The 115343-nt window shown below is 67.4% G+C and carries 116 protein-coding genes and 3 tRNA genes (1 of these 119 cut by a window edge); 19 read left to right on the top strand and 100 right to left on the bottom strand.

Features of this window, described 5'->3' with window-relative positions; translation table 11 throughout:
* A protein-coding gene (gene groL / locus OG205_RS36320; protein ID WP_330272383.1) for a chaperonin GroEL crosses the window boundary here: on the bottom strand, nt 1–1353 show its 5' portion. 276 nt of this gene lie to the left of the window's left edge; the window shows 1353 of its 1629 coding nt (coding positions 1–1353); it begins with the start codon at nt 1351–1353; the stop codon falls past the left edge of the window.
* An 82-nt stretch (nt 1354–1435) separates the two neighbouring features.
* Nucleotides 1436–1729 carry a co-chaperone GroES gene (gene groES / locus OG205_RS36315; protein ID WP_030478362.1) on the bottom strand — a complete coding sequence of 98 codons (294 nt, stop codon included), beginning with the start codon at nt 1727–1729 and terminating at the stop codon, nt 1436–1438.
* Nucleotides 1730–1904: 175 nt separating this feature from the next.
* Between groES and OG205_RS36310 the strand changes: the two genes are divergently transcribed.
* Nucleotides 1905–3410 (top strand): alkaline phosphatase D family protein, encoded by a 1506-nt coding sequence (locus tag OG205_RS36310; protein WP_330272382.1) that lies wholly within the window; start codon nt 1905–1907, stop codon nt 3408–3410.
* Here OG205_RS36310 and tsaD read toward each other — a convergent pair whose 3' ends face one another.
* From tsaD to tsaB, 3 genes are read right to left on the bottom strand one after another with little or no spacing between them, the layout of a single operon-like run.
* Nucleotides 3411–4466: a tRNA (adenosine(37)-N6)-threonylcarbamoyltransferase complex transferase subunit TsaD gene (tsaD, locus tag OG205_RS36305; protein ID WP_330272381.1), complete on the bottom strand. Its 1056-nt coding sequence runs from the start codon at nt 4464–4466 to the stop codon at nt 3411–3413.
* Nucleotides 4459–4917 (bottom strand): ribosomal protein S18-alanine N-acetyltransferase, encoded by a 459-nt coding sequence (gene rimI, locus OG205_RS36300; protein WP_330272380.1) that lies wholly within the window; start codon nt 4915–4917, stop codon nt 4459–4461. Before rimI ends, tsaD begins: the two co-directional genes overlap by 8 nt.
* Nucleotides 4914–5594 (bottom strand): tRNA (adenosine(37)-N6)-threonylcarbamoyltransferase complex dimerization subunit type 1 TsaB, encoded by a 681-nt coding sequence (gene tsaB, locus OG205_RS36295; protein WP_330272379.1) that lies wholly within the window; start codon nt 5592–5594, stop codon nt 4914–4916. The genes rimI and tsaB overlap by 4 nt, the downstream gene beginning before the upstream one ends.
* 74 nt (nt 5595–5668) lie before the next feature.
* On the opposite strand from tsaB, the gene OG205_RS36290 reads away from it, so the two are divergent.
* A complete protein-coding gene (locus tag OG205_RS36290; protein ID WP_330272378.1) occupies nt 5669–7018 on the top strand; it encodes an acyl-CoA synthetase in 1350 nt (449 codons plus the stop codon).
* Between the two features lie 64 nt (nt 7019–7082).
* Here the strand turns inward: OG205_RS36290 and OG205_RS36285 are convergent, their stop codons facing one another.
* The 6 genes from OG205_RS36285 to glmS form a co-directional block, all read right to left on the bottom strand.
* The gene (locus OG205_RS36285) at nt 7083–7424 is read right to left on the bottom strand and encodes a hypothetical protein (RefSeq protein ID WP_330272377.1); all 342 of its coding nucleotides are present in this window, start codon (nt 7422–7424) and stop codon (nt 7083–7085) included.
* A 63-nt stretch (nt 7425–7487) separates the two neighbouring features.
* Nucleotides 7488–7949: a tRNA (adenosine(37)-N6)-threonylcarbamoyltransferase complex ATPase subunit type 1 TsaE gene (gene tsaE / locus OG205_RS36280; protein WP_330272376.1), complete on the bottom strand. Its 462-nt coding sequence runs from the start codon at nt 7947–7949 to the stop codon at nt 7488–7490.
* Nucleotides 7946–9043, bottom strand: coding sequence for an alpha/beta fold hydrolase (locus OG205_RS36275; RefSeq protein WP_330272375.1), 1098 nt, complete (start codon nt 9041–9043; stop codon nt 7946–7948). Before OG205_RS36275 ends, tsaE begins: the two co-directional genes overlap by 4 nt.
* A complete protein-coding gene (gene alr, locus OG205_RS36270) occupies nt 9040–10125 on the bottom strand; it encodes an alanine racemase (protein WP_330272374.1) in 1086 nt (361 codons plus the stop codon). Before alr ends, OG205_RS36275 begins: the two co-directional genes overlap by 4 nt.
* A gap of 50 nt (nt 10126–10175) precedes the next feature.
* A complete protein-coding gene (locus tag OG205_RS36265; protein WP_330272373.1) occupies nt 10176–11558 on the bottom strand; it encodes an NAD(P)H-hydrate dehydratase in 1383 nt (460 codons plus the stop codon).
* On the bottom strand, nt 11559–13418 hold the full coding sequence (gene glmS, locus OG205_RS36260) for a glutamine--fructose-6-phosphate transaminase (isomerizing) (protein ID WP_330272372.1): 1860 nt from the start codon (nt 13416–13418) through the stop codon (nt 11559–11561).
* A 134-nt stretch (nt 13419–13552) separates the two neighbouring features.
* Between glmS and OG205_RS36255 the strand changes: the two genes are divergently transcribed.
* Entirely contained in the window at nt 13553–14380 is an 828-nt protein-coding gene (locus OG205_RS36255) for a dienelactone hydrolase family protein (protein ID WP_330272371.1), read from the top strand.
* 54 nt (nt 14381–14434) lie between these two features.
* Here OG205_RS36255 and OG205_RS36250 read toward each other — a convergent pair whose 3' ends face one another.
* From OG205_RS36250 to eccCa, 15 genes are all read right to left on the bottom strand, one after another.
* Nucleotides 14435–14878, bottom strand: a complete 444-nt coding sequence (locus tag OG205_RS36250) for a hypothetical protein (protein ID WP_330272370.1) — start codon at nt 14876–14878, stop codon at nt 14435–14437.
* Nucleotides 14869–17598, bottom strand: coding sequence for a hypothetical protein (locus OG205_RS36245; RefSeq protein WP_330272369.1), 2730 nt, complete (start codon nt 17596–17598; stop codon nt 14869–14871). The genes OG205_RS36250 and OG205_RS36245 overlap by 10 nt, the downstream gene beginning before the upstream one ends.
* Before the next feature lie 6 nt (nt 17599–17604).
* Nucleotides 17605–17898 carry a hypothetical protein gene (locus tag OG205_RS36240; RefSeq protein WP_330272368.1) on the bottom strand — a complete coding sequence of 98 codons (294 nt, stop codon included), beginning with the start codon at nt 17896–17898 and terminating at the stop codon, nt 17605–17607.
* A 170-nt stretch (nt 17899–18068) separates the two neighbouring features.
* Complete coding sequence (locus OG205_RS36235) at nt 18069–18344, bottom strand: hypothetical protein (RefSeq protein WP_330272367.1); 276 nt, start codon at nt 18342–18344, stop codon at nt 18069–18071.
* Between the two features lie 26 nt (nt 18345–18370).
* Nucleotides 18371–19705 carry a phosphoglucosamine mutase gene (gene glmM / locus OG205_RS36230; RefSeq protein ID WP_330272366.1) on the bottom strand — a complete coding sequence of 445 codons (1335 nt, stop codon included), beginning with the start codon at nt 19703–19705 and terminating at the stop codon, nt 18371–18373.
* Between the two features lie 129 nt (nt 19706–19834).
* On the bottom strand, nt 19835–20437 hold the full coding sequence (rpsI, locus tag OG205_RS36225) for a 30S ribosomal protein S9 (RefSeq protein ID WP_330272365.1): 603 nt from the start codon (nt 20435–20437) through the stop codon (nt 19835–19837).
* A gap of 26 nt (nt 20438–20463) precedes the next feature.
* The gene (gene rplM / locus OG205_RS36220) at nt 20464–20907 is read right to left on the bottom strand and encodes a 50S ribosomal protein L13 (protein ID WP_030478339.1); all 444 of its coding nucleotides are present in this window, start codon (nt 20905–20907) and stop codon (nt 20464–20466) included.
* 256 nt (nt 20908–21163) lie between these two features.
* A complete protein-coding gene (locus tag OG205_RS36215) occupies nt 21164–21451 on the bottom strand; it encodes a WXG100 family type VII secretion target (protein ID WP_330272364.1) in 288 nt (95 codons plus the stop codon).
* Between the two features lie 67 nt (nt 21452–21518).
* Nucleotides 21519–21824, bottom strand: coding sequence for a WXG100 family type VII secretion target (locus OG205_RS36210; protein WP_330272363.1), 306 nt, complete (start codon nt 21822–21824; stop codon nt 21519–21521).
* Between the two features lie 147 nt (nt 21825–21971).
* Complete coding sequence (locus OG205_RS36205; protein ID WP_330272362.1) at nt 21972–22358, bottom strand: hypothetical protein; 387 nt, start codon at nt 22356–22358, stop codon at nt 21972–21974.
* Nucleotides 22359–22383: 25 nt separating this feature from the next.
* Complete coding sequence (locus OG205_RS36200) at nt 22384–24186, bottom strand: type VII secretion-associated protein (protein WP_330272361.1); 1803 nt, start codon at nt 24184–24186, stop codon at nt 22384–22386.
* An 81-nt stretch (nt 24187–24267) separates the two neighbouring features.
* Nucleotides 24268–26922, bottom strand: coding sequence for an AfsR/SARP family transcriptional regulator (locus tag OG205_RS36195; RefSeq protein WP_330272360.1), 2655 nt, complete (start codon nt 26920–26922; stop codon nt 24268–24270).
* 41 nt (nt 26923–26963) lie between these two features.
* Entirely contained in the window at nt 26964–29669 is a 2706-nt protein-coding gene (locus OG205_RS36190) for an AfsR/SARP family transcriptional regulator (RefSeq protein WP_330272359.1), read from the bottom strand.
* A 359-nt stretch (nt 29670–30028) separates the two neighbouring features.
* Nucleotides 30029–32731: an AfsR/SARP family transcriptional regulator gene (locus OG205_RS36185; RefSeq protein WP_330272358.1), complete on the bottom strand. Its 2703-nt coding sequence runs from the start codon at nt 32729–32731 to the stop codon at nt 30029–30031.
* A gap of 491 nt (nt 32732–33222) precedes the next feature.
* Complete coding sequence (gene eccCa, locus OG205_RS36180; protein ID WP_330272357.1) at nt 33223–37251, bottom strand: type VII secretion protein EccCa; 4029 nt, start codon at nt 37249–37251, stop codon at nt 33223–33225.
* A 229-nt stretch (nt 37252–37480) separates the two neighbouring features.
* On the opposite strand from eccCa, the gene eccD reads away from it, so the two are divergent.
* Together eccD and mycP are read left to right on the top strand one after the other, a co-directional pair.
* The gene (gene eccD / locus OG205_RS36175) at nt 37481–38884 is read left to right on the top strand and encodes a type VII secretion integral membrane protein EccD (RefSeq protein WP_330272356.1); all 1404 of its coding nucleotides are present in this window, start codon (nt 37481–37483) and stop codon (nt 38882–38884) included.
* Nucleotides 38881–40296, top strand: a complete 1416-nt coding sequence (gene mycP / locus OG205_RS36170; protein WP_330272355.1) for a type VII secretion-associated serine protease mycosin — start codon at nt 38881–38883, stop codon at nt 40294–40296. The genes eccD and mycP overlap by 4 nt, the downstream gene beginning before the upstream one ends.
* A gap of 72 nt (nt 40297–40368) precedes the next feature.
* Here the strand turns inward: mycP and OG205_RS36165 are convergent, their stop codons facing one another.
* The 3 genes from OG205_RS36165 to eccB form a co-directional block, all read right to left on the bottom strand.
* Complete coding sequence (locus OG205_RS36165) at nt 40369–41454, bottom strand: WXG100 family type VII secretion target (protein ID WP_330272354.1); 1086 nt, start codon at nt 41452–41454, stop codon at nt 40369–40371.
* Nucleotides 41455–41462: 8 nt separating this feature from the next.
* On the bottom strand, nt 41463–41780 hold the full coding sequence (locus tag OG205_RS36160) for a type VII secretion target (RefSeq protein ID WP_330272353.1): 318 nt from the start codon (nt 41778–41780) through the stop codon (nt 41463–41465).
* 72 nt (nt 41781–41852) lie between these two features.
* Nucleotides 41853–43469 (bottom strand): type VII secretion protein EccB, encoded by a 1617-nt coding sequence (eccB, locus tag OG205_RS36155; RefSeq protein WP_330272352.1) that lies wholly within the window; start codon nt 43467–43469, stop codon nt 41853–41855.
* A gap of 159 nt (nt 43470–43628) precedes the next feature.
* Between eccB and eccE the strand changes: the two genes are divergently transcribed.
* From eccE to OG205_RS36140, 3 genes are all read left to right on the top strand, one after another.
* Nucleotides 43629–44951 carry a type VII secretion protein EccE gene (gene eccE, locus OG205_RS36150; protein ID WP_442916850.1) on the top strand — a complete coding sequence of 441 codons (1323 nt, stop codon included), beginning with the start codon at nt 43629–43631 and terminating at the stop codon, nt 44949–44951.
* Complete coding sequence (locus OG205_RS36145) at nt 44948–45676, top strand: hypothetical protein (RefSeq protein ID WP_330272350.1); 729 nt, start codon at nt 44948–44950, stop codon at nt 45674–45676. The genes eccE and OG205_RS36145 overlap by 4 nt, the downstream gene beginning before the upstream one ends.
* A 250-nt stretch (nt 45677–45926) precedes the next feature.
* Nucleotides 45927–47489 (top strand): S8 family peptidase, encoded by a 1563-nt coding sequence (locus OG205_RS36140; RefSeq protein ID WP_330272349.1) that lies wholly within the window; start codon nt 45927–45929, stop codon nt 47487–47489.
* Between the two features lie 651 nt (nt 47490–48140).
* Here the strand turns inward: OG205_RS36140 and truA are convergent.
* The 37 genes from truA to rpsL form a co-directional block, all read right to left on the bottom strand.
* On the bottom strand, nt 48141–48935 hold the full coding sequence (truA, locus tag OG205_RS36135; protein WP_330272348.1) for a tRNA pseudouridine(38-40) synthase TruA: 795 nt from the start codon (nt 48933–48935) through the stop codon (nt 48141–48143).
* 59 nt (nt 48936–48994) lie between these two features.
* Entirely contained in the window at nt 48995–49558 is a 564-nt protein-coding gene (gene rplQ, locus OG205_RS36130) for a 50S ribosomal protein L17 (protein ID WP_330272347.1), read from the bottom strand.
* A gap of 51 nt (nt 49559–49609) precedes the next feature.
* Nucleotides 49610–50668 carry a DNA-directed RNA polymerase subunit alpha gene (locus OG205_RS36125; protein WP_319976925.1) on the bottom strand — a complete coding sequence of 353 codons (1059 nt, stop codon included), beginning with the start codon at nt 50666–50668 and terminating at the stop codon, nt 49610–49612.
* Between the two features lie 151 nt (nt 50669–50819).
* Nucleotides 50820–51425, bottom strand: coding sequence for a 30S ribosomal protein S4 (gene rpsD / locus OG205_RS36120; RefSeq protein WP_330272346.1), 606 nt, complete (start codon nt 51423–51425; stop codon nt 50820–50822).
* Nucleotides 51426–51448: 23 nt separating this feature from the next.
* Nucleotides 51449–51856, bottom strand: coding sequence for a 30S ribosomal protein S11 (rpsK, locus tag OG205_RS36115; RefSeq protein WP_030478320.1), 408 nt, complete (start codon nt 51854–51856; stop codon nt 51449–51451).
* Nucleotides 51857–51893: 37 nt separating this feature from the next.
* Nucleotides 51894–52274, bottom strand: a complete 381-nt coding sequence (gene rpsM / locus OG205_RS36110) for a 30S ribosomal protein S13 (RefSeq protein WP_330272345.1) — start codon at nt 52272–52274, stop codon at nt 51894–51896.
* A 217-nt stretch (nt 52275–52491) separates the two neighbouring features.
* Nucleotides 52492–52605, bottom strand: coding sequence for a 50S ribosomal protein L36 (rpmJ, locus tag OG205_RS36105; protein ID WP_010148647.1), 114 nt, complete (start codon nt 52603–52605; stop codon nt 52492–52494).
* Nucleotides 52606–52630: 25 nt separating this feature from the next.
* Nucleotides 52631–52852, bottom strand: coding sequence for a translation initiation factor IF-1 (gene infA, locus OG205_RS36100; protein ID WP_005166804.1), 222 nt, complete (start codon nt 52850–52852; stop codon nt 52631–52633).
* Nucleotides 52853–52975: 123 nt separating this feature from the next.
* Nucleotides 52976–53557 carry a hypothetical protein gene (locus OG205_RS36095; protein WP_330272344.1) on the bottom strand — a complete coding sequence of 194 codons (582 nt, stop codon included), beginning with the start codon at nt 53555–53557 and terminating at the stop codon, nt 52976–52978.
* 213 nt (nt 53558–53770) lie between these two features.
* Nucleotides 53771–54547 carry a type I methionyl aminopeptidase gene (gene map / locus OG205_RS36090; protein WP_330272343.1) on the bottom strand — a complete coding sequence of 259 codons (777 nt, stop codon included), beginning with the start codon at nt 54545–54547 and terminating at the stop codon, nt 53771–53773.
* Nucleotides 54548–54597: 50 nt separating this feature from the next.
* Nucleotides 54598–55158, bottom strand: coding sequence for an adenylate kinase (locus OG205_RS36085; protein WP_330272342.1), 561 nt, complete (start codon nt 55156–55158; stop codon nt 54598–54600).
* Nucleotides 55159–56469, bottom strand: coding sequence for a preprotein translocase subunit SecY (gene secY / locus OG205_RS36080; protein ID WP_330272341.1), 1311 nt, complete (start codon nt 56467–56469; stop codon nt 55159–55161).
* Nucleotides 56470–57201: 732 nt separating this feature from the next.
* Nucleotides 57202–57645 (bottom strand): 50S ribosomal protein L15, encoded by a 444-nt coding sequence (gene rplO / locus OG205_RS36075; RefSeq protein ID WP_330272340.1) that lies wholly within the window; start codon nt 57643–57645, stop codon nt 57202–57204.
* Nucleotides 57642–57827, bottom strand: coding sequence for a 50S ribosomal protein L30 (gene rpmD, locus OG205_RS36070; RefSeq protein WP_030478313.1), 186 nt, complete (start codon nt 57825–57827; stop codon nt 57642–57644). Before rpmD ends, rplO begins: the two co-directional genes overlap by 4 nt.
* A 2-nt stretch (nt 57828–57829) precedes the next feature.
* The gene (gene rpsE, locus OG205_RS36065) at nt 57830–58438 is read right to left on the bottom strand and encodes a 30S ribosomal protein S5 (RefSeq protein WP_053733140.1); all 609 of its coding nucleotides are present in this window, start codon (nt 58436–58438) and stop codon (nt 57830–57832) included.
* Between the two features lie 34 nt (nt 58439–58472).
* Nucleotides 58473–58874, bottom strand: a complete 402-nt coding sequence (gene rplR / locus OG205_RS36060) for a 50S ribosomal protein L18 (protein ID WP_090015388.1) — start codon at nt 58872–58874, stop codon at nt 58473–58475.
* A gap of 1 nt (nt 58875) precedes the next feature.
* A complete protein-coding gene (gene rplF, locus OG205_RS36055; protein WP_045309814.1) occupies nt 58876–59415 on the bottom strand; it encodes a 50S ribosomal protein L6 in 540 nt (179 codons plus the stop codon).
* 12 nt (nt 59416–59427) lie between these two features.
* Nucleotides 59428–59826, bottom strand: coding sequence for a 30S ribosomal protein S8 (gene rpsH / locus OG205_RS36050; protein ID WP_030478309.1), 399 nt, complete (start codon nt 59824–59826; stop codon nt 59428–59430).
* A gap of 136 nt (nt 59827–59962) precedes the next feature.
* Nucleotides 59963–60148: a type Z 30S ribosomal protein S14 gene (locus OG205_RS36045; RefSeq protein WP_030473455.1), complete on the bottom strand. Its 186-nt coding sequence runs from the start codon at nt 60146–60148 to the stop codon at nt 59963–59965.
* A 4-nt stretch (nt 60149–60152) separates the two neighbouring features.
* Nucleotides 60153–60716, bottom strand: coding sequence for a 50S ribosomal protein L5 (gene rplE, locus OG205_RS36040; protein WP_330272339.1), 564 nt, complete (start codon nt 60714–60716; stop codon nt 60153–60155).
* Between the two features lie 2 nt (nt 60717–60718).
* Entirely contained in the window at nt 60719–61033 is a 315-nt protein-coding gene (rplX, locus tag OG205_RS36035; protein WP_330272338.1) for a 50S ribosomal protein L24, read from the bottom strand.
* Between the two features lie 2 nt (nt 61034–61035).
* Nucleotides 61036–61404 carry a 50S ribosomal protein L14 gene (rplN, locus tag OG205_RS36030; protein ID WP_030478306.1) on the bottom strand — a complete coding sequence of 123 codons (369 nt, stop codon included), beginning with the start codon at nt 61402–61404 and terminating at the stop codon, nt 61036–61038.
* Between the two features lie 71 nt (nt 61405–61475).
* Nucleotides 61476–61757, bottom strand: a complete 282-nt coding sequence (gene rpsQ, locus OG205_RS36025) for a 30S ribosomal protein S17 (RefSeq protein ID WP_065915974.1) — start codon at nt 61755–61757, stop codon at nt 61476–61478.
* Nucleotides 61754–61996 carry a 50S ribosomal protein L29 gene (gene rpmC, locus OG205_RS36020; RefSeq protein ID WP_053733144.1) on the bottom strand — a complete coding sequence of 81 codons (243 nt, stop codon included), beginning with the start codon at nt 61994–61996 and terminating at the stop codon, nt 61754–61756. Before rpmC ends, rpsQ begins: the two co-directional genes overlap by 4 nt.
* Entirely contained in the window at nt 61996–62415 is a 420-nt protein-coding gene (rplP, locus tag OG205_RS36015; RefSeq protein WP_030478303.1) for a 50S ribosomal protein L16, read from the bottom strand. The genes rpmC and rplP overlap by 1 nt, the downstream gene beginning before the upstream one ends.
* Nucleotides 62416–62418: 3 nt before the next feature.
* Nucleotides 62419–63252: a 30S ribosomal protein S3 gene (rpsC, locus tag OG205_RS36010; RefSeq protein ID WP_330272337.1), complete on the bottom strand. Its 834-nt coding sequence runs from the start codon at nt 63250–63252 to the stop codon at nt 62419–62421.
* Nucleotides 63252–63650, bottom strand: coding sequence for a 50S ribosomal protein L22 (gene rplV, locus OG205_RS36005; RefSeq protein WP_030478301.1), 399 nt, complete (start codon nt 63648–63650; stop codon nt 63252–63254). The genes rpsC and rplV overlap by 1 nt, the downstream gene beginning before the upstream one ends.
* Nucleotides 63651–63684: 34 nt before the next feature.
* A complete protein-coding gene (gene rpsS, locus OG205_RS36000; RefSeq protein WP_030478300.1) occupies nt 63685–63966 on the bottom strand; it encodes a 30S ribosomal protein S19 in 282 nt (93 codons plus the stop codon).
* Between the two features lie 18 nt (nt 63967–63984).
* Nucleotides 63985–64818, bottom strand: coding sequence for a 50S ribosomal protein L2 (gene rplB, locus OG205_RS35995; RefSeq protein WP_030478299.1), 834 nt, complete (start codon nt 64816–64818; stop codon nt 63985–63987).
* Between the two features lie 19 nt (nt 64819–64837).
* Nucleotides 64838–65137, bottom strand: coding sequence for a 50S ribosomal protein L23 (rplW, locus tag OG205_RS35990; protein WP_045309807.1), 300 nt, complete (start codon nt 65135–65137; stop codon nt 64838–64840).
* Nucleotides 65134–65820, bottom strand: a complete 687-nt coding sequence (rplD, locus tag OG205_RS35985; RefSeq protein ID WP_330272336.1) for a 50S ribosomal protein L4 — start codon at nt 65818–65820, stop codon at nt 65134–65136. The genes rplW and rplD overlap by 4 nt, the downstream gene beginning before the upstream one ends.
* Nucleotides 65820–66470 (bottom strand): 50S ribosomal protein L3, encoded by a 651-nt coding sequence (gene rplC, locus OG205_RS35980; protein ID WP_330272335.1) that lies wholly within the window; start codon nt 66468–66470, stop codon nt 65820–65822. The genes rplD and rplC overlap by 1 nt, the downstream gene beginning before the upstream one ends.
* Before the next feature lie 27 nt (nt 66471–66497).
* Nucleotides 66498–66803: a 30S ribosomal protein S10 gene (gene rpsJ, locus OG205_RS35975; RefSeq protein WP_003938093.1), complete on the bottom strand. Its 306-nt coding sequence runs from the start codon at nt 66801–66803 to the stop codon at nt 66498–66500.
* Between the two features lie 586 nt (nt 66804–67389).
* Nucleotides 67390–68583 carry an elongation factor Tu gene (gene tuf, locus OG205_RS35970; RefSeq protein ID WP_030478295.1) on the bottom strand — a complete coding sequence of 398 codons (1194 nt, stop codon included), beginning with the start codon at nt 68581–68583 and terminating at the stop codon, nt 67390–67392.
* 148 nt (nt 68584–68731) lie between these two features.
* A complete protein-coding gene (gene fusA, locus OG205_RS35965) occupies nt 68732–70834 on the bottom strand; it encodes an elongation factor G (protein WP_330272334.1) in 2103 nt (700 codons plus the stop codon).
* 85 nt (nt 70835–70919) lie between these two features.
* Nucleotides 70920–71390 (bottom strand): 30S ribosomal protein S7, encoded by a 471-nt coding sequence (gene rpsG / locus OG205_RS35960; protein WP_030478293.1) that lies wholly within the window; start codon nt 71388–71390, stop codon nt 70920–70922.
* Nucleotides 71390–71764, bottom strand: coding sequence for a 30S ribosomal protein S12 (gene rpsL, locus OG205_RS35955; RefSeq protein WP_030473471.1), 375 nt, complete (start codon nt 71762–71764; stop codon nt 71390–71392). The genes rpsG and rpsL overlap by 1 nt, the downstream gene beginning before the upstream one ends.
* Nucleotides 71765–72071: 307 nt before the next feature.
* Between rpsL and OG205_RS35950 the strand changes: the two genes are divergently transcribed.
* The 6 genes from OG205_RS35950 to OG205_RS35925 all read left to right on the top strand — a co-directional run bounded on the left by OG205_RS35950 (nt 72072) and on the right by OG205_RS35925 (nt 75169).
* Complete coding sequence (locus OG205_RS35950; protein ID WP_330272333.1) at nt 72072–72533, top strand: LppU/SCO3897 family protein; 462 nt, start codon at nt 72072–72074, stop codon at nt 72531–72533.
* A gap of 104 nt (nt 72534–72637) precedes the next feature.
* Nucleotides 72638–73462: a phosphotransferase family protein gene (locus OG205_RS35945; RefSeq protein ID WP_330272332.1), complete on the top strand. Its 825-nt coding sequence runs from the start codon at nt 72638–72640 to the stop codon at nt 73460–73462.
* Nucleotides 73463–73502: 40 nt separating this feature from the next.
* A complete protein-coding gene (locus OG205_RS35940) occupies nt 73503–73814 on the top strand; it encodes a TFIIB-type zinc ribbon-containing protein (RefSeq protein ID WP_319972300.1) in 312 nt (103 codons plus the stop codon).
* A gap of 89 nt (nt 73815–73903) precedes the next feature.
* Entirely contained in the window at nt 73904–74350 is a 447-nt protein-coding gene (locus OG205_RS35935) for a hypothetical protein (protein ID WP_330272331.1), read from the top strand.
* On the top strand, nt 74347–74784 hold the full coding sequence (locus OG205_RS35930) for a hypothetical protein (RefSeq protein WP_330272330.1): 438 nt from the start codon (nt 74347–74349) through the stop codon (nt 74782–74784). Before OG205_RS35935 ends, OG205_RS35930 begins: the two co-directional genes overlap by 4 nt.
* A 103-nt stretch (nt 74785–74887) precedes the next feature.
* Nucleotides 74888–75169, top strand: coding sequence for a DUF4287 domain-containing protein (locus OG205_RS35925; RefSeq protein ID WP_330272329.1), 282 nt, complete (start codon nt 74888–74890; stop codon nt 75167–75169).
* 491 nt (nt 75170–75660) lie between these two features.
* On the opposite strand, the gene OG205_RS35920 is transcribed toward OG205_RS35925, so the two are convergent.
* From OG205_RS35920 to rplJ, 15 genes are all read right to left on the bottom strand, one after another.
* A complete protein-coding gene (locus OG205_RS35920; protein WP_330272328.1) occupies nt 75661–79557 on the bottom strand; it encodes a DNA-directed RNA polymerase subunit beta' in 3897 nt (1298 codons plus the stop codon).
* Nucleotides 79558–79658: 101 nt separating this feature from the next.
* Nucleotides 79659–83144 carry a DNA-directed RNA polymerase subunit beta gene (gene rpoB / locus OG205_RS35915; RefSeq protein ID WP_330272327.1) on the bottom strand — a complete coding sequence of 1162 codons (3486 nt, stop codon included), beginning with the start codon at nt 83142–83144 and terminating at the stop codon, nt 79659–79661.
* Nucleotides 83145–83650: 506 nt separating this feature from the next.
* A complete protein-coding gene (locus OG205_RS35910; RefSeq protein WP_330272326.1) occupies nt 83651–84493 on the bottom strand; it encodes a hypothetical protein in 843 nt (280 codons plus the stop codon).
* 30 nt (nt 84494–84523) lie between these two features.
* Entirely contained in the window at nt 84524–85024 is a 501-nt protein-coding gene (locus tag OG205_RS35905) for a hypothetical protein (protein ID WP_330272325.1), read from the bottom strand.
* Nucleotides 85024–86253, bottom strand: coding sequence for an MlaD family protein (locus OG205_RS35900; RefSeq protein ID WP_330272324.1), 1230 nt, complete (start codon nt 86251–86253; stop codon nt 85024–85026). Before OG205_RS35900 ends, OG205_RS35905 begins: the two co-directional genes overlap by 1 nt.
* Nucleotides 86250–87389, bottom strand: a complete 1140-nt coding sequence (locus OG205_RS35895) for an MCE family protein (RefSeq protein WP_330272323.1) — start codon at nt 87387–87389, stop codon at nt 86250–86252. Before OG205_RS35895 ends, OG205_RS35900 begins: the two co-directional genes overlap by 4 nt.
* Nucleotides 87386–88552 carry an MCE family protein gene (locus OG205_RS35890; protein WP_330272322.1) on the bottom strand — a complete coding sequence of 389 codons (1167 nt, stop codon included), beginning with the start codon at nt 88550–88552 and terminating at the stop codon, nt 87386–87388. The genes OG205_RS35895 and OG205_RS35890 overlap by 4 nt, the downstream gene beginning before the upstream one ends.
* On the bottom strand, nt 88549–89550 hold the full coding sequence (locus tag OG205_RS35885) for an MCE family protein (protein ID WP_330272321.1): 1002 nt from the start codon (nt 89548–89550) through the stop codon (nt 88549–88551). Before OG205_RS35885 ends, OG205_RS35890 begins: the two co-directional genes overlap by 4 nt.
* Nucleotides 89547–90578: an MCE family protein gene (locus tag OG205_RS35880; protein WP_330272320.1), complete on the bottom strand. Its 1032-nt coding sequence runs from the start codon at nt 90576–90578 to the stop codon at nt 89547–89549. The genes OG205_RS35885 and OG205_RS35880 overlap by 4 nt, the downstream gene beginning before the upstream one ends.
* Nucleotides 90575–91891 carry an MCE family protein gene (locus OG205_RS35875; protein WP_330272319.1) on the bottom strand — a complete coding sequence of 439 codons (1317 nt, stop codon included), beginning with the start codon at nt 91889–91891 and terminating at the stop codon, nt 90575–90577. The genes OG205_RS35880 and OG205_RS35875 overlap by 4 nt, the downstream gene beginning before the upstream one ends.
* Nucleotides 91888–92697, bottom strand: a complete 810-nt coding sequence (locus OG205_RS35870; protein WP_093606336.1) for an MlaE family ABC transporter permease — start codon at nt 92695–92697, stop codon at nt 91888–91890. Before OG205_RS35870 ends, OG205_RS35875 begins: the two co-directional genes overlap by 4 nt.
* Nucleotides 92697–93482 carry an MlaE family ABC transporter permease gene (locus OG205_RS35865; RefSeq protein ID WP_330272318.1) on the bottom strand — a complete coding sequence of 262 codons (786 nt, stop codon included), beginning with the start codon at nt 93480–93482 and terminating at the stop codon, nt 92697–92699. Before OG205_RS35865 ends, OG205_RS35870 begins: the two co-directional genes overlap by 1 nt.
* A complete protein-coding gene (locus tag OG205_RS35860) occupies nt 93479–94540 on the bottom strand; it encodes an ABC transporter ATP-binding protein (protein ID WP_330272317.1) in 1062 nt (353 codons plus the stop codon). The genes OG205_RS35865 and OG205_RS35860 overlap by 4 nt, the downstream gene beginning before the upstream one ends.
* A 757-nt stretch (nt 94541–95297) precedes the next feature.
* Nucleotides 95298–95681: a 50S ribosomal protein L7/L12 gene (rplL, locus tag OG205_RS35855; RefSeq protein WP_330272316.1), complete on the bottom strand. Its 384-nt coding sequence runs from the start codon at nt 95679–95681 to the stop codon at nt 95298–95300.
* Between the two features lie 56 nt (nt 95682–95737).
* Nucleotides 95738–96292: a 50S ribosomal protein L10 gene (rplJ, locus tag OG205_RS35850; protein ID WP_319976896.1), complete on the bottom strand. Its 555-nt coding sequence runs from the start codon at nt 96290–96292 to the stop codon at nt 95738–95740.
* Nucleotides 96293–96530: 238 nt separating this feature from the next.
* Between rplJ and OG205_RS35845 the strand changes: the two genes are divergently transcribed.
* Entirely contained in the window at nt 96531–97247 is a 717-nt protein-coding gene (locus tag OG205_RS35845; protein ID WP_330272315.1) for a hypothetical protein, read from the top strand.
* On the opposite strand, the gene OG205_RS35840 is transcribed toward OG205_RS35845, so the two are convergent.
* Complete coding sequence (locus OG205_RS35840; protein WP_330272314.1) at nt 97244–98086, bottom strand: NAD(P)-dependent oxidoreductase; 843 nt, start codon at nt 98084–98086, stop codon at nt 97244–97246. The two genes, OG205_RS35845 and OG205_RS35840, sit on opposite strands and share 4 nt — an antisense overlap.
* Before the next feature lie 84 nt (nt 98087–98170).
* On the opposite strand from OG205_RS35840, the gene OG205_RS35835 reads away from it, so the two are divergent.
* Nucleotides 98171–99148 (top strand): helix-turn-helix domain-containing protein, encoded by a 978-nt coding sequence (locus OG205_RS35835; RefSeq protein WP_330272313.1) that lies wholly within the window; start codon nt 98171–98173, stop codon nt 99146–99148.
* 62 nt (nt 99149–99210) lie between these two features.
* On the opposite strand, the gene rplA is transcribed toward OG205_RS35835, so the two are convergent.
* The 12 genes from rplA to OG205_RS35775 all read right to left on the bottom strand — a co-directional run bounded on the left by rplA (nt 99211) and on the right by OG205_RS35775 (nt 107097).
* Nucleotides 99211–99921, bottom strand: a complete 711-nt coding sequence (gene rplA, locus OG205_RS35830) for a 50S ribosomal protein L1 (RefSeq protein ID WP_330272312.1) — start codon at nt 99919–99921, stop codon at nt 99211–99213.
* 79 nt (nt 99922–100000) lie between these two features.
* Nucleotides 100001–100435, bottom strand: a complete 435-nt coding sequence (gene rplK, locus OG205_RS35825) for a 50S ribosomal protein L11 (protein ID WP_030478269.1) — start codon at nt 100433–100435, stop codon at nt 100001–100003.
* 86 nt (nt 100436–100521) lie between these two features.
* Nucleotides 100522–101334, bottom strand: a complete 813-nt coding sequence (gene nusG, locus OG205_RS35820; protein ID WP_330272311.1) for a transcription termination/antitermination protein NusG — start codon at nt 101332–101334, stop codon at nt 100522–100524.
* A gap of 40 nt (nt 101335–101374) precedes the next feature.
* Complete coding sequence (gene secE / locus OG205_RS35815) at nt 101375–101788, bottom strand: preprotein translocase subunit SecE (protein ID WP_319976890.1); 414 nt, start codon at nt 101786–101788, stop codon at nt 101375–101377.
* A gap of 37 nt (nt 101789–101825) precedes the next feature.
* Nucleotides 101826–101898, bottom strand: a tRNA-Trp gene (locus tag OG205_RS35810).
* A 236-nt stretch (nt 101899–102134) separates the two neighbouring features.
* Nucleotides 102135–102542: a MaoC/PaaZ C-terminal domain-containing protein gene (locus OG205_RS35805; RefSeq protein ID WP_319976889.1), complete on the bottom strand. Its 408-nt coding sequence runs from the start codon at nt 102540–102542 to the stop codon at nt 102135–102137.
* Complete coding sequence (locus OG205_RS35800; protein WP_330272310.1) at nt 102539–102988, bottom strand: MaoC family dehydratase N-terminal domain-containing protein; 450 nt, start codon at nt 102986–102988, stop codon at nt 102539–102541. The genes OG205_RS35805 and OG205_RS35800 overlap by 4 nt, the downstream gene beginning before the upstream one ends.
* Before the next feature lie 72 nt (nt 102989–103060).
* Complete coding sequence (gene rpmG / locus OG205_RS35795) at nt 103061–103225, bottom strand: 50S ribosomal protein L33 (RefSeq protein ID WP_319976887.1); 165 nt, start codon at nt 103223–103225, stop codon at nt 103061–103063.
* Nucleotides 103226–103313: 88 nt separating this feature from the next.
* Nucleotides 103314–103386, bottom strand: a tRNA-Met gene (locus OG205_RS35790).
* A gap of 43 nt (nt 103387–103429) precedes the next feature.
* Nucleotides 103430–103505 (bottom strand) — tRNA-Thr (locus OG205_RS35785).
* Between the two features lie 74 nt (nt 103506–103579).
* Nucleotides 103580–106186 carry a putative bifunctional diguanylate cyclase/phosphodiesterase gene (locus tag OG205_RS35780; RefSeq protein WP_330272309.1) on the bottom strand — a complete coding sequence of 869 codons (2607 nt, stop codon included), beginning with the start codon at nt 106184–106186 and terminating at the stop codon, nt 103580–103582.
* A 158-nt stretch (nt 106187–106344) separates the two neighbouring features.
* Nucleotides 106345–107097, bottom strand: a complete 753-nt coding sequence (locus OG205_RS35775; RefSeq protein ID WP_330272308.1) for a PhzF family phenazine biosynthesis protein — start codon at nt 107095–107097, stop codon at nt 106345–106347.
* Nucleotides 107098–107126: 29 nt separating this feature from the next.
* Between OG205_RS35775 and OG205_RS35770 the strand changes: the two genes are divergently transcribed.
* Both OG205_RS35770 and OG205_RS35765 read left to right on the top strand, forming a co-directional pair.
* Nucleotides 107127–107945 carry a GNAT family N-acetyltransferase gene (locus tag OG205_RS35770; protein ID WP_330272307.1) on the top strand — a complete coding sequence of 273 codons (819 nt, stop codon included), beginning with the start codon at nt 107127–107129 and terminating at the stop codon, nt 107943–107945.
* 138 nt (nt 107946–108083) lie between these two features.
* On the top strand, nt 108084–108293 hold the full coding sequence (locus OG205_RS35765) for a hypothetical protein (protein WP_319976883.1): 210 nt from the start codon (nt 108084–108086) through the stop codon (nt 108291–108293).
* Between the two features lie 110 nt (nt 108294–108403).
* On the opposite strand, the gene OG205_RS35760 is transcribed toward OG205_RS35765, so the two are convergent.
* From OG205_RS35760 to OG205_RS35750, 3 genes are all read right to left on the bottom strand, one after another.
* Complete coding sequence (locus OG205_RS35760; protein ID WP_330272306.1) at nt 108404–108829, bottom strand: carboxymuconolactone decarboxylase family protein; 426 nt, start codon at nt 108827–108829, stop codon at nt 108404–108406.
* A gap of 75 nt (nt 108830–108904) precedes the next feature.
* Nucleotides 108905–109639 (bottom strand): SDR family NAD(P)-dependent oxidoreductase, encoded by a 735-nt coding sequence (locus tag OG205_RS35755; protein ID WP_330272305.1) that lies wholly within the window; start codon nt 109637–109639, stop codon nt 108905–108907.
* Nucleotides 109636–110460: an NAD(P)-dependent oxidoreductase gene (locus OG205_RS35750; RefSeq protein ID WP_330272304.1), complete on the bottom strand. Its 825-nt coding sequence runs from the start codon at nt 110458–110460 to the stop codon at nt 109636–109638. The genes OG205_RS35755 and OG205_RS35750 overlap by 4 nt, the downstream gene beginning before the upstream one ends.
* 83 nt (nt 110461–110543) lie before the next feature.
* Here OG205_RS35750 and OG205_RS35745 point away from each other — a divergent pair, with 83 nt between their 5' ends.
* The gene (locus OG205_RS35745; protein WP_330272303.1) at nt 110544–110897 is read left to right on the top strand and encodes a winged helix-turn-helix transcriptional regulator; all 354 of its coding nucleotides are present in this window, start codon (nt 110544–110546) and stop codon (nt 110895–110897) included.
* A gap of 4 nt (nt 110898–110901) precedes the next feature.
* Here the strand turns inward: OG205_RS35745 and OG205_RS35740 are convergent, their stop codons facing one another.
* From OG205_RS35740 to OG205_RS35730, 3 genes are all read right to left on the bottom strand, one after another.
* Nucleotides 110902–111117, bottom strand: a complete 216-nt coding sequence (locus tag OG205_RS35740; protein ID WP_330272302.1) for a hypothetical protein — start codon at nt 111115–111117, stop codon at nt 110902–110904.
* A 312-nt stretch (nt 111118–111429) separates the two neighbouring features.
* Nucleotides 111430–112095, bottom strand: coding sequence for a protein phosphatase 2C domain-containing protein (locus tag OG205_RS35735; protein WP_330272301.1), 666 nt, complete (start codon nt 112093–112095; stop codon nt 111430–111432).
* A 461-nt stretch (nt 112096–112556) separates the two neighbouring features.
* Entirely contained in the window at nt 112557–115007 is a 2451-nt protein-coding gene (locus OG205_RS35730; protein ID WP_330272300.1) for a hypothetical protein, read from the bottom strand.
* Nucleotides 115008–115343: the final 336 nt, after the last annotated feature.

The following is a 115343-nucleotide window of genomic DNA, read 5'->3' as shown; positions in this document are numbered from 1 at the left end:
CCAGAACAGCGGCGCGGACAGGGCCTTCGCGACGAGCGCGACACCCGTGGCCTCGTCACCCGTGAGGCCGAGGCCACCTTCGAGCACCTTGGCGCCGTGCACGAGAGCGGAGCCACCGCCGGGGACGATGCCCTCCTCGACCGCGGCCTTGGTAGCGGCGACCGCGTCCTCGATGCGGTGCTTGCGCTCCTTGAGCTCGGTCTCGGTGGCGGCGCCGACCTTGATCACGGCGATGCCGCCGGAGAGCTTCGCGAGGCGCTCCTGGAGCTTCTCGCGGTCCCAGTCGGAGTCCGTGTTCTCGATCTCACGGCGCAGCTGCTCCGCGCGGCCGGCGATGTCGGCCTTGGCGCCGCCGCCGTCGACGATCGTGGTGTCGTCCTTGGTCACGACGACGCGGCGGGCGGAGCCCAGCTGCTCGAGCGTGGTCTCGGCCAGCTTGAGGCCGATCTCCGAGGAGATCACCTCGCCGCCGGTGACGACCGCGAGGTCGTCCAGGAACGCCTTGCGGCGGTCACCGAAGAACGGCGCCTTCACGGCGACGACCTTCAGGGTCTTGCGGACGGCGTTGACCACCAGCGTGGACAGGGCCTCGCCCTCGACGTCCTCGGCGACGATCAGGAGCGGCTTGCCGGACTCCGCGACCTTCTCGAGGATCGGGAGGACGTCGGCCAGCGCCGAGATCTTCTCGCGGTGCAGCAGGATGCGGACGTCTTCGTAGACGGCCTCCTGCGCCTCGAGGTCGGTCGAGAAGTGCGTCGACACGTAGCCCTTGTCGAACTGCACGCCCTCGGTGATGACCAGCTCGGTCGCGAGCGTGGACGACTCCTCGACGGTGATGACACCGTCCTCGCCGACGCGCTCGATGGCCTCGCCGAGCAGGGCGCCGATGGACTCGTCACGCGAGGAGACGGTGCCGACCTGCGCGATGTTCTCGCGGCCCTTGACCGGGGTGGCCTTGGCCTTGAGCGCGTCCACGACGGCGTCGGAGGCGGCCTGGATGCCACGGCCGAGCGCGGTCGGGTTCGCGCCCGCGGCGATGTTGCGCAGGCCTTCCTTGACCAGGGCCTGCGCCAGCACGGTGGCGGTGGTGGTGCCGTCACCCGCGACGTCGTTGGTCTTGGTGGCGACCGACTTGGCGAGCTGCGCGCCGAGGTTCTCGAACGGGTCGTCCAGCTCGATCTCGCGAGCGATGGTGACGCCGTCGTTGGTGACCGTCGGGCCACCGAACTTCTTGTCGAGGACGACGTGGCGCCCGCGCGGGCCAAGGGTGACCTTGACCGTGTCCGCGAGCTTGTTGACGCCGCGCTCGAGTGCCCGACGAGCGTCCTCGTCGAAGCTGATCTGCTTGGGCATTACTTGAAGCCTCTCTGAGTAGCGAAACGCCCCGGACACCCCGGATGGGGCGCCGGGGCGTCAGTCATGACAGCCGCGCGTCCTAGTTGACGACGGCCAGCACGTCGCGAGCGGAGAGGATCAAGTACTCCTCGCCGTTGTACTTGACCTCGGTGCCGCCGTACTTCGAGTAGATGACGACGTCGCCGACAGCGACGTCCAGCGGGACGCGGTTGCCCTTGTCGTCGATGCGGCCGGGGCCCACCGCGAGGACCTTGCCCTCCTGGGGCTTCTCCTTCGCGGTGTCCGGGATCACGAGGCCGGAGGCGGTCGTCGTCTCGGCCTCGGAGGCCTGAACGACGATCTTGTCCTCAAGCGGCTTGATGTTCACGCTCACCGGGATGACCTCCACGGGTCGTTGGCAGGTTCGTTTGATTAACGGCTCCTGCCACCCCGCCGTCGCGGGGGTCGGGGCGGTGCTGGTGCCGTGCAATTGGCACTCTACCCACGAGAGTGCCAAGCCTTCAACGAGACCCCCGAACCGATCACCATCCGGGAACCGTATTCAGGGCATGTCCACGTTGACGCGACGAACGCTGCTGCTCGCCGGGGTGGCGGGAGTCACAGCGTTCTCGGTCGCCGCCTCGGCCCGGCCGAGCGACCCTTTCACACTCGGTGTGGCCTCGGGCGACCCGGCACCCGACGGAGTGGTTCTGTGGACGCGGCTGGCCGTCGAACCGCTCGCGGAGGACGGCCTCGGAGGCATGCCGAGCCGTCCGATCGAGGTCCAGTGGCAGGTCGCCGACGACGAACGATTCACCCGAATTGTTCAGCGCGGCTCCACCACCGCTCGACCTGAAGAGGCTCACAGCGTCCACGTGGAGCTCGTCGGGCTGGAGCCGGGCCGCGAGTACTTCTACCGCTTCAAGGCCCTCAACCACCTCTCGCGGACGGGCCGTACGCGCACGACACCGCCTCCTGACTCGCTGCAGGTACCGCTGACGATGGCCTTCGCGTCGTGCGCGCAGTACGAGCACGGCTACTTCACGGCCTACCGCAGGCTCGCGGAGGACGAGCCCGACCTGGTGCTGCACCTCGGCGACTACACCTACGAGTACGAGAGCGGCATCCACGTCGCCCCGAGCGGCAACGTCCGGCACGTCGAGGGACCGACCACCACGACGCTCGCCGGCTACCGGCGGCGGCAGGCGCAGTACAAGACCGATCCCGACCTGCAGGCCGCGCACGCCGTGGCGCCTTGGGCGGTCATCTGGGACGACCACGAGGTCGACAACAACTGGGCGGGGCTGCTGCCGGACAAGCCGCAGCCGGACTTCCCCGTGCGGAGGGCCGCGGCCGTCCAGGCCTACTACGAGAACATGCCTTTGCGCAGGTCATCAAGGCTGTACCGGCGGATCGGCTGGGGCTCGCTCGCGACGTTCCACATGCTCGACACCCGCCAGTACCGGACCGACCAGGCCTGCGGCGACGGGCTGCAGCTCTGTCCCGAACGGCTGGAGCCGGAACGCACGATGCTCGGCGCCGCGCAGGAGGAGTGGCTGTTCGACGGCTTCCGCGGCTCGCGGGCGCGCTGGGACGTGCTCGGTCAGCAGGTGTTCTTCTCGCAGTACGACTACATCCCCGGCGAGGTCGACAAGTTCCTGCTCGACGCGTGGGACGGCTACGTCGCCGACCGGGACCGGGTCGTGGCGGCGCTCGCGGACGTGCGGAACCCGATCGTGCTGACCGGGGACGTGCACGCGGCGTGGGGTGCGGAGGTCAAACAGCGGTGGGACGACCCGTCGTCGAAGACCTTGGCGACCGAGCTCGTGACGACGTCGATCACGGCCGGTGGCGACGGGTCGGAGGACTACGCCGAGACACCGCTGTGGCTGCGCGAGAACCCGCACGTGAAGTACTTCAACAACCGGCGCGGGTACACCGTGAGCAGGTTCACGCCCGATGAGCTGCGCACGGACTTCCGCGGGCTCGACTACGTGACGAGACCGGGGTCGCCCGTGCGCACCAAAGCCACTTTCGCGGTGGAAGACGGAAAACCTGGCCTCCACCGCCTCTGATCAAAAGATCTGGACCGTGCTGACCGGAAGGCCCGGCGTGGTCGAGATGTCCATCGGGGACGGCTTGGCGCCCGCCGCGACGAGGTGGGCGCCGAGCGCCGCGATCATCGCGCCGTTGTCGGTGCACAGCCGTGGCCTCGGCACGCGCAGTTCGATGCCCGCCTCGGCACAGCGTTCGGCGGCGAGTCCGCTCAGGCGCGAGTTGGCCGCGACGCCGCCGGAGATCACCAGCGTGCCGACGTCCAGGTCCTTCGCGGCGCGGATCGCCTTGGCGGTCAGCACGTCCGCGACGGCCTCCTGGAACGACGCGGCGACGTCGGCCAGCGGGATCTCCTCGCCGGCCCGCTCCGCGCGTTCGACCCAGCGGGCGACCGAGGTCTTCAGGCCGGAGAACGAGAAGTCGTACTTCGCGTCGCGCGGGCCGGTGAGGCCGCGCGGGAACGCGATCGCGCAGCCGTTGCCCTGCTTGGCGAGCTTGTCGATGGGCGGGCCGCCGGGGTACGGCAGGTCGAGCAGCCGCGCGACCTTGTCGTACGCCTCGCCGGCCGCGTCGTCCACGGTGGACCCGATCTCGGTGATCGAGTTCGCCAGGCCGCCCTCGATCAGCAGCAGCTGCGAGTGGCCGCCGGAGACCAGCAGCGCGAGGCAGCGCTGCGGCAACGGGCCGTGCTGCAACGTGTCCGCGGCGACGTGGCCCGCGAGGTGGTTCACGCCGTAGAACGGCTTGCCGAGCGCGGCCGCGTACGCCTTCGCGGCGGACACGCCGACCAGCAGCGCGCCGGCCAGACCCGGTCCCGCGGTGACGGCGATGGAGTGGATCTGGGAGAGCTCGACCTTCGCGGTGTCGAGCGCCCGGCGCAGGGTCGGCACCAGGGCTTCGAGGTGGGCGCGCGAGGCGACCTCCGGCACGACGCCGCCGAAGCGGGCGTGCTCCTCGACGCTGGAGGCGACCTCGTCGGCGAGCAGTTCGAGCGAGCCGTCCGGACCGAGGCGGACGATGCCGAAGCCCGTCTCGTCGCACGAGCTCTCGATGCCCAGAATCAAACGATCAGACACTTTGAGCAGGCCTTCCCATCGTGTACGCGTCGGCACCCGACGGCTGGTAGTAGCGGCGGCGCAGGCCGAGTTGGTCGAAGCCGTGCGCCTTGTACATCGCGATCGCGGGCTCGTTGTCCGTGCGGACTTCGAGGTAGACCGGCACGTTGATCTCGTCGACGCGGGCCAGCAGGTCCTTCAGCATCGTCTTGCCGACGCCCCTGCCCTGCCAGTGCCCGATGACGGCGATCGTGTGCACGCTGGCCTCGTACTGGCTGACGGCGAGCCCGGCGTACCCGATCAGCTCGGCGTCGGCGTACGCGCCGATGTAGTAGTTGCCGTTGTCGAGCTCGCTGTGGAACGCGTTCTCGCTCCACGGGTCGTCGCCGGGGAACAACGCCAGCTCGATCTCGTGGCACCTGGGCACGTCGGCGTGCCGCAGAGGCGCGAGCGTGACGGTGCCGGTGGTCATGCCCTGGTCACCCGCTTGCGCCCGGTGGGCTCGACGGCGTCGGGACGGCGCAGGTAGAGCGGGGTGAGCGCGGCCGGGCGGGCCTTGGCGAGCACCTCGGCGGCCGCGGCGGCGACCAGGCCCTCGGGACTCGGGTGCTTGGCTTGGAGCAGCTCCAAGCCGAGGATCTCGGCGTAGATCTCGGCGCCCTCACCGGTCGCCTGGCGCACGCCCAGGGCGGGCAGCTTCTCGGCGAGGTCCTGCGGGCGCTCGACGTGCGGGCCGTCCGTGCGGCGACCGGCGGCGTCATAGGCGGCCCAGTAGACCTCCCTGCGCCGCGCGTCCGTCGCGACGAGCAGCGGGTGGCCGCTGGCGGCGTCCTTGGCGATGGCGTCCGGGGTGGCGACCGGGTAGACGGGCCGGTTGAGCGCCTGGCCGAGCGCGGCGGCGGTGGCGAGGCCGACCCGCAGGCCGGTGAAGGGCCCGGGACCCGCGCCCACGACGATGGCGTCGAGGTCGGCGAACGTCTTCCCGGCTTCCGCGAGCGCGGCGCTGATGTGCGGGGTGAGCAGCTCGCCGTGCGCCTTGGCGTTGAGCGTCACCCGCTTCGCGAGCAGGCGCGGCGGGGAGTCTGGCGCGAGTTCGACCACACCGGCGGTGACTGCGGGGGTGGCCGTGTCGACGGCGAGCACTAGCACGATTGTCCAGGGTAGTACGTGTGCAGAACCACACTTCCGATGCGTCCTCAAGGCACTCGTACGACCCTGGATCCATGTTCGCTGAACCGAGTGACCGCGAGGCTCTCCGCTTCGGAGACGCGTCCCTGACCTACGCCGAGCTGCACCAGGCCGCGGGCACTCTGGCCGAACGGTTGCGGGGCCACACACGGGTCGCCGTCTGGGCGACCTCGACGCTGGAAACGTGCGTCTCGGTCGTGGCGGGACTCAAAGCGGGCGTCGCGATCGTGCCGCTCAACCCCAAGCTCGGCGAGCGCGAACTGGAGCACATCCTCGGCGACAGCACGCCGGATCTGGTGCTGCGCGACGAGCCGATCGTGTTCGGCGCGCCCGGCACGTTCGACGAGCCGGGTCCGGAGACTCCCGCGCTGGTCATCTACACCTCGGGCACGACCGGGCCGCCCAAGGGCGTGGTGCTGCCCCGCCGGTCGCTGACCTCGAACATCGACGCGCTGGCCAAGGCCTGGCAGTGGACCGCGGACGACGTGCTGGTGCACGGGCTGCCGTTGTTCCACGTGCACGGCCTGGGCATCGGCGTCCTCGGCCCGCTGCGGCTCGGCGGTGCGGTGCGGCACGTGAAGTTCTCGCCGGAGGCCATCGGCCACGAGTTCGCGAACGGCGCCACGATGATGTTCGGCGTTCCGACGATGTACCACCGGATCGCCGAGGCCGTGGAGAACGACCAGAAGCTCGCCGACCAGTTCCGCACGGCTCGGCTGCTGGTCTCCGGAAGTGCCGCGCTCCCGGCGAGCGACCACGAGCGGATCGCGAGGGCCACCGGTCAGGGGATCGTCGAGCGGTACGGGATGAGCGAGACGCTGATGAACGTCAGCGTGCGGTTCGACGGTGATCGCCGGCCGGGCGCGGTCGGGCTGCCGGTGGACGGCGTCGACGTCCAGGTGGTGGACGAGCAGGGCGACGGCGTGGACGACGGCGCGATCGGCGAGATCGAGGTGCGCGGGCCGAACCTGTTCCTGGAGTACCTCAACCGTCCGGACGCGACCGAAGAAGCGTTCCGGGACGGGTGGTTCAGGACCGGCGACATGGCGGTGCGCGATCCCGACGGCTACATCCGCATCGTCGGGCGGCGGGCCACGGACCTCATCAAGAGCGGTGGCTACAAGATCGGCGCGGGCGAGATCGAGAACGTCCTGCTGGAGCATCCGTCGGTGGCCGAGGTGGCGGTGACGGGCGAGCCGGACGACGACCTGGGCGAGCGGATCGTGGCGTGGGTGGTTCCAGCGGGCGAAGCGCCGGAACCATCAGCCCTCAGCGATCACGTCGCGAAGTTGTTGTCGCCGCACAAGAGGCCGCGAGTGGTGCGCTATCTGCAGGCCCTGCCGCGCAACGAGATGGGCAAGGTCCTCAAACGAGAGTTGTCCTGAAAGGACTGTCGTGGGGGATGGCCGACGGGCTCGTCCGGCCATCCCCCACGACGTTCCGGGGCTGTCAGCCAGCCGAGTTGCCGTTGCAGGCGACGTAGGACGGCGAGTGGTCAACCGTGAAGACCTCGAGCGGGCCGTTCCACTGCCACGGCGCGACACACGCGTTGTTCAGCACGCTGATGCCAGAACCACCGGCGGCGTGGTTGTCGTTGCACGCGGCGTAACCCGGGGCGTGGCCCTCGTGCAGCAGCGAGATCGGGCCGTTCCACTGCCACGGCGCGGCACAGAGGTTGTCGGCAACGCTGATGCCACCGTGGCGGTCGTGCTCGCCGGCGGAGGCGGGAGCAGCGGCCGCGAGGAGCGCGCCACCGATGACTGCGGTTGCGAAGAGCGTCTTCTTGATCATGCGAGTCTCATCGGCCCGTCACGCTCTGTCCTTAATGGACGTCACCCCATGAGTGAGAGAACGTCACACAGGCAGGGGACGTGCGCTCCACTCGCCGTGCGGGATCAGCTGAGCTGTGCGAACGTCGTCGGTTCCGCGTTCGAGCCGGATCAGCAGATGATCTTCGTTCAGGCGTTCCGCGACACCCTCGCCCCACTCGACGGCGACCACGGCGTCGACCAGGTCCGTGTCCAGGTCAAGATCGTCCAGCTCGTCCAGGTGACCCCCGAGCCGGTACGCGTCGACGTGCACCAGCCGCACGCCCCGCCCGTCCTCGGCAGGCTCGTGGACGCGGGCGACGACGAACGTCGGCGAGGACACCCGGCCCTGCACGCCGAGGCCAAGCGCGAGGCCGCGCACCAGCGCCGTCTTCCCCGCTCCCAACGGCCCGGCGAGCAGCAGCAGGTCGCCCGCCCGCACCACTTCACCCAGCTTGCGGCCGAACTCCTCGGTGTCCTCCACCAGGGGCAGTTCGACGGTCTTCACGCTCGGCGCCACCACTTCTTCCGACTCTCTCCGCGATCGGTCGCGCAGCGTTCGACGAGCGCGACCAGGTGGTCGTTGACGAGATCAGCCTGCTCCATCATCACCATGTGCCCGGCACCGGGGGCCCGCACCAGAGTGGCGTGCGGCATCTCCTCCGCCATCCTCTCGGCGTGCGAGAACGGCGTGAGCTTGTCCGCGTCACCACTCAGGATCAGCACCTCGCAGTGCCGCAACCCGGCGAGCGCCTTGTAGCGGTCGTGCGTGCCGAGGGTCTCCAGGAAGTCGGTGAGCACCTTCACCGTGGTCCCGTTGATCATCTTCTCCATCAGGTCCACCAGGGAAGGTGCGACCTTGCGGTCACCGAACGCCAGCGCACGGATACCGCTCCACGTCAGGGTTTTCGTGCCCTTGCGGACCCACTCGACGAGTCCGGGCTGCATGCCCGCGAGCCGGCCGACGCCCATCGTCACCGGGTTGTACCGCGACAGCACGGACTTCGGCAGCCCCGCACCGCCCACGGCTCCGGCGGCCGTGCCGATCAACGCGACGCCGCGCACCCGTTCCTCGAAGAGCTCCGGGTGCTTCTCGGCCAGCGCCATGATCGTCATGCCACCCATGGAGTGGCCGACGAGCACCAAAGGGCCCTCCGGCACGACCGAACGGATCACCGAGTCGAGGTCGAGCGCGAGCTGGTCGATCGTGCTGTTCTCGACGGAGGACTTCCCGGAACGGCCGTGGCTGCGCTGGTCGTAGAGCACCTGGTGGACGCGCGGGTCGAGCAGCTCGGCCAGGTCGCGGCGCTGGAAGTGGAAGCAGCGGCGGTCCAGCGCGAACCCGTGCACCAGGACGACGGTGATGTCCGGCTCGCCGCCGTCCGCCGGGTCGATCTCCTCGACGGAGATCGGCACGCCGTCCTCGGCGGCGACCGTCGACTCGCGATCGGGCCTCAGTTGACCGAGCGGCTCGTCAGCGAGGCTGTCGGACGCGGTCTTGCGCTCGTGCGAGACCTTCGCGGTCTGCGCCACGGCCGCACCGGCGACGACGGCACCGACCGCGCCACCGACCCATCCGACGACCTTCCACACCGGCTTCACGTGTAGATCCTCCGCACCCTGGGCCGGTACATCCCGCAGACGATCTCGTAGTCGATCGTCCCGGTCAGTTCCGCCCACTCCGTCGCCGTCGGCTCCCCCCGGCGCCCGTCGCCGAACAGGACGACCTCGGCACCCTCCGCGATCTCGTCGTTCCCGCAGTCCACGACGATCTGGTCCATGCAGACACGGCCGACCACCGGGCGGCGTCTCCCGTCCAGGAGCACCTCCATCCGGCCGGAGAGCGCCCTCGGGACACCGTCCGCATACCCCGCGGGCACCAGTGCCAGCGTCGTGTCGGTCTGCGCTGTCCATGTCATCCCGTAGGAGACCGACTCACCTGCGGGGATACGTTTCGTGAGCGCCACGTGCGACCGGTAGCTCATGACCGGCCTCAGGTCGTGGTCGGTCGGCACCGGGTTCAGCCCGTACACGGCGATGCCGGGCCTGACGATGTCGAAGTGCAGATCGGGCCTGGTCAGCAAGGCCGCGGAGTTCGCGATGTGCCGCTTCGGGGTCAGGCCGAAGCTCTTCGCCACCTCGTAGGCGTCGTCGAACCTCTTGGCCTGCAGGTCGATGGACGGGTCGCCGATCTCGTCCGCGGACGCGAGGTGCGACCAGACGGCCACCACCTGATGCTCGCGCGCGGCCTCGACCAGCTCGGGCCAGTCGTGGGGCTGGCAGCCGTTGCGGCTCAGACCGGTGTCGATCTTCAGGTGGATCCGCGGCCGGGCGTCGGCCTCCTCGGCTGCGGCCTCGACTCGGCGCAGGTCCGAGATCGACGCCACGGACATGTCGACGTCGGCCGCGAGACCGGCGGCGAGGTCCTCGTCCGGCGCGTCGAGCCACGCCAGGATCGGGGCCCGGATGCCCGCTGTGCGCAGGGCGAGGGCTTCCTGCGTCGAACAGGAACCGAGCCAGGTCGCGCCGGCTTCCAGGGCCGCGCGGGCGACCTCCACCGCGCCGTGGCCGTAGCCGTCCGCCTTGACGACGGCCATCGTCTCCGCACCGGGAGCGAGGCCGGCGAGCAACGCGACGTTGTGCCGCAGCGCACCGAGGTCGACTACCACTTCTGAACGGGCCATAACCTGTTCATCGTGCCATGACTTCGCAGGCCACAAGTGTGAGCGAGCGCTCAGGACCGGCGAAGTGCCCTGATGGCATCGGGAATGGCCGACATCAGGCCCGACGCGGGCACCGGAGCCCCGTCGGCGCCCAGTTCGGCGGCCAGGACGTGCAGGTAGGCGCCGTAACCCGCGGCCAGGAACGGATCCAGGCCACTCGCCAGCAGCGCGCCGATGATGCCCGACAGGACGTCGCCCGATCCGGCCGTCGCGGGCCAGGACGACGTCGCCGAGTTGACCAGCGCCCGTCCGTCCGGCGCCGCCACGACGGTCCGGTGTCCTTTGAGCAGCACCACGGCGTTGAACCGCTGAGCGGCCTTGCGGGCCGCCGCTACGCGATCCGAGCCGACCGGGCCGGCCAGGCGTTCGAACTCGCGGTCGTGCGGCGTCAGCACCAGGGCGGCATCGGGATCGCGGGCGTCCCAGAGCGACGGGGTCGAGGCCAGCAACGTGATGGCGTCCGCGTCGGCGATCACCGGCACCCCGGCGTCCAGCACGAACCTCACGACCTCGGCGGACGAGCTGCCGGTGCCCATGCCGGGGCCGACGACCCAGGCCTGGACGCGGCCGGCGTCGGTGGTCGAGCCGGTGCAGATCGTCTCCGGCCAGCGGGCGCGGATGGCGTCGGCGGCCGGACCGGCGTAGCGGACCATTCCCGACGTCGCGAGCACGGCGGCGCCGGTGGAAAGCACTGCGGCGCCGGGATAAGTGGCGCTGCCGGCCGCGACTCCCGTGACGCCCTGGGTGTACTTGTCGTCGGACGGGCCCGGCACCGGCCAGGCGATGTCCTCGCGGTCCAGCAGCACGAAGCCGGGATCCACTGGCCTGAGGCCGATGTCGACCAGGTGCACGTCGCCGCAGTCGGCCAGCGCGTGCACCGGCTTGAGGCAGCCGAACGTGACGGTGGTGTGTGCGCGGACGTGCGGTCCGGAGATCTCGCCGGTGTCCGGGTCGATGCCGGAAGGCAGGTCCACGGCCAGAATCGGCGCTGTGACCGTCTCGACCAGTGCTGCCGCGTCAGGACGCAACGGACCCCGTGCGGACAGACCGACGATGCCGTCGATCACCAGGTCCGGAGTACCGGCCTCGGAGACGATCCGCCCGCCCACGCGCCGAAACGCTGCCAGGCCCTCGGCGTGCGCCTTGGCCGGGTCGAGCAACACCGCGGACACCGCGACCCCCCTGCGGCGCAGGAAGTAGCCGGCCCACAGGGCGTCGCCGCCGTTGTTGCCCGCACCCACGAGCAACGTGACGCGGCGCCGTCCGGAAAGAAGCCTGAGGGCGTGGGTGGCCACACCGAACGCGGCCTTGCGCATCAGCGAGCCCGGCGGAACTACCGCCATGAGCTCCTCTTCAGCGGCCTTGACGCGTTCGGTGTGCCAGACGCCTCTCACTCACTCGACGGTAACGGACTTCGCCAGGTTGCGAGGCTTGTCCACGTCGTAGCCGCGGGCGGACGCGATCTCGGCCGCGAGGATCTGCAGCGGCACCGTCGAGATGAGCGGCTGCAACAGCGTCGGGACGGCCGGGATCTCGATCAGGTGGTCCGCGAACGGGCGCACGGTCTCGTCGCCCTCCTCCGCGATCACGATCGTGCGGGCGCCACGGGCCTGGATCTCGCTGATGTTCGACACCAGCTTCGAGTGCAGGACGGCGCGGCCCTTCGGCGACGGCATGACCACGACGACCGGGAGGCCCTCCTCGATCAGCGCGATCGGGCCGTGCTTGAGCTCGCCCGCCGCGAAACCCTCGGCGTGCATGTAGGCGAGCTCCTTGAGCTTGAGCGCGCCTTCCAGAGCCACCGGGTAGCCGACGTGACGGCCGAGGAACAGCACCGCCTTCGAGTCGGCGAGGTCGCGACCGAGCGCGCGGACCTGCTCGGCCGTGGCGAGCACGCGGCGCACGGCGTCGGGCATGGCCTCCAGCTCGTGGAACTCGCGGGCGACCTCGTCCGGGTACTTGGTGCCGCGGGCCTGCGCCAGGGCCAGGCCCACGAGGTAGTTCGCGGCGATCTGGGCGAGGAACGCCTTCGTCGACGCGACACCGATCTCCGGACCGGCGTGCGTGTAGAGGACGGCGTCGGACTCACGGGGGATCTGTGCGCCGTTCGTGTTGCAGACGGCCAGAACACGGGCCTTCTGCTCACGCGCGTGACGCACGGCCTCGAGCGTGTCCGCGGTCTCGCCGGACTGCGACACGGCGACGACGAGCGTGTCGCGGTCGAGCACCGGGTCGCGGTAGCGGAACTCGGAGGCCAGTTCGACCTCGACGGGCAGGCGGGTCCAGTGCTCGATCGCGTACTTCGCGACGAGACCCGAGTGGTAGGCCGAACCACACGCGATGACGAAGACCTTGTCGACGTCGCGCAGGTCCTGGTCGGACAGACGCTGCTCGTCGAGGACGATCCGGCCGTTCGCGAAGTGGCCGCGCAGCGTGTTCGCCAGCGCCTCCGGCTGCTCCTCGATCTCCTTGAGCATGAAGTACTCGTGGCCGCCCTTCTCGGCGGCGCTGAGGTCCCAGTTGACCGTGAACGGCTTGGCCTCGGCGACCTCGCCGTCGAAGTCGGTGACCTCGTAGCCGGAGCGGGTGAGCACGACCATCTGGTCCTGGCCCAGCTCGACGGCTTCCTTGGTGTGCGCGATGAACGCGGCGACGTCACTGGCGACGAAGTACTCGTTGTCGCCGACACCGACGACCAGCGGCGAGTTGCGGCGCGCGGCGACGACCTGGTCGGGCTCGTCGGCGTGCGTGATCACGAGCGTGAACGCGCCCTCGAGCCGGCGCGCGATCTTGCGCACGCTGGCAGGCAGGTCACCCTTCGTGTCGCCCTCGGCGTAGGCGAACGCCACGAGGTGCGCGACCGTCTCGGTGTCGGTGTCGGACGCCATCTCGACGCCGAGGCCTTCGAGCTCGGCGCGCAGCGCGAGGAAGTTCTCGATGATGCCGTTGTGCACCACGGCGACGCGGCCGGTGGCGTCGCGGTGCGGGTGCGAGTTCTTGTCGATCGGCGCGCCGTGCGTCGCCCACCGGGTGTGGCCCATGCCGACGGTGCCCGCGAAGTTGTCGCGGCCCACCTCGTCGAGCCTCGTCTCCAGGTTCTGCAGCCGTCCGGCCTTGCGTTCGACGGCGAGGTCGTCGCCTGTCACGACCGCGACGCCCGCCGAGTCGTAACCCCGGTACTCGAGGCGCCTCAGCCCGTCCAGCACGACGTCGAGCGCCGACTGGTGACCCACGTATCCCACGATTCCGCACACGGAAAACAGACTAGCTAGACCACGCCGCTAACCCTAATGAGTGAGGGGGCTCTGTTTGCGCAGGTCACACGCCCATGTGGTGTAGACCAATCTCAGGTGTGGTGCGCGCGACAGGATCGACTACGGTTCACGGCATGGCTCGCCGCGTGATCACGCTGACCGCGAAACAGGCCCTTGAGCAGCTCAGCAGGCCTGGCCCGCACCCCGTGCTGCGCGGCGACCTCGCGCTCGTCGGCCTGCCGGGCGTGATCTTCACGCCCCAGTCCGGCCTCGGTCTGCCCGCCGTCGCGTTCGGACACGGCTGGATGCAGCCCGTACGCCGCTACCACGGCCTTTTGCGACACCTGGCGTCGTGGGGCGTGGTCGCCGCGGCACCGGCCGTGGAGCGCGGCCCGCTGCTGTCGGCGCGGGTGCTGGCGGCGAACCTGCTGACCACTTTGGACATTTCCACCGGCGTGCGGCTCGGCACCGGGGAGATCAGCGTCGACCCGTCGCGGCTGGCCCTCGCCGGGCACTCGATGGGCGGCGGCGCGGCGGTGCTGGCGGCGTCGACCGCGGACCGCATCAGGGCCGTTGTGACTTTGGCCGCAACGGAGACGCGGCCCTCCGCTCTGGACGCGGCACGGGAGGTGCGCGCGCCCGGACTGCACCTCGCGGCGGGCGAGGACCGCATCGCACCACCCGTCGGCCACGCCGAGGCGATCGCCCAGGCCTGGGGCGGCCCCGTGCAACTGCGGCTGCTGCCCAAGGCCTCGCACCTCGGGTTCACCGAGGGCAGGCACTGGAGCGAGCTCATGCTCGACGGCAGCGCCGAACGCGGATCGCAGAAGCTCGGACGCGCGTTCGTGACGGCGTTCATGCTGCGCGTGCTGACCGGCGACAAGACGTACGACGAACTGCTGGACACCGACCTGAAGAGCGCGAATCTCGTCTTCCAGCGGGAAGCCCTGCGTCAGCGCTGACGGCGAGAGGCCCGCACCGGCGTCGGTGCGGGCCTCTCGGCCGGAGAAATCCGGTCAGCTGAGCCAGGTCTGGCCGCTCAGGTCGTCATCGTCGTCCACCGGGGCCGCCCTGCGCGGCCGGGCCGGCGGAGGCGGCGGCGCGACCGGGAGCGGCGGGGCGGGCTGGGGCGCGGGCGGCGGAGTGAACCCCTGCGGGGTGTAGCCGCCGTCGTCGTCCTCCGGCCCGAACGCCAGCTCACCCGCGCCGCGCTCGGGACGCTCCCACTGCGGCTTGCGCGGCTGCTGCTTCTCGCCCTGCGCGACGATGTTCTCGGCGCTCTTCTGCGCGGCCGCGACGTCCTGCTTGTGCTTTTCCTCGCGAGCCGCGATGTCGGCGGCCACCTTGTCCTGGCTCGCCTTGAGCTCCGCCGAGACCTCCGCGGTGGCACGGCGGGTCTTGGCGATGTTCTCGTCGAACAACGCCTGAACGCGCGGGTCCACTTCTCCGATCATCGCCATGGGTTGGCGGCCTCTCCTCGGTCTTCACCCAGCGTGGTCTGCATGGCGCTCAACGGGTTGCTGTTGTCGTCGTCGAACAACGTGCCCGTGGTGCGCCACTGGCTGGCTCCGCGCTCGGTGTCGCCGCCCTGCTGACCGCCGGCTCCGGCTCCGGCACCGCCGCCCATCATGCCGCCGCCACCCATCATGCCGCCGGAGGCCGCACCGCTCGGCGCCTGGCCCTGGGCGTCCTGCATGGACGGCAGGTTCGCGGAACCCGCCTGGCCAGCCTCGGACGGGTTCGTGTTGAACGAACCGCCGCTGCTGTCGCTCGAGTTCGGGCTGCTCCACGCGCTGTCGGCGTTCGAGCCGCCGAGCACGGACTCGCCACTGCCCGCGCCGCCGGTGAACGAGACACCGGACGTCGACGTGCTGTCGGAGGCCTGGGCGAACTGCGGGGCGCTCTCCGCGGAGATCCTGGGCTCGCCGACGTTCGGCATGATGCCGTTGTCCTCGATGTAGCTGCGGCCCGTCGACTCCTGGAAGCGCTCCGCCACGTTCGGCGTGGTCTCCCCCGGCGGGCTCCAGACCTGGTCGCCCGCGGGTGCGGGCATCGTCTGGAAGCCGGACTCGGCGGGCATCGTCTGGAAGTCGGCCTCGGCGGGCAGCGTCGTGACCACGTCCTCGACGGGCTGCGGGAAGTCGGACTCCGGCGTGCGCAGGCCGTCCTCGAGCCTGCCGCCGTCGGAGCCGCCCCCGCCGGGACCGGACTCGGAGCCCGGCGTCTGCGCGGCCGGGTTCTCGTCCTCGCCGAAGCCCACGCCGATCTTGTCGGGCGTGCCGTCGCCGTTGTCCGCGGTCAGGTTGATCTCACCGGTCTTGGTGTCGACCTCGGCGGTGAAGTTGACGCCGTCCTGCTCGATGTGGATCTTGCCGTCCTCGCCGACCTCGACCGGGATCGGGTTCGACTCCGAACCCAGCGGGCCCGTCGTCGGGGCGGCGCCGCCACCGGGCGCCGGGGTGCCGCCCGCGGCAGGCGTCTGAGCGCCTGGCGTCTGGGCACCCGCGGTCTGGTTCGAGGCGGTGAGCTGGTTGGCCATGTTGGTGATGGCCTGCGTGCCGTTCTGCCCCATCAGGGCCTTGGCGGCCTCGGGGTTCTTGCTGAAGTCCAGGTCGTAGGTCTTCGGCTCGCCCTTGGGCGTGTCGATCGTCATCTTCACGTGCCCGTTCGAGTCGGGCTCCGTGACCTTGATCGTGTTGTCGCCCGCCGTGACCGTGACGGTCTCGAGCTCTTCCTCCGGCTTGGGCTGGTCCGGCTTGCCGTCGCCGTCGAGGTCGTCGGGCTTGCCGTCGCCGTCGGTGTCACCGGGGACGTCGGGCTTGCCGTCGCCGTCCTTGTCGAGCGGGTTCTCCGGCTTCGGCATCTCCGGCGCGCCACCGCCGCCACCGCCGCTCGGGCTGCCGCCACCGCCGCCACCGTTCGGGCTGCCGCCGCCACCGCCGCCGCCGTTGTCGACGTTCTTGCGGCCGCCGCCCTGATCGGAGAACGCCGGGGGGTCGCCAATCGGGCCGAACGTGTCCTTGAACGCGTTCTTCAAGCCCGTGAACATGGCCTTGTAGTCGGCGTCGACACCGGCCTGCACGGCCTGGCAGTAGCCGTCGAACGCCTTCTTCTTGCCGTCGAACTCCTCGCAGAGCGCCTTCAGCTTCTGCTTGGCCTCGTTGATGATGGATTCCCGCCGGCCCGTGACCCAGGAATCCCAGCCGAGGCCCGCGAGAACGCCCGACAGGATGCCGCCGGTGAGAGCGCCCACGACACCGCCGACGACCCAACCGGGCAGGCCGGTGAGTCCGTCGAGGATGCCCGCGTCGTTCTCGAAGATGTCGCCGTTCGCCTGACGGATCGCGGTCTCGGCCTCCTCGACCGTCAGACCGCCGCACTTCTCCGAGTACTGGTCGTGGATCTGCTGCGCGAAGTCCTTGACGTGCTTCTGCATGTTCGTCACGCCGGCGGTGACCGCGCCGGGAGCCGTGCCCGCCTGCTGCACGAACGTCTTCGAGGCGCCGGCGAACTTGGTCCGGTACTCGCCCGCGGCCTTCGCGGCGGAGCCCTCCCAGGAACCGAGCCCGTTCCAGGCGGAGCCCAGCGCGTTGTCGTGCGCCTCCGCCTTCTTCACGTTCTCGGTGAGCTTGTGGGCGTCTTCGCGGAACTTCGCGAAGTCGATGTCGCGAACCTCGTCGTACTGCCGGTAGATGTCGTTCTGCAGGTTCGGCGCGGCACCACCGTGACCGCACGCCTGCGCGGCCTTCGGGTAGATCGGGATGAACTTCTCGAAGAACCTGAGACCGGGGGCGCCGGCGTCGAGCAGCGTGTTGCTGTTCGGAACGTCACCCTGCTCGTTCAGGACCTTCTGGGTGGAGCCGAGCTCGCGCTCCACCTTGGCCTGGTCGACGAGCTTGTCGGCGTCGCCGCCCTTCTTCTCCCACTGGGCGCGGTCGACCTCCTTGCCGGCGACCACCCCCATGCTCAGGCCGCCGGTAGGAACGGCCAACGCCGCGCCGAGCAGGTAGCTGCCGACGCCGGGATCGCTCGGAACATCGACTCCGTTGGCCTTCGCGTACCGCTCGACGTCCTCGTCCGAGGCGCCGGCACCGGCGAGCGCAGGTACGAGCTGCTTCTTGGTCTCCGGAGTGACGTTCGGGTCGTCGAGGAGCTTCTTGATCTCGGTCTGATCCGCCACGACTCGTTACCCCTTGAACTGGCTCGAGGTCTGCGCCTCGTTCGACTCGTACGTCTTGGCGACGTCCTTCAGGCGAGTGGCGATGCCGGTCGCCTCCTTGCCGAACTTCTCCAAGTCCTGGCCGAAGAGGTCGAAGCAGGCCTTGTACTCGGCGGCGACGCCCTGGAACTTGCGGCCGACCTGCCCGGCTCCCACACCCGGCACGGCCGCGGCCTTCATCTGGATCAGGGCTGATCCCTCTGCCTCGTACGTCCCCGCAGCCTTGGTCAAATCGCCGGACTGAACGCCGAACCCAGCCATCTGCTCGCCTCCCCTAGTCCCCGATCTGACGCAATTCGGCCTCATCGGGTTCCGCCATACAGTGCCAGCTCGGATCACGCGGTGACCGGAGCTCCAGGATGTCGGTTGCCTTAGTAAACAGCCATTCGGCGCAAGACGCCGATGATCACCACTGAACAGGTGGCGCCTGGTCACCAGCCGCCGGGCGCGGGCGGCTGTGTGCCGGGCGGGGGCTGCTGCGGGTACCCGTGGGACGGGTACGGCTGCTGCTGGGGGAATCCCTGCTGGGGAGGAGCCTGCTGCGGAACTCCCTGCGGGTACTGCTGCCCGTACGGCTGCTGGGGATGGCCGTGACCGGGCGGGAACGGGGGCTGGGCGACGGATTTGCGCTTCGACGTCGTGACGACGGCGATGACGACCGCTGTCACACCTCCCAGGAACACCAGGAGTACGAGCAACATCAACATGGTCATTCCCCAGCCCCCATCTGTCCTCAGTGCACCGAGGAAACCACACCCGCGAGGCGCTGCGCGGCCGACTCGGCCTGTTCGTGGCTCGTCGCCTCGACCATCACCCGCACGAGCTGCTCGGTTCCGGACGGGCGCAGCAGCACGCGGCCGGTGTCGCCGAGCTCGGCCTCGACGGCGGCGACGGCCTCGCTGACCGTGGACGCCTTGGCGACTGCCGCCTTGTCGGTGACCTTCACGTTGATCAGGACCTGCGGCAGGCGGCGCATCACCGAGGCGAGGTCGGCGAGCGACTTGCCGGTCTCGGCCATGCGGGCCATCAGGCGCAGCGCGGTGAGCAGGCCGTCGCCGGTGGTGGCGTGCGCGGGCAGCACGACGTGGCCCGACTGCTCGCCGCCGAGCGAGAAGCCGCCGGCCTTGAGGTCCTGCAGCACGTAGCGGTCGCCAACGGCGGTGGTGCGCAGCCGGATCTTGGACTCGCGCATGGCGATGTGCAGACCGAGGTTGCTCATCACGGTGGCGACGAGCGTGTCCTCGAACAGCTCACCCGCGTCGCGCATGGCGAGCGCGAGGACCGCGAGGATCTGGTCGCCGTCGATCGGCTCACCCTGGGCGTCCACGGCGAGGCAGCGGTCGGCGTCACCGTCGTGCGCGATGCCGAGGTCGGCACCGTGCTCGCGGACCGCGGCGGCCACGACGTCGATGTGGGTGGAACCACAGCCGGCGTTGATGTTGAGGCCGTCCGGGTTCGCGTTGATCGCGATCACCTCGGCCCCCGCGCGGCGGTAGGCGTCCGGTGCGGCCACCGACGCGGCACCGTTCGCGCAGTCCACCACGACCTTGAGGCCGTCCAGGCGGTGCGGTGTGACCTTGAGCAGGTGCTCGACGTACTGGGTCTCGGCGTCGGGAACATCACGCACCCGGCCGATGGCGGCACCGGTCGGCCGGTCGAAACCGGCGCCCATGTGCTGCTCGATCTCGTCCTCGACCGAGTCGGGCAGCTTGTGGCCACCGGCGGCGAAGAGCTTGATCCCGTTGTCCGGCATCGCGTTGTGCGACGCGGAGATCATCACGCCGATGTCGGCGCCGAGGGATGCGACCAGGTACGCGACGGCGGGCGTGGGCAGGGCACCGACGCGCAGCACGTCCGCGCCGGCCGAGGTGAGGCCCGCGGTGACGGCGGCGTCGAGCATCTCGCTGCTCGCCCTGGGGTCGCGGCCGACGACGGCGATGGGGCGGTGGGAGCGGTCGTGCTCGGCGAGCACCCGCGCCGCCGCGGAAGCGACGGACATCGCGAGTTCAGGGGTGAGATCGGCGTTGGCGAGACCGCGTACACCGTCGGTGCCGAACAGGCGGGCCATGGAACCTCCGAAGTGGACACTGCAAGGCGGCGGGGACTGACCCGGAAAACCCGGAAACCCTTGAAAACACTGCGGGAGCAGCAGTTCGTAGTGAACTGCTGCTCCCGCAGGTACAGCTGTAACGCCAGATCAGCGCTTGGAGTACTGAGGCGCCTTGCGGGCCTTCTTCAGACCGTACTTCTTGCGCTCCTTGACCCGCGGGTCACGAGTGAGGAAGCCGGCCTTCTTCAGGACCGGGCGGTCCTCGATGTCGATGGCGATCAGCGCACGCGCGATGGCGAGACGCAGCGCACCGGCCTGGCCGGTGATGCCGCCGCCGTGCAGGCGACCGATCACGTCGAAGGTCTCGGGCTTCTCCGTGGTGACGAGCGGCTCCCTGATGAGCTGCTGGTGCACCTTGTTCGGGAAGTAGGCCTCGAGGGTCTTGCCGTTCAGCGTGAACTTGCCGGTGCCGGGCACGAGGCGGACGCGGACGACGGCCTCCTTGCGGCGGCCGACGGTCTGCGCGAGGTGCGCGGCGCCGTTCAGCGAGGGCGCGACCACCGGCGCGGAGGTCTCGTCGACCTCGGCCTCGTCGGCGTCAGCCTCGACGGCCTCGGCCTCAACGGCGTCAGCCTCGACGGCTTCGGGAGCCTCTTCGGCCTCAGGAGCGTCGACGACCTCGGCCTCGACAACCTCGGCCTCGACCTCGGGGGTCTCGACCTCAGGGGTCTCGTTCTCAGGGGTGGTCACAGGAACTTCCTCGGTGTTCTCGTCGCTCACTGGGCGATCTTCTTGATCTCGAAGGCCTGCGGCTGCTGCGCCTCGTGCGGGTGGCTCGCGCCTGCGTAGACCTTGAGCTTGTTCGCGATCTGACGGCCAAGGCGGTTCTTGGGCAGCATGCCCTTGATCGCCTTCTCCACCAGGCGGTCCGGACGCGTGTCCAGGACCTCGCCGAAGGACTGCTTGCGCAGACCACCGGGGAAGCCGGAGTGGCGGTACTGGAACGCCTGGTCGCGCTTCGCACCGGTCAGAGCGACCTTGTCAGCGTTGATGATGACAACGAAGTCACCAGTGTCAACGTGAGGTGCGTAAGTCGGCTTGTGCTTGCCGCGCAGCAGCGTCGCGGCCTGGGTGGCGAGCCGGCCGAGCACCACGTCCTGGGCGTCGATCACATGCCAGGTGCGGGTCACCTCACCGGGCTTCGGGCTGTACGTGCGCACGGATCTACCTCGTCGTCACTTGCGTCTGGGGTCACTGCGGCGGTTGCCCCAGACCGATCTTGGACGAACCAAGCGGTGGTTCCGAGACAGGCGCGACACATAGGGGTGCCAGCTACCGCACAACAACGTCAGAAGATACCGGATGGGTGCTCCGGGACCAAAACGGCCCCTCCGAAGCCACCTCACCATGGACATACGCGAGCCCCGGACCACGTGGTTCCGGGGCTCGCGAGAGTTTCTAGCCGACCGCGGCGATTTACCAGCGCGCGGCGTTCTGACGCTCGGACGTCTCGTAGGCCTCGCCGGCCTGCTGCACGGCGACACCGATGGCGGCGAGCACGGCCTGCAGGTCTGCGGCGGCCTTGTCCCACTTCTCCTGCGCGGCCTGGTACTGCGTGGCGGCGTCGCCCTCGTAGCCGGAGAGCGTGCTCGTCACCTTGGTGCGCAGGTCGTCCAGCTGCTGGTCAACGCTCTTGGCGGAGCTGCTGATCGACGAGGCCGCGTTCGCCACCTCGGCGAAGGTAACCCTAATCGGACCGGTCATTGTTATCTCCCCTGGGATGTTTTTGAAGTCTGGAAATGCGAGAAGCGACTAGCGAACGAAAGCAAGATCAGCTGAGTCGGCTGGTGATGTTGGACATGCTCGACTGCTGCTCTTCCTCGTTGCGGGCGTAGACGTCCGCGGAGCTGGAGATCTGCTCGGCGATGGCCATCAGCGCTTCCTGCACCTTGGCCGCGTCGTCGTGGAAGCGCGACATCAGGTTGGCGAACGCGGTGGCCGCGCCACCCTGCCAGCTGCCGGCCAGCGTGTCGACGGTGCTGCCCACCTGACGGAGCGTGCCCTGCGTCTGGTCGTTGACGTCGGCGATGTGCTTCGCCAGCGCGTCGAGCTCTTCAGACGTAACGGTCAATGCCATTGGGAGATGCCCCCTTCAGAGAACTTCAAGTCGTACTTCTTGGTTCGTACGTCTCTTCCGACGAGGACCCTGCCACGTCGGTTCCGCCCTGTCGCGATTTCGTTCGAAGTAGTTGCGCTAGTAAACGGCTCCGGGTGAAACCAGGCGTCAGTAGAGGATTCGCGACTGCGAAAAGTCCTCGTCATCGTCACTCACACGGGGAAGCTGACCACTCGGACCGGCGACGGCGGAAGAACCGAGAGTCACCCGTTCCGTCTCAACTGGAGCGGGCGCGGTGAGTTCGGCGACGCTCGGCACCGGTTCGACGGCCAAACCCCGATCCGCGCGGAAGCCCGCGGCGGCCTGCTGGACCTCGCCGGAGGTGGCCTGAGCGCCGGGCTCGACCTTGCGCTCACGCGCCTGCGCGGCGAGATCACGCGTGCGTTCCCGCAGCTTGGCGTTGCGTTCACCGACCTCACCCGACGCGCGACGGGCACGGGTGACCGCGGCTCCTACCTCGGCGCGGAACCGGGCGAGGACCTCGGTGGCGGACATCGGCGACTCCCTGACGTTGCGACTGTCACTTGATGACGAGCGAGCTGACGATCCGCTCGCAGGCGGTGCGGACCTGGGCCTTGGTGGCCTCCGTCGCCTGGCAGCCCACGCTCACCTGGACGTCGCCGGCGAACTGGATGTACCACTCGACCCCGGTCACTTCGACCACTTCGCGATAGTGAACAACAGACTTGCCCGCGAATGTCGTGTTGTCGACGAAGTCGGCGACCTCGTCGCCATTGTCCTTGCGTTGCTGATACAGGCCCTTCAACTCACTCAACGCGCGAACTCGGTCCTGGTCGCTGTTGTACGTGAGAGTTTGCTCCTGCACAGCAATTCGAGCTTCCGGTTGTTTGCTATCGGAATTCTTGCGCTCAATCGGTTGCAAAAGCACCTGTCGATCACCGGCCGCGCCGCCGGTCTGCTCCCACCCGTCCGGCCGGGTGAAGCTGTAGTCGTAGACGGCGATCTGGTCGCCGGGCGGAGTCGGCTGCTGCGGCGGCTTGCGGTTCAGCCAGAGGTAGCCACCGGCACCGGCCGCCGCGAGGAGGATCACGACACCGATCGTGATGAACAGCGGCGCCTTGCTCTTCTTCCGCGGCGGCGACGGCGAGGCCGTGGCGAACGACACGGGGAACTGCCCGGGAGGCGGGGGCGTGATCCGGCGGGTGATCTTGCGGGTGGTGTCGTCGCCGACCCTGAGGTTGTGAGTCACCTCACCCGACGGGCCCTTCGGCGACGGGGCGACGCCGCCGGTCCGTTCCGGATCGAGGCTGACCGCCCGCAGCGCGCCGCGGGCCACCACCGTCTCCGGCTGGTCGATGCTCGTCGGCACCACGCGGATCTGGTCGTGCACCAGGCGCGCGACGAGAGGGATCCGGCTCGACCCGCCGACCAGGAACACCCCGGCGAGTTGCTGGGGCCGCAGACCGGCGTCGCGGACGGTGGCGGCGGCCAGCGCGGCAGCCCGGCTCAGCGGCGCGGTGATCAGCTGCTCCAGGTCCGACCGCGTCACGTGCGCGTCGGGGAACGGCTGCGGCATCGGTACGTCGGTGTAGGCGTGCCGGGACAGCGTCTCCTTGGCACCCCGCACGTCCTGCCGCAGCACCCGCCGCTTGCGCCGGTCGGCCATCTCGCGGCCCTCGACGAGCTGCCGCCACGCCTCGGGGTCCTTGGCCGCGACCAGCCCGCCGACGTGTTCGAGCAACGCCTGGTCGATGTCGGCGCCGCCGAAGCTCGGGTCGCCCTTGGCGGACAGCACCCGGAAGCTCTTGCCCGCGCGCGCCACCACGCTGGCGTCGACCGTGCCGCCGCCGAGGTCGAGCACGGCGAGGGCGGCACCGTCCGGAATGGAGTGGCTCGCGGAGTGGAAGACGGCGGCGGCCACCGGTTCGGGCACCAGCACCAGCTCGCGGCCGAGCCCGCGCGCCGCCTGCAGCAGGACGCGGGTGCGGACCGTGCCCCAGTCCGCGGGGTGGGTGAGGACGAGGAGGTCTACGGGCGCTCCTCCGCCAACGCGCCGTGCTTCCCCTACGGCTCGGGACAGCACCGCGCGCACAACGTCCACAACGGGCAGCACGGTGCTGCCGAGCAGCAACTCCCCCTCGTCGACGCGGCGCTTCGGGTGCGGCTCGTAGCGGGCCGGGTCGACCGCGGCCTGGCGCTCTGCCTCCTGACCGACGAACAACGTCCCGTCGGCGGCGGCGAACACGGCGGACGGCACCAGCGGCTGGCCGTCGAACACGACGACCTGCGGCTCCCGGCCGTGCGCGGAGATCGCGACGCAGGTGCTCGACGTGCCGAAGTCGACCGCGACGTGCAGGCTCATGCACCTTCCCCTCTTCCGGGCACATGCTTACCCGATGGGACTGACCTGGACGACACGGATGGCAAAGGTCGCCGCGGGAGTTCAGCTCAGCGCCGCCGCCCGCGCGGCCAGCGCGTCCGCCCGTGCGTCATTCCTCGACCGATAGATGTCGACGGCTTCCAGCCAGACGGCCGCGGCTTCGTCGAGCCTGCCCTGACCGACCAGCACGTCGCCGATCAGCACCAGCCCCTCGGTCACTCCGTCGGTGTCGCCGACGTCCTTCATGAACGCCACGACCGCCCGCAGTTCCGGCTCGGCCTCGGCGTACCTGCCCCACCCCGCGAGCGCGGCGGAGCGGTAGGCGCGCACGCGGATCACGAGGAACTCGTCGCCGTGCCGGGCGGCGAGCGGTGCGACGATGTCGGTCTCCCGCAGTGCCTTCTCCCACTGCCCGTCGCGGTTGAACCTGGCCGCCAGGTTGCAGTGGCTGATGATCTGCAGGTTGAGATCGCCGATCTCGGCCGCGATGACGAGGGACTCGCGCAGGTAGGTCTCCGCCTCCTCGCGGCGCCCGAGCGTGCTGTACAGCTTCGACATGTTGCCCAGCACACCCGCGACCGAGACCCGCTCGCCCTCCGCCCGCACGAGCTCCAGCCCGATCTCGAAGTTGCGCAGCGCCTCGTCGAAGCGCCCCAGGAACTCGTAGATCGCGGCCAGCTTGGTGCGGGCGATGCCCTGCTCCGCCACCGAGCCGAACCCCTGCACCGCCTCGAACAGGTCGACCGCGTCGTGCCGGTGGGTGCTGTCGACGATCAGGTGGCTGTGCAGGTGGACCGGGATCAGCAGAGCGTGCCGGTGCAGGCCCCGCGCGATCGCGGCGAACGCGACGGCCTTGAGGTTGGCCCACTCCTCCCGGCGCCACCTCTGCGCGACGAACCACGACGAGAACTCCTGCGGCATCACACCGGACGTCACGGCGTCGGCGCGCAGGACGATCTTGTGCGAGTCGAGCGAGGTCGCGTTCTCCAACGTGTGGACGTACCACTCCGTCAGCCGCAATGCCGCTTCTTCTTCGCCACCGCACAGTTCCGCCGAGTACACGCGCAACAGGTCGTGCAGTTCGTACCGTCCCGGAGTCCGCGACTGCACCAGGTGATCGGCGACCAGCCGCTCCAGCAGGCGACGGGCCTGGGCGACGGAGACGCCGGCGAGCGCGGCCGCGGCGCCGGCGTCGAAGTCCGGGCCGGGATGCACGGACAGCAACCGGAACATCCGTGCCGAGTCGGCGTCCAAAGCCTGGTAGGACCAGGACAACACCGCGCGCACGTCGATGTCGTCGTAGTCGGTCAGCGCGTCGAGCCGAGCCTCGTCCAGCTCCGCGACGAACTCCCGCAGTGCCACGTCGGGGAAGCGCGCGACCCGTTCGGCGAACACCCGCAGCGCCAACGGCAGCCCGGTGCAGCGCTCGACGATCTCGCGCGCGGCCTCCGGTTCGGCGTGCAGCCGCTCGGCACCGAGCACGGCCGTGAGCAGTTCCAGCGCCGCATCCAGGTCCAGCTGGCGCAGGCTGATCGAGGTGGCGTCGTGCTGCGAGACCAGCGCGCGCAGCTGGTTGCGGCTGGTGACCACCACGCGCACGCCGGCCACACCGGGCAGCAGCGGCAGCACGTGGCGAGGCGCGGCGGCGTTGTCGAGCACCAGCACCATCCGCCGGTCGGCGAACGTGGTGCGCAGCAAGGCGAACCGCGCGTCCGCGTCGGTGGGGACCTTCTCGACGCCCAGCCCCACCAGCAGGGTCTCCGCCGCGGCCGCCGGATCGACCGGCTGCGCCTCCGGGTCGAACCCGCGCAGGTTGAGGTACAGGTCACCGTCCGGGAAGTCGTCCCGCGCCTCACGTGCCCAGCGCAGTGCCAGGGCGGTCTTCCCCACGCCACCGACGCCGTGCACGACGGTGACACCGCTCGTCTCGCCGAGCAGGCGGAGCTCGTCGTCGCGGCCGACGAAGTTCCGGACACCGGCGGGCAGCTGCCGCGGCACCTGACGACCGCCGGAGGGCACCTCGCCGCGCAGGATCTGCTGGTGCAGCTCCTGCAACGCCGGGCCGGGATCGACACCGAGCTCGTTCACCAGCTGCTCGCGCACCCGCTGGTAGGCGGCCAGCGCCTCGGCCTGCTGGCCGGCGCGGCACAGGGCCAGCATCAGCTGCCGCCAGAACGACTCCCGCAACGGATGATCGGTGACGAGCGATCTCAGCTCGGCGACGAGCTCACGGCCGAGTCCGCGGTGCAGGTCGGCTCCGATGCGCGACTCCAGCGCGTCGAGCCGTTGCCCCTCGAGCCTCGGGACGTCCTCGCGGTGCAGCGAGTCCGAGGCGACGTTGCCGAGCATCGGGCCACGCCACAACGCCGTGGCGGTGGTGAAGTCCTGAGCAGCCGCCACAGCCCTGAACCGCAGCAGGTCCAGCTCGTCGGGGTCGGCGTCGAACCGGTAACCCCCTGGCACGGTGCGCACGCGGTTCGCGGCGCCGAGCGACTTGCGCAGGCGGGCCACGACCATCTGCAACGTCTTGTGCGCGCGGTCAGCCGTTGGCGGCTCGCCGTCCCACAACCTCTCCACGAGCTCGTCCACCGACACGAACTCGTTGGGGCGCAACAACAACGTCGCCAGCAACGTCTGCACCTGCCCGGCAGGCACCGCCACCGGCTTCCCGTCGAGCAGCACTTCCAGCGGACCCAGCACCCGGAACTCGACGCTCACGTTCACCCCATTTCACGACGAGTGTGGCAGTTCATCAAGCGTCAGGAGAGTTCGGCGATCCGGGCTCGCAGCTTCTCCGCGGCCTTCTCGTTGCCCATGTCCTCACGCAGCAGCAACGCCTCCTTCAACGCGGCCACGGCGTCCTCCGCGCGTCCGGCACGGGCGTGTGCGTCGGCGAGGTTCTCCAGCGTCACGGTCTTGATGGCGACCGACAGCTGGTCGCCGGGCAGTGCGAGCACCCGCCGGAACGTCGCGACGGCCTCGGTGAGGTGGCCGCGTTCCAGGTGCAGCAGACCGCGGGTGTCCAAAGTGGATGCCGCGAGGTCGGCCATGCCCGCCTCCGTGACGACGGCGTACGCCTCGTCGTTCGCGGTGAGTGCGGCGTCGAACTCCTTGAGGCTGACCAACGTCATCGAGTAGTTGTTCAGCGCCATGGCCAGCCCGGACGGGGAGCCCTGTTCCCGGCGCTTCTCGATCGCTCGTTCGTGCAGGGCCTTCGCCGACTCCAGGTCGCCGCTCATCGCGTGGTTGACGGCCCACTGGTCGAGGGTGACCGCGATGCCGTGCAGGTGGCCGATCTCCTCGCGCACCCGCAGCGCCTCGGCGTAGTGGACGGCGCCGTCTGCGAACGCTCCCAGGGAGGAAAGGGCGTTGCCGAGCGAGTGCAGGGTGATGCCCTCGGCGTACCTGTCGGCACTCGCGCGGGCGGCCGCGAGTGCGACGCGGTACAGCGCGATCCGTTCCGACGGCCGCCCGCGCAAGTGGAGGTAGCCGAACATGACGGTCGCGAGCTGCCAGGCGTGCTGGTGCAGGCCGTGCTCACCGGCGAGCCCGACGGCGGCGAGGAGGTTCTCGTGCTCGGTCTCGCACCAGGCGGCGGCGACCGCCGAGTCCTCGAACAGCACCGGCTGCACGCCGTCGGACAACGGGCCGAACGTGATGGTGACCCGGCTGTGGCGCAACAGCCGGTCGGCGCCGTCCACCGAGTGCAGGTAGAACTCCAGCAGCCGGCGCACGGCCGCGAGCCGCTCGGTGGCCGGATCCGCTTCCCGCAGCGAGCGCGCGTACTCGCGCAGCAGGTCGTGGGAGGTGTACCGGCCCGGCGAGCGTTCGTCGAGGAGATGCATGCGTGCCAGCGTTTGCAACGACCTGCGCACCTCGGCGCGACGGCGGCCGTCGAGCGCGGTGGCCGCGTCCAGGGAGATGTCCGGGCCCGTCGTCAGGCCGAGCAGCCGGAAGAGTCTCGCCGTGTCGTCGTCCAGACGGCTGCAGGACGTGGCGAAGACCGCCTCGACGTGGGTCATCAGGCCGTCCGAGGCCCTGAGCTCGTCGACGAGCGCGCGCAGGCCGAGGCCGGGATCGTCGGCCGCCCGGGAAGCGGCGACGGCGAGGGCGAGCGGCAGGCCGCCGCAGAACGCGACCAGGTCCGCGACGGCGTCCGGTTCGGCGGCCACGCGCCCCGCACCGAGGCGGGCGGTGAGCAGTGCGACGGCGTCGTCCTCGCCGAGCAGGTCGAGCGTCACCGGCACCGCGCCCTCGCGGACGACGAGTCCGGTGAACCGGTTGCGGCTGGTGATCACGACCAGGCAGCCGCGGCCTGCGGGCAGCAGCGGACGGACCTGTTCGACGTCGCGGGCGTTGTCGAGCAGCACCAGCACCCGGCGGTCGGCGACGACGCTGCGGTAGAGCGCCGCGCGTTCGGGCAGGTCCACCGGAACCCTGCCGCCGGACACCCCGAACGCGCCGAGGAACGCCGCCAGCACCTCGGCCGGGTCGGCGGGATCAGCTGACGGATCGAAGCCGCGCAGATCGACGTACAGCTGCCCGTCCGGGAAGCGGTCCGCGACCGAGTGCGCCCACCGCACGGCCAGCGCGGTCTTGCCGATCCCCGCGGTGCCGTCGATCGCGGTGATCACCACCGCCGCCCCGCCCGTGGTGACCTCGGTCAGCCTGGCCAGTTCGGCGTCGCGACCGGCGAAGTGCACGGCCCCGACGGGCAACTGCCGAGGCACGCCGGTCCGCGAGGCCGGGTCGAGCAGCCGCGCGTGCAGGTCGCGCAACGGCTGACCGGGCTCGACGCCCAGTTCGTCGTCGAGGTGATCGCGGATCTGCTCGTACGCGGCGAGCGCCTCCACTGGCCGTCCCGCCTGGTGCAACGCCTGCACCAGCTGCGCCCAGAACCCCTCGCGCAGCGGGTGCTCGCCGGTCAGCTCCCACAGCTCGTCCACCAGCCCCGCCCCACGCCCGTGCGCCAGATCGGCCTCAATGCGCCGTCCGTGCACCACGAGCCGTTCCTCGACGAGCGGCGGCACGTCCTCGCGGTGCAGGTGCTGGGAGGCGACGTTGGACGCCACCTCACCCCGCCAGTGCGCCAGCGCGGCAGCGAACTCGCCCTCGGCGGCGAGCCGCCGGAACCGGGTCAGGTCGAGCCGCTCCGGGTCGACCTCGGCCAGGTAGCCACCGGTGGCCGTGCGCACGCAGTTGGCGTCCCCCAACGCCATCCGCAGCCGCCGAACGACCATCTGCAACGTCTTGTGCGCGCGGTCGAGCGTGGGCGGCTCACCGTCCCACAGCCGTTCCACCAACTCGTCGACGGACACGAACCGGTTGGGCCGCAACAACAACGTGGCGAGCAGAACGCGCCCGCGCCCGGCGGGAACCGGCACGCGCACGCCGTCGCGCAGCACCTCCAACGGCCCGAGGACGCGGTACTCGACGTTCATGGGCTCCTTCACCTGCTCGTCCACAGTGGATTCTCGAGGGCGTGACCGAAGTGTGAGCGCCGGTCGGCAAGCTCATCATCAGCCGGGGACGACAGCGGCAAATGGCTTCGCCTGGGGGGTCGCTGTCGCCCCGGCTGCTCCAGGCCGTCAGCCTCTCGGCGAGCTCCTTCGCCCGCCAGTTGCCGAGAGCACGCGGTCCGTCTCACCCAGCACGCGGTACTCGGCTCGCACAGGTCCTCCCAGGTCGCGGCCAGTTTAGCGGTGTGTGATCACGGTGTGAGCAAAGTGTGAGCGGGGTCGGGCAGAGTACTTCTCAGCGGTGCTGGTGGCTGAGTTACCTGGGGGGCCACCAGCACCGCTGATCAGTTCCCGGGACGCCGGTCTCAGTTCAACGAGGCCAGCAGCTCGCGCACGTCGTCCGCCTGCGCGTTGCCCAGGTCGTCGTAGACGTCGAGCGCCGCGAGGTAGTAGCCGCGGGCCGCGTCCAGTTCGCCGAGGTCCCGCTTCATGTCGGCCAGCCGCACGAGCGTGTCCGCCTGGTAGTGGCGGTAGGACAACGTCGCCTGCAGCTCGACCGACCTGAGGTAGTTCGCCTCCGCCTCCTCGTAGCGGCCCAGCGCGCGGTAGATGCTGCCGAGGGTGTCGCGGTTCGAGGCCACCACGGTGTCCCGCTCGTCCGGCACCAGCTCCAGGTACATGTCACGGGCCTGCTCGGCGTGCGCCGCCGCCTCGTGGTGGTCGCCGAGCTCGTGGTGCACGAACGCCAGCGACGCGGAGACGCTCGCCAGTTCGATGCGGTCGCCGCTGCGCATCGCCACGTCCAGGGCACGCAGCAACGGGTCGAGCGCGCGCAGGTGCTCGTCCTGCCTGGCCAGCAGGTAGGCGAGGCCGCGCAGGTCGTTCGACAACCCGATGAGGTCGCCCAGCCGTTCGTCCAGGGCGATGGCCGCGCGGAGCTGGCGCTCGGCCTCGTCGAACTCCTGGCCCGGCACCAGGCAGGACACCAGGCCGCGGCGGGCCCGGCACTCCCCTTCGAGATCACCGGCCCGGCGCGCGGCGGCGACGGCGAGCCGTTGCAGGCGTTCGCCCTCGCGCCACCGTCCGGTGGCCAGCAGGAAGTGCCGGATCGCCCAGACCGTGCGCCACACGTGACCGTCGAAGCCCGCCTCGCCGGCCGCGACGACCGCGGGACCGAAGACCGCGCGTTCCCCGGCGTACCAGCGGTCGGCGTCGGTGCTCACCTCGAACGCCAGCACGACGGCGCCGGGAGCCGGGTCCGGTGTGGTGATGGGCTGGCGCAACGGGTCGGACCTCACCGCGGCGGCCAGCGCTGAGTGCATGAGGTGGTCGAAGAACCGCCGTTGGGCAGCCGCGCGCTCAGCGGCCGACAGACGCAGAGCCGCCTCCTCCGCCGCGTACGAACGCATCAGGTCGTGCAGCCGGTAGCGGCCGTTCTGGCTGTTGATCAGGCTGTAGCGGACCAGCTCGTCCAGCGCGTCTGCCGACGGGTGTGCCATGAGGCTGGTCGCGGCGGGCTCGGTCACGTCCGGGCCGGGGTGCAGGCCCAGCAGCACGAACAGACGCGCCGCCACCGGGCTCAGCCACCCGAACGTCCACGAGAACACCGCCCGCACGCTGGTCAGCGGATCGTCGGTGTCCAACGCGTCGAGCGCGGCGTGTTCGAGCTCCTGCACGAGCACGTCGAGCGGGTGCTGGTCGAGCGTCGCCCGTGCCGCCACGACGGCGAGCGCCAGCGGCAGTCCCGCGCACAGCTCGACGAGCCTGGCGGCCGCCGCGGGTTCCTCCGCGACCCGGTGCGCGCCGACCCTGCCGCCGAAGAGCGTCATCGACTCCTCCGGCCCCAGGACGTCGAGCTGGAACGCCCTGTCCTGCGTGACCAGGCCGCGCAAGCGGTTGCGGGACGTGATCACGGCCAGGCTCTGCGTCCCGCCCGGCAGCAGCGGCCGCACCTGCGCCACGTCCCGGACGTTGTCGAGCAGCACCAGCACCCGCCGCCGCGACAGCAGCGTCCGGTAGCTCTCCAGCATCGCCTCGGTGGCGGCCGGGATCTCGTCCGCGGGCACGCCGAGCGCCAGCAGGAAGTCGCGGGCCGTGCTGATCGGGTTCACCGGGGCCCCGGTCGGATCGAACCCGCGCAGGTCGCTGTAGAGCTGGCCGTCCGGGAACCGGCCGGCGATCCGGTGCGCCCACTGCACCGCGAGCGACGTCTTGCCGATGCCGCCGCTGCCGTTGATCACCAGCTGCCCGGACGCGAGCACGGCGTCGAGCCGCTCGAGTTCCCGCTCCCTGCCGACGAAGTGCGGCAACGCGGTCGGCAGCTGCCGGGGAACGTGGTGATGCGACGGAACGAGCACCGCAGAAGGGATCTCTCCAGCCAGGACCCGCTGCTGCGCCTCGCGCAGGCGCGGCCCCGGCAGGACGCCGAGCTGCTCGCCCAGCACGGCCGCGACCTCCTGGTAGGCCGCGAGCGCGTCCGCCTGCTGCCCGCTGCGGTGCAGGGCGAGCATCAGCTGCGCCCAGAACACCTCGCGCACCGGATGCCGGCCGGTGAGCGTCCTGAGCTCCGGCACCAGTTCCGCCGCGACACCCAGCTCCAGGTCGTAGTCGATCCGCTTCTCCAGCGCTGCCAGGCGTTCCTCGACCAACGCCGGCACGAGATCGCGGTGCAACGACTCCGACGGGACGTTCGCCAGCACCGGCCCGCGCCACAACGCCGTCGCCTCAGCGTGTTCACCGGCCTTCAGGTGGGTGCGGAACCTGAGCAGATCGAGCTGCTCCGGCTCGGCCACGGCCACGTAGCCGCCCGCACGCGTCCGCACGCAGTTCGCCGCGCCGAGCGCCCGCCGCAACCGGGTCACGACCATGTGCAGCGTCTTGCCCGCGCGGTCCGCACTGGGTGGCGCCCCGTCCCACAGCCGTTCGACGATCTCGTCCACGGAGACGAACTCGTTGGCGCGCAGAAGAAGCGTGCCGAGCAGAACCCGGCACCGGCCGGCGGGGACGGTGACCGGGACACCGTCGAGCAGTACCTCGAGCGGCCCCAGCACGCGGTACTCGACTCGCACGTCGCCCCTCTCCCGCTCGGTGACCGAGCGCCGAGTGTAGGGGCGAGGACTCAGTGTGACCGAAGTGTGAGCACCACCGGGCAAAGTGGTCATCAGCCGGAACGACGAGAGTGACAGCGAAGTCTTGGGGGGCTGTCACTCTCGCCGCACTCCCTCCGGGCCGCCCCTCCCCAGTGGTGCGGTCCGGGAGGAAATCCGGTCATGGGGGGAGCCGGACAGTCCCCTGCTGTTCGGTGAAGGCCCGCGGCTTCGGCTGCGGGCCTTTTTTCTCGTGCCGGGAAACCGGTGTCATCGAGGCGTGAGCGTCGCGTGAGCGGCGTCCGGCAGAGTCCTCGTCAGCCGGTTCGGAAGAGTCAGACCTGGGGGTGACTCGACGGAACTGGATCCAGTGCCCCGGTGCGGCCGCCTCCCTCTTGGCCGCGCCGGGGTTCCGATCCGGCGCACGGAAAGGGCCCGCGGCATCAGCCGCGGGCCCTTTCCGTGCACTGCTTCTAGTCCGACGGGATCCAGGCGAACTGGATGCGCTGCTGACCGTGCTTGCGGGTCACCATCGTGCCCCGGCCGGGAGGCTGCGGCGACGGCTTCAGGTTGCCGATGATGTTGCCCTCCTCCTTCGAACCGGAACCGACGAAGATCGGCGCCGAGATCTCCTTCAGCTTGCCGATGATCGGGTCGTACATCGCGCGGGACGCTCCACCCATGCGACGGACGACGACGACGTGCAGACCGACGTCCTTCGCCTGCGGGATGAACTCGGCCAGCGGCTGCATCGGGTTCGCGGCACCCTGCGGAGCGACCAGGTCGTAGTCGTCGACGATGACGAAGACCTCCGGGCCCTTCCACCAGGAGCGGTTCTTGAGCTGTTCCTGCGTCACGTCCGGGCCGGGCATGCGGTTCGCGAGCGAGCCGCGGACCTCCTGGACGTTCTGCGTGAACTGCGTGCCCGACACCGCGTAGCTGAGCAGGTGGTCGGTGTCGATGAAACCGAGCATCGTGCGGCGGTAGTCCGCGAGCAGGATCAACGCCTCGGACGAGGTGTAGCTCTGCATGATGCCGCGGACGATCGTGCGCAGGATGTTGGTCTTGCCGGACTCGCCGTCGGCCAGCGCGAGGAAGTGCGGGTCCGCGTCGAAGTCCAGGTAGACCGGCGCGAGCTCGTCCTCGTTGACACCGACCGGGACCAGGTGGCCGCGGTTGGGGCGGATCTGCTGGACGTGCGCGATGAACTGCCCGTGGTCGAGCAGGTCGGGCAGCATCCGGACCTGCGGGGCGCGCGGGCCCTGCCAGGCCTGGTTCAGCTTGTGGCTGAGGTCCTGGACACCGGAGACCACCGTGCTCGCGTCCTGCGAGGTGTCGATGCGGGGCAGGCCGGTGAGGTAGTGCAGCTTGCGTCCCGTGGCACCGTCGATGGTGATACCGCGGCCGGGCCGGCCAGGAGGCACGTTGACCGCCACCTTGCGGTCGACCTCGGACTCGCTCGGGTCACCGAGCCGCAGCTCGAAGCGCGTGCCGAGGAGGTCCTTCATGGCCGGCCGGATCTCCGCCCACCGGCTCGCGCCGACGATCACGTGCACGCCGTAGGACAGACCCTGCGCGGCGAGCGCCTGGATCTGCGGCTCGACCATCTCGAACTCCTGGCGGAAGTTCATCCAGCCGTCGACGATCAGGAACGCGTCGCCGAAGGAGTCGTCCTTGATCTCACCGCGACGCTTGCGGGCGCGGAACTCGCCCAGCTCGATGCGCTGGTCGCGCCAGCGGAGCTCGCGTTCCGCGATCAGGGTCTGCAGCTCGGCCACCATGCGGCGGACCTTGTCGACGTCGAGACGACCGGCGAAGCCACCGACGTGGGGCAGGTCCTCCATCGCGGCGAGCGAACCACCACCGAGGTCGATGAGGTAGAACTGCACCTCCTCCGGCGTGTGGGTGAGCGCCATCGACGCGACGAGCGTCCTGAGCATCATCGACTTGCCGGACTGCGGGCCACCGACGACCGCGCCGTGACCGGCCGCACCGGAGAAGTCCGCCCACAGCAGGTCGCGGCGCTGCTCGAACGGCTTGTCGACCACGCCCAGCGGGACCTGCAGCGTGCTGTTGGCCGGGTAGCCGGGCGACGTCAGACCGCGGTCCGGCGTCACGTCGAGCGGCGGCAGCATCGTGTCCATCGTCGGCGGCTCGTTGAGCGGCGGCAGCCACACCTCGTGCGCGGGCGGGCCCTGGCCGATGAGGCGGTCGACGATGAGCTCGAGCTGGGTCGGCTCGTTCGCGTCCTCCTTGACCGGCGCGGCCTCGACCTTGACCGGCTCGATCGGGCGCTCCGGCTCCTTCGGGATCTCGATGAAGTCCGGCACGAAGAAGCGCGGCCGCTTGTCACTGCGCACGGCCACCGACTCACCGGCGGACTGCATGCCGGCGGGACGGTAGGTGCCCGAGACGTAGAGCGCCTTGAACCTGGTCAGCGGCATGCCCTGCACGCTCAGGTAACCCGAGCCCGGGATCGGCGGCAGCTCGTAGGCGTCGGGCACACCGATCGCCGCACGGGACTCCGCCGCGTTGAACGTCTTCAGACCGATCCGGTACGAGAGGAACGTGTCCAGACCGCGGAGCTTGCCCTCCTCCAGTCGCTGCGACGCGAGGAGCATGTGCATCTGCAGCGACCGGCCGACACGGCCGATCTGGAGGAAGATGTCGATGAAGTCCGGCTTCGCCGTCAGCATCTCGGAGAACTCGTCGATGCAGATGAAGAGCGCGGGCAGCGGGTCGAGCTGGGCGCCGTTCTCACGGGCCTTCTCGTAGTCCCAGACGTTCTTGTAGTTGCCCTTCGCCAGCACTTCCTGGCGGCGGGACACCTCGCCCTCGATGGCGTCCTTCATGCGGTCGACCAGGCTGAGGTCGCCGGCGAGGTTGGTGATCGTCGCGGCGACGTGCGGTGCCTTGTCCAGACCGAGGAACGTCGCACCACCCTTGAAGTCGACGAGGATCATGTTGAGCGCCGTCGACGAGTGCGAGGCCAGCAGGCCGAGCACCAGGGTGCGGAGGAACTCCGACTTACCGGAACCGGTCGCGCCGATGCACAGGCCGTGCGGGCCCATGCCGTCCTCTGCCGCTTCCTTGATGTCGAGCTCGACCGCCTGGCCGTGCTCGCCGATGCCGAACGGGATGCGGTAGCGGTCGCGCTTGGGCCGCGGCCGCCACGCCTGCTGCACGTCGAACGTGATCGGGTCGCCGGGGATGCCCATGAACTCGAGCAGCGGCGGGTTGTTGGTCATCGCCAACGGGTCCTCGCCCGAGTCGCCACCGGCCTCGCCCGCGGCGCCCATGCGGTAGGGCGACAGCCTGCGGGCCAGTGCCTCGGACTCGACGATCGACAGCCGGTCCGGCGCGCCGAACCACTCGACGCCGGTCGCGGAACGGGCGCCCAGCTGGTTGTTCTCGACGACGAGACGCAGGCCGCGGCGGGCCGTCAGGTTGCCCAGGCACTCGTTGAGGTCCAGCAGCGTGACGCCGACCAGACCCTCTTCGAGGATGATCATCTCTTCGCGGCTGATGTCGCCGTCGTCGATGACGATCACGATGTGCGGCTGGTCCGGCGGCGGCGGGGCGTTGCGGGTGAACCGCTGGCGGTCACGCAGGTTCTCGTCCAGCATCGCCTCGATCTCGGCGAGCGAGTTCGCCATCATGCGGCGCTGGCCGATGCCGTCGATGTCGGTGGGGTGCTGCGCGTGCGGCAGCCACTTCACCCACTCCCACAGCTGCTTCGTACGGCCCGCGCTGACGACCGCGATCAGCAGGTCGTCCGGGGCGTGGAAGGTGACGAGCTGGGCGAGGAGTGCGCGCGCGACGTCGCGGCGGTCCTCGATCTCGCCGAGCAGGCCGACCGCGGCGAACCCGCGCAGTGCGATGGAGATCGGGAGGTCGGGCACGAGCGAGTGGGCGCGCACGAAACGGCGCAGCGCCAGCGTCGCGATCGGCTCGAGCTCCTCGACGGGCCCGGTCTGCGGCGGCACCAGGCGGGTGGCGAGGCGCTGCGAGCCCCGTCCGGCGCGCAGGTGGCAGAAGTCGGGGTCGTTCTGGCGGCGTTCCCACATGCGGCGGGTGGTGGCGAGCGACCACAGCATCTGCGGGTCCGGGTGCACCCACTCGCGCTCGGCGCGCTGCTCGTCGGCGGCTTCGCGGGCGCGGTCGCGCATCTGGCCGAGGTACCGCAGGTAGTCCTTGCGGTCCTCGTTCATCTCGGCTTTCTTCTGGCCCTTGCCCGAGCCCATGCCGCTCGCCATCATGCCGATGGTCGAGATCATCATCATGCCGGGCATGATCATCGCCGCGGGCTGCCGCGGCATGAACACGAGCATCATGCCCATCATGCCCATGGACGCGACGATCATGACGACGGGCATCGCCTTCATCATGATGTTGCCGGGGATGATCCGGGGGACCTCGGGTGGCGGTTCGAGGTGTACCTCACCGCCAGGAGGCCGGGGAGCAGCAAGGCGTGCCGTTCGCTTGAACTGCAGCGTGCTCAACTGACAGGCACCTCTTCGACTCGTTACGCCACCAGTAGCAACCGACACTATTGCGCATCCGCGCGCGTCACGAAGGTGGGTCGGGAAAAAACCCAGTCGAACGTGTTCTGCAAACGACACGTGCAAGAGACGCCGGTGCGGCCATACTAGGGCCGCCCGGCAACCGTCCGAGTGGACCAATAAGGTCGGGCACATTGTTTGCAAGGTTGATCTGACTTAGGGGGCCCTGGTGGCGACCGGTACGACGGTGTTCAGCCGTGTCACGGTGGTGGCACCTCGGACGCGTATCGACGTCGCGCTACCTGCCGACGTGGCGGTGGCCGATCTCCTGCCGATGCTGCTGGACATGGCGAGAGAGGCCACTCCGGACGGTGGCGTCCGGCACGGTGGCTGGTGCCTCGCCAAGCTCGGCGACAACCCGCTCGACCCCGCGCGCACGCTCGCGTCGCTCGGCGTCGTCGACGGTGAGCTGCTGCAGTTGCGGCGCCGCAACGAGAATCCGCCGCCGCCGTTGTACGACGACGTCGTCGACGCGATCGCGGAGTCCGATCCGGACTCGTTCCGGCCCTGGACCAAGGAGACCGCGCAGCGGTTCGGTCACCTGGCCGGCGCGCTCGCGCTGATCGCGTCCGCGGTGGCGTTGTTCCTGTCCGGCCCGATCTCGCAGGGCGGCACCGGCAGCGGTCTCGCGGCCGCCATCGCCGGCGGCGTCGGCGCGATCGCCATGCTGGCGGCGGGCGCGACCATCGCGCGGGCCTACAGCTCGGCGTCGACCGGTGTGCTGATCGCCGCGTGCGGTTCGCTGCCGCTGGCGTTCGTCACGGGCTTCCACGCCGTGCCAGGGGTGGGCTTCAACCCCAAGATGCTGCTCGCCTCCGCGCTGATGATGATCTTCGCGTGGGGCGGGATCCTGCTGATCGGGCAGGGCATCACGGTGTTCATCGCCGCGGCGACCGGCGGCACGTTCGTGGCGCTGGCGTTCCTCGTGGCGACGTTCGTCGAGCACCCGCTGTCCGGTGTGGCCGCCGCGACCGGCGCCGTGGCACTCGGCGCGTTGTCGCTGCTGCCCAGGCTGACGTTGCAGCTGGCCAAGATCCCGCCGCCCGTCGTGCCGACGAACGCCGAGGACCTCAAGGAGGACAGCGGCTTCCCGGAGTACGCGGTCATCGAGCGTCGCACGGCCGTCGCGCACGAGTACCTGACGGGCATGATCATCGGCACCGGCGTGGTCGCGGCACTGGCCGCCATCGTCGCCGCGTCCGCCGACACGGTCTGGGGCCCGATCTACGGCGTCATCGTCGCCATCGTGCTGATGATGCGCGGCCGGGCGTACGCGAACGGCGCGCAGGCCGTGGCACTGCTGTCGACCGGCATGCTCGCCAGCGCCGGCATCGTGCTCGGCTGGCTGATCGCGTCGACGTCGTTCAACCGCATCGCGTTCGTCTTCGGCACGCTGCTGGTGCTGGGCGTGCTCGCGCTGGTGCTCGGTGTGATCTTCCCCGGCCAGAAGTTCTCGCCGCCGTTGCGCCGCACCGTCGACATCATCGAGGCGATCCTGATCGCCTCCGTGCTGCCGCTGGCGCTGGCCGTCATGGACATGTACCAGGTCTTCCGAGGCCTGATCACGCTATGAGGGCCGGTATCAGGCGCACCACGGCGGCAGCGACCGCCGGACTGCTTCTGCTGACGGGGACGCTGCCGCAGGCCTCCGCTCAGCCGTCCTCGACAGCGGCGGCCGCGCGGCCGAACTCGGTGCCGCCGGACCTGCCGAACGGCACGCCACCGCCCAAGGACGACGGCAAGGCGGACGTGCCTTACGAGCGCACCAACAAGGGATGCGTGGAGTCCGACACCAAGAGCGAACTGATCGAGTACAAGCCCTGGGGTCAGGTCTACCTGAACCTGGAGCAGGCGCACAGGTTCGCCACGGGCAAGGGCATCAAGATCGCGATCATCGACACCGGTGTCGACCCGCGCAACCCCCGCTTCGGCGGCAGGGTCCAGGGCGCCGGTGAGTACGTCGCCGGCAACGCGAACGGCACGGACGACTGCGACGGCCACGGCACCGAGGTCGCCGGCGTCGCCGCCGCGGCCAAGACCGAGGGCGACTTCGTCGGCGCCGCACCGGAAGCGACGATCCTGGCGATCCGCCAGACCAGCGACCGCTTCGAGTTCAAGGGCAACGCGGCCAACCCCGAGAAACGCGCGTCGGCCGGCAAGGTCGGCACGCTGGCGATGGCCATCGTCCGCGCGGCGGACCAGGGCGCCAGGGTCGTCAACATCTCGTTGACGAACTGCAGCTCTCCCAAGGGTTTCAGCGCGGACGACCGGAACCTGCAGGCCGCGATCCGGTACGCCGTCGACGTCAAGGACGTGGTGATCGTCACGGCCGCCGGCAACCTGAGCGACCAGGGAACCGGGTGCGCCGCCCAGAACAACAACCTGGACCCGAACACCGTCAACTCGGTGTCGTCCCCGGCGTGGTTCGCCAACGACGTCCTGTCGGTGGGCTCGATCGCGCGCTCCGGCGACGTCTCGTCGTTCAGCGTCTGGGGCCCGTGGGTCAGCATCGCCGCGCCGGGCGAGGAGATCATCTCCGTCGACCCCAAGGGCACCGGCCTGACGAACGCGAACGTCACCGCGCAGGGCGTGCAGGACATCAAGGGCACGAGCTTCGCGTCCCCGTACGTCGCGGGCATCACGGCACTGGTGCGCGAGCGGTTCCCGACCCTCAAGGCGCGCCAGGTGATGGAGCGCCTCAAGGCCACGGCCCTGCACCCCGGCGGCCTGACCGGCAAGGACAACAAGTCCGGCTTCGGCATGATCAACCCGGTCGCCGCGCTGACCGCGGTGCTGCCCGCGGAGGCAGCCGGTTTCAAGGCACCGGAGCCGAAAGAGCTGAACACCGCCGTCACGCCGCCGCCCGGCCTCGACTGGCCGCCGATCATCGTGGCGCTGAGCGGCATCGGTGCCGGTGGTCTGCTGCTGGCGCTGACGTTGTTCGTTCGCAACTCGCTCAACCGCAAGCGCGGAAGCACCGCATAGCGTTCGAGACACAACGAGAAGGGCCCCGCCGGAATTCACCGGCGGGGCCCTTCTCGTTGTTCGGGAAGACTTTCAGTCGTCGTCACCGATCGTCTTCGGCGCGGCCTTCTTGGGTTTGCCGAGCAGGTCGTCGATCGAGCCGCTGAGCCGCTGCTTCGACTTGTGCTCCTTGTCGCCGCCCTGCTGCCCGCCACCGCCCATGCCACCCATCATCGGCGCCATGCCGCCGCCCATCATGCCGCCGGAAGCGGCCCCAGAACGGCCACCAGCGGCCGCGGCGGCCGGAGGGGCCCCAGCACCCTTGTCCGCCAGCGGAACCTGCTCAGCGACGCCTGTGGAGCCTCCGAACTGCATCGGCTGCTGGGTCGCGGCGGCGGCAGGCGCGCCGACCGAGCCGACTCCACCGGCACCCACACCGCCGCCACCGCCACCGACCGGGCCTCCACCTGCCGAGGCACCGCCCGCCGAAGCACTGCCCGCGGCGGCAGTGGCCGAGGCGTTCGCCGGTTCGGGCATCCTGGTCTCGGGCTTGGCGGGCGCCGTGTAGGTCCAGTTCTGCTCGGGGTACCTGTGCTCCATCCGCACGGCCTCGAAGCCGCCGGCCTCACCGGACACCCCGTCGCACAGCTTGAGAAACGCCTCCAGCACCTGCCGCGCGGACTCGTGCATCCCGCGGACCGGCTCCTTGAGCTCCTCGATGTGCCTGATCGCGCGCTGGTCGCCCTCCATCGGCAACGAGGCCGTGCCGGACACCGAGTCGGCGGCGTCGGCGAGCACGTGCGCCATGTCCTGCACGATGACGCGCACGCCGTCCGCGGTCTCCTCCAGCGCGTCCGCCATCGCGTTCATCGCGTCGGACAGGTCGCCGCCCGCGAGGCCCACCTTGCGCATGTGGTCGAGGAACGCGTCGGCGTCCTTGCCCTCCCACCGCGCGTCGACCCCGCCCAGCGGCTCGGAGACGTGCTTGTTGACCGCCTCGGTCACCTTCGCGGCCTTGCGCCAGCGTTCGGCTTCCTCACGCAGGTCGTTCCAGTCGCCCACCAGCGGGTCGAAGAAGTCGTGCACGAGGTCCACGACACCGAGCTTGCGGCTCACCCGTGAGAGGTAGTCGAGCTCGGGACCGACCTCGGCCGCGATCTGCCTGCCGTCCTTGGTCACAGCTCCCCCTACCGCCGGTCGGCCTTCTTGATGGCCTGCAGACTTTCCTCGTCGCCCTGCCCGTGCTGCGCGGCGACGGCGTGCAGGCCCTTGGAGGCCGCGTCGAGCGCGTCACAGGCGCGGCCGAGCTGCGAGTTGAGCAGTTCGGCGGCACGCGCGTAGCCCTGGGCGGTACCGACGGTTCTGCCGATCTCGCCGAACGACTGCGGGCGCAACGGGGACACCTTCATGGCGTCCCGCACCCGCCTCAGATCGTCCGTCGTCCCGTCGATGCGGTCGGCGTACTTCTCCAGCCACTCGGCATCGACGCTGATCCGACCGGTCACAACGGCGTCCCCCTACGAAAAACTCCGGGTGCATTCGTCGCATTCGACGGTGATGCACCCGGAGCGGTTCCGCTACTTCTGAACGGCCGCCTGCGGATCCTTGATGGCGCCCTTGGGCGCCGGGATCGAGTCGTAGCTGCGGTTGGCCTCGTTCTTGTTGAGCTGCGGCCCCATCGGCAGCAGGCTCAGGATCTGGTTCGGTGCCGGCGGGAACGTGCCGTCGAGACCCAGCGCCGCCGCCGTACCGCCGTCCGGAACGCCGTAGCGCACGCCGCGACCCGTGACGACCTGCACCGGTCCGGTGCCGAAGTCGCTCTTGCCCTGGCTCGCCCGCACGACCGCTGCCTTGCCCGGCAGCATCAGGAACTGGTCGATGATCTCGCCGGCCGCACCCGCGGCGTTCAGCTCGACCGGGGTCATGTCCTTGGGGCCGGGCAGCTTCGAGCCGATCGTGACCGAGGTGTGCTCGGCCTTGTTCTGCTCGGTGTAGTTGTCGGCCTTCCAGCCCAGGCACACCACGGTGTTGTTGGCGTTCGCCTCGAGCGTGGTGGGGATCCGCTCCGGGTACGAGTTGAGGTCGAGCGGGTCGGCGGGGTTCTTGTGGTCCGCGATCGCGTTCGGCGAGAGCGGGATCGCCTTCTGATTGTTCGAGTACGCGTAGCGCAGCAGGTCGCCGACGGTCTGCTGGACGTCCTGGAACCCGTCCTTGAGCGCCACCATGTACGTGGCGGTCCCGGTCAGGTTCACCTCGACGACCTCGCCGATGTTCACCTTCGTCTCGGTGACGTAGGTCGCCGGCTTGCCCTGGTCGGTGATGACCGGCGCGATCAGCGGCGCGACCTCGGGGATCGCGTTCAGCATCGCCGTGCTGATCGCCCGCGGGAACTTGCCCTTGAGCCGCAGGGCGTTCATCACCTTGTCGTTCTTGAGGTCCACCTCGGCGCGGACCGTCGACGACGAGATGTCGCGCAGCGGGGTGGGCCGCTTGTAGATCAGGTACGCCTTCTTCGCGCCCGTGCGCTGCTGGACCAGCACCGCCTCGTCACCGAGGTCGGCGTTGCCACCGCTCACGCCGGCGATGACGGAGGTCTTGATCTGGTTCTCCGCCGCCTGGTTCTCGCGGAACTCGTCCAGGTTCAACGTGTCGCAGACGGACCACTGCGCGTCGATCCGCAGGTTCTGCTTCGGCAGCACGTCCGGCGCGTCCGGCAGACCGGTGAGCCGTCCGCGCGGCAGGTTCGCCAGCGCCGACTCGCTCACGAGCTTCGGGGTGCCGCCGGCCGCCTCCTGCGGAGCGCCCGCGGTGCCGGCCGGTGCGTCGCCGCCGCCCTGCCCCTGCTGCGCGTCCGGGTTGTTGCGCGAGTACCAGAGCAGCCGGGCCGACGCCAGGTTCGTCATCGGGACCAGCCGCCGCGGCGCGCTGTCGACGACGTAGACCTGGCCGGTCTCCTTGCTGATGGCGATCTGCGTCTGGTCGTCGAGCTTCGGCGCCGGGCTGAAGAGCCCGATCACGAGGAACACGATCAGACCGAGGACGCCCAGCACCACACCCACCGCTGTAGCGCGCGAGTGGATGCTCATGGGGTCATGCAGCATCACCGCGTCTCTGCGGACAAGTGCTGACTGCATCCGCTTCAGGACGAATTGGTAAGCCTGGACCTGTGCCTTGGTGGTGGGTGTTGATGCCATTCTCGGCTCGCTGCTCTCCCAGTCGCGGTACGGTTCGGCAGGATAGCCGGACGCAGGTTGCTCCGTGGGCCGGTTCGCCAAGCCCACCGACCATCGAGGGGAAAGAGACCACAACGGATGTCCGTGACCACTCCACATCCGCCCCGGCCCAACCCAGGGATGGCACGGCCGCCGCAGGGACCCGCGGGTCCTGGCCAGCAGGCACCCGCGCCTCCGCGTCCGGTCGGGCGTGTCCGTCGCAGAGCCGCAGGCGTGAGCCTGGGCTCGTTGCCCGTCTCGAACGTAGTCACGATCGAGGTCGGTCTCGCCATCGCCCTCCTCGTGCTCGCGATCATGGGCGTCAAGGACGGCAGCGGCGCGCTGAACGTCGTCTCCGTCTCGATCGCCGGCGGTGTGCTCCTCATCGCACTGATCCTGGCGTTCACCCGATCGCGTGGCCGCTGGCTCACCCAGTGGATCGGCGTCCGCCTGCGCTACAACTTCCGGTCGCACGGCCGCACCGCGAAGCGCCTGGACTCGCAGGAGTCCAAGCCCGGTGACGACGAGATGCAGGTGCTCGGCCCGGAGGACCCGCGCGTCGCGTTGCTGCGCCTCGCGATCCCGGACCTGGTGATCGCGAAGGGCGTCGACCACGAACGCCGTCCGCTCGCGCTGTCGTGGCACGACGGCGTGTGGACCGCGGTGCTGCTGGTCGACCCGACGCCGCCGCTGATCTCCGCGGTCGGCTCGGCGCCGTCACTGCCGCTGGGAGCGCTCACACCGTGCCTGGAAGACCGCGGTGTCGTGCTCGACGCGATCACCGTGATCTGGCACTGCTACCCCGGCAGCGCGGCACTTCCGCCGAACTCGCCGGCCATCAGCTCGTACATGGAGGTGCTCGGCCCGCTGCCCGCGGCGGCCCGGCGCACCACGTGGATCACGGTCCGGCTGGACCCGCGCCGCTGTGGCGAGGCGATCCGGGAGCGCGGCGGCGGCGTCGTCGGCGCGCACCGTGCGTTGATCGGCGCGTTGTCCCGCGTCCGCAACGCCCTGGAGTCCGCCGGTGTGACGATCCGCCCGCTCGACTCGGACGAGCTGCTGCGCGCGGCGATCTCGTCGGCCGAGCTGACCGCGGCCGTCGGCAGCACGAACCCGGTGTCGTTGCGGGAGAAGTGGAAGGGCGTCACCGCCGGTGGAGTCGGTCACGCGAGCTACGCGATCACCGGCTGGCCGTCGAAGGGCCTCAAGGGCAACCTGAACTCCCTGACCGGTGTGCGCGCTCTCTCGTCGACGCTCGCGATGTCCATCTCACCGTCTCGCGAGGACGGTCAGGTCTCGCTGCGCGGCCTGGTGCGGGTGTCCGCCCGCACGCCGAGCGAGCTGGACAGGGCCGAGGACCAGCTCTCGAAGCTGGGTGACAAGCTCGACATCACGCTGACCCCGTTGCGGGGCATGCAGCTCGCGGGCCTCGCCGCGACGCTGCCGCTGGGAGGTGTGGCATGAGCTCGTCGTCCCGTCTGCTCGACACGCGCGGCCGAGGCGCGGTGGCACCGGAGTTCCTGGTGTCGCCGAACATGCTCGACCTGGTCAGCCCGAGCGCCGACCGCGGCGGCATGATGCTCGGCCAGGGCGTCAAGGGCGAACCGCTCGCCGTGTCCGTCCTGCGCCCGACGCCGACCCGCATGGTGGTCGTCGGCGGCCTGTACCTGGCCCGCCAGATCGCGTTGCGCGCCATGGCGACCGGAGCGTGGATCATCATCGCGACAGGCCGCCCGCAGGCGTGGCAGCCGGTCGTGCGCGCAGCGGGCCAGGGCCCGGACGGCCGTCCGTCTCAGTTGGTGCAGCTGCGCCGACTGTCCCCGGCGGACCTCCCGCGCCCGACCGAGGACATGCCGCTGCTCGTGATCCACGACGGCGGCCACGTCCCGCAGGAGCTGTTCCCGCCGCGTGCGGCGTGGCAGACCACGATGTACGTGCTGCCGTACCTGCACCCGCAGGCGTCGTCCACGGCGAACAACGCGGACCTCGTGCTGCTGCAGCGCCTCCCGATGGGCCAGGCCCAGCTCGCCGGCCAGATGTGGCGCCTGCGCCCGCAGATGTTCCAGCAGCTGACCCAGCTCAAGGACGACCAGGTCATCGCGATGGGCCAGGACATGTGGGCGCACCTGCGCCTCTACACGACCCCGGCCGAACAGCAGATCCTCGGAGCAGTGCGCCGAGGCGATTGAGAGAGCACATCGCTGCTCCAGCCGATTGAGACGCTCGGCGAAATAGGCGAAACTTGCGCCCCGAACGGACAACCGTTCGGGGCGCAATTGTTTTGTAAAGAGATCAGCGGAACCAACTAATTCACAGGCCAGACCAAATCTGTTGATTCGCCATTCGAAGGCAATTTCGTGGACCTTCTTGTGCGAAATCAGTCCGCGCCACTAAGAAAACTCTCACCTGCACAACCCTGCGACGAGGGAGCTTGCTGCTATGGGAGAATCGTGGGCCAGACGAGCGGCCGGAATCGGACTGGTGGCGGGCACTGCGCTCGTCCTGTCGTCCGTCTCCGCCACCGCTGCGCCCGAGGGGGAGATTCGCAACCTCGGTGCGTCCAACGCGGTCAAGGACAACTACATCGTCGTGCTGAAGGACATCAGCACGTCAAGCGTGGAGAACCTCAGCGCTAAGTACGGCGCGAAGGTGAAGCACTCTTACAAGTCCGCTTTGCGCGGTTTCTCGGCGCAGATGTCCGAGACCCAGGCCAAGCGCCTGGCGGCAGACCCGGCCGTCGCCTACGTCGAGCAGGACGGCGAGGTCCGCGCCTCGGACACGCAGACCCCGACCCCGTCCTGGGGCCTCGACCGCATCGACCAGCGCGCGCTCCCGCTGGACAACAGCTACACCTACCCGAACCGCGGCGCGGGCGTCACCGCGTACATCATCGACACCGGCATCCGCCTCACCCACACGGACTTCGGCGGCCGCGCGGTGTCCGGCACGGACACCGTTGACAACGATGCCGACGCCACCGACTGCAACGGCCACGGAACCCACGTCGCGGGCACCGTCGGCGGCACGAAGTTCGGCGTCGCGAAGGATGTGAAGCTGGTAGCCGTCCGAGTCCTGAACTGCTCGGGCTCCGGCACCTTCGCGGGCGTCATCGCGGGCATCGACTGGGTCACCGCGGACGTCCAGGCCAACCCGGCCCGCAAGCCCGCGGTAGCCAACATGTCCCTCGGCGGCGGCGCCAACCAGACCGTCGACGACGCCGTGGCCCGCTCCATCGCCGCAGGCGTGACCTACGGCCTGGCAGCCGGCAACGACAACGGCGGCAACGCCTGCAACACGTCCCCGGCCCGCACCCCAGAAGCCATCACCGTGGGCTCCACGGACCGCACCGACGGCCGCAGCTCGTTCTCGAACCTCGGCACCTGCCTAGACATCTTCGCCCCAGGCCGCGACATCACCAGCGCCTGGCTCACGAACGACGAGGCCACCAACACCATCAGCGGCACCTCGATGGCCACTCCTCACGTAGTCGGCGCGGCGGCCGTCTACCTGGGCTCGGCCCCCACCGCAACCCCGCAGCAGGTCCGGGACGCCCTCGTTGACAACGCCACCTCCGACGTGGTCACCACCCCCGGCACCGGCTCCCCGAACAAGCTCCTCCACATCACCGGCACGGCCCCCGGAAACCCCCCGGGCCAGTGCCCGGCAGTCACGAACGACACGGACACCGACATCCCGGACGCCAGCGAAGTCAAGTCGCCGATCACCATCGCCGACTGCAACGGCAAAGCCAGCACCACCGGCTCCGTGAAGGTCGCCATCAAGCACACCTACCGAGGCGACCTGGAACTGTCCCTGATCGCCCCCTCAGGCACCGTGAAGGTCCTGAAGGTCCCCAACGGCTCCGACGCCACTGACGACCTCAACGCCACCTACAGCGTGAACGTGGCGGCCGAGGACGCCAACGGCACCTGGCAACTCCGAGTCCGCGACCTCTACCGCCAGGACACGGGCCACATCGACTCGTGGACGCTCGACATCTAAAGCCAGCCGCACCACCCTCGGAGCCCCCGGTCCCCCCGCCGGGGGCTCCTCCCTTGCCGGGAGGAAGAGGGGCACGCCACAACACGGGCAGGCTCGCGCAGGGGTCCCCTTGGATTCAGCGTCCCCCGCGACCCAACCTAGCGAGCAGGTCTGACACTCCCGCGAAGCGAGAGCGGGGCGTCCGCGATGCCGCAGGCGAGCAGTCAGACCGCACGCTCACGGCAAGCAGCCGCCCGCAAGCGATGCCGCAGGCGAGCCGTTCTTACCGTGCGGTCTGGGTGGGGTGGTTTCGTCACGAGTCGTGCCATAGCTCTTGCTGCAGCTAGGAAGGGATGTCAAACGGACACGCTTTTCGTCCGTTTGACATCCCTTCCTAGCTGTGGCCCGCTCTTGGTACGGCTCGTGACGAAACCACCCCACCAACGCGCCCACCTACTCAACGCAACTCCGCCCAAAGCAACAGGCGTGCCATCAACCCGCGCATGGCGTAGACCCCGGTTTTTGATCAGATTGGCGGGGTCTGGGGCGGAGCCCCAGGAATCAGCCGCCACAGACGCCCGCAAGGCGACCACCTACGGACGACACAACAGGCAGCCGCCAACGCAACCGGGAGACGACCCACGAAACCGGCGCGCAACACCAACAACCGGCTCAACGCTCCAAAGTACGAACCCGCCGAGTGGCCTCAGCCCGAGCCGCCAACTCCGAATCCCCAGGAAAATCCACCCGAACAAGGCACAACCCATGCGCAGGAGCCACAGTCACCCCACTGGCCCGCCCAGTCAGCGACAACAACGACGAAGGCCACTCAACAGCCTTCCGCCCCTCCCCAACAGCCAGCAACGCCCCAATGAGCGACCGAACCATCGAGTGGCAGAACGCATCAGCGGACACAAACGCCGTGACCACTCCATCAGCCTCGGATCGCACCAGCTCAAGCCGCTGCAGTTCCCGGATGGTCGTAGCCCCTTCACGCCGCTTGCAAAAAGCGCAAAAGTCGTGCTCCCCCAACAAAAGCCCAGCGGCAGCGTTCATCGCGCCAACGTCCAACGGACGAGGCCAGGCCAAAGTGTCCAACCGCCGCAACGGATGCGCGCCAAAGTCAGCATCCGAAACCCGGTACTCGTAGTGCCGCCGCAACGCAGAAAACCGAGCATCAAACGCCAAGGGCACCACCCGAGCACCAAACACCCGAACATCGGAAGGCAACGCCCGAGCCAACCGCTTGGGCAGCCCAGCAACATCAACAGACGAAGGCAGATCAGCGTGCGCAACCTGCCCAGACGCATGCACCCCGGCGTCAGTGCGCCCAGCCACGGTCAGCGAGACGTCCTCCCGCAACACCATCGACAGCGTGTCCTCGAGAACGCCGCAAACAGTCCGCCGCGAAGGCTGCCGGGCCCAGCCGGAGAACTCGGTGCCGTCGTACCCCAGGTCGAACCGCACACGAACAAGCCCGCCGCCCCCAGCAAGGGGAGCGGCGGGCTCGTCAGCGGTCGAACCGGTCAGGACTTGTCCTTCGACTCGTCCTTGGCCTCGTCGTCCTTCGACTCTTCAGCCTCAACGGCCTCAGCGGTCGGCTCGCCGTCAACCTCGACGGCGTCCTCGGCCTTGGTCTCGTCGGCGTCCGCCTCGACGACAGCGGCCTCGGCCGGCTTCTCGTCCTTGGCGAACTTGGTCTTGCGCGCAGCCTCGGCCTCGGTGGAGACGAGCTTCTGCTGCACCAGCTCGATGATGGCCATGGGGGCGTTGTCGCCCTTGCGCGCCAGCGTCTTGGTGATGCGGGTGTAGCCACCGGAGCGGTCGCTGAAGAACGGACCGATCTCGGCGATCAGCTTGTGCACGACGTCCTTGTCGCGGATCAGCTTCATGATCTCGCGACGGTTGTGCAGGTCGCCGGCCTTGGCCTTGGAAATGATCTTCTCGGCGTACGGACGCAGCCGCTTCGCCTTCGTCTCAGTGGTCTTGATCCGGCCGTGCTGGAACAACGCCGTCGCCAGGTTGGCGAGCAGCAGCCGCTCGTGCGCCGGAGACCCACCGAGCCGGGGGCCCTTGGTAGGGGTGGGCATCGCTTGCTCCTGTAGTAACTAAAAGAGATCCTCTAGCTCTGAATCAGAGCGTCAGAGCTGCTCGGTCTCCGCGTAGTCCTGGCCGTCGTCGTGGGTGTCCAGGCCGGCACCGGCGCCCCAGCCGGTGTCACCGGCGTGGTAGTCGGCAGCAGCCGCGGACGGGTCGAACCCAGGAGGCGAGTCCTTCAGGGCGAGGCCGAGGCCGACGAGCTTCATCTTGACCTCGTCGATCGACTTCGCACCGAAGTTGCGGATGTCCAGCAGGTCCGCTTCGCTGCGCGACACGAGCTCGCCGACGGTGTGGATGCCTTCCCGCTTCAAGCAGTTGTAGGAACGGACCGTGAGGTCCAGATCCTCAATAGGCATCGCGAACGCGGCGATGGTGTCAGCCTCGGCCGGCGACGGGCCGATCTCGATGCCCTCGGCGTCGATGTTCAGCTCGCGAGCGAGGCCGAACAGCTCAACCAGGGTCTTACCCGCGGAGGCAACTGCGTCCCTCGGAGTGATCGAGGGCTTGCTCTCCACGTCGAGGATCAGCTTGTCGAAGTCCGTACGCTGCTCGACACGAGTGGCCTCGACCTTGTACGTCACCTTGAGAACAGGCGAGTAGATCGAGTCGACGGGGATGCGGCCGATCTCGGCACCCGCCTGCTTGTTCTGGACAGCCGGGACGTAGCCGCGACCGCGCTCGACGACGAGCTCGATCTCCAGCTTGCCCTTGCCGTTCAGGGTGGCAATGTGCAGGTCGGGGTTGTGCACGGTGACACCGGCCGGAGGCACGATGTCGCCCGCGGTCACCACACCGGGGCCCTGCTTGCGCAGGTACATGGTCACCGGCTCGTCCTCTTCGGACGAGACGACGAGCTCCTTGAGGTTCAGAATGACGTCGGTGACGTCCTCCTTCACCCCGGGAACCGTGGTGAACTCGTGCAGCACGCCGTCGATGCGGATGCTCGTGACAGCAGCACCGGGAATCGACGAGAGCAGCGTGCGGCGGATCGAGTTGCCGAGCGTGTAACCGAAGCCCGGCTCCAGCGGTTCGATGACGAACCGGGAACGGGTCTCGGAGACCGCTTCCTCGGCGAGCGAGGGGCGCTGGGAAATCAGCACTGGGTTCAACCTTTCTACAACGACGCCCGCTATTTGACGCCGTCAACAACAGCCAGCCACGAGGACCGGCAAACGCACTCGGCACACCCTTCGCGCCGATGCGGGACCCGACCCGAGCCACTGCCCCAGAAGGACAGTGGCTCGGAGAGGATCACTTCGAGTAGAGCTCGACGATGAGCTGCTCGGTGACAGGCGTGTCGATCTGCGCGCGCTCGGGCAGCTGGTGCACGAGGATGCGCAGGTTCGAGGCGACGACCTGCAGCCAAGCGGGAATCGGGCGGTCACCGAAGGACGCGCGAGCAGCCTCGAAGGGCAGCGTCGGCATGGACTTCGGCTTCACGTCGATGATGTCGAACTTCGACACCTGGTAGCTCGGGATGTTGACCTTGTGGCCATTCACGATGAAGTGCCCGTGGCTGACCAGCTGGCGAGCCTGGCGACGCGTGCGGGCGAGGCCCGCGCGGTACACCACGTTGTCGAGGCGAGCCTCGAGGATCTGGAGCAGGTTCTCGCCGGTCTTGCCGGGGCGACGAACCGCTTCCTTGTAGTAGCGGACGAACTGCTTCTCAAGGACGCCGTAGGTGTAACGAGCCTTCTGCTTCTCCTGGAGCTGCAGCAGGTACTCGGACTCCTTGACCCGGCCACGACCGTGCTGGCCGGGCGGGTACGGACGGCGCTCGAACGCCTGGTCCCCACCAACGAGGTCAACCTTGAGGCGACGCGAGATGCGCGTCGCGGGTCCCGTATAACGAGCCATGAGTTCTTACTCCTCCCCGTGCCTCAGACCCGGCGCCGCTTGGGCGGGCGGCAGCCGTTGTGGGGCTGCGGGGTCACGTCCTGAATGGTGCCGACCTCGAGACCGGCGGCCTGCAGTGAACGGATCGCGGTCTCGCGGCCGGAGCCGGGACCCTTCACGAACACGTCCACCTTGCGCATGCCGTGCTCGGCGGCCTTGCGGGCGGCGTTCTCGGCAGCCATCTGCGCCGCGAACGGCGTGGACTTGCGCGAGCCCTTGAAGCCCACGTGGCCGGCGGACGCCCAGCTGATCACGTTGCCCAGCGGGTCCGTGATGGACACGATGGTGTTGTTGAACGTGCTCTTGATGTGCGCCTGGCCGTGCGAGACGTTCTTCTTTTCCTTGCGCCGGATCTTCTTGACCCCGGCGCCCGTACGGGACTTCGGTGGCAAAACGAGCTCCTAAGTTGAGGGCAGTAGACGCGAGGTCTTACTTCTTGCCGGCCTTCTTCTTGCCGGCGACGGTCTTCTTCGGACCCTTGCGGGTACGGGCGTTCGTCTTGGTGCGCTGTCCGCGAACGGGCAGGCCGCGACGGTGCCGAAGACCCTCGTAGCAGCCGATCTCCATCTTGCGACGGATGTCGGCCTGAACCTCACGGCGAAGGTCACCCTCGACCTTGTAGTTCGTCTCGATGTGGTCCCGCAGCTTGGCGAGGTCGTCGTCCGTCAGATCCTTCACCCGGAGGTCCGGGGAGATCTCCGTGGCGGTGAGCAGCTCCTTGGAGCGCGTACGACCGATGCCGAAGATGTAGGTGAGCGCGATCTCCATCCGCTTTTCGCGGGGGAGGTCGACGCCAGCGAGTCGTGCCATGTGGCGATTAACTCCTGTCGATTACTTCCAGGTCTGCTCCTCGCCCAATTCCGGTGACTGACTCGCTATGTCGTTCCGGCTGCTCTCACAGCCGGTGTCCCGGCCCCGGCCTGGAATCCGGGGGTGTCCGCCCACTTGAAGCCCTGTGTGCGGTAGGTGCGAGGAGATTCTCGTTACTGCGTCATCGAGGATCTCGACGAGCGCACGGTGGAACTGCTCAGCCCTGGCGCTGCTTGTGGCGCAGGTTCTCGCAGATCACCATGACCCGCCCGTGACGGCGGATCACCTTGCACTTGTCGCAGATCTTCTTGACGCTCGGCTGGACCTTCACGCCTGAGATCTCCTGCTACTGGAGGTCACTTGTAGCGGTAGACGATGCGCCCGCGGGACAGGTCGTAGGGCGAGAGCTCCACGACAACCCGGTCCTCAGGGAGGATGCGGATGTAGTGCTGTCGCATCTTGCCGCTGATGTGCGCGAGTACCTTGTGACCGTTCTCCAACTCGACCCTGAACATCGCGTTGGGGAGCGGCTCGACTACGCGGCCCTCGACCTCAATGGCCCCGTCCTTCTTGCCCATGTCCTCCGCGTTTCGTGACAGTTGTAATAACCTTTGGACGCGCGTCAGCCCGGTTCGATCTCACCTGCAAGGGCATGACTGAACCGGCGCGACTGGGTGCGCCACCTGACCAGTGTACGCAGTTCACAGCGGCAACCCAAATCGGGTCCGCTCAGGGCCGCCGCCGGAGTGCGCACCCCGTTCGAGCACGGGCCGCAGCCGTGCGATGTCGTTGATCTCGGACTCGTGCCTGCCGAGCACGGACCTCAACGTTCGCAGCCGCTGAGCCGCGATCCTCGACCCGTACCCGGTGTCGTCGGAACACCTCTGAGCTGCGTTGTTGAGCGCTGCGTCGCCGGATCCGATGCCGTACCCGACCGGACTCGGCTCGCCGGGTTCCCGCTGGATGAAGCCTGCCCGGTCGAGGCAGTGCAGCAACGTCGCCCCGGTCGCCCGCGTCTCCGCGGCCTCCGGACCTGACTGGAGCAGGGCATCCCACTCCTGCACGACGACGCTGTGCAGGACCGTGATGCGACTCACGGCATTGACGTACTCCCACGACGCGGCGGCACGGACACTGCCCCCGCACCCGCCGTCGACCGGAGGCGGCGGGCTGACGAAGTTCGGACGCCGCACGACGACGTCGGAGAACGGCGGCGAGCAGCCCTCGGCCGCCGCGATGGCGTCGGCCAGGAAGATCCGGTCGGCGATCCGCTCCGCCGGCACGTCCTGGTAGGTGAAATCGGTGGCCGGCTTGGTGGCAGCACAGCCTGCAAGTGGAATCAGTAGGGCGGACAGGACGAAACGGGTTACCCCCAACAATGCCCCCAAGCATTGGACTCGCTCGTCACCACGACCGTATCGAGGCTGACAAACGAAATAACCCCGCTCACCGGGCAGGTGAGCGGGGCTACGTCCAAACCGTTGGGGCGCTTGGTCTTACTCGGGCGCGGTGAGCACCCAGGGGCCGTCCTCGGTGATCGCAACGCTGTGCTCCCAGTGCGCGGCACGGGTGCCGTCGAGCGTGATGACGGTCCAGCCGTCCTCGAGCTCCTGGGAGTCGTCGGTGCCGAGCGTCAGCATCGGCTCGATCGCGATGGCCATGCCGACCTTGAGCCGCGGACCCTTGCCCGGCTTGCCGAAGTTCGGCAGGAACGGCTCCATGTGCATCTTGGAGCCGATGCCGTGGCCGCCGTAGTCCGCCACGACGCCGTACTCGATGCCGTCGCGCTCCCCCGACTCGATGGCCGAGGACTCGATGGCGAACGAGATGTCCGTGAGCCGGCCACCGGGCACCGCAGCCTCGATGCCCGCGAGCATCGACAGCCTGGTCGCCTCGGACAGCTTGTGGTCCGCGGGAGACAGCGTGCCGACGCCGACCGTCACGGCCGAGTCGCCGTGCCAGTCGTCGAGGATCGCACCGCAGTCGATGGAGACCAGATCCCCTTCGGCCAGCACCTGCGTCCTGCTCGGAATCCCGTGGACGATCTGCTCGTTCACCGACGCGCAGATGCTCGCCGGGAAGCCGTGGTAGCCCTTGAACGACGGGATGGCGCCGGCGTCGCGGATGGTCTGCTCGGCGATCTCGTCGAGCTCCCACGTGGAGACCCCGGGCTTCACCGCGTCGACGACGTTGTGCAACGCCCGCGCCACGACCAGGCCGGAGGCGCGCATGGCCTCCAGCTGGCCGCGGGTCTTGATCTCGATCTTGCTCATGCCTTCACTACCTGAGATGACGGAGCGGAGCCGGTCAAGCAGTCCACCTGTCACTTCTCGTCGCGCAACGAGCCGAGCGCGGCGAGCGCCCGCTCGCTGATCTCGTCGATCTCGCCGACCGCGTCGATGGAGATGACCTTCTCCGCGTAGTAGCTCAGCAGCGGCGCGGTCTCGTTGCGGTACACCTGCTGGCGGTGCCGGATGACTTCTTCCTTGTCATCCGTGCGCCCGCGTGCGAGCAGCCGCTCCACCACGACGTCCTCGTCGACCCGGAACTCCAGCACCGCGTCGAGCGAGTGGTCGTCGACAGCGAGGAACTCGCCCAGCGTGTCGGCCTGGGCGACGTTGCGGGGAAACCCGTCGAGCAGGAACCCGTCCGCGGCGTCGGACTCGGCCAAGCGCTTGCGCACCATCTCGTTCGTGATGGAGTCCGGCACGAGAGCGCCCTCGTCGAGGATGCTCTGCACCTCCAGCCCGAGCTCGGTCTGGTTGCTGATGTGTGACCGGAAGAGGTCGCCCGTCGAGATGTGCGGCACGCCGAGCTTGCGGCTCAGAACTTCGGCCTGGGTGCCCTTGCCCGCACCGGGCGGGCCAACGAGAACGAGTCGCATCTAGCGGAGGAACCCTTCGTAATTGCGCTGCATGAGCTGGCTCTCGATCTGCTTCACGGTGTCGAGACCGACACCGACCATGATCAGAACCGCGGTGCCGCCGAACGGGAAGTTCTGGTTCTGGCCGTCGCCGGTCAGGTCCAGGAACAGGTTCGGCAGGATCGCCACGATGCCGAGGTAGAGCGAACCGGGAAGCGTGATGCGGCCCAGCACGAACTTGAGGTACTCGGCGGTCGGGCGTCCAGGACGGATGCCGGGGATGAAGCCACCGAACTTCTTCATCTCGTCAGCGCGCTCGTCCGGGTTGAACGTGATGCCGACGTAGAAGTACGTGAAGAAGACGATCAGCAGGAAGTACGCGGCGATGTGCACCCAGCTCGACTGCTTGACCAGGTACGTCTGGACGAACGTCGAGAACCAGTTCGTCTCGGTCGACGAGCCCTGCGTGAGGCGCACGACCAGGTCCGGCAGGTAGAGCAGCGACGAGGCGAAGATGACCGGGATGACGCCGGCCTGGTTCACCTTGAGGGGAAGGTACGTCGACGTGCCGCCGTACATGCGGCGACCGATCATGCGCTTGGCGTACTGCACCGGGATGCGACGCTGGGCCTGCTCGACGTAGATGACGCTCGCGATGATGACGAGAGCGGCCACGACCACGAGGGCGAAGGTGATGCCGCTCTTGTCGAGGATGTTCTTGCCCTCGGCGGGGATGCGGGCGGCGATACCGGTGAAGATCAGCAACGACATGCCGTTGCCGATGCCCTTCTCGGTGATCAGCTCACCCAGCCACATGATGACCGAGGTACCGGCGGTCATGGTGATGACCAGCACGATGAGGGTGAAGATGCTGTCCTTGTTGGGAATGACGTCCTGGTCGCACTCACCGAACAGCTGCCCGCGCACCGCCAGCGCCACGAGACCGGTCGACTGCAGGATCGCAAGCCCGATCGTCAGGTACCGCGTGTACTGGGTCAGCTTGCCCTGACCAGCCTGTCCTTCCTTCTTCAACTGCTCGAACCGCGGGATGACCACGGTGAGCAGCTGGATGATGATGCTCGCGGTGATGTACGGCATGATGCCGAGCGCGAACACGGACAGGTTGAGCAAGGCCCCACCGCTGAACAGGTTGATCAGCGAGTAGATGTTCTGGCCTTCAAGTTGTTCAGCACACGCGCGCACGTTCTTGAAGGACACGCCCGGCGCGGGCATGGTCGCACCAAGCCGGTACACAATGATGATCCCGAGAGTGAACAGGATCTTTTTGCGTAGATCCGGCGTCGCGAGAGCCGAGCGGAATGCGCCGAGCACGCGAACCTCCTGAGCGTTGCCGACCCCCAGGGACCGGCACATGCGGTAGTTGGCAGGCCGAGTCAGGTAGCCACGACCAAGCAACCCGGAGGACATCCGGGTTCAGCCCGCGACTCTAACAGCCCTCCAGGACCAGGCCGTACCCAGTGGCCAATCACAGGTTCCAACTCGTTGATCTCTGACCACGCCACTAGGCCATCCGGGGTAGCAGCCCCCGCAAATCCGTGCTACGAGCAGCAATTACGCCGACCGCGAACGTTCACACCGGCCCCGAAGTTCCCGCAGAAATACCCGCAAAGCGAACCGCCTGATGATCGAACGCGATGCCGAAGGCGAGCCGTCCTTACCGCGCGGGCCCGGCGGTGGGGTCCCGTCACGAGTCGCACCCCTGCTCATGTGTGGCCCGCTCTTGGTGGGACTTGGGACGGGACCCCACCGCCAACGCACACATCTACGCAACAGGCAGCCGCCCAACACAACAGGCGTGCCATCAACCCACGCGTGGCGCCACCCCCCGATCAGATTGCCGGGGGTCTGGGGGCAGAGCCCCCAGGGGAAGCACGCAACAGAACCCGCCGCCCGCAAGCCAGCCACCCGACAAAGCCGCGACCCACCCGCCCAACGCAAGCCCGCCGCCCGCAAAGCGACCACAGCACAACCCCGCGCCCAGAAACGCCAAAGGGCCCCGAGGCGAAGCCTCAGGGCCCTTCAGTCACGTCCTACAACAGAACGTCAGGCAGAAACGGTGGAAGACCCACCAGCGGCAGCCAACTTCTCCACAGCGGTCTTGGAGAACTTGTCAGCCGTGACGTCGAGCTTGACGCTGACGTCACCGTCACCCAGCACCTTGACGAGCGAGCCCTTGCGGACCAGCCCGGCCAGCACCAGCGCGGGAACGTCGATCGAGCCACCCTCGGGGAAAGCGGCGGCGATCGAAGAGACGTTCACGACCTGGTACTCGGTGCGGAACGGGTTCTTGAAGCCCTTGAGCTTCGGAAGCCGCATGTGCAGCGGCATCTGGCCACCTTCGAAGCGCGGCGAGACGTTCTTGCGAGCGCCCGTGCCCTTCGTACCGCGGCCGGCGGTCTTGCCCTTGGAGCCTTCACCACGACCAACGCGGGTCTTGGCGGTCTTGGCACCGGGGGCGGGACGCAGATCGTGGATCTTGATGGTCACGACTGGACCTCCTCGACAACCACCAGGTGGCGCACGGCGTTGATCAGGCCGAGAACCTGGGGGGTGTCCTCACGCACGACCGACTGGCGGATCTTGCGCAGCCCGAGGGTGCGCATCGACTCGCGGTGGTTGTGCTTGGTACCGATGGTGCTCTTCACCTGGGTGATCTTGAGCTGAGCCATGATCACACCCCCTGACCCGCGCGAGCGCGGATCATGCCGGCGGGAGCCACGTCCTCGAGGGGCAGGCCACGACGGGCCGCGACCTCTTCGGGACGCTGCAGACCCTTGAGGGCCGCCACGGTCGCGTGCACGATGTTGATCGCGTTGTCGGAGCCCAGGGACTTCGACAGCACGTCGTGCACGCCGGCGCACTCGAGGACGGCGCGGACAGCGCCACCCGCGATGACACCGGTACCGGCCGAGGCCGGACGCAGCAGGACCACACCAGCGGCCTTCTCACCCTGGATCGGGTGGGGGATGGTGCCGGCGATGCGAGGCACGCGGAAGAAGTTCTTCTTCGCTTCCTCGACACCCTTGGCGATGGCCGCGGGAACTTCCTTGGCCTTGCCGTAACCGACGCCGACCATGCCGTCGCCGTCACCCACCACGACGAGCGCGGTGAAGCTGAACCGACGACCACCCTTGACCACCTTGGAGACGCGGTTGATAGCAACCACGCGCTCGAGGTGGGGGGTCTTCTCCTGGGCCGCGCCGCCGCGGCCGCCGTCACGACGGTCGCGGCGCTCTCCGCGCTCGCCCCCGCCGCCTTCGCGACGCGTACGTCCTGGCATCAGGCGTCCCTCTCAATTCCGGTGATGATCATTGTCAGAACTCCAGCCCCGCCTCGCGAGCAGCGTCGGCCAGAGCCGCGATGCGGCCGTGGTACGCGTTGCCACCGCGGTCGAAAACGACCGCCGTGACGCCGGCGTCCTTGGCGCGGGCCGCGGCCAGCTGGCCGACCTTGGCCGCACGGGCCTTCTTGTCGCCGTCCAGGGCACGGACGTCGGCCTCCATGGAGGAAGCGGACGCGATCGTGTGGCCCTTGAGGTCGTCGATGATCTGCACGGTGATGTGCTTCGACGAACGGTGCACGGCCAGGCGCGGACGCTCGGCAGTTCCGTTGACCTTCTTGCGGAGGCGGAAGTGGCGACGGGCCTTCGCAACACGACGCCTGGTGGAGATGTCCTTGCCCACCGGCTTGCGCTTCGTAACAGTCGACTCGCTCATGTCACTTACCCGTCTTTCCGACCTTGCGACGGATCTTCTCGCCCGAGTACCGGACGCCCTTACCCTTGTACGGGTCGGGCTTGCGCAGCTTGCGGATGTTGGCGGCGACCTCACCGACCAGCTGCTTGTCGATACCCGAGACGGAGAACCGGGTCGGGGTCTCGACCGCGAAGGTGATGCCCGCGGGGGCCTCCACCTTGACGGGGTGCGAGTAACCGAGCGCGAACTCGAGCTCAGAGCCCTTGAGCGCGACGCGGTAACCGACGCCGTGGATTTCCATCTTCTTTTCGTAGCCCTGGGTCACGCCGACGACCATGTTGTGCACGAGCGTGCGCGACAGGCCGTGGAGCGCGCGGTTCCGGCGCTCGTCGTTCGGGCGCTTGACCTCGAGAGTGCCGTCTTCGGCCTTCTCGACGATGATCGGCTCAGCGAGCGTGAGCGTCAGGAGACCCTTGGGGCCCTTGATGCTGACGTCCTGGCCGGCGATGTTCACGTCGACCCCGGAGGGGACAATGATCGGCTGCTTACCGATGCGCGACATGTCTACTCCCCCTTACCAAACGTAGGCGAGGACTTCTCCGCCCACGCCTGCCTTGTTGGCCTGACGGTCGGTCATGAGACCGCCAGAGGTCGAAATGATCGCCACGCCGAGGCCACCGAGAACTCGGGGCAGGCCAGTGGACTTCGCGTACACGCGCAGACCGGGCTTGGACACGCGGCGGAGGCCGGCGATGCTGCGCTCACGGTTCGGGCCGTACTTCAGCTCGACGACCAAGTTCTTGGCCACCTCGCCGTCCTCGTCGCGGTACGAGGCGATGTAGCCCTCGCGCTTGAGGATCTCGGCGATGTTCGCCTTGATCTTGGAGTGCGGCATCACGACCTTGTCGTGGTAAGCCGAGTTCGCGTTCCGCAGACGAGTGAGCATGTCTGCGATGGGATCGGTCATCGTCATGGTGACCTGGTCAACCTTTCTCGCTGCGGTTCACCGGCTCAGGGTCCAGACCCGCCCTCCCGCTCCAGAGAGAATCACTGGAGCGGGAGGACAGGACGGTCGTGTGCGGGCCTACAGCGAAGTAGAAAATCTGGAATTACCAGCTGGACTTGCTGACGCCAGGCAGCTCACCGCGGTGAGCCATCTCGCGCAGGCAGATCCGGCAGAGGCCGAACTTGCGGAACACCGCGTGGGGGCGGCCGCAACGCTGGCACCGGGTGTAACCCCGGACCTTGAACTTCGGCTTCTTCGCGGCCTTGTTGATCAACGCCTTCTTGGCCATCGAGTCAGTTCTCCTTGAACGGGAAGCCCAGTTGCTTCAGCAGCGCCCGGCCCTCCTCGTCGTTCGTGGCGGTGGTGACGACGGTGATGTCCATGCCGCGAGGCCGGTCGATAGCGTCCGGGTCGATCTCGTGGAACATCGACTGCTCGTTCAGACCGAACGTGTAGTTGCCGTTGCCGTCGAACTGCTTGCCCGAGAGGCCGCGGAAGTCGCGGATACGGGGCAGCGCGATCGTCAGCAGACGGTCGAGGAACTCCCACATGCGGTCGCCGCGCAGCGTGACGCGCGCACCGATCGGCATGCCTTCACGCAGCTTGAACTGCGCGATGGACTTGCGGGCCCGGCGGACCTCGGGACGCTGGCCGGTGATGATCGAGAGGTCCTTGACGGCACCCTCGATCAGCTTGCCGTCACGGGCGGCGTCGCCGACGCCCATGTTGACGACAACCTTCACAACGCGCGGGATCTGCATCACGTTGTCGAAGTTGAACTGCTTCTGCAGTTCCCCGGTGATCTCAGCGCGGTAACGCGTCTTGAGCCGCGGGATGATCTTCTCTGCGGTGGTCATGATCAGATGTCCTTCCCGTTACGACGGGAAATGCGGACCCGCTTGCCCTCGTCGTTCGTCCGGTAACCAACACGGGTCGGCTTGCCGTCCGCGTCGACCACCATCACGTTGGAGACGTTGATCGGAGCTTCCTGGGTCACGATGCCACCAGACTGCGCGCCCCGCTGGGTCTGCGTGATCTTGGTGTGCTTCTTGATCCGGTTGACGCCCTCGACCAGGACCTTGCTGGTCTCCGGGTAGGCCTGAATGACCTTGCCCTTCGCGCCCTTGTCCTTGCCGGCGATAACGACGACCGTGTCGCCCTTCTTCACCTTCATGGTCAGAGCACCTCCGGAGCCAGCGAGATGATCTTCATGAACTTCTTGTCGCGCAGCTCGCGGCCGACCGGGCCGAAGATGCGGGTACCGCGGGGCTCGTTGTCGTTCTTGATGAGCACGGCGGCGTTCTCGTCGAAGCGGATGTACGAGCCATCCGGACGGCGACGCTCCTTGACGGTGCGGACGATGACGGCCTTGACGACGTCACCCTTCTTCACACCGGCACCGGGGATCGCGTCCTTGACGGTCGCGACGATGATGTCGCCGATACCCGCGTAGCGGCGGCCGGAGCCACCGAGAACACGGATGCAAAGGATTTCCTTCGCACCGGTGTTGTCGGCGACGCGAAGCCGCGACTCCTGTTGAATCACTTACTTGCTCCTTGACCATTCCTGGCCCGCCGGATTTCCGACCCGACGGGCTCGGTCTGTCTAGATGAGACTTACTTGGCCTTCTCGAGGATCTCGACGAGACGCCAGCGCTTGGTCGCCGACAGAGGCCGGGTCTCCATGAGCAGCACGCGGTCGCCGATGCCCGCCGCGTTCTCCTCGTCGTGCACCTTCACCTTGGTGGTGGAGCGCATGATCTTGGAGTAACGCGGGTGCTTCTTGCGGTCCTCGAGCGCCACGACGATCGTCTTGTCCATCTTGTCGGACACGACGAGACCCTCGCGGACCTTGCGGTCGTTGCGCTTCTCGGTCTGGACTTCGTTGCTTTCGGTCATGCCGCACCCTCACCAGTGGAATCCGGCGTAACGGAGAGCCCGAGCTCCCGCTCCCGCATCACGGTGTAGATCCGGGCAATCTCGTGCCGGACCGTGCGCAGACGCCGGTTGTTGTCGAGCTGGCCCGTGGCCATCTGGAAACGAAGGTTGAACAGCTCTTCCTTCGATTCCTTCAGACGCAGCACGAGCTCTTCCTCGGTGAGCTCACGCAGCTCGGAAGCGGTAGTACCCGCTGCCATCAGAACTCACCACCCTCACGCGTAACGATGCGGCACTTCATCGGGAGCTTGTGGATCGCGCGGCGAAGAGCCTCGCGGGCCACCTGCTCGTTCGGGAAGGCCATCTCGAACATGACGCGACCCGGCTTGACGTTCGCGACCCACCACTCCGGCGAACCCTTACCGGAACCCATGCGGGTCTCGGCCGGCTTCTTCGTCAGCGGGCGGTCCGGGAAGATGTTGATCCAGACCTTGCCGCCACGACGGATGTGGCGCGTGATGGCGATACGAGCGGACTCGATCTGCCTGTTGGTGACGTACGCCGGCTCGAGAGCCTGGATGCCGTACTCACCGAAGGTGACCTTCGTGCCGCCCTTGGCAGCGCCCGACCGCTTGGGGTGGTGCTGCTTGCGGTGCTTGACCCTACGAGGGATGAGCATTACTCAGCTCTCCGTCTTCTCTGCAGCAGCCGGAGCCTCGCTGGCCGCCGAAGCGCCAGCTGCGGCACGGCCGGCCTCGGTGCTCGTCGCGGTGGTGCCGCTGGCACCGGAGCGACGGGCCCGGTTCGGACGCTCAGCACGGTCGCGGCGCGGGGCGCCGCGGTCGGCCTGAGCCGGGGCCGCGTCGAGCGCGCGCTTGGCCGAGATTCCACCGACGATGTCGCCCTTGTAGATCCACACCTTCACGCCGATACGGCCGAACGTGGTGCGGGCCTCGAAGAAGCCGTAGTCGATGTTGGCGCGGAGCGTGTGCAGCGGCACGCGGCCGTCGCGGTAGTGCTCCGAGCGGGACATCTCGGCGCCGCCGAGGCGACCGCCGCACTGCACGCGGATGCCCTTGACCTGCGGCGAACGCATGGCCGACTGAATGGCCTTGCGCATCGCGCGCCGGAAGGCGACGCGGTTGGACAGCTGCTCGGCGACACCCTGTGCCACGAGCTGCGCGTCCGACTCGGGGCTCTTGACCTCGAGGATGTTCAGCTGGACCTGCTTCTTGGTGAGCTTCTCCAGCTCACCGCGGATGCGGTCCGCCTCGGCACCACGACGGCCGATGACGATGCCCGGCCGGGCGGTGTGGATGTCGACGCGCACCCGGTCACGGGTCCGTTCGATCTCCACCTTGGAGATGCCGGCACGCTCCATGCCCTTGCTGAGCAGGCGGCGGATCTTGACGTCCTCCGCCACGTACTCGGCGTACTGCTTGTCTGCGTACCAGCGGGACTTCCAGTCGGTGGTGATCCCCAGCCGGAAGCCGTGCGGGTTGATCTTCTGGCCCACTACCGCGTTCCCTTCACGCTGGTCTTCTTGGGACGAGACTCCACCTCGATGGTGATGTGGCTCGTCCGCTTGCGGATCCGGTACGCGCGGCCCTGGGCACGCGGGCGGAAACGCTTGAGGGTCGGACCCTCGTCCACGTAGGCCACCGCGACCCAGAGGGTCGAGGGGTCCAGGGACATGTTGTTCTCGGCATTGGCCATGGCGCTGGCGAGCACCTTCGCGACCGGCTCAGAAGCGGCCTGGGGCGCGAACTGGAGCACGGCCAGGGCCTCGCTTGCGTTACGACCCTTGATGAGCTCGACGACGCGACGGACCTTCATGGGGGTGTCGCGGACGTAGCGAGCCCGAGCCACGGCGCGCGGAAACTCCTGCGCCTCAGCGTCCTTACGGGCGTTCATCGCTGCTTTTCCCTTGCTCTTCTCAGTTCGACGCCTAGCGGCGACGAGACTTCCGGTCGTCCTTGATGTGGCCCTTGAAGGTGCGGGTCGGGGCGAACTCGCCCAGCTTGTGCCCGACCATGGCCTCGGTCACGAACACCGGGACGTGCTTGCGACCGTCGTGCACCGCGATGGTGTGGCCGAGCATGTCCGGGATGATCGTGGACCGGCGGGACCACGTCTTGATGACGGTCTTCTTGCCCGCTTCGTTCTGAACGTCCACCTTCTTGAGCAGGTGGTCGTCGACGAAGGGACCCTTCTTAAGGCTGCGAGGCATCCTTCACTCCCTCCCTGCTCAGCGCTTCTTACCGGTGCGACGACGCCGGACGATGAGCTTGTCGCTTGGCTTACGGCGGCGGGTACGACCCTCGGGCTTACCAGCCGGGTTCACCGGGTGGCGACCACCGGAGGTCTTACCCTCACCACCACCATGCGGGTGGTCAACGGGGTTCATGGCGACACCGCGGACGGTGGGCTTCTTGCCCTTCCACCGCATGCGGCCGGCCTTGCCCCAGTTGATGTTCTGGTGGTCCTTGTTGCCGACCTCGCCGAGCGTGGCGCGGCAGCGCACGTCCACGTTGCGGATTTCGCCCGAGGGCAACCGCAGCTGGGCGTACGGACCGTCCTTCGCCACGAGCTGGACCGAGGCACCAGCCGAGCGAGCCATCTTCGCGCCGCCACCGGGGCGGAGCTCGATCGCGTGGATCACGGAACCGACCGGGATGTTGCGCAGCGGCAGGTTGTTACCCGGCTTGATGTCGGCCTTGGGGCCGTTCTCAACCGTGTCACCCTGCTTGAGCTTCTCCGGGGCGATGATGTAGCGCTTCTCGCCGTCCGCGTAGTGCAGCAGCGCGATGCGGGCGGTGCGGTTGGGGTCGTACTCGATGTGAGCGACCTTGGCCGGCACGCCGTCCTTGTCGTTGCGACGGAAGTCGATCAGGCGGTATGCCCGCTTGTGACCGCCGCCCTTGTGACGCGTGGTGATCTTGCCCGACGCGTTGCGTCCACCCAGCTTGTGCAGCGGGCGGATCAGCGACTTCTCCGGAGTCGACCGAGTGATCTCGGCGAAGTCGGAGACGCTCGCACCGCGACGACCAGGCGTCGTCGGCTTGTACTTGCGAATGCCCATCTCTACGCAGTCCTCGTCATCAGGCGGCAGGGCCGCCGAAGATCTCGATCGCCTTGCTGTCAGCCGACAACGTGACGATCGCGCGCTTCGTGTCCTTGCGCTTGCCGAAACCGCTCTTGGTCCGCTTGCGCTTGCCCTGGCGGTTGATGGTGTTGACGCTGACGACCTTGACGCCGAAGACCTTCTCCACGGCAATCTTGATCTGGGTCTTGTTCGACCCCGGCGCCACCAAGAAGGTGTACTTGTTCTCCTCGAGCAGCCCGTAGGACTTCTCGGAGATGACCGGCGCGAGCAAGATGTCCCTGTGGTCGGGGATCACTTGGAACCCTCCTCGTCCACTACGACCGCCGTGGCCTCAGCCGAGCCAGAACCCTGCTGGGACTTGCTGGCGAGGAACACGTCGAGCGAGTCCTTGGTGAACACCACGTCGTCGTTGACGAGCACGTCGTAGGTGTTGAGCTGGTCGGGCGCGATCACGTGCACGTGCTGAAGGTTCCGCACGCTGACCCACGCGACCTCGTCGGTGCGGTTGAGCACCACGAGAACGCGACGAGCCTGGGTGACGGCCTCCAGGACCTTGCGCGCGGTCTTGGTCGACGGGGTGTCCCCGTCCACCAGGCCGGACACGACGTGCACCTGGTTCGCGCGGGCCCGGTCGGAGAGGGCGCCACGCAGAGCGGCGGCCTTCATCTTCTTGGGCGTCCGCTGCGAGTAGTCGCGCGGCTGCGGGCCGTGGACGATGCCACCGCCGGCGAACTGCGGCGCACGCGTCGAACCCTGGCGGGCACGACCGGTGCCCTTCTGGCGGTACGGCTTCTTGCCGCCACCACGAACCTCGCCGCGGGTCTTCGTCGAGTGCGTGCCCTGGCGAGCCGCGGCCTGCTGGGCCACGACGACCTGGTGCAGCAGAGCGACGTTCGCCTGCGCGTCGAAAACGGAGGCAGGCAGCTCGACAGAGCCGGCCGTCTTGCCATCCGGGGTGCGGATCTCAACCGTCGACATCAGGCACCGCCCTTCGCAGCAGTCTTGACGAACACCAGACCGCCCTTGGGACCGGGAACCGCGCCCTTGATGAGCAGCAGCCCGTTCTCAATGTCGATCTTGTGCACCTTCAGGTTCTGGGTCGTCACACGCTCGTGGCCCATGCGGCCAGCCATGCGCAGACCCTTGAAGACGCGACCAGGCGTGGCACAGCCGCCGATGGAACCCGGCGAGCGGTGCTTGCGCTGGGTGCCGTGGCTGGAGCCGAGGCCCTTGAAGTTGTGGCGCTTCATGACACCCGCGGTGCCCTTGCCCTTGCTGGTGCCGGTGATGTCGACAACAGCGCCGGCCTCGAACACCTCAGCGGTGATCTCCTGGCCGACCGTGTACTCGCTGGCGTCCGCCGTGCGCAGCTCCACCAGGTGGCGACGGGGCGTGACCCCGGCCTTGGCGAAGTGCCCAGCAACGGGCTTGTTGACCTTGCGCGGGTCAATCGCGCCGGCCGCCAGCTGGACGGCGGTGTAGCCGTCCTTCTCTTCGGTGCGTACCTGGGTCACGACATTGGGCTCAGCCTTGACGACCGTCACCGGGACAATCCGGTTGTTCTCGTCGAAGACCTGAGTCATGCCGAGCTTGGTGCCCAGGATGCCCTTCATCTGCCTGTCAGACATAGGTCCGTTACTCTCCGCGCCCGACGCTTACTGGATGTTGACGTCGACGCTGGCCGGCAGGTCGATGCGCATGAGCGCGTCAACCGTCTTCGGCGTCGGGTCGAGGATGTCGATCAACCGCTTGTGCGTGCGCATCTCGAAGTGCTCGCGCGAGTCCTTGTACTTGTGCGGCGAGCGGATGACGCAGTACACGTTCTTCTCAGTCGGCAGCGGCACAGGCCCGACGACCCGAGCGCCGGTGCGCGTCACGGTCTCAACGATCTTGCGCGCAGACGCGTCGATCGCCTCGTGGTCGTAGGCCTTGAGCCGGATGCGGATCTTTTGTCCCGCCATAATGGCTTGCCGTTCCTCTGCTTCTCGTAACCGCTGCGGTGCGGTGCCTCGGATGAGGCCTTTTACAGCCTCTTGGCGCGCTCCGCCCCTGTTGAAGTGTCATGGTGCCCGGTCCACGCGGTCGGGCGTGTCGCGCCCGGTGCGCATACCGGTCCCACTCAAGGTCTCCCCGGTGGGATTGGGCCTACCACAGCCCATGCACCCTGATGCCCATCTCCGCAAGGAGGCGTTCACTAACAGGGCGCGGACGCTCGATCGAAAACGCGGACACACGCAAGACGCGCGTCCAGCCTTCATCGAGCAACCCGTAAAGGATGCCACACGGAAGCGAGGCGATCCAAATCGGGGTGGGTGACTTGGACCCAGATCACGTGCGGATCTTGCCCGGTGAGCCGCCGGCGTCCGTCGCATGTGGAGCGACAGCCGCGCCGGTTCCATTGTCCGGCAACAGAATCCCAACGGCGGCTCTTCACCCGCGCGTCGGCGACAGTTCCACGTGAGCTGTCGCACAATTTCCTGCTGAACGACGAAAGCCGGGCCAACGAAGATCGTTGGCCCGGCTTCACGCCGAACTGGTGGAGCTAGGTCACTTGAGGATCTTGGTGACCGAGCCGGCGCCGACGGTGCGGCCACCCTCGCGAATCGCGAAGCGGAGGCCCTCGTCCATGGCGATCGGCTGGATGAGCTTGACGTCCATACCGGTGGTGTCACCCGGCATGACCATCTCGGTGCCCTCGGGCAGCGTCACAACGCCGGTCACGTCCGTCGTCCGGAAGTAGAACTGGGGACGGTAGTTGTTGAAGAACGGCGTGTGGCGGCCACCCTCGTCCTTCGACAGGATGTAGACCTGCGCGGTGAACTCGGTGTGCGGGGTCGTGGTGCCCGGCTTGACGATGACCATGCCGCGCTCCACCTCCTCGCGCTTGATGCCACGGAGCAGCAGCGCGGCGTTGTCGCCGGCGCGGCCCTCGTCGAGGAACTTCTTGAACATCTCGATCGAGGTGACGGTCGTCTTCTTCGACGTCTCCTTGATTCCGACGATCTCGATCTCGGAGTTCACGTTGATGATGCCGCGCTCGATACGACCGGTCACGACGGTGCCGCGGCCGGTGATCGTGAAGACGTCCTCGACGGGCATGAGGAACGGCTTCTCGGTGTCGCGCTCCGGCTCCGGGATCGCCGAGTCAACGGCGGCCATGAGCTCGAGCACGGACTTGCCCCAGGTCTCGTCGCCCTCCAGCGCCTTCAGCGCCGAAACGCGCACGACCGGAAGGTCGTCGCCCGGGAACTCGTACTCGGAGAGCAGCTCGCGGACCTCGAGCTCGACGAGCTCCAGGATCTCCTCGTCGTCCACCATGTCGGCCTTGTTCAGGGCGACGACGATGTAGGGGACGCCGACCTGGCGGGCCAGGAGGACGTGCTCCTTCGTCTGCGGCATGGGACCGTCGGTCGCCGCGACCACGAGGATGGCGCCGTCCATCTGCGCCGCACCGGTGATCATGTTCTTGATGTAGTCGGCGTGCCCGGGGCAGTCGACGTGCGCGTAGTGACGGTTCTCCGTCTGGTACTCGATGTGCGCGATCGAGATCGTGATGCCGCGCTGCTTCTCTTCCGGCGCCTTGTCGATCTGGTCGAACGCGAACGAGGCGTTGACATCGGGGAACGCGTCGTGCAGAACCTTGGAGATCGCCGCGGTCAGCGTGGTCTTGCCATGGTCGATGTGACCGATGGTGCCGATGTTGACGTGCGGCTTCGTCCGCTCGAACTTCGCCTTGGCCACTGGATTGTCCTCCTGGACTTCTTTTTTGCTGGTCCGGCGGGCATCTGTGGCCACCCGCCGGACTTACACGTCAGGGTCTGAAAGTAGCGGACCCCAGGGATTCACCCCCGGAGAGCCCGCGGTGGAACTGCGGTGCTCCGGTGGGGAATTACTCCCCGGTCGCCTTCGCGATGATCTCCTTCGAGACGCTTGCAGGCACCTCGGCGTAGGAGTCGAACACCATCGAGTAGTTGGCACGACCCTGGGTCTTGGACCGCAGGTCACCCACGTACCCGAACATTTCCGACAGCGGAACCAGTGCCTTGACGACACGGATGCCGCTGCGCTCCTCCATGGCCTGGATCTGGCCACGGCGGGAGTTCAGGTCGCCGATCACGTCGCCCATGTACTCCTCGGGCGTCGTGACCTCGACGGCCATCAGCGGTTCGAGGATCGCGGGAGACGCCTGACGGGCGGCTTCCTTGAGGGCCATCGAACCAGCGATCTTGAACGCCATTTCCGAGGAGTCGACCTCGTGGTAGGCGCCGTCGAGCAGCGTCACCTTCACGCCGACCAGCGGGTAGCCCGCCAGCACGCCGTACTGCAGCGCGTCCTGCGCACCCGCGTCGACCGACGGGATGTACTCGCGAGGGATGCGACCACCGGTGACGGCGTTGACGAACTCGTAGAGCGCGCCGTCTTCCTTCTTCTCCAGCGGCTCGACGGTGACGAGCACCTTCGCGAACTGGCCGGAGCCACCGGTCTGCTTCTTGTGGGTGTAGGAGTACTTCTCCACCGCACGGCGGATGGTCTCCCGGTACGCCACCTGAGGCTTGCCGATGTTGGCCTCGACCTTGAACTCGCGGCGCATGCGGTCCACCAGGATGTCCAGGTGGAGCTCGCCCATGCCGGCGATGATGGTCTGGCCCGTCTCCTGGTCGAGGTTGACCCGGAACGTCGGGTCCTCCTCGGCCAGCTTCTGGATCGCGGTGCCGAGCTTCTCCTGGTCCGCCTTCGTCTTGGGCTCGATGGCCACCTGGATGACGGGCTCGGGGAAGGTCATCGACTCGAGCACGATGGGGTGCTGCGGGTCGCACAAGGTCTCACCGGTCGTGGTGTCCTTGAGACCGATCACGGCGTAGATGTGGCCCGCGATGGCCTCGGTGACCGGGTTCTCCTTATTGGCGTGCATCTGGAAGATCTTCCCGATGCGCTCCTTGCGGTCCTTGGTCGCGTTGACGACCTGGGTGCCCGCGGCGACCTTGCCCGAGTAGACCCGGATGTAGGTCAGCTTGCCGAAGAACGGGTGCACGGCGATCTTGAACGCCAGCGCCGAGAACGGCTCGTCGCTCGACGGGCTGCGCTTCACGACGGTCTCGCCGTCCTGCAGCGTGCCCTCGACCGGCGGGAGGTCGAGCGGCGACGGCAGGTAGTCGATGACCGCGTCGAGCATGGGCTGAACGCCCTTGTTCTTGAACGCGGAGCCACACAGGATCGGGTACGCGGTACCCGCGGCGACGATCTTGCGGAGGCCGGCCTTGATCTCCTCGACCGACAGATCGCCGTTCTCGAAGAACTTCTCGGTCAGGTCGTCGTCGGTCTCGGCGACGGCCTCGAGCAGCTGCTCGCGGAACTCCTGCGCCTTCTCGAGCAGATCCGCGGGGATCTCCTCGATCGCGTAGTCCTCACCCTTCGAGACCTCGCCACGCCACGTGAGCGCGCGCATCTCGATCAGGTCGACGACGCCGATGAACTCGCTCTCGGAGCCGATCGGGATCTGGAGCGGCAGCGGCTTGGCAGCCAGCCGGTCCTGGATCGTCTTGATCGTGAAGTAGAAGTCCGCGCCGAGCTTGTCCATCTTGTTGACGAAGCAGATGCGCGGGACGTCGTACTTGGTCGCCTGCCGCCAGACCTGCTCGGACTGCGGCTCGACGCCTTCCTTGCCGTCGAAGACGGCAACGGCGCCGTCGAGGACGCGCAGGTTGCGCTCGACCTCGACGGTGAAGTCGACGTGGCCGGGCGTGTCGATCAGGTTGATCTGGTGGTCTTTCCAGAAGCAGGTCGTCGCGGCCGACGTGATCGTGATGCCGCGCTCCTGCTCCTGCTCCATCCAGTCCATCACGGCAGCGCCGTCGTGAACCTCGCCGATCTTGTAGCTGATCCCCGTGTAGAAGAGGATCCGCTCAGTCGTCGTGGTCTTGCCCGCGTCGATGTGGGCCATGATCCCGATGTTGCGGACCTTGGCAAGATCAGTGAGCACGTCCTGTGCCACGGGTCTTTCCCCTGTCTTGAGCTAGCTCAGTTAGCTGCTCACTAGGGCTGGGAGAGCCCGGCCAGTGATGCGGCCGGGCGTCAGATCACCAGCGGTAGTGGGCGAAGGCCTTGTTCGACTCGGCCATCTTGTGCGTGTCCTCGCGACGCTTGACGCTGGCACCGAGGCCGTTGCTCGCATCGAGCAGCTCGTTCATCAGACGCTCGACCATGGTCTTCTCACGGCGCTGCCGGGAGAAGGTGATCAGCCAGCGCAGTGCGAGCGTGGTCGAGCGACCGGGCTTGACCTCGATCGGCACCTGGTAGGTCGCACCACCGACGCGGCGGCTCTTGACCTCCAGCGACGGCTTCACGTTGTCCAGCGCGCGCTTCAGCGTGACGACCGGGTCGGTACCGGTCTTCTCACGAGCGCCCTCGAGCGCTTCGTAAACGATCTTCTCGGCCACGGAGCGCTTGCCGTCGACCAGCACCTTGTTGATGAGCTGGGTCACGAGCGGAGAGCTGTAGACCGGGTCAGAGATAAGCGGCCGCTTCGGGGCCGGTCCCTTGCGGGGCATTAGCTCTTCTCCTTCTTCGCGCCGTAGCGGCTGCGAGCCTGCTTGCGGTTCTTGACACCCTGCGTGTCGAGAGAGCCACGGATGATCTTGTAGCGAACACCCGGCAGGTCCTTCACACGACCACCGCGGACGAGCACCATCGAGTGCTCCTGGAGGTTGTGACCCTCACCGGGGATGTAGGCCGTGACCTCGATGCCGCTGGTCAGCTTCACGCGAGCGACCTTGCGCAGTGCGGAGTTCGGCTTCTTGGGGGTGGTGGTGTAAACGCGGGTGCACACACCGCGCCGCTGCGGCGAGCCCTTGAGGGCCGCCGTCTTCTGCTTGGCCACCTTGTCCTGGCGGCCCTTGCGGACCAGCTGCTGGATCGTTGGCATTCGCCGGCTACTTCTTCCGTCTTCACGGGTTCCCCTTGCGGTTCACCCACTTGTTTCTTGATCCCTCTCTGCACCCGAGGTCGGGCGTGTCGCCCGCTCCCAAGGTCCGCAAGCAACAGTTCAACTGCCACTGCGAGTGGAGGACACCGCTGCCTCACGGGCACGCGGAGCGGCCCGACATGGGTCGGGCACGAGTAGCAAAGATACCTGCCCACGTCTACCTGGGTCAAAACGGGGGTACCGCACCAGCACCTTCGGTAGACAATGCCCGCAGGATCCAGGCTACTCGTGTGACGGAGAACGCACTGTGCAGGTCATTCCGAGAGCCGTTGGCGTGATCGCCGCGCTGGCTCTGGCGCTGTCCGGATGCTCGGGCTGGCAGGAGCAGGCAGGCGTCGGCGAGTGCGCGAAACAGGTCGACCTCAACGACACGAACGTCGAAATGACCGAAGTGGACTGTTCGTCCGAGGAAGCCGTGTACCGCGTGTCTTCGCGTGAGCGACGCACGATGTGCCCGCCCGGTGACTACCTGACGGAGTCGTCGGGACGGTCGAGGACGAACGGCAAGACACGGCTCTGCTACGTCCTCAACGTGCAGGAGGGCGACTGCCTCAAGCCGGTCAACCAGTACTTCCAACGCGCGGCGTGCGGCACCGAGACGCGCAAGGTCACGAAGGTCGTCGACGGCCAGTCCGACCGTACGCTGTGCAACGGGGACGACGCGAAGACGTACTCGCAGCCAGTGAAGACGATCTGCATCACCAACTGAGCCTGAGACCGCGATCTGGTTGCGGCGCAACGAACTCCCGGTACTGCGAAACGATGCGGCAGCCACCGCCAGGTGGTGACGAACGGACCTGATTCACTGTGCGCGTGGACGACCTGATCGCGGCAATGGCCTCGCTGACCGGCTCTTCCGCCACTCCCGAGGTGCTCGGCGGCGACCGCGGTGACGTCGTCGTGGTGCGCGTTGGTGACGTGGTGGCCAAGGCGCATCCCGCGGACACCGACGTGGAGGCGTTGCGGCAGCGGGTGGAGATCGCGGCGGCGCATCCGGAGTTGTTGCTGCCGCCGTTGAAGCCGTTGCAGTTCGTGGACGACAGGCCGATCACGGTGTGGCCGTACGGGACGCCGGTGAGTCAGGACGATCCCGACGCGGCGCCGTGGGAGGAGAGCGCGGCACTGCTGGCGAAGTTGCACGAGTTGCCTGTGCAAGGGCCCGCGGCCGGTACGCCGGAACGGATTGTTCGGGCTATTCAGGCGTTGCCGCCGGAGTTGCCGCATGCCGATGTGGTGTTGCGTGCGTTCGAAGTCTTGCCGCCGTTGGACACGAACGGCCGTGCGTTGATCCACGGTGATTGGCACCTCGGGCAGCTTGTGCACCGGGGGGCCTGGCGGCTCATCGACGTGGACGATCTCGGGGTCGGCGATCCGGTCTGGGACCTGGCCCGACCTGCGGCTTTGTTCGCGGCGGGGGTGCTACCCGATGACCTGTGGGCGCGGTTCCTGAACACCTACCGTGAAACGGGTGGTGTGGCTCTGCCGACAATGGAATGGGAAGCACTCAACATCCCGGCTCAGGCGTACGTTGTGCAGATGGCAGCGCGGGCACTCGTGTCCGGGTTGCAGGCAGTGGAACCGCTGGTTGAAGCCTGTCGTCGGATCGTCGCGACGCACGAGAGCAGTGACCGCGGCTAATATCGTTTTTGTCCGGTCCCACCGCAGGAGGCTCACCACGATGCAGTGTCCCAAGTGTCATGCGAACATGCGCACGTTCGACCGCATGGGCGTTCACATCGAGCAGTGCGACGGCTGCCGCGGAGTCTTCCTGGACTACGGCGAGCTCGAGTCGATCACGCGCCTCGAGGCCCAGATGCAGGCCCCGCCGCCTCCCGTCGCGCCGCCGCCCGCCGCCTACCCGCAGCCGGCTCAGCCCGCCTGGGGTGCCGCGCCGCAGCAGGTCCACCACCACCACGGCGGCGGACACGCCGGCTACGGCTACGGCCACCGCAAGCACCGCGGTCTCGGCGGCCTCTTCTTCTCCTCCTGAGTGCGCGACGGCCCCGGATCTCTGGTCCGGGGCCGTTGACGACTACCGAGAAATAGGTGGATAATCGGTAGTCAACGGGAGGAGTAGCCATGTCTGTCGCGACCGAGGCCGCCCACATCCGCGACCTCTTCGACACGATCGAGGAACTCGAAGCCGTCGCGTCATCCCTGTCAGCAGACGACGAACGCCGCCACCGCCTGGACGGCGTCGTAGCTAAAACCCTCCGCCAGGCCCCGCCGGTACGCCCCGTGGTGGCAGGCGAACTCCTCGACCTCACCGAGAAGACGGTGAAGGCCTGGGCCAGAGAAGGCGTACTGGCCATCCACAGCCAAGAACCGCGCATGCTGCTGGACACCGTGCGCCTGCACGAGGTCCTTCACCTCGTCTCCGACCTCCGCCGCGGAGGCAAGACCCGCGGCCTGATCGACGAAGTCCACCGCCGCCTCAGCGACCAGTCACTGCTGGACCGCCAAGACCTCGCCAGCTCCCTGGACGAGATGCGCAGCGGCAGAGGACGCGTGGTCCGCCCGGTTTGATCGAGGTAGTAGAAACCCCCACCGCACAAGCTCAGGCCAACGGCCTGCGCGGCAGAGCCCGCGTGGCCTACGAACGCTTCCTGGACGAACTGGCGCACTCAGGCTGCGCCGCCCTCGGCTACCGAGTGACGGGCCCAGAACCACTCCCACGCCTGTGCGTGAAGCACCTACGAGGCCCTGACCGCGTAGTAGTCGCCTTCCCCTCCCCCGAAGTCGTGTGGGTGCTCCTGGTGGGCCCACACGACGACGACCCGGGCCTGGACCTCTACGAGGCCCTGTACGAGATGGCCGGCGTAAGACCACGCCTCTCGGAAAAGCGAACCAAACCCCGCTGCTGCACCGACGAGTCCGGCATCCCTCCCCTGGTGGACGAACACCTGGTGGACGACCTGGTGATCCGCGCCAGAGCCCTGGCCAGAGCCCGCCGCCGCTAACCGAACACCTCCAGCCTCCCGCAACCAGACCTCACCGACAATTTTTCTTGTCAAGACAGCCCGAGTTGTCCTACGCTCTGTTCACAGACGAACGGAGACCACGATGTCCTTCCAGGCCTACCTCGACGGCGCGGAGAAGAAGACCGGCAAGACCCCGGCAGACCTGCTGACGGAGGCGGCGGGACGCGGGTACGACGGAACAACCAAGGCAGGCGTGTTCCTGGAGTGGCTGAAGACCGACTACGACCTGGGCCGAGGCCACGGCATGGCGCTCTACCACGTGCTGAAGAACGGCGCGCAGATCAGCGAGAAGCACGTGGGCACCAACGGCAGCCACCGAGACGAGTCGACAACACTCCGCCTGGACGGCATCGCCAACCGCTGACCGCAGGCCAAGGCAGGGGTCCCCTTGGATTCAGCACCCCCCGCGACCCAACGTACAGAGCAGGTCTGACACTCCCGCAAAGCCGAAGGCGAGCCGTCCTTACCGAACGGGCCAGGCGGTGGGGTCCCGTCACGAGTCGCACCACAGCTCTTGCTGCGCCTGGAGATGGGTGTCAAACCGCCACGCTTTTCGGCGGTTTGACACCCATCTCCAGGTGTGGCCCGCTCTTGGTTCGGCTCGTGACGGGACCCCACCGCCAACGCAACCCTCAAAGCAACAGGCAGCCGCCCAACGCAACAGGCGTGCCATCAACCCACCCGTGGCGCCCTCCCCCGATCAGATTGCCGGGGGTCTGGGGGCAGAGCCCCCAGGGGAAGCAAGCAAGGCGACCAGCCGCCCGCAAGCCAGCCACCCAACAAAGGCCGCACCCAAAACAAAACGGCCCCCAGAGCAAAGCTCCAGGGGCCGTTCAGCTAAATCAGCCAGACCAACTACCGGTAATCCCGACCGAAGTCGTAGTCATCCAGCGGCACCGCGGCACCAGTCCCAGTACCGAAGACGTCAGGCGTGTAGTACCCGTCGTCGTAAGAAGGAATCGCGTAGGCAGCAGCCCGCGCCTCCTCAGTCGGCTGAACCTGGATGTTGCGGTAGCGGTTGATCCCGGTACCAGCCGGGATCAACTTACCGATGATCACGTTCTCCTTGAGACCGATGAGCTTGTCCGAACGCCCGTTGATGGCAGCGTCGGTCAGAACCCGGGTGGTCTCCTGGAAGGAAGCCGCCGACAGCCACGAGTCCGTAGCCAAAGACGCCTTCGTGATACCCATCAGCACCGGACGACCAGCGGCCGGCTCGCCACCTTCGGCGACGACAGCGCGGTTGCCGGACTCGAAGTCCGCACGCTCGACCAGAGATCCGGGGAGGAACTCGGTCGCACCGGAGTCGATGATCGTGACCCGGCGGAGCATCTGCCGGACGATGACCTCGATGTGCTTGTCGTGGATCGCCACACCCTGGGCGCGGTACACCTTCTGGACCTCGCCCACGAGGTGCAGCTGCGCCTCACGCGGGCCCATGACACGCAGGACCTCGTGCGGGTCAGGAGTACCTTCCAGCAGCTGCTGGCCGACGGACACGTGGTCGCCGTCCTGCAGCGGGCCGGTGGCCGTGTTGGCGAGACGCTGACGCTTGGACAGCTTCTCGAACACGATCTCCTCGGAGCCGTCGTCCGGGATCAGCGTGATCTTCCAGAAGCGGTCGCCGTCCTCGATGCGGACGCGACCGTCCACGTCGGCGATCGGCGCCTTGCCCTTCGGGACGCGGGCCTCGAAGAGCTCCTGGACACGGGGCAGACCGGTCGTGATGTCGTCACCGGCCACACCGCCCTGGTGGAACGTACGCATCGTCAGCTGCGTGCCGGGCTCACCGATCGACTGGGCGGCGACGATGCCGACGGCCTCGCCGACGTCGACCAGCTGGCCGGTCGCCATCGAGCGGCCGTAGCAGGACGCGCACACACCGACCGGGGACTCGCAGGTCAGCACCGAACGCACCTTCACGCGGACGATGCCGGCCTCGACCAGCGACACGAGTGCCGGGTCGCCGAGGTCGTCGCCGCGGTTCAGGACCAGGTTGCCCTGCGCGTCGGTGATGTCGTCCGCCACCGTGCGGGCGTAGACCGAGGTCTGCGCGAACTCGTGCATGCCGACCTTGTCGCCCAGCTGCTCGCCGACGGTCATCTGCACGCCACGGGTGGTACCGCAGTCGACCTCGCGGATGATGACGTCCTGCGAGACGTCCACCAGACGACGGGTCAGGTAACCCGAGTCGGCGGTACGCAGCGCGGTGTCGGCCAGACCCTTGCGGGCACCGTGCGTCGCGATGAAGTACTCGAGCACCGACAAGCCCTCGCGGAACGAGTTCTTGATCGGGCGCGGGATGTACTCACCCTTCGGGTTGGTGACGAGACCACGCATACCCGCGAGCGAACGGACCTGCGTCATGTTGCCGGCGGCGCCGGACTGCACGATGACGCGGATCGAGTTGTCCTCGGGGAAGTTGTCTTCCATGATCTCGTGGACCTGCTCGGTGGCCTTGGTCCACACCTTGACCAGCTCGGAGTTGCGCTCGTCGTGCGAGAGCTGACCGCGCTGGTAGCGCTTCTCGACGGCGTCCGCGAGGCGCTCGTGCTCCTCGAGGATGTCCTGCTTCGCCGCGGGCACGAGAACGTCCGAGATCGCAACGGTCACACCGGAACGGGTGGCCCAGTGGAAACCGGCGTCCTTCAGCTTGTCCAGCGTCCGGGCGACGGTGACCATCGGGTACCGCTCGGCGAGGTCGTTGATGATGATGGCCTGCCGCTTCTTGGGCATGACCTCGTTGATGAAGGCGTAGTCCTGCGGCAGGATCTCGTTGAACAGCACGCGACCCAGCGTGGTCTCCGCGAGCCACGGCTGACCGGGCTCCCAGCCTTCGGGCTCCTGGCCCTTGGGCGGGTTCTTGTCGGAGACGCGGATCTTCACCATCGACTGCAGGCCCAGGACCTTGCGGTCGAACGCCATCAGGGCCTCGGCGGGCGACGAGTACGAGTGACCCTCGCCGATGTCGCCGACCTTGTGACGGGTCAGGTGGTACAGGCCCGTCACCATGTCCAGACGCGGCATGGCCAGCGGCTTGCCGGACGCCGGGGACAGGATGTTGTTCGACGACAGCATCAGGACGCGGGCTTCAGCCTGCGCCTCGGCGGACAGCGGCAGGTGGACTGCCATCTGGTCACCGTCGAAGTCGGCGTTGAACGCTTCACAGACCAGCGGGTGCAGCTGGATGGCCTTGCCTTCGACCAGCTGGGGCTCGAAGGCCTGGATGCCGAGGCGGTGCAGCGTGGGTGCGCGGTTGAGCAGCACCGGGTGCTCGGTGATGACCTCTTCCAGCACGTCCCACACGGCCGGGCGCGCACGCTCGACCATCCGCTTGGCGGACTTGATGTTCTGCGCGTGGTTGAGGTCCACGAGCCGCTTCATCACGAACGGCTTGAAGAGCTCGAGCGCCATCTGCTTGGGCAGACCGCACTGGTGCAGCTTGAGCTGCGGGCCGACCACGATGACCGAACGGCCGGAGTAGTCGACGCGCTTGCCGAGCAGGTTCTGACGGAACCGGCCCTGCTTGCCCTTGAGCAGGTCGGACAGCGACTTCAGCGGACGGTTACCGGGACCGGTGACCGGGCGGCCGCGGCGGCCGTTGTCGAACAGCGCGTCGACGGCCTCCTGCAGCATCCGCTTCTCGTTGTTGACGATGATCTCGGGCGCGCCGAGGTCGATCAGTCGCTTCAACCGGTTGTTGCGGTTGATGACGCGGCGGTACAGGTCGTTCAGGTCGGACGTCGCGAAACGGCCACCGTCGAGCTGCACCATCGGGCGCAGGTCCGGCGGGATGACCGGGACGCAGTCGAGGACCATGCCCTGCGGGTTGTTGCGGGTCGCCTGGAAGGCGGCAACGACCTTGAGGCGCTTGAGCGCACGCAGCTTCTTCTGGCCCTTACCGCTGCGGATGGTCTCCCGCAGGATCTCGGACTCGGCGTCGACGTCGTAGTCACCCAGAAGCCTCTGGATGGCCTCCGCGCCCATGGCACCGGTGAAGTAGTCGCCGTAGCGGTCGTACAGCTCGCGGTAGAGCAGCTCGTCCGCGATCAGCTGAGCGCGCTCGAGCTTGGTGAACGTGGACCAGATCTCGTCGAGGCGGTCCAGCTCGCGCTGGGCGCGGTCACGGAGCTGGCGCATCTCACGTTCGCCACCCTCCTTGACCTTGCGGCGCACGTCGGACTTGGCACCCTCGGCCTCGAGCTCGGCCAGGTCGGCCTCGAGCTTCTGGGCGCGGGCCTCCACGTCGGCGTCACGGCGGTTCTCGACGCGCTTGCGCTCGACCTGCATCTCGCTCTCGAGCGTCGGCAGGTCGTTGTGGCGCAGCTCCGCGTTCACACCCACGATGACGTAGGCGGCGAAGTAGATGATCTTCTCGAGGTCCTTGGGGGCCAGGTCGAGCAAGTAGCCCAACCGGCTGGGGACGCCCTTGAAGTACCAGATGTGCGTGACCGGAGCGGCGAGTTCGATGTGGCCCATGCGCTCACGACGCACCTTCGCACGCGTCACCTCGACGCCGCAGCGCTCACAGATGATGCCCTTGAAGCGCACGCGCTTGTACTTGCCGCAGTAGCACTCCCAGTCCCGGGTGGGACCGAAGATCTTCTCGCAGAACAAGCCGTCCTTCTCAGGCTTGAGCGTGCGGTAGTTGATGGTCTCGGGCTTCTTGACCTCGCCGAAGGACCACTGGCGGATGTCGTCCGCCGTCGCGAGTCCGATGCGGAGCTCATCGAAGAAGTTGACGTCGAGCACGTCTACTCTCTTCCCCTTTTTAGATCGGTGGCAAAGGAGCTGGTCGGAGGGCCGGGTGAAGGGGACGCGGGAGGCATCCCCTTCACCGGCCGGCGAGGTGACTAGTTGACGACGTCGTCCACGGAGGGCGACTCGGACCTCGACAGGTTGATGCCGAGGTTCGCGGCCGCGCGCTCCAGGTCCTCGTCGTCGCCGTCGCGCATCTCGATCGCGGCACCGTCCGAAGACAGGACCTCGACGTTGAGGCAGAGCGACTGCAGCTCCTTGAGCAGCACCTTGAAGGACTCCGGGATACCGGGTTCCGGGATGTTCTCGCCCTTGACGATGGCCTCGTAGACCTTCACGCGGCCAAGCACGTCGTCGGACTTGATGGTGAGAAGTTCCTGCAGGGTGTATGCGGCGCCGTACGCCTGCATCGCCCAGCACTCCATCTCACCGAAACGCTGACCACCGAACTGCGCCTTACCACCCAGCGGCTGCTGCGTGATCATCGAGTACGGGCCGGTCGAACGCGCGTGGATCTTGTCGTCCACCAGGTGCAGCAGCTTCAGGATGTACATGTAGCCGACAGACACGGGGAACGGGTACGGCTCGCCGGAGCGGCCGTCGAAGAGCTGTGCCTTGCCGTTCTGCTTGACCATCCGCTCACCGTCGCGGTTCGGGATGGTCGAGCCGAGCAGGCCCGTGATCTCTTCTTCCTTCGCACCGTCGAACACCGGCGTGGCGGTCTTCGTGCCGGGCTCGACATCCATCAGGTCCTCGGACAGGTTCTTCGCCCAGTCCGGGTCCCCGTTGATGCTCCAGCCCTGCTTGGCGATCCACCCGAGGTGGGTCTCCAGCACCTGGCCGATGTTCATACGACGCGGCACACCGTGCGTGTTCAGGATGATGTCGACCGGCGTGCCGTCCTCGAGGAACGGCATGTCCTCCGCGGGGAGGATCTTGCCGATGACGCCCTTGTTGCCGTGGCGGCCGGCGAGCTTGTCGCCGTCCTGGATCTTGCGCTTCTGGGCCACGTAGACGCGGACGAGCTCGTTCACGCCCGGAGGCAGCTCGTCGTCGTCCTCACGCGAGAAGACGCGGATGCCGATGACCTTGCCGTACTCACCGTGCGGCACCTTGAGCGACGTGTCGCGAACCTCGCGCGCCTTCTCACCGAAGATCGCGCGGAGCAGGCGCTCCTCCGGCGTCAGCTCGGTCTCGCCCTTGGGCGTGACCTTGCCGACGAGGATGTCGCCGGGCTGGACCTCGGCACCGATGCGGATGATGCCGCGCTCGTCCAGGTCGGCCAGGACCTCTTCGGAGACGTTCGGGATGTCCCGGGTGATCTCCTCGGCGCCGAGCTTCGTGTCGCGGGCGTCGATCTCGTGCTCCTCGATGTGGATCGAGGTGAGAACGTCGTCCTGCACGAGGCGCTGCGACAGGATGATCGCGTCCTCGTAGTTGTGGCCTTCCCACGGCATGATCGCCACGAGCAGGTTCTTGCCGAGCGCCATCTCGGCGTTCTCGGTGCAAGGACCGTCGGCCAGGACCTGACCCGCCTCGATCCGGTCGCCCTCGTTGACGATGGGCTTCTGGTTGATGCAGGTGCCCTGGTTCGAGCGACGGAACTTGTGCAGCGCGTAGGTGTTGCGCGCACCGTCGTCGGCCATGACGGTGATGTAGTCGGCGGAGACCTCCTCGACCACACCCGTCTTCTTCGCGACGACGACGTCACCGGCGTCGACGGCGGCGCGCAGCTCCATGCCGGTGCCGACGAGCGGCGACTCGGAGCGGAGCAGCGGCACGGCCTGACGCTGCATGTTCGCACCCATCAGGGCGCGGTTCGCGTCGTCGTGCTCGAGGAACGGGATCATGGCGGTCGCGGCCGACACCATCTGGCGCGGCGAGACGTCCATGTAGTCGACGTCGGTCGGGTCGATGAACTCGACCTCGCCGCCCTTCTTGCGGACCAGGACGCGGTCGTCGGTGAAGTTGCCGTCCTCGTCGACCGGCGAGTTCGCCTGCGCCTTGACGAAGCGGTCTTCCTCGTCCGCGGTCAGGTAGTCGATCTGCGCGGTGACGCGACCGTCGGTGACCTTGCGGTACGGCGTCTCGATGAAGCCGAACGGGTTGACCCGCGCGTAGCTCGAGAGCGAACCGATCAGGCCGATGTTCGGGCCTTCCGGCGTCTCGATCGGGCACATGCGGCCGTAGTGCGACGGGTGGACGTCGCGGACCTCCATGCCGGCGCGCTCACGGGACAGACCACCGGGACCCAGCGCCGACAGGCGGCGCTTGTGGGTCAGACCCGCGAGCGGGTTGGTCTGGTCCATGAACTGCGACAGCTGCGAGGTGCCGAAGAACTCCTTGATCGCCGCCACGACGGGACGGATGTTGATCAGGGTCTGCGGCGTGATGGCCTCGACGTCCTGCGTGGTCATGCGCTCGCGGACGACGCGCTCCATGCGGGACAGACCGACGCGGATCTGGTTCTGGATCAGCTCGCCGACCGTGCGGAGGCGACGGTTGCCGAAGTGGTCGATGTCGTCGACCTCGACGGGAACGTCACCGCCGGCGGCGGCGTCCATCATCGTCTCGCCGGCGTGCAGGCGAACGAGGTACTCGATCGTCGTGACGATGTCGTCCTCGGTGAGGACACCCGTGTTGATCTCGGTGTCCAGGCCCAGCTTCTTGTTGACCTTGTACCGGCCAACCTTCGCCAGGTCGTAGCGCTTGTCCTTGAAGAACAGGTTCTCCAGCAGGGCCTGCGCCGACTCCTTCGTCGGGGGCTCGCCCGGACGCAGCTTGCGGTAGATGTCGAGCAACGCCTCGTCGGTACCCGCGGTGTGGTCCTTCTCGAGCGTGGTCAGCAACGTCTCGCTGAACGCGAACCGCTCGCGAATCTGCTCCGTGCTCCAGCCCAGAGCCTTCAACAGCACCGTCACCGGCTGGCGACGCTTCCGGTCGATGCGGACACCGACGGTGTCGCGCTTGTCGACGTCGAACTCCAGCCAAGCACCCCGGGACGGGATGATCTTGACGCTGAAGACGTCCTTGTCGGTCGTCTTGTCGACCGCGGTGTCGTAGTACACACCGGGCGAGCGCACGAGCTGGGAGACCACCACGCGCTCGGTGCCGTTGATGATGAACGTGCCCTTGTTCGTCATCATCGGGAAGTCACCCATGAACACCGTCTGGCTCTTGATCTCGCCAGTGGTGTGGTTGGTGAACTCCGCCGTGACGAACAACGGTGCCGCGTACGTCATGTCCTTGTCCTTGCACTCTTCGGTCGAGGCCTTGACCTCGTCGAAGCGCGGGTCGGAGAAGGACAGTGACATGGAGCCGGAGAAGTCCTCGATCGGCGAGATCTCGTTGAGGACCTCTTCGAGGCCGCCCGTCGGGGTCTCGTCGCCGGCGTCGACGCGGCGCTGGAACCACGCCTCGTCGCCGGTCAGCCACTCAAAGGACTGGATCTGCAGGTCAAGCAGGTTGGGCGTCGAAAGCGGCTCGTTAATCTTCGCGAACGAGACCCGCTTCGGCGCTCCAGGGATCCCCGACGTGGAGTTGGTCGCAGCAGTGGCCTTGGTCGCGCGAGAGATCGCCAAGATGCGTCCTTCCAGGGACAAATAGCTGGCTAGAGCGAACTAGCACGGCTGTCAAGGGTGCGGCGCTGCTCGACTAATCCACGCTCTCGGCGAAGGGCAAGCGGAAAATGGGCAGCGCAAAGGGGCAGTCTAGCCACACGCACGGCGACTGTCGAGAGGCACCTGGAAGGACCCTCCTCTTGCTCACCGACAGAGTGACCCTGCATGAGCGCGCAGTCAAGATGTTGCGGGCCGATCCACCCTCTGGATGGAGCGCTCTTTACTTGAAGTCACCCATTTGACCTGCACAAACACGTGTACGGCCGTTTTGGTGGGAAGTTGACGGCTTCAAGTGAACTTACAGAGCGCCACAGGATTTGGTGTGACCGAGGTCACGCGTGTCGGGGCTGGCGGAGAGGGTCTCAGCGGTGCTTCCGGGGCTGGTTCGACGACCTCACAGCGGAGTTGATCTTAGGGGGCGAAGATCAGATACCCGCCACCGGGCCGGTCCAAACGACCAGGCCGGGTCAGCAGCCCTGCATCTGGCGGTTCTGCTCCGCCGTCGCCCCGAACATCTCCATGTTGTCGATCTTCCAGCGGCCGCCGTCGTCGATCGCGCTCACGCGGAGCATGGCGGTGCCGCCGCCCGACTGGTTGTCGGTGGTGCGGGTGGTGACCTGGTCGGCGAAGACCAGGACGGTGGCTCGGCCGTCCTTGAGGGACGACACGGCCGAAGACACCACACGGACCGTCACGACGAGCTTCTGCTGCGGCGCCACTTCCTTCACCGGGCCGAACACGGCGTTGTACTGGCACAGGGCCTTGCCGGTGAGCAGTTCCTTGGCCGCCTTCTCGGTGGACTCCACGTCGGCGAAGTTGTACGAGAACGACTTCTCGACGGCCTCGCGGATCTGGCCGTTCACCGCCGAGGTGGTGGCTGAGTCGACCAGGGCGGCGTCGTAGGACACCGACCGCGACTTCACCAGGAAGAACGTGCCCAGGCCCGCCAGCAGGAGCCCCACGAGCACCAGCGCCACCGGCAGCACCCACGCGACCTTGCCGGTCTTCTGAGCGGCCTTCTCGTCGGCCGGCTCGGCCTCCTCGACGGCGATCGGCTCGGACTCCTCAGCGGCGGCCTTCTTCTTGGGCGCGGCAGGCGGTGTCCAGTCGAGGGCTTCCGGGGCCTTGAGCTCCGCCTCTTCCGCCACCGGCTCCGGCACGACCTCCGGCGACGCGTCCTCAGAGGCCACGGCCTCCTGCGACACGTCCTCGACCGCGGGGTCGGCGGCCGCGCGCCGGTTCAGGCCGGCCACCTTCGGGCGGCCTCCTGCGGGCGGGGTGGGGATCGGGCGGCGGCGGGATGGAGGCACGTGCACTCGTTCCAATCAGCTCTGGCGGACTCAGACGCCTGCCCGCAGCGGACCCAGCTGGCTGAGCTTCCAGCCGTCCTCGGTGCGGGTGAGCTTGGTCAGGTACCGGTTGATCTTGGTGACCTTCTGCCCCTCTGCGGGGGTCACGGTGCTCTCGACGACGGCGATCATCGACGCGCTGCCGGCACGGTCGTCCAGCTCGGTGATCGCGGCGTCCAGGACCTTCGACGTCGTCACCGACTTGGCGTCGACGAGCTGCTTCTTGCGCGAGTCCTTGTCCTTGTCGATCTCCGCGCGCAGGTCGCCGGTGGACGAGTTGAGCCAGCGCTGGAGGTCCTCGTCGACCTTCTGGTAGTCCAGCGTCAGGAAGTTCGTGATGCCGACCTGGCCGGACCGCAGGGCATCGTCGCGCGTGGCGGCGTACGAGGACTCCGACGAACTGGCCGCCGAGTACCAGATGAAGCCGCTGAACACCGCGAACACGAACGCCACCACCGCGAAGACCGCGGCGGCCACCGTGAAGACCCGCACTACTTCTTCCCCTCTGGCAGACCCAGCAGCTGGCCGAGTGACGTCAGCAACGGCAACTCCGGCGCGGCCTGGCCCGTTGTCGGTTCCTGGCCCGGCTGCGTCGTCGCGTTGCCGACCGGCGTGGTCGGCGTTCCACCGTACGGCGCATTCTGCGAGCCTCGCACCGAGGTCGCCGACCCGCGCGCGAGAGCGCAGTACGCCTGCGTGTTCAACGGCGCGGCCGAGGTGTCTCCACCGGGACGGATGGTCGTGCCCTCGTATCCGACCGTGCACGGCATCGGGTCGAACACGTTCAACGCGAGCCCGAAGTGCGCCGACCCGTCACCTGGCGCGACGGAGAAGCCGCCGCCGACGGCGATGGGGTACGTCACCGCGATCTGTTCCAAACCATCGCGCCTGGTCACGAGGATGTTCGACGTGGTCAGCAGGTTCGCGAAGACCACCCCGAGGTTCGGTCCGCTCTCCTTGAGCAACGCCGACACCTGCTCGGACGCCGGTGGCACGGCCACGATCAACCGCCGCAGGTCGCCGTCGGAGGCCTTCAGCTGCTCGGCGAGCAACCGCAGGTCACCGCTGAACGACCGGATCGCGCCACCGGAAGCGGCCTGCGTGGCCAGCACGATCCGCCCGTCCTGCAGCAGCTGCGTGGTCTGCGGCAGGTGTTCCTTGGCGGCAGCGGTGAACGCCGCGGTGTTGTCGATCAGCACCTGCAGGTCGCCACCGGTCCCGCTGAACGCCGTGTGCAGCTCGTCGACGACCGTCCGCAGCGAGTCCGTCGGCACCGACGACGCGAAAGCGTCCAAATTGGACAGCAGCCCGTCGACCGGCGGCGGCGTCTTGGTGGCCGAGCGCGGAATGACCGACCCCGCCTCCAGGTACGGCGCGCCGTCGCTCTTCGGCCGCAGGTCGACGTACTGCTCACCGACGGCCGACCGGTTCGCGACGACGGCCTCGGTCTCGGCGGGCACGCGCGGCGCGTCCGAGTCGAGTTCCAGGTCGACCTCGATGCCGTCGGACGTCAGCCGCAGCTGCCCGACCCTGCCGATCGTCACGCCGCGATAGGTCACCTCGGCGTTGGTGAAGATGCCGCCCGAGTCCGCGAGCTGCATCGTCACGACCGTGGACGCCGACTTGAACAAGCCGACGTAGGTCGCGCTGACGTACGAGATGCCCAGCAACGCGACCAGCACGAACGCGCCGATCTTGAGCTTCGTCGACCGCAGGATCACTTGCGACCACCTCCCAGCAGCCCGCCGAGCAGGTCGCCCAGCCCGGACCCGGTGCCCTGCCCGAGGTTCGGCAGCGGGATGTTCGGCATCGGCAACGGCGTGCCCTGCGACGGGATCAGCGAGTCGATCGGCGACTGCCGCGACCGCCCGAGGTTGTCCAGCACCGTGCCGAGGTTCAGGTCGAGATCGATGAACGCGTTGGTGTAGTCGCCCTTGATGCCGTCGACCGCCTCGTCCGGGAACGGGTAGGTCAGCAGCAGCTCCAGCGACTTCGGCAGGTTCTGCCCCGACTCGGCGAGCTTGGTCAGCGTCGGCTGCAACGCCTTCAGGTCCGCCACGATGTCGTCACGGCTCCTGTTCACCGTGTCCGTCGCGACGTCGGAGAGCTTGTCCAACGACTGCAGCAACGTCACGAGCTGCGTGCGCTGCTCGGCCAGCACCTTCAGACCGGGCTCCAGGTCCGTCAACGCCACCGCGATCTTCTCGCGCTGCTGCGCCAAGGTCCCGGCCAGCCGGTTCATCGAGTCGAGCGCGCGGACGATCTCCGCCTTGTGCTTGTCGAGCTCCCCGACGAACGTGTTGAGGTTGCCCAGCAACGAGCGGATCTCCTTCTCGTTGCCCTGCATCGCCGCGTTGAGCTCCTTGGTGATGTTCTGCAACTGCGCGACACCACCGCCGTTGAGCAGCATCGACAACGCTCCGAAGACCTCTTCGACCTCGGGGTTCCGGTTGGTCCTGTCCAACGGGATCATGGCGTTGTCGGCGAGCTTTCCGCTGGCGTCCTTGGGCTTGCCCAGCTCCACGAACTTCTCGCCCAGCAACGCGGACTGACGCAGCTTCGCGAACGCGTTCGCCGGCAGCTGCACGTCGCCGTTGACCAGCATGGTCACCTCGGCGGTCCAGCCGTCGCCGGCCAGGTCGATCTGCTCGACCCGCCCGACCGGCACGTCGTTGACCTTCACGCCCGCCTGCGGCACCAGATCCAGCACGTCCTTGAACTGCGCCTTGACCCGGTACGGGTGATCACCGACGTCGGCGCCACCCGGCAACGGCAGGTTGTAGACGCCGTCGAACCCGCCGGAACCACAGCCCGACACGAGCAACAACGCCGTCAGCCCTACGACCAGCTTCCTCACTGGGGCACCCCCGCGAGCGGCAGGGGCAACGGCAGCTTGCCCGCGTTCAGGTCGCTGATGATCTCGGCCGGCGGCTTCAGCGGAATCGCGCCGGTCAGGATCGGCTCCAGCTGCTTGCAGGTGTTCGTCAGCACCGGCGGCACGTTGTTCGGCGTCGCCTGCTGGATCAGCTTGCAGATCAGCACGATCGGCGGCTGGTTCAGCTCGTTGATGTTCGCGCGGGTGTCGAGCGTGCCGGACGCCGCGTTGTAGGAGTTCTGCAGGTTGCCCAGGGCCAGCGGGGCGACGTCGAGGGTCTCCGCCAGAGCCGCCCGCTGGTTCACGAGCACCTGCGTGATCGAGGCGAGCTTGTCCACATTGGACTTGAGCACCTCACGGTTGTCCTTGATGAACCCCTGCACGAGTCCCAGCGCGGTCGCGAGCTCCGAGAGCGCCGCTCCCAGATCCCCGCGTTCGTCGGCGAGCATCTTCGACACGTCCGCGAGCTGCTTGTTGAAGTCGCGCACCTGGCTGTCGTTGGCCGCCAGCATCGCGGTGAACTTCTGCAGGTTGTCGACGGTGGCGAACAGGTCCTCCTTGGACCCCGACAGCGTGCGGGTGGCCTGGCCGAGGTTCCTCAACGTGTCGTTGAGCGCCTGGCCGTTGCCTTCGAGGTTCGCGGCCGCCGAGTTCAGCAGGTCCGCCAACGCTCCGTCGGCGTTCGCTCCGTTGGGCCCCAGCGCGGTCGTGAGCTTGTCGAGCGACGAGTACAGCTCGTCCAGCTCGACCGGCGTCGCGGTGCGCTCGCGCGGGATCACGGCGTTGTCGGCCAGCGTCGGCCCGCCGGTGTAGGCGGGCGCGAGCTGCACGTACCGGTCGCTGACCACGCTCGGCGAGACCACGACGGCCTGCGCGTTCTCCGGCACCCGCACGTCGCGGTCGACGGTGAACACGACCTTCACGGTCTTGCCCTCGGGCGTGACCTCGTCGATCGTCCCGACCTTCACGCCCAGGATCCGCACGTCACCACCGGGGTAGACGCCGACGGCCGCCGCGAAGTGCGCGGTGACCTTGCGCCCGTTCATCCCGTTGAAGACCCACCAGAGCCCGGCCGTGACGACCAGCGCCAGAACGCACGCGATCGCGATGAACCGCCCGACCTTGCTGTTCGCGACTTCAGTCATCGCTGCACCCCCGGAGGCAGGCAGCCTTCCTCGTTGAACCCGACGACGCCGAGGTTCACCGAGGGCGGCAGCAGACCGCAGATGTAGGTGTCGAACCACCGGCCGTTGCCCAGGGTGTTCGCGAACACCCGGTAGAACGGCGCCATCAGCGCCAGGCTGCGGTCGAGGTTCTCCTGGTTGCGCTCCAGGATCGTGGTGACCCTGCCGAGCTGCTCCAGCGCCGGCTTGAGCTGGTTCTGGTTGTCGTTCACCAGACCGCTGAGCTCACGGGCCAGGTCGCGCGTGCCGGTCAGCAGCGCGCTGATCGCCTCGCGACGCTTGCGCAGCTCGCCGAGCAGCAGGTTGCCGTCCGACAGGAGCTTCTCGAACTCCGCGTTGCGGTCCGCGAGCGTCTTGGTCAGCTGCCTGGTGTTGTCCAGGAGCTTCGCCAGCTGCTCGTCCCGCGAGGAGATCGTCTTCGACAACGCGGACAGGCCGTCGAGCGCTCCCCGGACGTGCTCCGGCGAGTTCTTGAAGGTGTCCGAGAGGACCGTGAAGCTGTCCGCGAGCTGCTTGGTGTCGATCTGCCCGACCGTCGTCGCGAGCCCGTTGAACGCCTCGTTCACGTCGTACGGCGCGAGCGTGCGTTCCTTCGGGATCGGGTTGCCGGGCGACAACGGCTGGGTGCCCTGCGGGTCCAGCGCCACGAACTTCTGGCCCAGCAACGTCTTGATGCGGATCATCGCGGTCGTCCGGTCGCCCACCCAGGCGTCCTTGACCTTGAACGTCACCCGCACCTTGTCGCCGTTGAGCTTGACCTTGGTGACCTTGCCGACCTTCACGCCGGCGACGCGGACCTCGTTGCCCGGCACCAGCCCCGCGGCCTCGCTGAAGTCCGCGGCGTAGCTCGTGCCACCGCCGACGATCGGCAGGTCGTCGGAGTAGAACGCGGCCAGCAGCAACAGGGCGATCAGTGTCAGGCTGATCGCGCCGGTCCGGATCGGGTTGCTCGTCTTCATCGGCGGCACCTCTGCTGTGTCACCGGCAACGCCGTGATCGGGATCGGGTTGTTGATGACCGGCGGCACGGCGACCTGGCCACTGGCCTCGCACAGGTAGAAGTTGAACCACGAGCCGTAGGTCGCGGTCCGCGTGATCGTCTCCAGCTTGGTGGGCAGGCGCTGAAGCATCCGGTCGACCAGCACCTCGTTGTCCCCCAGCGTCTTCGAGACGATGCCGAGCTGCGCGATGTCGTTCTTCAACGGCTCGCGGCCCTGCTCCAGCAGCCCGGAGGTGGCCTGCGTCAGGTCGCCGAGCGCGGTGATCGCGTCACCGATCGGCTGGCGGTCCTGCGCGAGCCCGGACACCAGCGTCTGCAACGTGATCACGAGGTTGTTGAAGTCCTCGTCGCGCGAGTTCACGGTCTCCAGCGCGGTGTTGAGGTTGTCGACGACGTCGCCGATCACCTTGTCCTTGCTGGCCAGGGTGCTGGTCAGCGAGGCCGTGTGCTGGAGCAGGCTGTCGATGGTGCTGCCTTCTCCCTGCAGCACCTGGATGATCTCGAACGACAGCTTGTTCACGTCGTCGGGCGAGAGCGCCTGGAAGAGCGGCTTGAAGCCGTTGAACAGCACGGTGAGATCCAGAGCGGCCTTGGTGCGCTCCAACGGGATGGTGCCGCCCTCGGCCAGCACGGCCTTGGTATCACCGGTGCCGGACTCCAGCGCGATGTAGCGCTGTCCGACCAGGTTGCGGTACTTGATCGTCGCGGTCACGGCTTCGGGAAGCTTGCGGTCGCCGTCGATCGAGAACTCCACCTCGGCGGTCTTGCGGTCCACGACCTTGATCCCGTCGACCTGCCCGACGCGGACGCCGGCGATGCGGATGTCGTCACCCTCGTTCAGCGCGGTGACATCGGTGAACTGGGCCTTGTACTCGGTGGCACTGGCCAGGTTCACGTTGGCGATGGTGATCGCGAGCAGCGACGTGGCGAGGATCGTGACCACCGCGAAGGCGATCAGCTTGAGCAGCGGAGCGAGGACGCCCTTCACTTGACGGTCACCTCCGTCCCACGAACCAGTGGCCCGAGCAGCAGGCTCGACCAGCCGGGCATGTCCTGCGGGTCGACGCCGACGCGCGGGCCGAAGAGCGCCGCGATCAACCTGGCCTCCTCCGGCGAGTTGGCGAGCCGCAGCACGTCAGCGGACTGCGGCACCGTCACGTTGCCCGCGGTGGCCGGCGGCAGGATCCCGTCGTTCGCGACGCGGGCGGGCGGCGGCGCGGTGGCACCGTCCTGCACCGGACCCTCCGGCGGGTACTGCGGGAACGGGTTCGGCCGCGGGATCAGGTCGTAGCAACGGGGCCCGCGCTTGTCCCTGTACTCGGGCTCGTCGAGGTTCGGCTTGTACTTGCCGCGGTTCTGCGTGATCTCCAGCGTGATGTGCAGGCCGGGCTCGTTGGTGCCCTCGCCGAACGCCTTGCTGATCACCGGCTCGAACTCCGCGAGCCCCTTGAGCAGGCACGGGTACTCGGGCGCGTACTTCGCGAGCAGCTCCAGCGTCGGGCGGCCGGTGTCGGCGAGCGCGATGATGTTGTTCTTGTTGACCGTGACGAAGCTGGTGACGTCCTGCGACGTCGTGGTCAGCGACCCGTAGAGCGCCAGCAGGTTCTCCCGCTGGTCGACGACGGTCTTGGTCGTCGTGGTCATGTCGTTGAGCGCCTGCAACAGATCTGGCGCCGCGTCCGCGTAGACGTTCGAGACGTCCGCGAGCTTGGAGATGTTCTCCTTCAACGCCGGCAGCTGCGGGTTGAGCTCGCCGAGGTAGGAGTCCAGCGACACCAGCGTCTCGCCGAGCGGCTTGCCGCGGCCGTCGAGCGCCTGCGACAACGCGGTCAGCGTGGTGGCGAGCTTCTCCGGCTGGATCGCCTGCAGCACCGGCATCAGGTTGTCCAGCACGCGTTCGAGCTCGATCGCGCTGCTCGTCCGGTCCTGCTCGATGACGGCGCCCTGGGTGATGGCCGCGCTCTTCTGCTGCGGCAGCACGAGGTTCACGTACCGCTCGCCGAACAACGTCTTGGGCAACAGCCGCGCACTGACGTTGGACGGGATCTGCTCGACCTTGTCCGGCAGCAGCGCCAGCTCCAGCTCGGCACCTTCGCCGCTGGTGCGGACGGCCTTCACCGACCCGACGATCAGCCCGCGCACCTTGACGTCGCTCGCGGTCTGCAGCTGGTTGCCGATGTGGTCGGTCTTGAGCGTGACCTTCACGTAGTCGCCGAAGGCGTCCTTGTAGAGCGCCACCGTGAGCGACAGGAACATGGCGATCGCGAGAAGAAAGGCGATGCCCAGCACGCGTTTCCTCATCCGGCGATCCTCACCGTCGTCGTCGCGCCCCAGATCGCGAGGCTCAGGAAGAAGTCGAGCAGCGCCGTCGTGACGATCGCGGTCCGCACCGCGCGCCCGACCGCCACACCGACACCGGCCGGACCGCCGGACGCGCGGTAGCCGTAGTAGCAGTGGGTCATGATGATCACGACCGCGAAGACCAGCACCTTGCCGAACGACCAGAGCACGTCGATCGGTGGTAGGAACAGGTTGAAGTAGTGGTCATAGGTGCCCGCTGACTGCCCGTAGAACTCCACGGTGATCGTGCGAGCGGCCAGATAGCTCGTCAGCAACCCGATCACGTACAGCGGGATGATCGCGACGAACCCGGCGATGATCCGCGTCGTCACGAGGAACGGCAGGCTGGGAATGCCCATGACCTCCAGCGCGTCGATCTCCTCGGAGATCCGCATCGCGCCGAGCTGAGCCGTGAACCCAGACCCGACCGTGGCACTAAGAGCCAGCCCAGCGACCAACGGCGCAATCTCACGGGTGTTGAAGTAGGCGGACACGAACCCGGCAAAGGCAGACGTACCGATCTGGTTCAACGCCGTGAAGCCCTGAAGCCCGACCACGGTCCCGGTGAACACGGACAGCCCGACCATCACGCCGATCGTGCCGCCGATGACCGCGAGCGCACCCGACCCGAAGCTGACCTCGGCCAGCAGCCGCATCGTCTCCTTGGAGTACCGCTTCAACGCGCGGGGCGTCCAGGCCAGCGCCTTGATGTAGAACGACAACTGGTCGCCGAATCCGTCCAGAGTGGACAGCACCTTGTTCGCCATCAGCTCCCCTTCGCGGGCACGACCTGCAGGTAGATCGTGGTGAGGACGAAGTTGACGAAGAACAGCAGCAGGAACGTGATGACCACGGCCTGGTTCACCGCGTCACCCACGCCCTTGGGCCCACCGGCGGGGTTGAGCCCGCGGTACGCGGCCACGATGCCCGCGATGAACCCGAAGATCAGCGCCTTCAACTCACTGATCCACAGGTCCGGCAGCTGCGCCAACGCGGAGAAACTCGCGAGGTAAGCGCCCGGCGTGCCGTCCTGCATGATCACGTTGAAGAAGTAGCCACCGAGCACGCCGACGACGCTGACCATGCCGTTGAGCAGCACGGACACCAACATCGCGGCAAGCACCCGCGGTACGACGAGCCGATGGATCGGCGAGACTCCGAGCACTTCCATCGCGTCGATCTCTTCGCGAATCGTCCGCGAACCGAGATCCGCACAGATCGCCGAGCCACCAGCCCCCGCGATCAGCAACGCCGTCACGATCGGACTGGCCTGCTGAATGATCGCGAGCACGCTGGCCGCACCCGTGAACGACTGCGCACCGATCTGCCGAGTCAGCGACCCGAGCTGCAACGCGATGACCGCGCCAAAGGGAATGGACACGAGCGCAGTCGGCAACACCGTCACACTGACGATGAACCAACTCTGCTGAATGAACTCGCGAAGCTGGAACGGCCGCCGGAACGTGGTCCGCACGACGTCAATCCCGAGCTGGCACAACTTCCCGGTCTCCCGCAGCGCACCGGCACCGGGGAACGAGGTCTGCGTGCTCACAGCACACCACCCTGCCGAGGCCAGGGGCTGGGCGAAGGCGCCGCCGCGCCGACGTGCACGCCGTACCGCACCTGCTCCTCAGTCGTGAGGCTCTCGATGATCCCTTGCTGAGCCTGGTGGGGCAGCTGATGGATGATCGACATGACCCGGTCCTTGCGCCGCCGCACAGCGTCCCGGAACGGCAACCCCGGCGTCGGCTCGATCTGCGGGATGATCCCCCGGACGTCCTCGGACGTGGAACCGTCCGAGTGCCCGGCGTCCGCGTGCGCCTGCTCGGCCGCCATCGTGGCCGTGTCCTTCTCCTCGGACATGCCGATGGGCCCAAGCCGCCGCCCGTTCAGAAACTGCTCGACCACGGGCTCGTCGCTGGTCAGCAACACCTCACGCGGCCCGAACATGACGAGCTCGCGCCGGAACAACATCCCCAGGTTGTCCGGCACGGTACGAGCAATGTTGATGTTGTGCGTGACGATCAGAATGGTCGCGTCGATCTGGGCGTTCAGGTCGATCAGCAACTGACTGAGGTACGCCGTGCGAACCGGGTCCAACCCGGAGTCGGGCTCGTCGCACAAAATGATCTCGGGGTCGAGCACCAGCGCACGGGCAAGACCAGCCCGCTTGCGCATACCGCCGGAGATCTCACCGGGCAGCTTCTTCTCCGCCCCGACGAGACCGACCATCTCCATCTTCTCGAGGACGATCCGCCGAACCTCGGCCTCCGTCTTGCGAGTGTGCTCCCGCAGCGGAAACGCGATGTTGTCGTACAGGTTCATCGACCCGAACAACGCACCGTCCTGAAACAGCACGCCGAACATCTTCCGAATCTCGTACAACCGGTGTTCAGAGCACCGAACCAGATCCGTCCCATTAATAATGATCTTGCCTTGCTCCGGCTTGAGCAGCCCCACCAGCGACTTCAGGAACACGCTCTTGCCGGTACCGGAAGGCCCGAGCATCACGCTGACCTCACCCGGCGGCAACGTGAGCGTGACGTCCTGCCAGATGGTCTGCTTGCCGAAGGACTTGGTCAGACCCTCGACGACCACCTCGACGCCCATCCGCACCTCCGCACACGCCCGAGGACGCCGCAGCGATCGGCGTCACACCTGGGCAACGAGTTCGTTCGCGGCAGGTTACTCACCAGTTGGCCTAATGGCGGTTGCGTTCAGATAACACCACACAGGGTGACCTCGCAAAACGGTCACGAGCCCCTAGACCACTGCCTGCCAACCGGTAATTACGAGACCAATGTGACCCCAAACACAGATCACCCGCAAGCCCACCGCGAAGCCGAAGGCGAGCCGTCCTTACCGAACGGGCTGGGCGGTGGGGTCCCGTCACGAGTCGCACCACAGCACTTGCTGCATGCGAGAAGGGGTGTCAAACGGACACGCTTTTCGTCCGTTTGACACCCCTTCTCGCATGTGGCCCGCTCTTGGTTCGGCTCGTGACGGGACCCCACCGCCAACGCAACTTCTAAGCAACCGGCGGCCGCCCAACGCAACAGGCGTGCCATCTACCTACGCGTGGCGCCCTCCCCCGATCAGATTGCCGGGGGTCTGGGGGCAGAGCCCCCCAGGGGAAGCACCCAACGCAAGCCGGCCGCCCGCAAAGCGACCACCCACAAAGCCGCGGAACGCACCGATAACCACGCTGACGCAGGCGTCCCCCCGATCCGGGAACCCCTACAACTCAACCTACTCAGCACCCCCGACAAGATCAGAAACACAAAAACGGGCGTGCACCCCCAGCAAAGGGGATACACGCCCGTTCAAGCACTAAAAGCCAAAACGCCAACCCCAGAAGGGGCTGAGATCACTTGACGGTGATCTTGGCGCCCGCAGCCTCGAGCTTCTCCTTGGCGGCGTCGGCAACATCCTTCGCCACGCCCTCGAGGATCGCCTTCGGAGCCGACTCGACGAGCTCCTTGGCCTCCTTCAGACCCAGACCAGAGACGACCTCGCGGACGACCTTGATGACCTGGATCTTCTTCTCGCCGGCGGACTCGAGGACGACGTTGAAGTCCGTCTGCTCCTCGACCTCTTCGACAGCCGCGCCGGGGCCGGCGGCGGCAACGGCGACGGGCGCCGCGGCGGTGACCTCGAAGGTCGTCTCGAACTGCTTCACGAACTCGGACAGCTCGAGGAGGGTCATCTCCTTGAACGCGTCGAGCAGCTCTTCGGTGCTGAGCTTCGCCATGATCGGCGGTCCTTTCTAATCTCCCGCGCGAAAGCGTCGGGCGTGTCTTTGGGTGATCAGCTTTCGGCGGGAGCGTCGGCTTCGGCGGCGGGAGCCGCGGCGGCCTTCTTCTCCTGCAGGGCAGCAGCCAGGCGAGCGACCTGGGAAGCCGGGGCGTTGAACAGACCCGCGGCCTTGGCCAGGTTGCCCTTCATCGCGCCCGCGAGCTTCGCGAGCAGCACCTCACGGGTTTCGAGGTCCGCGATAGCGGCGACCTCGTCGACCGAGAGCGGGCGGCCATCCATGTAGCCGCCCTTGATGATCAGGGCCTTGTTGTCCTTCGCGAAGTCGCGGATCGCCTTGGCGGCGTCCACGGGCTCGCCCTCGACGAACGCGATGGCGGTCGGACCGGACAGAAGAGCCTCGAGGCCCTCCACACCGGCGTCCGCGGCAGCGAGCTTGACGAGCGTGTTCTTCGCGACGGTGTACTTGGTGCCCGCGCCGAGAGCGCGACGCAGCGTGGTGAGCTGCGCCATGGAGAGGCCACGGTACTCAGTGACAACCGCTGCCGAGCTGGTGCGGAACGAATCCGCGAGCTCAGCGACCGCCGTAACCTTCGTGGGCTTCGCCATGATCGCCTCCTCTCTGGGCTGGGTTAGACCCGGTGAGAAGGCTCCGAAACAACAAAAACGCCCTCGCGCACAAGCAGCACGGGGCGTCGTAAGACTGACCTCGTCCTCCCTGCGCGGGCCGCCCGTGTTGCAACGGGGCCTTCGCTCTCCCTGAGGAGAACACCTGCGGTCTTCGGTAGAACCAGGCAAAACAGTACTCGACTGTGTACCGCCGTTCCAAATCGGCATGATGTGACCTGTGACCGACGAGCCCGGCAAGGACCTCGCGCCCCGCCAGCCGCAGCCGCCCACCCCGCAACCGCCCGCACCGCAGGTGGACCCGGAGCAGCTGCGGCAGTTCCAGGAGTTCCAGCGCTTCCAGGAGTACCAGCGCTACCAGGAGTCGACGGGCCAGGCACCCCAGGCCCCGAAGCAGCCCGGCGGCAAGCGCTGGTGGCTCGTCGTGCTCGGCAGCAGCATCTTCTGGCGGGCGCTCTTCTTCCTGCTCGTCGTCTTCTCCGCGGTCTGGGCCTACAACCACTTCTTCGGCGTCGACGATCCCGGCGACATCGCCAGCAACAGCGGCGGCGTGACGGGCGCGGCCCAGGGTCTGGCAGCACCGGCAGGCCTGCAGGGCACCGTCGGCATGTTCTACAAGCACGTGTCGTTCGCCGACACGACCCGCGCATGCACGCTCTTCCTGCGCGACGACACCCGGCAGAAGTTCGCGAACGCTTACGGCGCAAGCGATTGCGCGGACGCGGTCAAGACGCTGAAGTCCAAGGTCACCAGCGTCGACAAGTACCAGCAGGTCATGTTCCCGCCGGACATGCTCAAGACCCCGACCACCACCAAGGTCACCATCGACTCCTGCGCCCTGACCGTCGAGGGCGGCCCGCGCCTCGGCACGTTCGTGGTCGAGAAGATCAACGCGGGCTGGGTCATCACCGACTGGTCCGAAAGCACCTGCGGCTAGAACGACTCGACGGCGCGAGCGAGGCTCTCCTCCCCGCGCCCCTCGGCAACCTGCCGATCGACCAACGCCTTGAACGCCTCGAGCCCGGCGAACGGCACACCCTGCGCCTGGGCCGCGCGGATCAACGTGTCCAGCCCCGACTGGTTCATCGCCAGGCTCGACTCCCCGCCGGCGTAACTCCCGCCGTCGATCTCCCCCGCGAACGTGGTCAGCGCGGGCTGAAGATCGGTCAACCACGACAACAACAACGGCGTGAGCTCACCGACCTCGATCCCGTTGGCCCGCGCCAGCGCGGCCGCGTGCAGGAACCCGCCGAGCAGCCCGTACATCCCGGACAGGATCGCCACGTCGTACCCGGAAGCGCGGCCGGCGTCCACACCCAGGAACGTGACCTTTCCCAGCTGCGCCAACGACTTCTGCCACCGCTCATGCACAACAGCGGATCCGCTGTAGATGATCGACGACGCATCGGTGCCGATCGTCTGGGGCACCGCGTACACCGCGCCGTGCAGGTACTCGGCCCCGTTCGCCGCAGCCCACCCAGCCAGCTCACGCGCGTCATCAGGAGTGCCGGAGGTGAGGTTCACCAACGCCTTCCCGCGCACGTTCACACCAGTCAGAACCTGTTGTGCCGCTTGATGATCGAGCATCGCGACGACCACGAGTCCACTCGCCGCCACCGCGTCCGCCGCAGTGCTCGCGACGGTCGCCGCAAGTCCCTCGGCCTTCGCGGCAGAACGGTTCCAGACCGTCACAGCACGGTCCGCCCGCAGAAACGTCTCCGCGAGCGCGCGTCCAAGATTGCCCAGCCCCAGCACGGTGATCGCTTCAGAAGTCATGGGTCCAGCTTCGCCGCGCGTGATCAACTCGACCAGTGACCGGAATGACCCCTGTCACCAAATTCCTGCCATAGGCTGGATCCCATGAGTGCCGGCTCCGTCGCCCTGATCGTGCCCAGCGACTTCGGTGTGCCCGACCTCTACGAGCTGGGCATCCCCGCCGCCGTCTTCGGCACGCCACAACCCGATCTCGCAGATCCCTGGTACGAGTTGTGGTTGTGCGGAACCGGATCCAGCACGCGCGGCACCGGTCCCGGATTCACCCTGCACACCACCCACGGCCTCGATGACGTCGTGCACGCGGACACCGTCTTCGTGTCGTGGGTGCCGGAAGAGGTGATCGAGGACAACGCACCCGTGCCGCCAGAACTGGTCTCCGCGCTGCGCAAAGCGCACGACAACGGTGCGCGGATCGTCTCCCAATGCGTTGGCGCGTACGCACTCGCCGCGGCCGGCCTGCTCGACGGCCGCAGGGCGACCGCGCACTGGATGCACACCGCTCTGCTGGCCGAGCGCCATCCGAAGATCGAGGTCGACGACTCGGTGCTCTACGTCGACGAGGGGGACGTGCTGACCAGCGCGGGCATGACCGCCGGGCTCGACCTCTGTCTGCACCTGGTGCGCCAGGACCTGGGCGCCCACGTTGCCGACCAGCTGGCTCGCCGGATGATCGTGCCGGGGCACCGCCCGGGAAGCCGGAGCCAGGTCATCGACCTGTCGGTCCCGCCGGACAACAGCGAGAGCCTGGAGTCGGCGCTCGACTGGGCACGCACCCGTCTCGACGAACCGCTGACCATCGACGACCTGGCCCGCAGGGCCGCGATGAGCCCGCGAACCTTCTACCGCAAGCTCCAGGCCTCGACCGGCACGACACCGTTGCAGTGGCTGCTCAACGAACGCGTCGCGCGGGCGCAGGCGTTGCTGGAGTCCACCGACCTGTCCGTGGAGAAGATCGCGGGACTGAGTGGAATCGGCACGGCCAACAACCTCCGTCACCACTTCCTGAAGCAGGTCGGGACCTCGCCCAGCGACTATCGGCAGGCGTTCCCGCGGAAGCCGTGACATGCAGAAAGGCCCCCGGCGAACCGGGGGCCTTTCTCAGCTAGCTAACGAACCGGGGAGGCTCAGGCCTCGTCCACCAGCAGGTTGCGGGTGCGGTTCGGGTCGACCGGGATGCCAGGGCCCATCGTCGTGGAGACGACGACCTTCTTGACGTACCGGCCCTTGGCCGCGGACGGCTTCGCACGGAGGATCTCGTCCAGCGCGGCGCCGTAGTTCTCGACCAGCTTCTCGGAGTCGAACGAGACCTTGCCGATGACGAAGTGCAGGTTGGCCTGCTTGTCAACGCGGAAGTTGATCTTTCCGCCCTTGATCTCGTTGACGGCCTTCGCGACCTCGGGGGTCACGGTGCCGGTCTTCGGGTTCGGCATCAGGCCACGCGGGCCCAGGATGCGGGCGATGCGACCGACCTTGGCCATCTGGTCGGGGGTCGCGATCGCGGCGTCGAAGTCGAGCCAGCCACCCTGGATGCGCTCGATCAGGTCCTCGGAGCCAACAGCGTCCGCACCGGCGGCCTCGGCCTCAGCGGCCTTGTCGCCAACTGCGAAGACGATCACGCGGGCGGTCTTGCCCGTACCGTGCGGCAGATTCACGGTGCCGCGGACCATCTGGTCGGCCTTGCGAGGGTCGACGCCGAGGCAGATCGCAACCTCGACGGTCGCGTCCAGCTTCACCTTGGACGTTTCCTTGGCGAGCTTGGCGGCCTCGAGCGGCGAGTACAGCCGCTCCCGGTCCACCAGCTCTGATGCGGCCTTGTAGGCCTTGCTGCGCTTCATAACTCTGTCCTTCGTGGATCAGTTCGTGGTGAATGAGCCGCGCTCGGCTCTCCCACGCTTGCTAGAAAAGAGGGTGTGGTCAGCCTTCGACCGTGATGCCCATGGAACGGGCGGTGCCGGCGATGATCTTCGCGGCCTGGTCGATGTCGTTCGCGTTCAGGTCGACCATCTTGACCTGCGCGATGCTGCGCACCTGCTCCATGGTCACCTTGGCGACCTTGACGCGGTGGGGCTCGCCCGATCCCTTGTCGACACCTGCGGCGGCGAGGATGAGTCGCGCGGCCGGCGGGGTCTTCAGCTTGAAGTCGAACGAGCGGTCTTCGTACACGGAGATCTCAACCGGCACGACCTGACCGCGCTGCGACTCGGTCGCGGCGTTGTAGGCCTTGCAGAACTCCATGATGTTGACGCCGTGCTGACCCAGCGCGGGACCAACGGGAGGCGCCGGGTTGGCGGCACCAGCCTTGATCTGCAGCTTGATGATCGCTGACAGCTTCTTCTTCTTGGGAGGCATTGTCCGTACTTCCTGTTATTGCAGTGTCCGCGCGCGGCTCTGCCAGCCGCAGCGTGGCCGATCGGTCATCCGGTGAAGGAGACCGCTCAGATCTTGGAGACCTGGCTGAACGACAGCTCGACCGGCGTCTCCCGGCCGAAGATCGACACCAGGACCTTCAGCTTCTGGCCGTCCGCGTTGACCTCGCTGATGGTGGCGGGCAGCGTGGCGAACGGGCCGTCCATGACGGTGACCGACTCGCCGACCTCGAAGTCGACCTCGATGGTCGGCTTCGACACGGTGGTGGAGGCGGTCTTCTTGCCCTCGGCCGGCTTCTGCTCCTGCTGCGGGAGCAGGAACTTCAGCACCTCGTCGATCGTGAGGGGCGAGGGCTTCGAGGTGGCTCCGACGAACCCGGTGACGCCCGGCGTGTTGCGGACGGCGCTCCAGGACGCGTCGGTGAGCTCCATGCGGACCAGGATGTAGCCGGGCAGCACCTTGCGCTGCACCAGCTTGCGCTGGCCGTTCTTGATCTCGGTGACCTCTTCGGTCGGCACCTCGACCTGGAAGATGTAGTCCTCCATGTCGAGCGTGTGGATACGAGTCTCGAGGTTCGCCTTGACCTTGTTCTCGTAGCCCGCGTACGAGTGCACGACGTACCAGTCGCCGGGCGCGCGGCGCAGGGCCTGGCGCAGCTCTTCGGCGGGGTCCTCGGGCTCTTCGTCGATCGGCGTCTCGTCGATCGCGAGAACGTCACCGTCTTCCGAGGCGACGGACTCGTCGCTCTCGTCCGCGGTGTCAGTGTCCTCGGAGTCCACAGCCTCCGACTCGACCGTCTCGTCGGCAGCGGTGTCCTCGGACACCTCGTCGTCGATGAGGTCGGTCTTCTCCTGGGCGTCGACGCCGTTATCGGAGGTCACTGTGGATCTCGCTTCCTGATTGCAGCGGCAGCTGTGCGGCTTAGCCGAACAACTCGAAAACAGCCGCGCCGAAGCCGAGGTCGAGAGCCCACACCAGCGCAACCATGAAGACCACGAACACCAGCACGACGCCGGTGTAGGTGACGAGCTGCTTGCGCGTCGGCCAGATCACCTTGCGGAGTTCGCTGACGACCTCGCGGAGGTAGCGGAAGCCTCGCCCGATCAGCGAGGGACGCTTCTCCTGCCCTTCACGGGTCTTGGTCGGGCGACCCTTCTTCGCGTCCTCGTCCGACTCCTCGGACTTGGCGACGCTCTTCTTCGACTCAGCGCTGCTGCCGTCCTTGCGGGCGGCCGGGCGGGAGGAGGCACGACGTTCACGTCGCGCCGCAGCAGTGGACGGCCGGACAGCGCCTTCGCGCTCCTCCGGCTGGTCCTGCTCGCGGCCCTCGCTCATGCCGTGCCTCCACTCCACCCATGACGCGCTTCGACAGCAGGGGCGACAGGACTTGAACCTGCAACCTGCGGTTTTGGAGACCGCTGCTCTGCCAGTTGAGCTACACCCCTTTGAGATCCCAGCTGGGATCCCCTGGCCAAGCAGGAAGTGTACGGGAGCCTGTCCCGTCCATTCCAACCAGACCGCTCAAGCACTTGCCGAGCGGCCTGTCGCACAGCCTACCCACACGCCGGCGGAGAAGACGAATCAGGGTCGTGCAACTGAGGTGCCCACCGCGCCCGAATCTCCCTTGAGCACCGCAAACACCACCGGGCCGGATCGCCCGGCGGTGTTCTTGATCACAAGATCAAGCGACGCGCACGCGAGCGAAAGCACCTGTCAACACCGACTTGCCCTCAAAAGCCGCGGTGATGTTGACCTTCACAGTTCCGTCCTCGAAGTCCTTGGTGACCTTCGCGGTGACCTCGACCAGCGCACCCTCGTCGTCGTTGGGCACCACGACGGGCCTGCCGAACCGGCAGCCGTACTCGACGATCGCACCGGGGTCGCCGATCCACTCCGCGACGATCCGCGAGGCCACGGCCATGGTCAGCATGCCGTGCGCGATCACGTCCGGCAGGCCGACGTCCTTCGCGGTCTTCTCGTTCCAGTGGATGGGGTTGAAGTCCAGCGAGGCGCCCGCGTAGCGGACCAGGTCGTCGCGCTTGAGGCGCACGGACAGCGCCGGCAGTTCCGTTCCGACTTCGACGGTCACGCGTCTTCTCCCCTCACGACGAGCATCGACCTGGCGGTGGTGACGGGCTCGCCGTCCACCGTGGTGATCTCGGTCCGCACGGTCACCATGTCGTTGCCCATGCGGGACGTGATGGCGTCGATGTGCGCCGTGCTGACGAGCTGGTCGCCCGCCGTGATGGCGCGGTGGTGCGTGAAGTTCTGGTCGCCGTGCACGACGCGGCTGTAGTCGAGCTTCAGCTCAGGGTCGAACATGACGGTCTCGTTCGTCTTCATCGACACGACGATGGCGAACGTCGGCGGAGCGATGACGTCCTTGTGCCCCAACGCCTTCGCGGCTTCCGCGTCGAGGTAGGCCGGGCTGGTCGCGCCGATCGCCTCGGCGAACTCGCGGATCTTCTCGCGGCTCACGTCGTACGGCTGCGACGGCGGATAACTACGTCCGATGAAAACGGGGTCGAGAGGCACCGAGTGAGCCTATATGCGACGAGGCCCGCCCCACGGATGTGGGACGGGCCTCGTCGAAGAGTGGCTACGCGCTCAGCGGGTTTCCTTGTGCGAGCGGTGCGTCTTGCAGTTCGGGCAGAACTTCTTGATCTCCAGGCGGTCCGGGTCGTTGCGACGGTTCTTCCTGGTGATGTAGTTCCGGTGCTTGCACTCCTCGCACGCGAGGGTGATCTTCGGGCGTACGTCGGTTGCAGCCACGGTCCTTGCCTTCCTGAGAGCGCACTTGCCCCGGCCTCAGATTGAGGCACCCGGTGCGGGCTTACCGCCCGGCGGGGATCCTGCTGAGTAGCGGTGGCCGGACTTGAACCGGCGACACAGCGATTATGAGCCGCTTGCTCTACCAACTGAGCTACACCGCTTTACACAACTACAAGCCGCAGCGCTCAGCACTGCGGCCAGTAGTGGAGCCCCTTTACGGAATCGAACCGTAGACCTTCTCCTTACCATGGAGACGCTCTGCCGACTGAGCTAAAGGGGCTTGCTCTTTCGTTCTTGCCGAGCGAGGACAACTCTACAACACGCCTCAACCAAGAACGAAATCCGGGGGTCCCCTCAGTGGACCAAGGTGAGCACCGTCTCATCGCGAGCACCCCTGACCTGCACAGTTCGGGCGCGCAGCCAGGCCTCGAAGCGATCTTCGGACAGCGGCCGCGAGATCAAGTAGCCCTGAGCGACGTCGCAGCCCATGCCCACCAACTGATCCCGCGCGGCGTCGTCCTCAACGCCCTCCGCCACGACCACGAGGCCGAGCGAGTGCCCGAGCTCCACGATCGACCGGACCACGGCCATGTCGCCGAGATCCGTGCCCATCCCGAGCACGAACGACTTGTCGATCTTCACCTCGTCGACCGGCAACTGCCTCAGGTAGGCCAGGGACGAGTAGCCGGTGCCGAAGTCGTCGACCGCCAGCACGACACCGATCGCGTGCAGGCGCCGCAGCACCGGCAGAGCGCGCTCAGGATCGGCCATGACGCCGGACTCGGTGAGTTCGAAGGTCAACAGGCCCGACGGCACGTCGTGGCGCTCCAGGGCGGCCTCGACGCGGTTCGGGAAGTCCTCGTCGCCCAGAGTGCGAACCGACAGGTTGACCGCGATGGACATCCGCAGCCCCCGGTCGAGCCAGCGGCGCACGCGTTCCAACGCCCGATCCATCACGAAGTCGGTCAGCACGTCCACGAGACCAGTGGCTTCGACGGCGGGCACGAACTCGTCCGGGTCGACGCGGCCGAACTCCGGATGTGTCCAGCGCACCAACGCTTCGGCGCCCACGACCTGACGTGACGGCAGGGCGACCTTCGGCTGGTAGTGCACCGAGATCTGGCCGGTCTCGACGGCCTGGCGGAACTGCGTGACGAGCTGGAAGCGGCGCAGGAACAGGTGGCCCATCGACGGCGCGTAGGCCTTCACCGGCGTGCCCTCGGACGTCGCGCGCACGGCGACATCTGCCCGCTGCAGCAACGCGTCGGGGTCCGGGTCCTCGGTCTCGGAGTCCGCCTTGGACGCGTACCCCACGACCGCGGAGGCCTCGACGGTCAGCCGGTCGACGGGGTACGGCACGGAAAGCCCTGCCCGCAACCGTTCCGCGGTCTCGTGGGCGGTGGCCGCACGCTCGTCGTCGAGGTACGCGGCGAACGCGCCACCCTCCAGGCGAGCCAGCGGCACGTCAGCGCCGAGAGCGTCCCGCAGCCGGCGCCCGGCGGCGACGACCATCCGGTTTCCCCAGGCCTGGCCCAGCGCGTCGGACACCGTCGACAGGATGTCGAGGTCGATGCGCAGCACCACACCGCTCTGGGACTCGCGCAACGGTTCTGCGCACGCCTCGCGGAAGCCTGGCCGGTTCAGCAGACCCGTCAGCGGGTCGTGGTAGGCGTCGTGGCGCAGTCGGGCCAGCAGACGCCGGTTGTCCACGGCCGTCGCGAGGTGCGAGGCCAGGGTCCTGAGCAGCTGGATGTCCGCCTTGCCGAAACCACGCCAGCGGGACAGCCGGTCGTGCGCCTCGACGGCACCGAGGAGCTGGGTCGCGCCGCGCAACGGGACGACCAGCGCTTCTTGCGCATCACGGCGCAGCAGGGCCTCCGTGACGTCCTCTGTCGCGTCGGCCACGCGGTAGTAGCGGACGTGCGTGCCCGGCAGTTGCAGAACCGGGTCTTCGCGGACGGCACGGGGATCCGTCGCGGTCATCTCGTCGGGCAGCGGTTCGCCTGCGACGAGGGTGATCATGGCTTCCTGCGGGTCGGTGCGCAGGCGCAGCACGACCCTGTTGGCGTTGAGCTGCTCGCGGATGCGTTCCGCGATGAGCTGCCACTCGTCCTCTTCGACGCCGGTGGTGAGGTCGTCGTCGGGCTGGCGCGGGCCGGTGCCGTGCTGTCCCGACCTCGCGACACGGAGGCTGACCTCGCTCAACGCCTCCAGGTCGCGCTGTTCGCGCAGCAGCCCGGAGTAGGCGAGATAGGTGGCCACGATGCCCGCGAGCACCAGGATGATCAGGACACCGCCCCAGTCGGTGGTGGCGACGATCTGGTAGCCGACGAGGCCGATCGAGGTGTTCAGCAGCGCCACGACCAGCGTCTGCAACACGAGACGGAGGCTGTTGCCGACGCGCATCGACTTGCCCATGAGGCGCAACGCGCAGAGGCCCAGCACGCTCGCGAGGAGCGGCACGGTGATGGTTCCGACGAACGCACCGGCCCAGAACGGACCGCCGGCGCCGATCATGCGCTTCACGGCCTCCGCGGCGGCGAACGCCACGGAGATCTCCATGAACATGAGGCCCGCGTTGTAGACGGCCCTGTCCAGGATCCGCCTGCCGAGCAACGTGCCCACGCCCGCGACCACGTGTGCGGCGAGCACGATCTCGAACGGCGCCACCAGCAGGCCCAGGACCAGTGGGATCTCGGTGAAGGAGATCGTCCACGCGACGCCGCTGCGGACGTCGACGTTGATCGCGAGCTGTTCCGCCAGCAGAAAGCCGACGACGAGTAGAGGGCCGATCCAGAAGAGAGAGGTCGTCTCCCTCTCCGGGAGCCAGACCGCGACCATGGCCGCGCAGGCGATGCCGGCCACCAGGAGGGTGACGGCGAACGCGCTGAACGCGCGGTTGGTCGACTTGGCCGACCAGGCGGCCGAGTCCGACACGGGGGCCGACGCTCGGTCGGACATCCAGCCTCCTCGTCGGCCTGGGTGGGGGTACCTCTAGGCGTGACTGAGGGGTCCCGCACTTCGCGATCAGGACCCCTCCAGGGGCACCAATGTACCCCGCTCGGGGGACGAAATGGCAGGTCGAGCACGTCTAGTGACATCTATTCACCCAGACGTGGTTACACGGCGAGGTGTCCCCGGAGCACCGTCACGGCCTGCCCCGAGAGCAGTACGCGATCTTGCGCGAGGGTGGTCCTGACGAACCCTCCGCGCGGCGACGCCTGCTCCGCCAGCAGGTCAGCCCGCTTGAGCCGGGGCACCCAATAGGACGCAAGGGTGCAGTGGGCCGATCCGGTGACGGGGTCCTCCGGGATGCCGACGGCCGGATAGAAGCACCGGCTGACGATGTCCGCTTCGCCGTCGCCGGCGGCCGTCACGATTACTCCGCGTGACGAAATTTGTGCCAGTCCTTGGACATCAGGTCGCAAGGATCGGACTTCCGCGGCACTCCCCAACTCGATCAGGTAGTCGAAGCGCCCACGCGACACGGACTTGATCGTCGCATGTGGCAGCGCTTCCTCTAGACCGATTGGCGGGTCAGTCAACTCTGGAGGGTCCGCGGGGAAGTCCATGCGGACCCATCCATCGTCGTTTGCGCATGTGAGCACCCCACTACGCGTGGTGAACGCCTGCTCTCCGCCCAGGACGTGCGCGGTGGCGAGGGTGGCGTGCCCGCAGAGGTCCACCTCGACCTCCGGAGTGAACCAGCGGAGGTGGTTGTCCTGGGTGACGAAGGCCGTTTCGGCGTGCTTCATCTCCGCGGCGACGTGCTGCATCCAGGCGTCGTCGCGCGGCTCGGTGAGGAGCACGACCGCGGCGGGGTTGCCCGCGAAGGGCCGGTCGGTGAACGAATCCACGACGAAGATCTCCACAGCCCGACCCTGCCATGCTCAGATGGGGCGTGACCGAGATTTTCTCTTACCGCGAGACAGATCCGGACTCCCTACTCCTCACCTGGGGCGCCCACCGCACGCACAGCCTGACGTGGCAGCCCGGCTGCGACCTGCCGGCGTTGCTCGACGAGTGGGAGACCCGCCTCACCGGCCTGGACGACCCCGAGACCGTGGCGATCGTGACAGTGCCGAGCCACGAGACCGCGGCCGCGCTGCCGTTGGTGCACCACGGCTTCGCGCCGCTCACGGTGGTCGCCGAACGCCTTGCCGGACGTTCCTCCGCGGCGCGGCCGTCCACTGTGCGCATCCGTCCCGCGACCTCTGCCGACCTGGACGTCGCCGTCGAACTGAACATGCACACGGTCCGGTACGACGCGGCGTTCGGTCTGGTCACCGAACGCCCGAACACCGCGGAGCACCTGCGGACCGCGCTGGCCGAGGTGCTCGGCCGCGACCACGAGGCGATGTGGCTCGCCGTCCTGGGCGACACGCCCGTCGGCATGATCTACGTCGACATGCCGCAGGACGCGGGATGGATCGAGCGGTTCGCCACGGTGCGCCCGTCCGCGTACCTCGGGCATCTCGGCGTCCGGCCGGACGTGCGGGGCAGCGGGGCGGGCAGCGCACTTGCGGCGCACGCGCACGCCGTTCTGGACGACGCCGGCGTGGCGTCGACGCTGCTCCACCACGCTTTGCCGAATCCGCGCTCGACGCCGTTCTGGTACGCGAACGGCTATCGGCCGGCCTGGACGACCTGGGCGCGCCGTCCCGCGTTGCGCTCTTCTCCCGGCGTGTCTTCGCAACCCGATCGGCCTAGTGGGACATGATCTACCCGTTCACACAAGCGAAGAAGCCAAACGAACCCGTACTTGTGGAACGGATCCGGCCTCTATATCGACAAAGGGGATAACGGATTCGAACACTCCTGGGGGGTCGAGATGGAACTCAGCGGAAGAGCGAGAGCGATGCTGCGGGCTGTCGCCGCGGGACGCGCCGAGGTCACAGGCGGGGTCGAGCCCGATCTGTACGTCGACGGACTGCCCTGCTGCGACCAGATGGCGACGCACGACCTCGTGCACGCGGGACTGCTGCGCCCTTCGCAGCCAACGAGCTTCGGCCTTCGCGTCTGCGCGGAACTGACCGACGACGGCCGGGCGGCACTCGCCGCGATCTGATCGGCGTGTTGATCGCCCCGTGATCGAACATGTGTTCGATATGGGGTATGCTCCGCGCTGAAGCCGGCACGCAAGAGAGAGGAAGCTCTTGCGCGCCGGCTTCATCTTTTTCAGGCCACCTTCTGCTGCGTGGCAACGTTCATGCGGTTCCACAGGTTGATCGCGCCGATGGCGATCACGAGGCCCGCGAGCTCCTCCTCGCTGTAGTGCTTCGCGGCCTCGTCCCACACGTCGTCGCTCACGTGCACGTGGGTGATCTGCTCGGCGAGCGCGAACCCGGCCTTCTCGGCGTCGCTGTAGTACGGCACGTCCCGCCACCCCGCGACGGCGTAGACCTTCTCGTCCGCCACGTTCGCCTGGCGCAGCAGCTTGGTGTGGTGATCGATGCACATGCCGCAGCCGTTCATGATGCTGACCCGCAGGCAGATCAACTCGACGTAGTCCTCGTCCAGACCCGTCCTGGCCGCGGCTTCCGACAGGTCCAGCAGCGCCTTCATCGCGCCGGGCACGGACAAGATCGGGTTGGCGATCCTCATCTTCGTTCTCCTTCGTCGTCTTCTGCCTGGTCGACCCGGCAGCCGGCGAAGGTGTGACAGGTTGTCCGAAGATTTCTAGGCGCTGATCCCCTGGCCCAGTCCGCCGTCGACGGACAGGTCGGCGCCGGTCGTGAAGGTGGCGTCGAACGCCAGGAAGAGCACGGCGTCGGCGACCTCGTCCGCGGTGCCGTGCCGCTTGAGCGGCGTGATCCGGTCGCCCTCTTCCTTGAACCGCTGGAGGATCTCCTCCGGCACGCCCGTGACGCCCATCGACGGGGTGTCGATGAAGCCGGGGCTGACCACGTTGACCCTGATGCCGCGGGGCGCGAGCTCCGCCGCGAACGACCTGCCGAACGACCGCACCGCGGCCTTCGCCCCGGAGTAGGCGCTCATCCCCACGGCGCCGCCGGTCTGCGCGATCGACGTGGTGAAGACGATCGAGCCGCCGTCCTTGATCAGCGGCGCGAGCTTCTGCGCGGTGAAGAACGCACCCTTCGTGTTCACGTCGAACGTGCGGTCGTAGTCGTCCTCGGTGACGTCCGGAATCTCCAGCAGCGTCGCGTAGCCGACGTTGACGAAGAGCAGGTCGATCCCGCCCAGCCGCTCCCGGGTTTCGCGCTCGAGCGCGGTGATGTCGTCGAAGTTCGCCGCGTCCGACGCGATGACGTGCGCCTTGATGCCCTCGGCCTTCTCCGTGCTCCGCCCCGTCAGCAGCACCTCGGCGCCGCCGTCGACCAGCTTGTCGACCACCGCGCGTCCCATGCCGTGCGTGCCACCCGTGACGACGGCCTTCTTGCCCAGGTACTTCACTTCCGGATCTCCTCGATGACGCTGGCGATGCTGTGCGCGCCGTGGCCGTTGCTCTGGGCGCGTTCGAACAGGTCGTGCAGGGCCTGCGGAATGGTGGTGTCGAGGCCTTGCTCGCGATTGGCCTCGGCGAGCAGCCGCAGGCCGGACACGTTGATGTCCAGCGCGGACACGTCGGTCTCGTAGTTCCCGCTCTGCGTCACCGCCCCCATCTCGGAGAGGAACGTGGTCACGGTGGCGAGCCAGTCGGTGGCGAGCGGCGTGAACTTCTCCGGCGCGATCCCCGCGCTGCCGACCAGCGCGAGGGCCTGGAGGTAGCCGCCGAACACCGACCACATGACGCCGAGCAACGCCAGGTCGTACAGCGCGGCCAGTCCGGCGTCCTCGCCGAGGTGGACGGGTTCGCCGAAGACCTGCAGCACGTGGTGGTTCTCGTTGCCGCTGAACAGGATCCGCGCCTGCTCCGTACCGATCTGCTGCGGCACGGCCATGATCACGCCGTCCACGTACTCGACCCCGTTGGCCTCCGCCCACCGCGCGGTGGCACGAGCCTGCTCAGGCGTACCGGACGTCAGGTTGACGAGCGCCTTGATCTCGTTGGTGAGCAACGGTTGCTGAACGTCGTAAGTGGACAGACAGGTGACCACGACGTCGCTCCGGAACGCTTCTTCTGCTGACGCGACTCTCTTGGTACCTGCCGGCGTCGGCTTGTCCTCAGACCTGTTCCACACGGTCACTTCGTAACCCTCGTCGACGAGGGCTTTCGCCAGCGCGCTGCCCATCCTGCCCAGGCCGAGCACACTCACGGTCTTCTTGATCCCCATGCCGTGAATGCTCGTTCCAGCACTGACCAGACGACAAGTACCTACTATTTTGTCAGGTACCCACTTTTCGGTAAGGATCCTGGATGAAGCCACGGCAGTATGCGTGCGGCCTAGACGCGGCGATCGACGTGATCGGCGGCCGCTGGAAAGCACTCATCCTCTGGGCACTGCACCACGGCCCCGTGCGCACAGGCGAACTACGCCGCTCCGTGTCAGGCATCAGCGAGAAGATGCTCATCCAGGTGTTGCGCGAGATGGAAGCGGACGAGATCGTGCACCGCGAGGTGTTCCACGAGGTGCCGCCACGCGTCGAGTACTCACTGACTCCGCTGGGCGTACGCCTGAACGAGGCGCTGCACGCGTTGGGCGACTGGGGCGAGCAGAACATGCAGGCGATCGCACGCCGCCGAGGCGTGGCGCCCGCGCCACGGCACTGAGCAGCTATGCCCTGCGCAGCAGGAGCTCTGCCCACTTCGGCAGCTCGTAGCCACGAGCCGCGCCGGCCTCCCGCACACGAACCCGAAGCGGCTCAGGCAACGCGGCGACGACCTCCGCGATCGGCACGTCTCGGAGGATCAGCCCGGGAACGTCCTCGTACGGCGGGTACCTCTGGTACCCGCCGACACCGGCTGCGCTCCACGCCAGCAACTGCAACACGTTGGTCTCCGGATCCGTGCTGCGAATCCGCTTGCGTGCTTCGAGTCGGCGGCCATCTAGAAGTGACACATCATGTCGCCGGACATCTCCTCCAGCGCGGGCGGTATCGCTGCCTCCCGGGCCAGCCACTCCGGCCGTTCGCTGCCGCTCCGCAAAGAGTTCGACAAGCCGTGTTCTTCCAGCCAATGCAACAAGGGGCCGTCCGGAACGATCGCGAAGCCGCTGTACCTGTGCCAGTCGATCGCGCTGCTGCCGTGCAGAACGACCTCGGTGACGCACTCGCCCGCGGCACGTCGTCCAGTGCCGAGAGCGTCACCGATCGAGATAGACGACAGTGGCGTCGTCGGAAATCTTCTTGCGAGGCCAATCGACGGCCTTGACGTCTTCCTTTTCGACCGCGCGCATTTTGCGGATGAGGTCGTCCGGCCCGTTCGCGGCCATCAGTTCGAGCGCCTGACGCCAATCGAAGAGATTGAACAGGTCGACCGCACGCGCGGCACCGTCAGAGAGGATCGCAACGCGCCGCACGTCCGCCAACGGCACCTCACCCGTAAGCGCGTGCTCGACGTCCACGGCCTTCGCACCGGCCGTGCGCCGCGTCTGCGTATCGCTCACCACGAGCAACTCACCCTTGGTGTCGACCACGACAGTCGCGTCCCCAAGAACCAGGTACCGCAGCACGTCACCCTTGGTCTGCACCATCGCGATCGCCACGCTCGGCGAGTCGGGATGATCGAGGTCGCACGTACCGGAGTGCAGCTCAGCGGCCTGCGCGATCGCTTCCTTCAGCGCCACAGCCGGTTCGAGGTGGGCGAAGCGCAGGATCTCCGCGGACAACTGGTCGGCGAACCAGCCGACCCCGTGCTCGCACCCGGTCTCGGGCTTCGCCGTCACACCGTCGAGCACGGCGACCAGGTTCGGACCGACGAGCGCGCGGTCCTCGCTCGGTGCCGTTGTCCGGCCGGCTTCGGTAGCCATCTGCGTACGCACTGAGATCCCCCTCGGTCCGATACGACGATACGACGATGGGCCCCTGACCAGTCCGGTCAGAGGCCCATCAGTCCTGCGTGGCGGGTAGAGGATTCGAACCTCTGTAGCTTTCGCGACGGATTTACAGAGTGCCGCGACCACCACGCTTGACCTCGTGCTTTGCAGCCTACAGGCAAGATTTCGGCACCGATTCGGCAAGGGCGGACTCGTAGGCAGACCGGCGTTGAGCTGCGACAGCCTGTTTCGAGCACGGCTATGTAGCAGTTACTCACGATGGCGAACTGCTGGTCAGCGACAAGGCCCTGGAGTCCACCGTGGTCAAGACGTTCGTCGTGGCGCGCTTGGCCAACCGCCGCACGACGTGGCGGACCAGCTCCCGCAAACTTCGGGTTCGAAGTTCGAGTCCCTGGCGGCCCACTAGGTAACGCTGATCAAAGTCGGCACGTAGCTCAAGATCGCTTGAGCTTCCTGCCTGCTGCCGCGATTATCGTAGTTGTGAATATCCAGCCAGCTGCGATAAGTAAGTACACTACTGCTTTAGACCACCCCGTGGCGTCCCAGGCGTTCTTGTGCCCCAGGTTGACTACCGGAATTAGCAAATCGAGGCTGTAGGTCCAAGGATCCCAGGTTAGACTGTCATTTGGCCTTACGGAGCATAGTCCGTCTTTGGTGACACCTACTCTAATGCATGAATCGACTCCAAATATGAACCAAGTAGAACCAAGAATCCAAAGGGCCGATAGCACAGCGAAAGCCCGAAGCGGTCGGTAGCCGTATCCGATGGCAAAGTCTTGGATTTTACCCCATACGCGCAGAGGCAGATTCCCGTCCTCGTATGAGCGGCGCGTAGCTGCGAATGCGATTCTCCTGGCTTGATCTTCTTGTCCCACGCGTGAATAGCAAGCAGAAAGCTCGCTGTACGGCTGTGCAGAGAACGTCTTAGTCGCCTTGCCGAGCCATTGAAGGCGCTCGTCAACAGTCATTGGCGAGACAATTCGTTCGTACGTCATTCCTTCGATGTTCACCAGGTCTTCTGGCCAGGATTTTAGGTCATCATGCATTGTCTTGATACGTGCCGACCTCAGGTCTACTCCTTGCCGAGGCCTGGTCTTTAGTGTGAACTGGGCGGAAGTTGCCGTAAGTCCGACAGCCGATAGCGCCAGCGCACAATCGGTATCTAGTTGTGCGCCGTTCAAAGATAGAGACCGATCTATCGACGCTGAGTCCATACGGATCTGCTGACTAAATCTGCAGCCAGCGAAGTCGACGTCGCCTGACACTCTGGCCCCCGACATCTGAAGACTGATGCCAAGCCACTCTTTTCCAGCTTTAGGATCCTTGGGCGACCCTTTGTGGTGCTCGCTTCGCGGAATCCCGCGAAGGTTGGAATCGAGCATTTTTACATCACCGTTTATGACGGCATCAGAAAGATCCAGGGAGCCTACAATGTCGGTTCCATTTGCGATGAAGCTGCCGGTAACTGAAATTCTCGATGCAACCACGGCACGCTTTCCTGGGACGTTGATTTTGGAGTTAATTATCTCAACATCGGTCGCGACCGTGGCGTCACTCAATAGTATTGAGGAGTTGCTAGAAAAGTTCTTGCTCATCGATATCCTCCCGAAGGAGGTGCGCGCGGCACTGAGAGCGTATTTCTTCTCTCCAGTCATACGGGTGCCATCAAGTAGAAAATCTCCAGCGATCTTTGACTCAGCGATTGTCACTCCGCCATCAATCTCAGCCTCAGTGCAGATAAAGTCGCCGCCGACGTTGATGCTATACGCGATCACCGTCGCTCGGTCAGACTGCGCGCTGGCGAGCTTGCTTTTTGAAAGGCTAACCGCACAATCAATTGAAGAGCCATGAAGATCGCAAATCCCAGAAATCTCAACCTCAGACATAAGGAGCGAGCCACGTACGACGAGGTGGTCAGCGTTGAACGCTCGTTCCTTCGGGTTGATCAGTTTCGAGCCGATTAACGCCAGCTGACAGCCAATCTTTGCGTGATGAATCGACAAGCAGCCTAAAAATTCGCAGTCTTTGGCGAAGAAACCCAACCTGCAGTCAACGTGATCGACGTCTAGCACTGTTTTTCCGGGATTGCTGAGCTTGGCGCCAGTTAGAGATATTTGTCCGCCGACTGTCGCGCCTTTTAAAGAGACCAATCCAGCAGAGATGAACCCGTCACCTAGATGGATGTCCCCTTCTACCTTGCTTAGTGATGCAAGTACGGCCCCGTCCGTTCCCTTGTCGTCGATCTTGGTACCACACAGGCAAATGTCGCCGCCTATCTCGCTTCGACGAAGGTCAACTGTCATGGAAATATCTGCATTATGGAGGTGTACATCGTGCGCCACCTTCATGTCGCACATCGATATGCGCGACTTTTTATCAGAGCTATGGGCCGTGATCTTGCACGCTTTTACCTCGCTCGCGACGGCGCCAGTCAAGGTAATTTCGCCGACGACCTTTGAGTTCATGAGCCAAATAGGTCCTGCGCAGGCTACTCGTGATGCCTGAAGCCCCGGAAGAAAGCACGAGTTGAATCCGATGAACTCGATCTGTGCGTCGTTCAGGAACGGAGCATTGTCAAAGCTGCACCCTCTAAAAGCGAACGCCACCGCTTTGCTGCAGCCTAGATCCAGCTGGCCACTGACGCGTGCACCGTAAAGACGTAGGCGCTGCGGACTGCCGTCCTCTACTTTTGGGCCTGAAAGTAGAAGATGGGATACAGCTTCTGCGCGAACGGTGCGCTCAGGGCCCCATGCGCTCCCATCGGAGGGATCGTTTCGATTTGGATTGGAATCGGATAGATCCAGTTCGATACCTCTAATAAAAGAATTCCAAAGAAGACGCTCTGGATCGGTCCAACCAGGTGGTGCTTCTTCGGGAGTGGTCATGCCGTTGGCCTCCGATGCTGCCGCAGTCTTTGATGGAAGGTCGCAAGATAGGACGTCAACGTTACATCGGCGCACGAACCGTAAGCGATCAACGGATTTATATTCCAGCGGAAAGGTCGGCTTATGCCTGGAAGTAATCATCTATGGAGGTGACAGCTCAGATCTTCAGGCGACGACCCGCGCGGATCATTGAGTTTCTGTTTGACCGTTACTGCTAGCGGATGCTTACGGGACACGAGCCGATTCGACTGATAGACATGCAGGTCAACCACATGGAAGCTCGTGTTCTGAATGCCGCACGATGACACTGCGGATGCTGTCAAAATCACTATGCAT

This window comes from Lentzea sp. NBC_00516 (assembly GCF_036346835.1).
GTDB lineage: Bacteria > Actinomycetota > Actinomycetes > Mycobacteriales > Pseudonocardiaceae > Lentzea > Lentzea sokolovensis.
The sequence above is the reverse complement of the archived record's forward strand: the minus strand, read 5'-3'. Positions and strand labels throughout refer to the sequence as shown.

Coding starts and splice junctions, on each gene's coding strand:
- rpsG (WP_030478293.1), bottom strand. CDS start 71,390: ATGCCCCGCAAGGGACCGGCCCCGAAGCGGCCGCTTATCTCTGACCCG.
- rpsD (WP_330272346.1), bottom strand. CDS start 51,425: ATGGCTCGTTATACGGGACCCGCGACGCGCATCTCGCGTCGCCTCAAG.
- OG205_RS36285 (WP_330272377.1), bottom strand. CDS start 7,424: ATGATCAAGAAGACGCTCTTCGCAACCGCAGTCATCGGTGGCGCGCTC.
- OG205_RS35745 (WP_330272303.1), top strand. CDS start 110,544: ATGAAGCCACGGCAGTATGCGTGCGGCCTAGACGCGGCGATCGACGTG.
- rplJ (WP_319976896.1), bottom strand. CDS start 96,292: ATGGCGAAGCCCACGAAGGTTACGGCGGTCGCTGAGCTCGCGGATTCG.
- OG205_RS35780 (WP_330272309.1), bottom strand. CDS start 106,186: ATGTCCGACCGAGCGTCGGCCCCCGTGTCGGACTCGGCCGCCTGGTCG.
- OG205_RS35890 (WP_330272322.1), bottom strand. CDS start 88,552: ATGACTGAAGTCGCGAACAGCAAGGTCGGGCGGTTCATCGCGATCGCG.
- OG205_RS36045 (WP_030473455.1), bottom strand. CDS start 60,148: ATGGCCAAGAAGGCGTTGATCAACAAGGCCGCGAAGAAGCCGAAGTTC.
- OG205_RS36255 (WP_330272371.1), top strand. CDS start 13,553: ATGGCTCGCCGCGTGATCACGCTGACCGCGAAACAGGCCCTTGAGCAG.
- glmM (WP_330272366.1), bottom strand. CDS start 19,705: ATGGCCCGCCTGTTCGGCACCGACGGTGTACGCGGTCTCGCCAACGCC.
- alr (WP_330272374.1), bottom strand. CDS start 10,125: ATGGCCCGTTCAGAAGTGGTAGTCGACCTCGGTGCGCTGCGGCACAAC.
- OG205_RS36290 (WP_330272378.1), top strand. CDS start 5,669: ATGTTCGCTGAACCGAGTGACCGCGAGGCTCTCCGCTTCGGAGACGCG.
- OG205_RS35835 (WP_330272313.1), top strand. CDS start 98,171: ATGAGTGCCGGCTCCGTCGCCCTGATCGTGCCCAGCGACTTCGGTGTG.
- rplL (WP_330272316.1), bottom strand. CDS start 95,681: ATGGCGAAGCTCAGCACCGAAGAGCTGCTCGACGCGTTCAAGGAGATG.
- rplV (WP_030478301.1), bottom strand. CDS start 63,650: ATGAACGCCCGTAAGGACGCTGAGGCGCAGGAGTTTCCGCGCGCCGTG.
- OG205_RS36240 (WP_330272368.1), bottom strand. CDS start 17,898: ATGGCTGGGTTCGGCGTTCAGTCCGGCGATTTGACCAAGGCTGCGGGG.
- rplX (WP_330272338.1), bottom strand. CDS start 61,033: ATGAAGGTGAAGAAGGGCGACACGGTCGTCGTTATCGCCGGCAAGGAC.
- rpsQ (WP_065915974.1), bottom strand. CDS start 61,757: ATGACCGAAAGCAACGAAGTCCAGACCGAGAAGCGCAACGACCGCAAG.
- OG205_RS36235 (WP_330272367.1), bottom strand. CDS start 18,344: ATGTTGATGTTGCTCGTACTCCTGGTGTTCCTGGGAGGTGTGACAGCG.
- OG205_RS36085 (WP_330272342.1), bottom strand. CDS start 55,158: ATGCGACTCGTTCTCGTTGGCCCGCCCGGTGCGGGCAAGGGCACCCAG.
- infA (WP_005166804.1), bottom strand. CDS start 52,852: ATGGGCAAGAAGGACGGGGCCATTGAGGTCGAGGGCCGCGTAGTCGAG.
- OG205_RS36215 (WP_330272364.1), bottom strand. CDS start 21,451: ATGACCGGTCCGATTAGGGTTACCTTCGCCGAGGTGGCGAACGCGGCC.
- OG205_RS36140 (WP_330272349.1), top strand. CDS start 45,927: ATGGGAGAATCGTGGGCCAGACGAGCGGCCGGAATCGGACTGGTGGCG.
- rplQ (WP_330272347.1), bottom strand. CDS start 49,558: ATGCCCACCCCTACCAAGGGCCCCCGGCTCGGTGGGTCTCCGGCGCAC.
- eccB (WP_330272352.1), bottom strand. CDS start 43,469: ATGGCATCAACACCCACCACCAAGGCACAGGTCCAGGCTTACCAATTC.
- OG205_RS35870 (WP_093606336.1), bottom strand. CDS start 92,697: ATGGCGAACAAGGTGCTGTCCACTCTGGACGGATTCGGCGACCAGTTG.
- OG205_RS36310 (WP_330272382.1), top strand. CDS start 1,905: ATGTCCACGTTGACGCGACGAACGCTGCTGCTCGCCGGGGTGGCGGGA.
- OG205_RS36200 (WP_330272361.1), bottom strand. CDS start 24,186: ATGAGCCTGCACGTCGCGGTCGACTTCGGCACGTCGAGCACCTGCGTC.
- rpsH (WP_030478309.1), bottom strand. CDS start 59,826: ATGACGATGACCGATCCCATCGCAGACATGCTCACTCGTCTGCGGAAC.
- rpsM (WP_330272345.1), bottom strand. CDS start 52,274: ATGGCACGACTCGCTGGCGTCGACCTCCCCCGCGAAAAGCGGATGGAG.
- rpmD (WP_030478313.1), bottom strand. CDS start 57,827: ATGGCTCAGCTCAAGATCACCCAGGTGAAGAGCACCATCGGTACCAAG.
- mycP (WP_330272355.1), top strand. CDS start 38,881: ATGAGGGCCGGTATCAGGCGCACCACGGCGGCAGCGACCGCCGGACTG.
- OG205_RS35860 (WP_330272317.1), bottom strand. CDS start 94,540: ATGGGCGTCGAGGTGGTCGTCGAGGGTCTGACCAAGTCCTTCGGCAAG.
- rimI (WP_330272380.1), bottom strand. CDS start 4,917: ATGACCACCGGCACCGTCACGCTCGCGCCTCTGCGGCACGCCGACGTG.
- OG205_RS36145 (WP_330272350.1), top strand. CDS start 44,948: ATGAGCTCGTCGTCCCGTCTGCTCGACACGCGCGGCCGAGGCGCGGTG.
- rplD (WP_330272336.1), bottom strand. CDS start 65,820: ATGTCGACGGTTGAGATCCGCACCCCGGATGGCAAGACGGCCGGCTCT.
- OG205_RS35925 (WP_330272329.1), top strand. CDS start 74,888: ATGTCCTTCCAGGCCTACCTCGACGGCGCGGAGAAGAAGACCGGCAAG.
- rplP (WP_030478303.1), bottom strand. CDS start 62,415: ATGCTCATCCCTCGTAGGGTCAAGCACCGCAAGCAGCACCACCCCAAG.
- secE (WP_319976890.1), bottom strand. CDS start 101,788: ATGAGCGAGGGCCGCGAGCAGGACCAGCCGGAGGAGCGCGAAGGCGCT.
- OG205_RS36250 (WP_330272370.1), bottom strand. CDS start 14,878: ATGGCGATGATCGGAGAAGTGGACCCGCGCGTTCAGGCGTTGTTCGAC.
- rplR (WP_090015388.1), bottom strand. CDS start 58,874: ATGAGCGAGTCGACTGTTACGAAGCGCAAGCCGGTGGGCAAGGACATC.
- OG205_RS36210 (WP_330272363.1), bottom strand. CDS start 21,824: ATGGCATTGACCGTTACGTCTGAAGAGCTCGACGCGCTGGCGAAGCAC.
- rplK (WP_030478269.1), bottom strand. CDS start 100,435: ATGCCTCCCAAGAAGAAGAAGCTGTCAGCGATCATCAAGCTGCAGATC.
- OG205_RS35735 (WP_330272301.1), bottom strand. CDS start 112,095: ATGGCTACCGAAGCCGGCCGGACAACGGCACCGAGCGAGGACCGCGCG.
- OG205_RS35765 (WP_319976883.1), top strand. CDS start 108,084: ATGCTGCGGGCTGTCGCCGCGGGACGCGCCGAGGTCACAGGCGGGGTC.
- OG205_RS35840 (WP_330272314.1), bottom strand. CDS start 98,086: ATGACTTCTGAAGCGATCACCGTGCTGGGGCTGGGCAATCTTGGACGC.
- OG205_RS35935 (WP_330272331.1), top strand. CDS start 73,904: ATGTCTGTCGCGACCGAGGCCGCCCACATCCGCGACCTCTTCGACACG.
- OG205_RS35875 (WP_330272319.1), bottom strand. CDS start 91,891: ATGAGGAAACGCGTGCTGGGCATCGCCTTTCTTCTCGCGATCGCCATG.
- map (WP_330272343.1), bottom strand. CDS start 54,547: ATGAGCAAGATCGAGATCAAGACCCGCGGCCAGCTGGAGGCCATGCGC.
- rplA (WP_330272312.1), bottom strand. CDS start 99,921: ATGAAGCGCAGCAAGGCCTACAAGGCCGCATCAGAGCTGGTGGACCGG.
- rpsJ (WP_003938093.1), bottom strand. CDS start 66,803: ATGGCGGGACAAAAGATCCGCATCCGGCTCAAGGCCTACGACCACGAG.
- rpmC (WP_053733144.1), bottom strand. CDS start 61,996: ATGGCAGCGGGTACTACCGCTTCCGAGCTGCGTGAGCTCACCGAGGAA.
- OG205_RS35730 (WP_330272300.1), bottom strand. CDS start 115,007: ATGACCACTCCCGAAGAAGCACCACCTGGTTGGACCGATCCAGAGCGT.
- OG205_RS35750 (WP_330272304.1), bottom strand. CDS start 110,460: ATGGGGATCAAGAAGACCGTGAGTGTGCTCGGCCTGGGCAGGATGGGC.
- rplB (WP_030478299.1), bottom strand. CDS start 64,818: ATGGGCATTCGCAAGTACAAGCCGACGACGCCTGGTCGTCGCGGTGCG.
- OG205_RS35885 (WP_330272321.1), bottom strand. CDS start 89,550: ATGAAGACGAGCAACCCGATCCGGACCGGCGCGATCAGCCTGACACTG.
- OG205_RS35760 (WP_330272306.1), bottom strand. CDS start 108,829: ATGAGGATCGCCAACCCGATCTTGTCCGTGCCCGGCGCGATGAAGGCG.
- rplC (WP_330272335.1), bottom strand. CDS start 66,470: ATGTCTGACAGGCAGATGAAGGGCATCCTGGGCACCAAGCTCGGCATG.
- OG205_RS35940 (WP_319972300.1), top strand. CDS start 73,503: ATGCAGTGTCCCAAGTGTCATGCGAACATGCGCACGTTCGACCGCATG.
- rplF (WP_045309814.1), bottom strand. CDS start 59,415: ATGTCGCGCATCGGTAAGCAGCCGATCATTGTCCCCTCCGGGGTCGAC.
- OG205_RS36205 (WP_330272362.1), bottom strand. CDS start 22,358: ATGTCCGCCACCGAGGTCCTCGCCCGGTTCCGCGCCGAGGTAGGAGCC.
- rpsL (WP_030473471.1), bottom strand. CDS start 71,764: ATGCCAACGATCCAGCAGCTGGTCCGCAAGGGCCGCCAGGACAAGGTG.
- eccE (WP_442916850.1), top strand. CDS start 43,629: ATGGCACGGCCGCCGCAGGGACCCGCGGGTCCTGGCCAGCAGGCACCC.
- rpsE (WP_053733140.1), bottom strand. CDS start 58,438: ATGCCAGGACGTACGCGTCGCGAAGGCGGCGGGGGCGAGCGCGGAGAG.
- rplE (WP_330272339.1), bottom strand. CDS start 60,716: ATGACCACCGCAGAGAAGATCATCCCGCGGCTCAAGACGCGTTACCGC.
- rpsS (WP_030478300.1), bottom strand. CDS start 63,966: ATGCCTCGCAGCCTTAAGAAGGGTCCCTTCGTCGACGACCACCTGCTC.